The sequence below is a fragment of the Phyllobacterium myrsinacearum genome, assembly GCF_014138285.1.
GTDB classification, from domain to species: Bacteria; Pseudomonadota; Alphaproteobacteria; order Rhizobiales; family Rhizobiaceae; genus Phyllobacterium; species Phyllobacterium myrsinacearum_A.
The window spans coordinates 1-115,343 of record NZ_JACGXN010000002.1 but is presented as its reverse complement, the minus strand read 5'-3'; the positions used below and the strand labels follow the sequence as shown (position 1 = coordinate 115,343).

Genomic DNA, 115,343 nt, shown 5'->3' with positions numbered 1-115,343 from the left:
TCCAGATCCGCGATGGGCGTACCCGTGACAAAATGCGATATGCCACGCTGATAGATGCGATTTTTGAGAAGGTCGCGGCCAAAGGGATGATAGATCATCGCTTTGACATGGTATTCATGCAGAACCCCACGGGGTTCGCCGTTGGCACCCAGTACCGGAAAAAAGCTCTGCTGCGGGTTTTTGCGGAAGAGTTCAAAGACATTGTCGAGATCGTCATTTTCGTGCACGGCAGGAAGGCGCTGGACCTGGGCGCGAATGAGGATGCTATCGAGCGTTGTGGTCTGCCTGCGCCCTGTGCCCGCCTGTTCGAGGTGAGGATAGCTATCCTGCAATTCGCCGACATTGGTTGTGGGTCTTGCGATATAATATCCTTGGACGAGATCGCAGCCGAGATCACGGCACACGATATATTCCGCTTCCGTCTCCACGCCTTCTGCAATGACACGCGCCCCGAGCATATGCGCCATCTGGACGATCTGCTTGACGATGTGGCGTTTGCGCGGGCTTGCGTCGAGATTGGAGATGAAATGGCGGTCGATCTTCACATAGTCTGTCGGATAATCGCAAAGCAGCTTCAACCCATTGAAACCCACACCGAAATCGTCGACCGCGAGTTTGAAACCGCCATGGCGCAGGTTGTTGAACAGGGTGCTGAAGGCCGGATCCCTGGCGTTGTCGAAGCGCTCGGACAATTCAAAGCAGATCGAGGAGGGGCGGATATTGGCCTTGATCAGCTGATGTACCAGACGCTCGACGAAATTACTGCCCAGGTTGATCAATCGTGCGTCGATGTTGATGAACAGCATCCGGTGGGTGAAACCCGGCAAGCCAGAAAATCCGGCAAAGGCCCGGCCATTGATCATTTGTTCCAGTTCGGCCAGTTGCCCGACATCGTGGGCCTTGTCGAGCAGTTCGGGCGGTGAGCCAAAACCCAGCCGGTCAAACCCCCGCATAAGCGATTCATAACCGAATGTTGCGCCCGTTGCTGCCTCTACGATGGGCTGGAAAGCGGTTTCGATGGCCAGCTTTGCGAGGGTTACGAGCTGGTCATCGCCAAAGCGACGCAGGACCAGCATTTCGGCGGGTTGAAAGGCCATGGGATACTCCGGCATGAATGCGAATTGCCGCCGGACAATTGGTGCCGATCGTTGAATATTCCGTTTCCGCCAGATGACAGTTTCATGAAGTTTTCGGCCAGCGCGCCGCGAACCGAGTTATCGGACGTTTCGGCGCATTTCCGGCCTCAGAGTTCTCCAGAAATCTCCCGCCTTCGCTGATCAAGTTCTTCACTGTAACGGCGCAGCGTATGGCTTTCCGTCAAGAGGCCAACAACATTGCGCTCGATGAGGTTATCGACAACCGCAAGCGCTTCGCTTTCGGTCTTGTCGAAGATGGCAACAGCCTGTTTGGCATTCATCTGTGGATGCAGGAAATCGCTCTGGTATTTCAGGAGGCTGCCGATCTCCTGAGTACGCGCTGATTCATCGACGATTTCCGAGTGGGCCTCCGGCATCAAAACAATACCGGCATATTTGCCGGCGTCGTCAAGGACGACCACCCGCTGCGTGGAACCGAGGGGGAAATCATGCCGGAAGTCTGCGATGGTCATATGGATGGATGCAGTGCGCACATCCCGTCGCATCAGGCGGTCGACGGTGAGGTTACGAATCCAGCCGACATCATGGGCGCTGCGGATGCTTTCGCCGCGCAGGTGGAAACGCCATGTGGCAAAGGAATAACCAAAGGTGTTGCGTACCGTCAGCGAGGCCATGATGACAGCCGCGAGGACGAGGGCCGTGATCGGAAAATCACCGGTTATCTCGAGCGCCAGAAAGGTCATGGTCAGCGGTCCGCCGATGACGGCAACCGCCAGCGAGCTCATACCGACAACGGCATAGATAACCGGCGTCAGCGTGGCATGAGCAAAAATGAACGGAGCAGAGTAAGCAAATATTTTGCCGAGCAGGGCGCCCATGAACAGAGAGGCGAAAAACAGACCACCACGGAAGCCAGAACCAATGGAGACCGCCGATGCCGTGGATTTCAGCAGCAGTATGCCGAGCAGCGATGCGATCGTCGCGGTGTGATCCAGATTGAGGTGCAGGGCGCCATGGCCACCCGAAAGAACCTGTGGCGAAATCAATGCCAGCGCGCCAACCACGGCCCCGCCGATAATGGGCCGCACGGCTGTAGGGACGGAGCTTTTGCGCGCCAGTTCCTCAACAAAGGAAACGCCCTTCATCAGGAGAATACCGGCCCCGGCACAAAGGATGCCGAGCAGCATCGCCGGCACATAATCAGCGGTCACGACAGTGCCGAAATTGCCTACGTCGATCATGAAGTCACTGCCAACCAATGCGCGGGCCACGACGGTTGATACCAGAGCTGAAACAACAACAGGTGCCAGACTGACAATGGTGTAGGAACCGATGATCAGCTCGAAGGCATAGAAAGACCCCGTAAGCGGCGCGTTGAAGGCTGCTGCAATGGCGCCTGCTGCACCGCAGCCAACGAGGATCCGCAGTTCTGCGCGGCGCAATTGCAGGGAGAGGCCAAGCTTGGATGCAAGGCCTGACGCCAGCTGAGTATAGCCGGCTTCCAGCCCGACGGATGCGCCAAAACCGTTGGAAATGATGTTCTGGACAGCGACGATGATGCTGTCATTGAGCGAAAGGCGGCCGCCATGCAGGGCGTTGGCCTCAATGGGGTCGACCATCGGCCGCTTGCGCCAGCGCGCCAATATCAGGACGAGAATGCCCAGCAGAATTCCACCCGCAAGCGGCGCTGTGAAGACGACCACCTGATCGAGCGCGCTCATGGAACTCAGGCGTTCGCCATCCGCCAACTTGAATATGAGCTGGTGCATTTCCTGTGTGATCAGGCTCATGCCTGTCACTACAACACCTGCAACCAGTCCGATCAGTGCTGCAGCCAGCACGAGCCCGATTTCATTGCCGCGAGCGAAAGCCCGTAGACGGCTGGGTGCCAGAAGGATGGAAAGAACACCGAGGCGGCGGATGTTGAATTTGCGGAGCATTTTGGACTGCGGGGGTAAAGACAGCTGCCCTTGCAGGTTTATACTGAACGCATGGCGGCGTCAAAACGCAGATTCTGAAAAAAAGGGGCTGCGGCGTCAGTTGCGCGTGTAGCGCAAGCCGAATGACGGACGGTCAACCGCTTCGACCGGAGCCGTGAGTGCCGCCTGAGCCTGTTCTCGCCGCAACTGGTGTGCTCGCGCTGCATCGACGGTCAGGCGGAGTTCAAAATTCTTGCGCACAGCACGGTCTACGGAAAGCTCGGCGAGCCGTTTTACATCCGACACGCCGGATGTGAAGATCTGGAGGATAATGAGGGAGATTTCCTGCGCGTATACTTTTGAGCGGGGACCAAGATCCAGCATGCGAAAAGCTTCGGCATAAGCTTTGCGCATTATTGCCAGGTCTTGCGGCGAATATATCGGACCCGCTGAATCACAAAAGATCATATCTACCCCCGACACGACGTACGTCGTCTGCCGTCATAATCCAATCCGCCCAAGGACAAACTATTTACAATAGTTTCTCAGGACAACTGGAAATTGCATTCCGGCAAAAAATCCCGCTATCGATGATTATTAGAATCCAAATGTGAAAATCTGATGGGCGGTATTTATCGCGCTTACTGCCTAATGCGGGCAGGTCTGGGATTGTCCGTTCAAACCCTCATGCTTGATCTCGAACGTTGCTTTTGCCGCCTCACCATTTCTGGTGATGGTAACGACATAGATACTGTCGAAATCATCCCCGCTCCATTTTGGTACGCTGGTTGCATCACCATTGTTGGCGGTCAGAAGGTCGCTGACAATATTGTCAATTTTCTTGTGCTCCCAGGCGACAAGAACGCGCGCATTGCGCAGTTCCGGCTTGCTCAGGGCTTTGGTGAGGTCCTTGCGATCGGAAACGCCGATGCTCGCATTCACCGGCAGACCAAAGGAGATGGCAGTCGGTTCAACCGTGGCCAGAGGCCGTATATAGTCGTAAAGTTCGCCCCCGTCTTTCTTCTGATCGGCCGGATTGGGCGCGAAGATAAAATCGGGTTTTCCCAATGTCTTGGCAATCACTGGCGGAAGAGCAAGGGCGCGGTTGAGACCCTGGCAATTGAGCTGCCCCAGCCCGCTTTCCGGCTTTTCGCCATGTCTGATGAAAGCTATGGTCTGGACATTGCTGCTGCTCCACGCGGGAATTGGCGCGAATGTCAGCATCATCAGGCCAATTGCAGTCAGTGTTCCGGTGGATGGTTTTGCCATGGCAGGCTCCTTCTATCGCCGATTCCTGTTCCGGCTAAACCGGAAGAGCCATAGAATTCTTCACGGCGAAACACCATAACTATTTGCAACATCAACGGACGCTTGTGGCCGGACATTTCGCAGAAACGTCGATGGCGGTTCCCACGTGAACAATTGTGATGATACAGCTGAAGAAAGTGCGCTTCTGTGCTAAAAAATGCAGCGCGTGTATTGCTAAAAGTGTTTTGATAGGAAAAGTACGACTAATATATCAAGAGGCTGTTGAACTTGACGAAACATACTCCACTTCAGACCCGGATTCGTGATCAGTTGCAAAGGCGTTTCGGTGAAGATTTACAGGTTGGTGACCGGGTCAACGAGGCAGAGATCGCCGATGCACTGGGGATTTCTCGTACCCCTGTGCGTAAAGTCTTGTGGCAGTTGCAGACTGAGGGTGTGGTCAGTTATGAGCAGCATCGCGGTTTTCGCCTGGCCGACGCGAATGTCGAATCTCTTGAGATGGAAGCCGAGAGGAACGACTTGCTCGATGAACATGTCATGCGTGATATGGCTCTGGGCAATCTCAATTCGGTGATCAGTGAACGGGCATTGATGCAGAAATACGAGGTACCGCACGGGATCCTCATGTCGACGTTGCGCCGCTTGATGCGCGATCAGCTTGTCGAGCCCTCCGTTGGACATGGATGGATATTTTCCGATGTCAGCGCCACGGCGCTGGAGAATGGCTATAATTTCCGCCAGATTCTTGAACCGGCGACGATCCTAGCGGATCCTTACTTCATTGATGTCGACGCTTTTCAGGCACTCGATCGCGATCACGCCAATACAATCAGCAACATTGAGACGCTTGATCAGCGCCGGCTGTTTGATCTCGATGCCAAATTCCACCGCCTCATTGCTCTTGGTGCCCGATCCACGCATCTCGTCGACGCTATTGAACGTCAGAACAACATCCGCCGGGTCAACGAATATATCGGGTTCGCGCGTCTGGACCGAATTCGTGAATCGCTGACGGAGCATCGTAACATCATTTCTGCACTCCTGCGCGGTGAACGCCAGGTGGCCGCGGCATTGATGCGCCTGCACCTGCAACTCTCCAAAGACGAAACCTTCAAATACATAGATGAGGATCTGGAGCGGATGCGGGGCGGCAGTGTCGGTTTACCGGCGGATCAGGACAGGCTCTAAAAAGAATGCCGGGCACTGAACCCGGCATTCCGGCTTTACGGACGCTCTGCCTAATGCACAAAGCCCATATAGCGCGGCAGTGACAGCGTGATTTCCGGAATGAAGGCAATCAGCAAGAGACATACGAACAGGATCGCCAGATATTTTGCGATTGGCCGCACTGTCGCCTCGAGAGACACCCCGCCCACAGCGCAACTCGTATAAAGCCCAAGCCCCAGCGGCGGTGCAAACAACCCGAGTCCCATCGCGACGATCAGAACAATGCCGTAATGCAGGGGATGGATACCAAAACTCTGCGCGACGGGAATAAGCAGAGGACCGAAGATGATCAGTGCCGGAGCGCCTTCCAGTGCCGCACCCATCACGATGAGGATCAGGATGGAGGCGATGATGAACGCCCAGGAACCGGCTCCGTGGCTGAGATTGATCATGGCTTCGGCCAGCATATGCGGCACCTGATCAATGGTCAGCGAGAAGGCAACGGTTTGAGACGCAGCCACCACGAACAGGATCATGCCTGCAAGCGTTGCAGACCGGACGAATAATGTCACGGTGCTACGCCATGTCAGCTCCCTGAAAACGAGACGTCCGACAAGTAATGCATAGGCCACCGCGAAGGCGCCGATTTCAGTTGCCGTTGCAAAACCGGAGCGATAGCCGCCGAAAATGATGACGATGACACCAAGGCTTACGGCGCTGCTCCACAAAAGATTGTTGAGGCTGCGACCCGATGCTTCTACCGGGGCGGGCGGTGCTTTCTTCGAGAAGATGATGACGCCAAGGATGAGGGCGCTCGCCATCAGGAGTGCCGGATAAATACCCGCAGCAAACAAGCCGCCGATAGACAGGTTGGCCACATAGCCGAGAATGATGAGGTTGATGCAGGGTGGGATGGTTTCCGCCATGACGGCGCTGGCGGCCAGCAGTGCCACGCCTTCCGACGGATCGTGACCGGAACGGCGCATGGCCGGAATCATGACCGTACCAACGGCGGTCACATCCGCGAGCTTCGAGCCGGAAATGCCAGAAAACAGAACCATGCTGAGAATGGTGACGATGTTGAGACCGCCTTTGCGTTCGCCAACGCCCCGGCGCAACAATTCGATCAACCGCACCGACATGCCATTCACTTCCATGGCAAGGCCGGTAAGAACAAAGAACGGCACGGCGAGAAGCACGAAGTTGTCAATTCCGCTTGATGCCTGCTGGGCGAATACAGCAAACGGAATGAACCCGTCGCCGAATATGTAGAGCAGGGCACCAACGCAAAGCGAAAAGGCGATGGGGATGCCGCTGGACAAACAAATAGCAAATCCCCCGAGCATCAGAACCAGCGGGCTTGGGGCGAGTCCGGGTAGCAGCGTGCTCCAGAGTGCGACTACACCGGCCAGAACAAGAAGCCCTGCCAGCCCAACCGCCATGTCTGCCTTCGAGTAGACAAACAGTCTTGCTGCCGTGAATATGGCCATGCAGAAGCCGCCCACAACGAGCGGATACATGAAGAGATTCTGCGGCAGGCCGGTGGAGGTGACCTGTGTCGAGGCCGACTCACAATACTGAATGGCGAAAATCGCCACGGCGAGCGTTACTCCCAGCTCGATCCACAAACCGGCCGCTTCCACGCGGGCTGCGTGGTTCGGTGCCAATTTGTCCCGAAGAATACGGATGCCGACGTGATTTCCCTTGGCAACTGCTGCCGCTCCTCCGAGGAAGGCGACAGTGATCAAAAGCATGCGTGCGACTTCATCGGCCCATAAAATGGTGTCGTTGTAGATAGATCGCCAGAGAACGGCGGTGATGACCAGCAAAAGATCGGCCGCCAGGGCGATGGCGGCAAAAATCTCGACCACCCGCAGGAGGGCGCCGACAAACGGCGCACCCCTGACGGCCGGTGCATGGGCGTTAGGCAGAGCAGCCTCGACTGACATCTGAGACCTCAGGCCCTGGTGATGGATTCAAGCACGGGCTTGGTGCTTGGATAAGTCTTGGCAAATTCATCCCAGAGCGGCATGACGAGCTGCTTGAACGCCGCGCGGTCGACCTCGTGCGTCGTGACGCCATTGCTGCGCAATTTTGCCAGAGCGGTGGCTTCGATCTCGTTTGCTTTGCTGCGCTGGAAGGCGGATGCTTCCGCCGCTGCCTCACGGAATGCGGGCAGGTGTTCCGCCGGCACCTTGGAAAGAGCACGCCTGCCGATGACGATGGTTTGCGGATTGCAGATGTGCTGCGTGAGCGAGATGTGCTTGGCCACCTCATAGCATTTGAGGGCAAGGACCGTCGGCGCGTCGTGCTCCAGCCCGTCAATGACGCCGGTCTGGAGGGCCGTGTAAACCTCGCCAAGCGACATCGGCGTTGGTGAAGCCCCCATCGCCTTCAATGTGGCAACAAAATTGGCAACGGGTAGCACACGGATTTTCTGACCTTTGAGCAGTTCGGGCGTGTTGGCAGGCTGGCGCGCTGTTACATTGCGCCCGCCGAGGCTATAGGCCCAGCTTACCACCTCGACACCAATCTTGTCGGCAAAGATGCCGTTCAGCACTTTGCCCGCGCTGCCATCGAGAACAGGGCCAGCCGCATCCATCGAGTTGAAAAGATAGCCAAGATCAAGGACGCCGATTTCCGGTGCCAGGGTTCCCCAGATTGATGAGCCGGATATCATCATGTCGACGATGCCGAGCTTGACCTGGCCGACAATGTCGGCTTCCTTGCCGAGCTGATTGTCCGGGAAATATTTGATCTCGACAGCGTCACCGACCTTGTTCTTCAGGCCGCTTTGAAAACGGTCGTACCAGAGCCAATGGGCCGAATTGGGATCGGCTGGCAGGGAAGACGACATGCGCAAGCTGATCGGAGCCGCTTCCGCTCGTGTTGCGCGGCCAATAATGGCAAACGTACCGGCGCCAGCAAGGCCAAGGCCAAATGCACGACGTGTCAGACGGATATCTTTCATAGTCTCTCCTCCACATGGACCACTTCTGCGTGGTCCTGATTGTTCCCGACGCCGGGCTGCCGGCGTCACCCCATAGTCACCGCTCTTTATAAGGGCGGTTTGAAACACGGCGACAGGACTCCTCAACCCCGCCGACGTGCCGTCAGGCTATGCGCAAGCTTTGCTTGGTTCGGACGGATCGATGTGCGAAACAGTTGGGGTGCCGACTTCACAGGCGTCGTTCATGGTTCGCAAACAGGCCGTCGCTTGACCTCAAGTGGCATGGCATATACTAGTATGGTAGTATGATATGGTAATTTTCGCAATGCAAGGGGCGGGGAGAAGGTAATTTGACAATTGATCTCAGCCGTGGTGGGTCGACGGCGCACCGGCTTGAAAAAGAGCTGCTCAGAGCGATTGTTTCGCTGGAACTGTATCCCGGCGTCCGCTTGTCGGAACAGGAGATCGCCGAGCGCTACGGGGTGTCGCGCCAGCCCGTGCGTGAAGCGCTGATTGCCCTCAGCAAGCAGCAATTTGTCGAGGTCCTGCCGCAGCGGGGCACGATCGTCGTCAAGATTTCCATTCCGAAGATGCGGGAGGCGCGCTTCCTGCGCGAGGTGATCGAAAGCGCTGTCGTGCGCCGGGCCTGCGAGGCATTTGATCCGGTCAGCCGCGAGAAGATTGACGAGGCTCTCGAAGCGCAGGCTCGCGCTGCAGCCAGAACCGACCATACCGCTTTCAAGAAGTTTGACGAAGAATTTCACATCGCTCTGGCGGAGGGAGCGGGCTGCTCCATGGCGTGGTCAGTCGTCGGCAACCTCAAGGCCCATATGGACCGGGCCTGTCAGCTGACCTTGCTGAATACGGCTGCCATGCAGCTTCTCATTGACCAGCATCAGGCCATCATCGTGGCAATCGATGCGCGTAATCCCGATGCGGCGGAAGCTGCCATGCGCTACCACCTCACCGAAATATTACGGGTATTGCCCGAGATCGAAAAGAACCATCCGGATCTGTTCGAATAGCCGTCAGTTTATCGCGTCATGCCTGCTTGATCTCAGTTCGCGCCCGAGAAGCAGAACGAGAAGCGCCGCCGCCGCGAGGCAGCAGGCGAGAACGCCCATGCCGATCTGAAAACTGCCGGTACTCTGTTTGATCCAGCCGACGAGATAGGGCCCGGCAAACCCTCCGAGGTTGCCGACCGAATTGATCAGCGCGATACCGCCAGCCGCTGCCGTTCCCTGCAGGAAGACAGACGGCATGGCCCAAAAAGGCCCAAGGCTCGCATAGATGCCGATGGATGCCACGCCGAGGCAAAGCAGCGCGAGCAGGTTTGACTGAAGATAGACACTGCCGATGAAACCGATGGCGCTGATCGCCGCCGCAATGGCAACATGCCAGACCCGCTCGCCGGTTTTGTCGCTGTGCCTGCCCCAGAGCAGCATGGCTACGGCACTGACAATATAGGGAAGGGCGGTGATGAAGCCGACCTCGGTGTTGGAAAAGCCCATGGCCTTTATCATCTGCGGCAGCCAGAGACCAATGCCATAGAGCCCTATCACAATGCCGAAATAGACAAGCCCGAGGAGCAGAACACGCCGATCGACCAAAGCAGGCCACAACCGATGCTGTGTTCGCCCCGGGTGGGCAAGGCGATCCTGTTCAAGTTTCTCCTGGACGATACGGCGCTCGGTAAGTGTCAGCCATGGTGCCTGCGCCGGGCCATTGGGCAGCAGGCGCAGGACGGCTAGTCCAAGCAGACAAGACGGAAGACCTTCGAGGATAAAAAGCCACTGCCAGCCTTTCAGCCCCCAGACATTGTCGATGCCGACGATGAGACCGGAAATGGGTGCGCCGACGGCACTTGCCAGGGGAACGGCGGCCATGAAGAGGCCGATAAATTTTGCCCGTTGCGCGGCAGGAAACCAGTAAGTTAGGTAAAGGATCATTCCGGGAAGAAATCCGGCTTCAGCGACGCCAAGCAGGAAGCGCAGGATAAAGAAGCTCCACGGTCCCTTCACAAAGGCCATGGCGGCGGACACCAGCCCCCATGTGATCATGATGCGGGCAATCCAGAGTCTTGCGCCGACTTTTTCAAGGATGACGTTGCTGGGCACTTCGAACAGGAAATAGCCGAGGAAGAATATGCCCGCACCCCATCCATAGACGTAAGGTGTAAGACCGACATCGTCATTCATGGTGAGAGCAGCGAAACTGATGTTCACCCGGTCAAGAAATGCTACGAGATAGAGCAGCATCATGAAGGGGATGATGCGCAGGCTTATCTTGCGGTACGGATCCACCGTTTCGTTCAATGACATATCTGCCTCCCAGCCCAATGTCGTGATCTGCTGCTTCTTCGTCAGGCCAGATCAATGCCCTTTTTCTTGTATTCATCAAGAACTGTCTCATTGATATCCGAAATGATACCGATACGGCCATTGCTTGGATCATTGATCCAGAACCGCGCCAGAAGCTTGATGTTCTTGTTTTCGATGCTGGCGGTATAGATTTGCGGCGGTGGATCCTTCATGACGCGCGGCTGCTTTTCCACGGCGGCGAGAAAAATGCTCCGCGCGGCATAAAGATCAGTGGTGGACGCCACCGTGACGGGAAACTCCAGCCTTACGTTGTTGTCCGAGAGCGTTTCATTGAAGATCGTGCTGTTGATCAGCGTATCGTTGGATATCAGGACATCAAGACCGTCGGTGGTATGAATTGTCGTATAACGGATGGTCATCTCTGTGACCTTGCCTGTGATACGGTCGCTGACCAGATTGTCGCCGACCCGAACGGACCGTTCAAACAGCAGGATAAGCCCGCTGATATAGCTGGCGGCGAGCTTCTGGAAACCAAGGCCAAGCCCGATGCCCAGCGCACCACCGAACGCGGCGAGGGCAGTAAGATTGATCCCCGCCATCGAAACAATCATCAGCGCCGCAATGACCCATATGGTGACCGAAACAATGCGTTCCAGTGCAAGGGCAAGGTTGGGTTGCAGACCGCTCCTTTTGTGCAGATAGCGCTGTGATGCTTCGGAAACCCAGATGGTGACGATAATGATGATGGCGGCGAAGAACAGGATGGTGAGTATGGCAAACGCGCTGATCTTGGCGTCACCTATCGCGTATTCAGCATCAAAAAAGCCTTTGACCGTCGGGTTCCACTGGCCGAAGAGATAAATGAGCAGGGTGAGCCAGAACAGTACGGAGGATACGCGCAAAATAGATCGCAGCGGGTCATGCGGTTTGAAGATGAGTTCCACGATCATGCCTATGAGCCGGACAACGAGGAACGACAGAAGCAGTCCGCCAAGGACAAAGACCAGCGGATTGGCAAGTGTGCCGCTGAAGGTCCGCATGAATGCGAACATGATGAGAATGGCAAGAACGAGCGTCGACAGATAGTCGATCACGATCCGGATACGCGACGTGATCGGCCGCACGCGCTTCAGGCGCCGCGTGATGAACAGGGCAATCACGAATGAGAGGACAAGGGCGCCAATGGAAAGGAAGCCAACGAGCGGTGTCTGCAAAATTACGTCAAACGCACCGTTCGCGAGGGCCGCAATTGCATCAGCCTCTTCTTTCTCCATTTCCCGTCCCCGAACGTATGAAGCTGCGGCGTCGCCACAGATGAAAGAATATGTTTGCCGTCACAACTTGTGGCACAAACTTGATTGTAAAAACAGATCAGTCAGCGAAGGCTTTTTTGGCCATCCGGCTTGACAGTTAGATGGAGAAGGGCCTCCTTCACCACTGTCAAACAGCAGTATGCGGACGCGTCGAAAAAGGTCAGCAAAAATGAAAATCGCAGATATGAACTGGATGCAGGTGGAAGAACGGGTCGCGAGGGATGATCGCTGCATTCTACCCATCGGGAGCGTCGAGCAACACGCTTATCTCAGCCTTGCCACGGACATGATTCTGGCAGAAAAAATCGCGGTTGACGCGGCTGAACCGTCCGGCGTGCCGGTGTTTCCCGCCTTGCCCTACGGGCTTGCTTCCTCGTTCATGGATTTCCCCGGCACGCTGACATTTACTCTGTCTACCTATGCATTTGTGATCCGCGATCTGCTCGACAGCATGCATCGCTGCGGCTTCCGGCGTATTCTTGTCGTCAACGGCCATGGTGGTAATACACCAGCTGGAACTGTTATCAGCGAATGGTTGAACAGCCACCCGGATTCCTCCGTCAAACTGCATGACTGGTGGCGTGCACCGAAAACTTGGGCAAAGGTCATGACCATCGATCCGGCAGCCTCCCATGCGTCGTGGATGGAGAATTTCCCCTGGACGCGGCTTGCGGGCGCACCCGTGCCGCAGGAAGCCAAAGAAGAGATTGACTATGGCCGGCTTGCCCGCGTCGATGCCCGTCGCAAGCGCGAAATGCTGGCGGAAGGCAATTATTACGGGCTTTTTCAGCGGCCCGACGCGGATTCGCTGGCTCTGTGGGACGTGGCCGTGGCGGAAACGCGCGAGCAGCTCGACAGCGGATGGCATTAAAACAGGTCGCTAAAACAGGTCGCTACGCAGGTGAAACGACCGGATCGTGGTGGCAGACGCAGATCTTGTTGCCATCAGGGTCGCGGAAGTAAGCGCCGTAATAGTTGGGGTGATAGTGCGGGCGCAGGCCGGGCCGTCCTTCGCAGCGGCCGCCACCTGCCAGGGCCAGCGCATGAATCCTGTCGATCGTAACGCGATCGGGGGCCAGAAACGCGATCATCTGTCCGTTGCCGGGCAGGGCAACTTCGCCGTCAAACGGTTTTCCAAGCAGGAAGAGCGGATGGCCGCCACCCAGGGGCTGCCAGCCTGCCCAAGGTTTCGCATGGTCGCAAAAGCGTATGGGATTGCCTAATGCTTCCATGATCGGCGCATAGAAATTAAAGGCGCGCTCGAAATCATTCGTGCCGACATGGAAATGCGAAAACATGAATTTCTCCTTCAACCGTGCGGCGCACCGGAAACCGGCACCGGACAGAGCATGCAGATTCGTATCGGAAAATTAGCATTACAGGCGTTGCGGGCAAGCGCGGCAATTGTGTATCGATGGTTTTGCCAATCAAAAGGAAATGCAAATTGTCTCCAGTGACTTCCCCGGTTTTCAGCAAGCCATTTTCTGCCCTGCTTTTCGATATGGACGGTACGCTCCTCAACTCTCTCGCTGCGGCGGAACGGGTGTGGGGCGACTGGGCGCGCAGCAAGGGTCTTGATGTCGAAGCCTTCCTGCCAACGATGCATGGCGTACGGGGCGTCGACACAATCCGCCGTCTTGGTTTGCCCGGCGTCGACCCCGAGGCGGAATCAGCCATGATTGAACAGGCGGAAATCGATGATGTGGAAGGCATCGTTGCTATTCCAGGCGCTGTCGCTTTCCTGAAGTCGCTGCCTGCAGAAAGCTGGGCAATTGTGACCTCCGCCCCGATTGTCCTGGCGAAGCGGCGTCTGGAGGCTGCGGGAATTCCGCTTCCACGGATCATGGTGACGGCCGAGGATGTCTCCATCGGCAAACCGGATCCTGAATGTTACCTGCTTGGCGCCCGCAAACTCGGCGTCGATATTGCGGATTGTCTGGTGTTCGAGGACGCCCCAGCGGGAATTCAGGCTGGAGAGGCTGCAGGCGCCGAAGTGCTGGTTATCACGGCAACGCAGATGCATACGGTTGCCACACACCATACGGCCATTGCCAACTATGACGAAATTGCCGCCGATATCGGGACGGACGGCACAATATCGATTGTACGGACATAAGTACAAACAGCGCGCCGGTTGTCTCCAGCGCGCTGTTCCTGTTTCTCAGACAATCCCCGGAACGACCAGAACCAGCCAGGCGATGATGGGTCCGATGATCGCGATCAGCGCACTGTAGATCAGCAGATTGCGCAAAACGCTTTCCCGGTCGGCTTCCGGCGCATTGGCGACGACAAGTGCCCCATTGGTTGAGAAGGGGCTGGTGTCGACAATGGTCGTGGAAATCGCGATCGCTGCGACAACGCCGATGGCGCTGATATGTCCCTGCATCAGAAACGGCACGGCCAGCGGTATGATCGCTCCCAACAGCGCTGTCGAGGACGCAAAGGCCGACACGATCGCCCCGGTGAAGCACAGCAGCAAGGCGGCCAGAAGCGGCATACCAAGGCTGGAAATGCCTGAAGCCACGTAGTCGACGGTTCCGGCTTTCTGCATCACGCCGACATAGGTGATGATACCTGCAATCAGGAGCACGGTAGACCAGCTGACCTTGTCAATCGCCGCTTTCTGCGTTTTCGGGGAAAGCAATGCGAGCAGGACGGCAACTGTAATCGCGACAAGCCCCACATTGAACTTGAAGACAAGCGCGCCGACGGCAAGGGCCGTCAGCCCGACGAGTGTCATCAGGCGTTCGCTGGTCAGACCCTCATCGGATGGCATTGCCGCACCGGATGGCGATACCGCGCTGCGATGGTAAGCGGGTGAAGCGGGAGTGCCGCCATGGCCGACGATGGAACGCGATGCACCCGCAACGTGGGTATCCGGATCCGGCCCGGATGCCGCGGCATGATCGCGAAGGCTTTTCCAGCCACCGAAGACAAAGAACACCACGATAGCAATCGCGAGGTTGAAGAAAAGGCTCGACAGGAACAGGGATGTCGGGCCGTAGGGCAGCCCGGCTTTTTCAACAATCTGGTTGGTGATGCCGCCATAGACACTGATCGGCGAGAAGCCACCGCCCTGTGCGCCGTGGATAACCATCAGTCCCATCATGACAGGGCTGATGCGGTACTGCGTGGCAAAGCGCAGTGCAACCGGCGCAAGAATGGCAACGGCTGCCGGACCAAGGGCACCGAAGCCGGTGATGATGGCGGCGACGAGGAACATTACCCAGGGGATCAGCGCCATATGTCCGCGCACAAGCCGGACCGCCTTTTCCACGAGCCAGTCGATGGTCCCGTTGTTCTGGGCAATGGCGAAGAGGTAGGTAATGCCCACCAATGTCAGGAAAAGATCACTTGGAAACCCGGCAAAAATGTCGTTTGGCGTCATCTTCATGATCAGGGAGCCGACAACAAAGGCCGCAGCAAACGCCAGCGCCCCCATGTTGATCGGCAGGATCGTTGCGACAACGAACATGGCAATCAGAACAAGAATGGATAAAATCTCAATACTCACGGTAAAATCCTCCCTCTGCGGCGCGTCATGGACGGCCGCCTTTTCAGTCGTTGATCTGGCGTAAGCTCCCCCCCCTACGCCTCTGTTATATCCGTCACCTTCGCGGCGATGGCTTCATGCCCGCGTCAGGCGCTTGCCCGGCTGGCATAGAGATTGCCATATCGCTCGCGCAGGACGTTCTTTTGCACCTTGCCCATGGTGTTGCGGGGCAGGTCGTCGACAAAGATGATCTTTTTGGGTTGCTTGTAGCGCGCAAGCCTGTCCTGAAGCGCGTCAACGATGCTTTGCTCGCTGACATCGGAGCCGGGCTGCCTGACCACGATCGCGGTTACACCCTCGCCAAAATCCGGATGGGCAACACCGATGACGGCGCTTTCGACGATGCCGGGCAACTGGTCGATCTCCGTTTCGACTTCCTTGGGATAGATGTTGTAACCGCCTGATATCACCAGATCCTTGCCGCGGCCGACAATATGCACATAGCCGCGCGGATCGATCTTGCCGAGGTCGCCGGTGATGAAGAAGCCATCTTCGCGAAACTCCATCCGGGTCTTCTCGGGCATGCGCCAATAACCCTTGAAGACGTTTGGCCCCTTGACCTCGATCATGCCTGTTTCGTCGGAAGGCAGGATCGCCCCTGTTTCCGGGTGGGTGACACGCACGGTAATACCCGGAAGCGGAAACCCGACTGTTCCGGCAATCCGATCCCCCACATATGGATTGGAGGTGTTCATATTGGTTTCCGTCATACCGTAGCGCTCGAGAATGGCGTGTCCCGTGCGCTCCTGAAATGTCCGGTGGGTGTCGGCCAGAAGGGGGGCGGACCCCGATATAAACAGCCGCATGCCTTTTACGGAGTCACGGGTCAGCCCGTCATTCTGCGCCAGCCTGATATAAAATGTCGGCACGCCCATCATGGTCGTGGCGCGCGGCATCAGCGACAGTATCTCCGCCGGATCAAACTTCGGCAGGAGAAACATCGAGGCACCCGAAGTCAGAATGACGTTGGTCGCCACGAAAAGCCCGTGGGTGTGAAAGATCGGCAGTGCATGGATCAGCCGGTCGTTGGCGGTAAACTCCCATTGCTTGCGCAGCGTTAGGGCATTTGACAGAAGATTGTCATGGGTCAGCATTGCGCCTTTGGAGCGGCCGGTGGTGCCTGACGTATAGAGAATGGCAGCGAGATCATCCCCGGTGCGCGTTGCATCGACAAAATCGGGTGATTCCTCCTTCGCCAGTTCGAGGAGTGAGCCGCCACCCTTGTCATCGAGCGTTTCGACCAGTGCGCCGTATCTCGATGCGATGGTTGTGATGCCTTCCCTGGCCTTCGGGGTCACCACGACGAGGCGGGGTTCGGCATCACTGATGAAGTAGTCGAGCTCGGCGAGGGTATAGGCTGTGTTGAGTGGCAGATAGACGGCCCCGCAGCGGATGCAGGCAAGATAAAGCATGAGCGCTTCCGGACTTTTCTCGACCTGTACGGCCACCCGGTCGCCGGGGCGGATGCCCAGCGTATCAATGGCTCCGGCAATACGGCCGGACCATTGCAGCATGGCACCGTAAGTCCATTTTCCGCCGTCACCCGTCTCGATGAACACGGCTTCCTCTGCCGGGATGGATTGCCGGATGGCGTCAAACAGGTGGTTGCTCATGAACTCAATTCCTTGCTGCTTGCTTTCTTCGTCTCGGGCACTTTGGCCTGGACTGCGCGGCCTGGCTTGTCGCTGCGCAAAAGTTTACGGATTGCCGGTGCGGCTACGATCTCGCCGCGCTGGGCGAATGCTTCGTGGTTGGTTTCAATATCGTCCAGTTTGTAGAGATAATTGACCATCAGCCCGTATGCCTGCCGCATGGCGCGCGCGGAACGATCGGCAAGAAAGTCCAGCCGCTCAAGCCGGGCACCGTTGCCGAGATGAAAGCGGGCAACCGGATCAAGTGCGCGTCCGTCCGGCGTGCGCGCCTGCAGAAAATATGAGGCGGCGGCGGGCAGCATTGCGGCCCTTACAGCGGCGAGCTTTGTGGCGTCGTCGGTCCAATTCTCATCATCAAGAGCGGCGAGGGCGGTTTTATCTTCAATGCTTAGGACATCGGATTTTTCATTGTGCCGTTCACGCGCGAGCCAGCTGGCAAACGCTGGCACCGGAGAGAGCGTGACAAATGTATCGAGTTTCGGCAGATCGCGGCGAAGATCCTCGACAACCTGTTTGATCAGGAAATTACCGAAGGAAATGCCGCGCAGTCCAACCTGACAGTTTGAAATGGAATAGAATACTGCGGTGCGCGCATCCTGTGCCTGAATGGGCGCGCGTTTTTCCCCCAGCACATCCGAAATGGTCTCGGGTATGGTTTTCGTCAGCGCGACTTCGACGAAGATCAGCGGATCATCGGGAAGCTGGGGATGAAAGAAGGCGAAGCAGCGCCTGTCGACGGGTGCCAGCCGGCGGCGCAGCTCATCCCAATCATGGATTTCGTGCACGGCTTCGTACTGGATGATCTTTTCAAGGATTTGCGCAGGCGTCGACCAGTCAATCGGCCGCAGGATGAGAAAACCGCGATTGAACCATGACGCAAAGAGATGCGCAAAATCGGCGTCGACGGCTTCAAGGTCAGGTGTCTCGGCCTTGAGTTCCAACAGCCGTTCGCGCATGCGGACGAGTGTTGATATGCCATTGGGCGCAAGGTTCAGGCGGCGAATAAGCTCCTGCCTGCGCGGCTCAGCGGCCTCGTGCAATTCCAGCACGGCCCTGGCGCTGCGCTCCGTGCGATAGGTATCGATCGCCTTGTCGAGTTTGTCGGCGTCCGGTCCGAATTTACCGGAAAGGAGCAGCATGAAATCGCGCTGCTGCTCGTCGTTCAACCGCGACCATTGCTGCAGGATTTCTGCGGCCAAAGCCATGCCGGATGCCTCGCCTCGGCTTGTGAGCAGCATTTCGCACAGCCGTTCAAGACCCGTGAGACCGGATGGCAACCGTTCTGCGCGCGGCGAAAACGAAAGCAGCTTGCGGCCGCGCTCGGTGATCGTTTGCACCATGTCGCTGAAGAAGGATGTACCGGTCATTGCAGAACTCCAGTTCAGAGGATTGATCGGGCAAGAATGGTGGTTTTGACTGTCGCCTGTGTTTCCACGCGTTCGATTGCAGTGCTTAATATAGCCGATCTGGTATGACAGCGCCTCCTGCGATCCTCCCTTTCGCCTGCGCCGGATCATTTTCGTTTGTTCCAATCCCTCCCTCGGGATGGTATATAATGTTTGAGACTTCTTGTATGTAAAGTCAACAGTCTTGTATACAAGAATTGTAATTGTGCATTTTATTGAGGAATCATGGCTGAAAATATCGTGCAAGGATTGCGGGACGAAATTGAGAACGGCATCGTCACAAACCAGTACGTTCCGGGCGAACGGCTGGACGAAATGCAATTGGCAAAACATTTCGGCGTGTCCCGGACGCCCGTTCGTGAAGCTCTGATGCAACTCAGCGCCATCGGTCTCGTCGAGATTCGTCCGAGGCGTGGTGCAGTGGTGGTCGAGCCCGGACCGCACCGGATTTACGAGATGTTTGAGGTCATGGCCGAACTGGAAGGGATGGCCGGTTCACTGGCGGCGCGGCGCCATACGGATGCGGACCGGAACGAACTGCTGGCGGCCCATGCCAAATGCGAACTGTCGTCCAATATTGATGATGCGGACACCTACTACTATGACAATGAAACGTTTCATCGGGCTATCTATACGGCCAGCCACAGCAGCTTTCTGATCGAGCAATGTCTGGCGCTGCATCGCCGTTTGCGGCCGTACCGTCGCCTTCAGTTGCGGGTACGCAACCGGATGAAAACCTCGTTCAACGAACACGGGGCCATCGTTCAGGCCATTCTTTCGGGGGAGGCGGAGGCTGCCCGTACGCATCTGCGCGAGCATATTGCCGTACAGGGTGACCGTTTCAGCGATCTCATTGCGACGCTTGCAGCGCAACGCAAAGGCGCGTCTGGATAGCATTCTTGACCGGGCAGCATCGGGTTCAAAATGTGCTGACCGAAATTCCGGCGGCAAGTTGCGGGTAACTTGCCGCCAGTATCAGAGCTTATCTGTTAAACCTTGCCGCCATTCTTCTTGCAGTCGCTGCGGAACTTGTGGCGTTCCTTGCCGTGCAGACCCTTGGCATCGGCCTGAGTAGAGCAGGCCTTGGAGATGGCTGTTTTCGCCGGCGTGGTTGCCGTTGTGGACTTTTTCATCATGGTGTTGGCTGGTGCGGTTGTCGTGGCCGGAGCAGCCGGGGCCGTCGTGGTGGCCGGTGCCGTTGTCGCTGGAGCCGCAGTCTGTGCCATTGCGCTGGTACCCACAAAAGCGAGGATGGCGCTGGCGGCGAGGGTGGCAACTAGTCTCATGGTCGTTTCCTTTGAGTTACAAACCTGTTTGGTAGCGCGTGGTCAGATCGATGTGACAGCGTGCTACGGTTGCACCTGAGCACTGCTTGCATTTCGCCAAGTCCCGGCAAACCGACGAGATTGCGGAGACTATGCGTCATGCCAACATTGCTCGTGCGCCAGATTATTGGCGGACCGTGTTTTCTTTGTGTGCTGAAACATTAAATTTTTTCAATAATTGACCATGATGCCGGATCGCTTGACGCTGTAGAATCACAGCCCTATACCGGCAGCATCAATCGACAGAAGCAAAGTCCGATGAAAGCCGCAAAGCTCGCAACCCGATAGGCCGTAACAACCATTTTCTTCAGTTGTTGCGGCATTCAAGGCTCTCGATATCCGTTTGAGTTGGGATCACTGATCGCCGCCGAACCTCTCGTTCGCGTGGGATTTTTGCTATGCTTCACCCCAAAAATTGGGCTTATTCACTGCCGGCGGCATTGTTGCTGATGGCTCCCTTCGACCTGCTCGCTTCGCTGGGCATGGATATCTACCTGCCTGTTGTAACCCGCATGCCTGTCGTTCTGGACACGACACCTGCCGTTATCCAACTTACACTCAGTCTTTACATGATCGTTCTCGGTTGCGGGCAGCTCCTGTTTGGGCCGCTCGCTGACCGTATCGGGCGCAGACCGGTGGTGCTCGGCGGCGCTGTCTTGTTCGGCCTTGCCTCTGCAGGCCTGGCCATGACCCGTTCCGCCGAAGTCTTTATTGTGCTGCGTGTTCTTCAATCGGCAGGCGGTGCGGCGGCGCTCGTGGCAACCTTTGCCACTGTCCGTGACGTTTATGCGGAGCGGCCTGAAGGCGCCATTATCTATGGTCTGTTCGGTTCCATGCTGGCTTTTGTTCCGGCTTTCGCACCGATGATTGGTGCGCTGGTTGATCATGCATTCGGCTGGCGTGGCATTTTCTGGCTGCTTGCCGGTCTTGCGGCGCTTTCCGGGCTGCATGCGTTTCTGCGCTGGCCCGAAACACTGCCGGCGCAGACAAGGTCAGTCACACTGCGGCGCAGTTTCGTCCGGGTGCTCTCCAGCGCCGCGTTCTGGACGTATACGCTTGGCTTCAGCACTGCGATGGGGACGTTCTTTGTCTATTTCTCGACGGCACCGCGCATCCTTATGCAGGAGCTGGGTTTCTCCTCGACCACGTTCAGTCTTGTCTTCGCAACGGTTGCCCTTGTCATGATCGTGTGCAGCCGCTTCGGCGGCGTATTCGTTCGGCATTGGGGGCAACGGGGATGTCTGATCCGGGGTATGGCGCTGTTTCTGGCCGGCGGGGCGTTGCTGGCTATGGGGCAAATATTCCTGCCAACATCCGTTGTGACCTTCATGGCACCGATGTGGGTCATGGCCTGCGCCATATCACTGACCTGTGCCGTTGCGGCAAACGGTGCATTGCGTGATTTCGGTGACATTGCGGGGACCGCGACTGCCATCTACTATTTCATCCAAAGTGTCATTGTGGCTGTTGCAGGAACGCTCGCCGTAGTTCTGCTGGCACCGGCAAGTTTCTGGCCGATTGCCGTGTTCGCGACAGTCGCGGCAGGTATCACGCTGGGCATGATGAGCCTGTCCTCACGTGATGAAAAAGGGGTAACCCCTTAATCTACCGCATAATTCGCGATTTCGATCAGATTGCCGTCGGGATCGCGGATATAGACGGATCGAATGGGGCCGGTGGCGCCAGTACGGACAACCGGCCCTTCTTCGATCGTGATATCGTGCGCGCCCAGATGGGCGATGACGGCATCCAATGGTGTGCTTGCGATAAAGCAAAGGTCGCCCGATCCGGATACAGGGCTTTTTGCCTTGGGTTCATACTCGTGCCCCGCCTCATGCAAATTGATCTTCTGGTTACCGAAGCGCAGCGCCTTGCGCCCCTCGCCAAAGGTTTCCACGGTCATGCCGAGTATCGTTGAATAGAAAGTGCAGGTGCTTTCGATATTCTTGACGGTCAGGACCAGATGATCGAGCCGATCAATGGTAATCGGAGCATCTTCCGGCGCGGCCCTGTAGGAGTGCAACTCCGGATCGAGGTCGACTTCCACGACATTGGTGAAGACGGTCGTTGCAATCATGATGCCGGCAAAGGCCACAAGATTGACCAGCGTCGGCTCGTCGTAACGCGCGATCAGTCTGCTCCACAGCCTTTCCGGCACTGCGTTGGCATCGGCAACGATAGCCCTGCCGAAATCCATCAGAACGGATTCGTCCGCATCCGGGACGATGGTTTCGGGCTGTATACCGGCATCGATCAGGGCACGGCGGAAAAAGGTGACCGGCACATCCGCGTGGCTGGTCTGTGCAATGGCAAGCGACAGAAGCCAGATGGCGCGATCGGGCAGGGCCGGGCGCAACAGTTCCCGCAGGGTAAACCACTCGGCATAGATTCGATGCGCGACCGGCGAATGCAGCATGATGCGTTTCATGTTGGTCATGCGGCCGCGCAGTTGCAATTCCCGGTCATGCTCGGCACGAACATCCGGTGCAGCGTGTTCATAGACGATCGGGGAAATGCGGCTCATGGGAAATATCCGTCTGTAACAGGTTTGCGGTGGTAGCGGAGCAGGATGCCCAAAGGCATATATTTTCTGACGGTGACGCGCCATGGAAAACCCGCTGGCAGATTCATTTCCCGCCAAAACATGGGTGCGTTCCATATTCTGGAAAATTCGAGCTCCCTTTCGGGCATTTGTTGAAAGGTTTTTCGCCTGCTGCTCTGCACAAAAGATAGCCATCCCTCGCTCAAACTCTGTGCATTCGCGAATATCCGGTACGAAACAAGGCGTTTCTTTTTTAGCTATTCACACTGCCTACGGGGGCCAGAACATGACAAAAACCATAGAAAATCTCACGAATAACCGGAAAATCACGAGGCGGACGGGATTGTTCGCGCTGGTGGCTTCGGCCATAGCGATTGCCAGCTTTGCGGCACCGCAGGCATCTTTTGCCGCCGACAAATCCATCAAGGTCGGCATCACCAGTGGCGAAGACGAAGACGTCTGGAAAGTTGTCACGGCAGAAGCAGCCAAGAATGGCTTGGCGATCAAGGTTGTCGTTTTCAATGACTATACACAGCCGAACGAAGCGTTGGAGCGCGGTGACATTGACGCCAATGCTTTCCAGCACAAGCCTTATCTCGATAACCAGATCAAGACGCAAGGCTATCATATCGTGCCCGTGGGCTACACCGGTGTCTGGCCAATCGGCCTGTACTCCAAGAAGTTCGCCAAGATCGCCGAACTGCCTGAAGGCGCCGTGATCGGTGTGCCAAACGATCCCTCGAACGAAGGTCGTGCATTGCGTGTGCTTGAGGATCAGGGTGTCATCAAGCTCAAGCCGGGTACCGGCATTCTTGCAACGATCGCCGATATCGTCGAAAATCCGAAGAAGGTGAAAATCAAGGAGCTCGACGCCGGTATCGTCGGCCGTTCGGTTGAAGATCTCGACGCGGCTGTGGTCAACACGGATTGGGCCCTGAAGAGCGGCCTGACACCGGCAAACCGTATTGCCCAGGAAAAGATTGCTGACAATCCTTACCGCAACTTCATTGCCGTGAAGGCTGGACAGGAGAAAGAAGCATGGGTGAAAACCCTCGTTTCCTCCTATCAGAACGACAAGGTCAAAGCGGAATTCGATCGCGTCTATAAGGGCACGGGTATCAGCGCTTACTGATATCAGTTTCATCACAAGCCAACGAAGACAAGGCGGTTCGCAGCATAGGCAGCGGGCCGCCTTCTCGGTTGAGGCGGATGCAGTCTTGGTATTCGCCCGAGGGGAAAACACATGAACTCGCATGTTTCTGTTCCTGACGGAACGCGCGCCGTGGTCGCCGACACCGCTCAGGCCGACGATGTCGTCAGGCTCGATAACGTCAAACGGCATTTCGGCGCTACACCAGCGCTTGACGGCGTATCGCTGACCGTCCGCAAGGGTGAAATCCTCGGCATTATCGGCCGCAGCGGCGCGGGAAAATCGACGCTGATCCGCTGCCTCAATGGACTTGAGCGGCCGGAGTCCGGCTCCATCTTCGTTGAAGGCAGGCAGATTACTGGCCTCGACGAGCGTCAGCTGCAGCCTTTTCGCCGCCGCATCGGCATGATCTTCCAGCATTTCAACCTGCTGTCCGCCAAGACAGTGGAAGAAAATGTGGCGCTGCCGCTCAAGATCGAAGGCCGCCCCAGAGCCGAACGGTTCAATCGCGCGCGCGAGCTGCTGGAACTGGTCGGCCTCTCGGACAAGGCGAAAGCCTACCCGTCATCCCTGTCAGGCGGACAAAAGCAACGGGTCGGGATAGCGCGTGCGCTGGCGGCTCGACCGGCCTTGCTGCTTTCGGACGAAGCGACATCCGCGCTTGATCCTGAGACCACGCGCTCGATTCTCGCACTGCTGAAGGATATCAACCGGAAGCTTGGTCTCACCATTCTGCTGATTACGCATGAGATGGAGGTGGTTCGCTCCATAGGTGACCGCGTTGCGGTCATCGACGCCGGAAAGATCGTCGAAGAGGGGCCTGTCTGGTCGGTGTTTGCCGATCCGCAGACGGATATCACCAAAAGCCTGCTTGCCGGAATTCGCCCGCAGCTTCCGGCGCATATCGCGAGTGGCCTGTCGCCTGTTCCTGGCGGTGAGGCTGTGCTTGGCGTCGATCTTGCGGGTACGGCGGCACAGGGGACGCTGCTGGCAGATCTGCCTGTAGCGTTCCGGCTACTGCATGGCGGTGTCGATCATGTGCAGGATCAGGCAGTTGCCCGGCTGTATCTCGCTGTGCCGTCCGGTGCCCTTGATAAAGTTGTTCCGTTTCTTGAGGCCCGTTCGGCCCGTGTAGAGGTGCTTGGTTATGTCTCCGGTAATGCTTGATCTTCTCATTCAATCGGTCTGGGAGACGCTTCTGATGACGGGAGCTTCCGGGTTGATTTCGCTGGCCGCGGGCCTGCCGCTTGGCCTTGCTCTCGTGGCGACGGATCGGGGCGGCATTGCCCCCAATCCATGGCTGAACAGTGCGCTTGGCGCTGTTATCAACGCCTTTCGTTCGGTGCCGTTCATCATCCTGCTCGTGGCGCTTATCCCGGTCACGCGCTTTATTGTCGGAACGTCGATCGGGATGTGGGCGGCCATCGTGCCGCTGTCCATCGGTGCGACACCCTATTATGCCCGCATTGCCGAGGTCTCGCTTCGGGAAGTGGATCGCGGGCTCATCGAGGCGGTGCGCGCCATGGGTGGCAATCGCTGGGCAATCATTCGCGAAGTGCTGGTGCCCGAGGCCCTACCGGGCATTGTCGCCGGTTTCACGGTGACGCTGGTCACCCTGATCGGGGCATCAGCCATGGCGGGTGCAATCGGCGCCGGTGGTCTTGGCGATCTGGCCATTCGCTATGGCTATCAGCGCTTTGAAACCTCGATCATGGTTGCCGTGGTGATCGTGCTCATCGTCCTCGTCTGCGGTATTCAGTGGGTTGGCGACAGACTGGTCAAGCGGCTCGATCACCGGGTTTAGAAAAACCGATTGGCGGGGCGCTGCAGGCCGAGATTTTCGCGCAGCGTCCTGCCTTCATACTCGGTGCGGAAAATACCGCGCCGCTGCAGTTCCGGCACGACCTTTTCGACAAAATCATCAAGACCTTCCGGCAGATAGGGGAACATGACGTTGAAACCGTCAGACCCTTCTTCTTCCAGCCATTGCTGCATTTCGTCGGCAATGGTTTCCGGTGTGCCGACAAAGGCGAGACCGGCATAGCCGCCGAGCCGCTGTGCCAATTGGCGCACGGTCAGATTTTCACGGCGTGCCAGATTGACCGTACGCTCAAGACCGCTCTTGCTGGCATTGGTGTCGGCGATATCAGGCAGCGGCCCATCGGGATCGAAACCCGATGCGTCGTGACCAAGTGCAATCGACAGGGAGCCGATGGCATTGGCGTAGTGCACGAGGCTGTCGAGATGGGCGCGTTTTGCCTTGGCTTCTTCAACTGTGTCGCCCACCACGACGAAGGCACCGGGGAGAATTTTCAACTGGTCGCGCGGTCGGCCGATCTTATCCATGCGGGCTTTGATATCCGCATAGAGGCTTTGGCCATCGGCAAGGCGATAAGGCGCGGCAAACACCAGTTCGGCGGTTTCGGCTGCGAGCTGACGTCCGGGTTCCGATGAGCCTGCCTGCACGATCACGGGCCACCCCTGCACGGGCCGGGCTATGTTGAGAGGACCTCTTACCGACAGGAATTCGCCCTTGTGATCAAGGACGTGCATACGCTCGGGGTCGAAATAGATGCCGCTCTCGGTATCGCGGACAAAAGCGTCGTCGGCAAAACTGTCCCAAAGCCCTGTGACCACATCATAGAATTCGCGCGCGCGCCGGTAGCGCTCATCGTGTTCCATATGGTCTTCCAGCCCGAAATTAAGCGCGGCATCGGGATTAGAGGTGGTGACGATGTTCCAGCCGGCGCGCCCGCCGCTGATATGGTCGAGCGAGGCGAAGCGGCGCGCAATGTGATAGGGCTCGTCAAAGGTTGTCGAAGCCGTGGCGATCAATCCGATATGCTCGGTTGCGCCAGCCAGGGCGGAAAGCAGCGTGAACGGTTCGAAGGATGTCACCGTGTGGCTGCGCTTCAGGGCTTCCACCGGCATATTCAATACGGCCAGATGGTCGGCCATGAAAAATGCGTCGAACTTGCCGCGCTCCAATGTCTGGGCGAAGCGTTTGAGATGCGCGAAATTGAAGTTTGCGTCAGCGTAAGCACCGGGATAGCGCCAGGCGCCGGTATGGATGCTGACGGGCCGCATGAAGGCGCCAAGATGCAGCTTGCGTGTCTTGCTCATCGCATGTCCTTTCACAATCCTGCTTGGGAGAACAGTCTGCCGATTGTTTCCATATGGGGTGATCAGCTTTGCTGGAGAAGGCCCATGCGACGGGAAATAAAGCTCTCTATTGCCGACAGGCCATCATAGATCAGAACAGCCAGAACACCGACGATCAGACCGCCTTGCAGGACAAAGGAAAGGTTGTTGGATTGCAGTCCGGCAATGATCACTTCGCCCAATGTTTTGGCTGCAACCGTGGAGCCGATGGTGGCTGTCGCCAGATTGATCGTCACGGAGAGGCGTATGCCGGCAAGAATGATAGGCATCGCCAGAGGCAGCTCAACTTTGAGAAGCCGCTGCCAGCCGGTCATGCCCACACCGCGCGCCGCATCGGTGACGGTCGGCGGCAAAGTGGTCAGGCCGGTCAGCGAATTCTCGAAAATCGGCAGCAATCCGTAGAGAAAGAGTGCGATCAGCGTCGGCTTTTCGCCAAATCCGACGGCGGGAACGGCGAGGGCGAGCACGGCAACGGGTGGAAATGTCTGGCCGATATTCACAAGACTGCGGGACAGCGGCAGAAATTCCACGCCGAAGGAGCGCGTGACCAGAATGGCCAGCGCAACAGCTACAATGGTTGCGCCCGCCGTTGCAATGGCGACGGTACGCAGGTGAAGCAGTGTCAACGTCAACAGGCTGCCCTGATTGTAGATGACCGGAGCATTGTTCTGCGTCAGCGGTCGAAAAACAGGTTCAAACCATTCCGGGCGCACAAGAAACACGATCAGCAGCACCAGGATGCCGATGCGCAAAATGGTGGGGAAACGCAATTTCATGCGGCTGGCCTTGATGCGCGTTTCACCAATCCTTCGACGGTGACGCGGCCAATGGCCTTGCCGGCATCATTAACGACGGGCAGTGCAGGACGGCCCGACCACAGGAGTTCGGCCAGTGCATCGCGCTGGGTGGCGGAGGCTGGAATGGCTTCGCCCTCGGCGTTACCAGGCTCGACCGCATCACCTGCGGGGCTGAGAGACAGGAAGCGGAACGGCCGGTCACCGGTGCCGACCAGTGTCGCGACGAAATCCGTTGCCGGATTGGCCAGAATTTCGGCTGGCGTCGCATATTGGAGCAGATTGCCGCCATCCATCACCGCGATCTTGTGGCCGAGATGGATCGCTTCTTCCATATCGTGGGTCACAAGAATGATGGTCGTTCCGAAGCGTTTCTGGATAGCAAGCAGATCCTCCTGCGCTTTCGAGCGTATAACAGGGTCTAGTGCGCCGAAGGGCTCGTCCATCAACAGAACGTTGGGTTCTGCCGCAAGCGCCCGGGCAACGCCGATGCGCTGCTGCTGGCCGCCGGAAAGTTCATGCGGGTAGCGCGGGCCGAACGTTTCCGGGTCAAGCTGAAACAGGGATAGCAACTCGCTCACACGGCCATCAATTCTTGCCTTGTCCCAGCTGAGAAGTTCGGGAACAACCGCGATATTCTGAGCTACGGTGCGGTGCGGGAAGAGGCCATGGCCCTGAATGGCGTAACCGATGCGGCGGCGCAGTTCGTATCCTGGGAGGGTGCGATTGTCCTCGCCATCCAGTTTGATAATGCCGGATGTCGGTTCGACCAGCCGGTTGATCATGCGCATCAATGTTGTCTTGCCTGATCCCGATGTCCCGACGATGACAGTCACGGTTCGTGGCTCGACAACGAGCGAGACATTGTTGACGACGGTTGCAGCGCCATAACGTTTGGTAATGTTCTCGATTTCAATCATGCGGACGTCCTCGAGTGAGCGGGTGAACTGAGTTCGACAGCTGCGTCGAGAATGATGGCCGCAGCAAAAGCCAGAAGAACGGTGGGGACAGCCCCAAGCAGAACCAGATCCATGGCGGTCTGGCCAATACCCTGAAACACAAAGACGCCGAAACCGCCGCCGCCAATGAGAGCAGCAATGGTGGCAAGACCAATATTCTGCACCAGAACAATGCGAACACCGGTCAGGATCACGGGAAACGCAAGGGGAAATTCCACCCTGAACAGCCGCTGCCGTTCCGTCATGCCGACACCGCGCGCGGCATCATTGGCCTGCGCCGGGACGCCTGCAAGCCCAACCACCGTATTGGCGACCACCGGAAGCAAGGAATAGAGAAACAGCGCGACGAAGGCGGGCGCCATGCCAATGCCTTTGATGCCGATCTCTGCCGCGCCAGGCACATTGGCGGCAATCCACCCAAGCGGGGCGATCATAATTCCGAACAGCGCAATGGATGGGATCGTCTGGACAATGTTGAGAACGTTGAGAACGGCGGCGCGCAGCTTCTGCACCCGATGACAAAGAATGCCGAGCGGTATGCCAATGATAACGGCGGCGGCGAGAGAGCCGAGCGCCAGCGTCACGTGTTTGCTGGCCTCCGCCCAGAAATTGTCGGCACGGGCGCTGTATTCCTTCAGGATCGACAGTTTGTCCCAGCTTCCGGAGACCAGGACAGAGCCGATGAAGGCGCCTGCCAAAATCAGAACAAGGATGCGGATGAGCGGTGTCGGACGCAAGCGGGTAAGAGAGTCCGCTGCAAGGAGGGCAAAAGCAAACAGCAGCAGCCAGAAACCGGAAGCCGGGGAAACACGCGCATAGGTGTTGCCAGGGGGAGTGAGATGCTCTGCGGCCGTACCGATCAGCAGAAACAAAGCGGCCAGGGCGGCAAAACTTGCTGCCAGCCGCAGCGTGGATGGTGTCCGGAACAGGCCGATGATAACCGCAAGGGCGACGATGGTCAGAAGTGTGGGGCCAGCCCATGAAGGCAAGGCAGCCAGCAGCGTTTGCGGCTCGCCCGCAACAATCCGGTTAGCTCGGAATGTGGCAAACGGTGCTCCAGCCACGGCGTAGCCCGTGATCAGGGCAGTCACGACACCCAGTTTGTCCAGACGCACGACCATGGTCTCCCTCTTACCGGACAGGGCGGGAAACCCGCCCTGTCTCCAGCCAAGTGTCTGATCTACTTGAGGAAGCCGTTCTTCTTCAGGAAGTCTTCCGCAACGGACTTTGCCGGTTCACCGCCAACCTGTACGCGGCCGTTGAGTTCCTGCAGCGTAACGAGATCGAGCTTTTCGAAAACCGGCTTCAGCAGACCTTCAATCTCCGGGTGTTCCTTCAAAACGGCCTCGCGAATGATCGGGGCTGGCTGGTAAACCGGCTGAACGCCCTTGTCATCCTGCAGAACGACCAGACCGGACGGAGCAATGCCGCCGTCGGTGCCGTAAACCATTGCTGCGTTGGCTCCGTTGGTCTTGTTGGCAGCAGCGGCAATCGTCGCAGCCGTATCACCACCCGAGAGCGTGATGAGCTGGTCGGATTTCAGGGTAAAGCCGTAGGTCTTCTGGAAAGCGGGCAAGGCGGCAGCCGAATTGACGAACTCGGACGAGGCCGCAAGCACGATTGTACCGCCATTGGTGACATATTTGCCAAAATCGGAAAGCGTTGTGAGCTTTTCAGCGTCTGCGACTTCCTTGCGCAGTGCGATAGCCCAGGTGTTGTTGGCGGGCGAAGGTGTCAGCCAGACAATCTTGTTGGCGTCATAGTCGAGCTTCTTTGCCGTCTCATATGCCTTGGCAGCATCTTTCCACGCGGGATCATCCGCCTTTTCGAAGAAGAACGCGGCATTGCCGGTATATTCGGGATAAATGTCGATTTCCTTGGCTGTAATCGCCTTGCGGACGATCGGCGTAGCGCCAAGCTGAATGCGGTCGGTGGTGGCGATCTTGTTGGCGTTCAGCACTGCCAGAATGATATTGCCAAGGACGCCGCCTTCGGTATCGATCTTGGATGAAACAACGACCTGTGCGCCTGCAGATCCGATAGAAAGCGCCAGAGCGAGCGCCGCGCCGAGAAAGGCTTTGCTGGTAGACATTCTTTTTGTTCCCTTTGGATATCCCGAGTTAATATGACCTTTTAATCACGATTATTGTGATCGGTCCGGGTATTTATTTTCACGAAAAGGCCCTGCAACGAAAAATCTGCAGCTTTCCGTTCAGGTGTAAGCTTGTCCTATTTTCCGTCGTGGCTCAACCCTGCCATGTCAGCATTTCTGCGCGAGATGGCAGGAGCGTTTACTGTCTGGTTGATCAAACAATCTGATGACCGGGGGCTGATCAATAATCCCGCTTGAGGATGGCCGCCAATGCCAGGTCATCGCTCACATTGTCTGCAATGGCGGAAAGCTTCGGGAAGTGCCGGGCATATTCGCTGCGTCCGGGCCGCCAGTTTCGCATGACAGCCAGATAAAGGTCGATGGCGCTGAAGTTCTCACCGAGGAACCAGGGTGCGTCGGCAACCTCTTCGACGTTCTTCCATAGGCTGAGGCGATATCGCTCAAGGCTTTTGCGGAATAGTTTCTGGTTGTCGTCATCCAGATCCCAGCGCGCGGGATCATCGCCAAATGTCGAGACGGGATATATGGCGCCCACGATATAGAGAAGCCAGCGCAGGAACTGCGAGCGACGTGGATCATTGCCCGAGGGCGTCAATTCCGCGTCCGGATAGGCATCGGCCAGATGCAGGATGATGGCGGCGCTCTCCGTCAGAACGTCGCCGTTGGGCATGATCAGTGTCGGCACCTGACCCAAAGGATTGAGCTCCAGCAGGCGTTCGCGATCCGGTCCGGGTTCAAGATAGGGGATTTGTTCGAGAACGTACGGGGCTTGCGCGCGGGTGAGGGCCAGTTCGATGATGACTGAGCCGCTGCCGGCCGATCCAATCAGCACATATTTGCTCATCTTGTTCCGCTCCTAGACGACAGCCGCGCAAATGGCGGCGAAGTGGATGCTTGCTGCAGTCAGAACAAAGGCATGCCAGATCGCATTGTGAAATGGCATCCTGTCAAGGACATGGAAGATTACGCCAAAGGAATAGACAAGGCCGCCCGCAAGGATCAGCCACAGGACTGTGGCTGAAAGCGCCATTGTCAGCTCCTGATAGGCCGCGACGCCACTCCAGCCCAAGGCCAGATAAAGCAAAATGGATAACCTGTCGAAGCGGTCAGGCTTTAAGAGCTTCAACAGTACGCCGGCTATCGCAATGGTCCAGACAGTGGAAAGCAGCCACCACGTGCCGCTCTTGGCCATGAGCGGCGTATAGGTCCCCGCTATCAGCAGGTAGATCGCCGAATGGTCGAACCGCCGCAGAAAGGCTTTGACCGGTGAAATCGGCCATATGTTGTAAATTGCCGAGAGGCCCATGGAGAGGGTGAGCGTGGCAAGATATATGGCTGTTGCCGTATAGGCTCCGAGCGTTGCCTCTTTTGTTCCGAATGCGAGCAGCAGAATCGATCCGGTGATTGTCAGCGTCACGCCCGTCATGTGAACAATCCCGTCGGCCCAGAGTTCCGCCACGGTGTAATTGCGGAAGGCAAGTGTCGGTAAGGGACGGGCGGGCGATGGGCGCAACGAAGTTTCCGTGTTCAAATAGGTTTTCCTGAGGTCGGTCCGTTGCCTCATATAACAACAAAAGACCGGGCTACGTAAATGCCTCGCCGCCGCGTCCTTGTTTCAAGGATCAATTCAGCAACTTAAGATTGATAACCCGCGTCAAAGGGCAGTCAAGCGTGTCCGATTCTTCGCGTGTGCTGGTTTTCTCTTTTGACAGGTCGTTTTCTTGTTGCTGGTCTGATATGGGTATTGTGTCAGTATTGTATCAAAACTTTGTCGTAATTATTTGAAATACTGTAATATTCTGTCAGATTTTTTGAATATTCCGTATGCGTAATTCCTATTGGTTACTTCTCCAATTTAAGCCATAATCATTTCATCACATGGGAAGACTATGGGTTTCGGGGGGAAGCCATGGTTGGTGCCAGTTTCTGAATGTGCACTGTTGAAATGAGGGAGTTCAAAAATGACTATCACCCGGAATCTTATTCTGGCCGGAATTATCGGTGCCGCATCGTTTACGGTTGTACCGGCCTATGCACTCACGGCAAAAGAATGCAGCGTGAAGTATCAGGCGGCCAAGGACGCGGGATCGCTCGGCGGCTTGAAGTGGAATGACTTCCGCAAAGCCCAGTGCGCAGACGCGTCGCCTGCGGCTGCTGCCCCTGCGACCCCGACGAAGCCTGCTGCCAAGACAACGGCTGCAGCGCCCAAGGCTGCTGCCCCTGCTGATTCAGCTGGCGGGCTGACCATGAAAGAATGTAGCGCCAAGTATCAGGCTGCCAAGACGGCAGGTACACTTGGCGGTCAGAAATGGAATGACTTCCGCAAGGCTCAGTGCAGTGGTGATGCTGCCGCTACCGCTCCAGCTGCAACACCAACCAAGGCAACCAAGACCGCCACTGCTCCGGCAGATACCAGCACCGGCGGCGGGCTGACCATGAAGGAATGCAGTGCCAAGTATCAGGCGGCGAAAACGGCCGGAACGCTGGGCGGTCTCAAGTGGAATGATTTCCGCAAGGCACAGTGCAGCTCCGGTGCGACCGCTGCTGCCACCGCGACGGATGACGACACTGCTCCGGCTCCTGATACAGCAACCTACAAGGAAGAGCCGCCAGCAGCCACGACTGCAGCGCCAAAAGGCGTGGCTTTCCCGCGCGCTGTTTCTACGAAGTTCTCAACCGAAAGTGCTGGCAAGGCCCGCATGCATACCTGCCTCGAGCAATATTATGCCAACAAGCAGAACAACACGCTTGGCGGCCTCAAGTGGATCCAGAAGGGTGGCGGTTATTACAGCCTCTGCAACACCCGTCTGAAGAGCTAACACCGAAAACGGGAGGCGGGATGGATGTCCCGCCTCTCTCCTTATGCATTGATCGGCTGCAAAACCTGTCGAACCACGGACTCATGGTGAGATTCCTGAGCTTACAGGATCACACCGCAGACAAGGCACTCCAGAGCTACCGGTTTATAGGTGGCGGTTCGATCTGCTGGTGTTCAAAAGTATGCCCGTCGCCCTGATCGAGAAAAAGCAGCGATGGGTTATGCCCCACACGCCCGACATGACTGACAATGTGAATCCGGTTATGCGCATCGCGGTGGAGCGAATAGATCAACTCCCCATCCAACCCTTTCTCCGCTCGCTTACTCTCGATGCGAAACCGCATGGTCAATGCTACCAGCCCCAGCACGAAGGCGGGCGGAACGATCAGCCATAGAATTTTGAGCCAGTCCGACAATGACTGGTATGTATCGAAGAAATCCTGCCAGAAATTGTAATCGGTCATGACGCACTCCCTTGTTTCGCGAGGAAAGTGGTCACCCGAGGTTTAGCCTCTGGTGACCGGGGAGTTAGAAAATCGCCAAGAGACGACCGCCACGGCCTTTAAGCCGAAGCTCTGGACATACGCCGAGGCCTCCCCGACCATAAGTTGAGGAGGTGCCTTTGCGGTCGACACCGACCGCTCTTGGAAGGAGTTTCTACGCCCCAAGACCGATCCGTTTCGACTGGTCTCGTCGCGGACCATAGTGGGAAAATAAAGCGGGTGAAAGGGGTTAGGGTATGAGTTTGTCTATTGATGGCTGCAAAACCTCGGGTGCGTGGTTCGACAAGCTCACCATGAGGGAAATGCAGGGCTGCAGGGAACTATTCCTGCAATCTTTGCGATTATCCGTGCAGCTTCACTCTCCCTCATGGTGAGCTTGTCGAACCATGCACGATCGTCCTGCAACGGCAATTATCCACGAAAATTCTAGCCGTAGACCACCCTGTTCCGGCCCTGATGTTTGGCGGAATAGAGATATTTATCTGCAATGGCCAGCGTCTCCTCCAGTGATTGCCCAGGTGTATGCAGGGAAATACCGATACTCACAGTGATCGTTGTCCTGTCGAGCCTGAGTTCCCTGCCGATATTGCGCGTGGCTATGAGGATTTTATGGGCGATCCAGTTGGCCCGGCCGAGATCCGCATCCGTCAGGAAGACGGTGAATTCCTCACCGCCGATCCGCGCCGCAAGATCCCGCTCACTGATACTGGACGTGATGACCCGGCCAAGCTCATGGATGACGCTATCACCCGTGGCGTGGCCGAACCGGTCGTTGATTGCCTTGAAATGATCGGCATCGATGTAGAGCAGGGCGCCAGCGCTGTCGATGGGGCGCGACGCCGTAAACAGGCGCTGCGTCTGCAGATAGAATTCGGCCCGGTTGAGCAGCCCGGTCAGGTCGTCCCGGCGGGATTCGAGATCAAGTTGCTCGGCAAGCTGCTTGAGTTTGTAATTCAGCCCGACCAGAAACGCGCCAAGCGGCAGGCTGACGAGGACAACGATGGCCGTTGTGACAGCGGCAACCCGATGGGGCGTTTCAAGGCCAATGACGAAGAATGCCGCAACAGCCAGGGTATCTGCCGATATGGTGGCCATGCCGACCATGATCGCGACCTGTTTCAACGGCGACAGCGCACCGAATTTTGTCATCCATAGATTGTAGATGTTCATTGTTACTGCCGGACAGATTGCATGCACCCGCATTCAAGCCTGAAACATATGAAGAAAGCTATGCCGGGTTCTGTCGAATTCGAACAATCCGGCTTTAACCGGGCTCGTCAGCGCAAATTTGCTCTAGCTGTCGAGCGCGTAGCTGATACGCACTGTGGTGCCCACATCCGGAACTGATGTAATTTTCAGCTTGCCTGTCATGGTTTTCACCAGTTCCATGCAGTTTGTCAGCCCGAGACCGAGATGAACGCCTGCTTTGGTCGAGAAGAACGGCTCCTTGGCTTTCGCGAGCGTGGACGGGCTCATGCCGATACCGTTGTCGGCGACAACGAGGACCAGTTGCGGGCGCTGCAGAAAGCGGCGATTGATACTGGCTCTGATCGCGATGACCGGATCAGATCGGCTGGCGACCGCATTGGTGGCGTTGCGGACCAGTTCATCAATGATGAGATGGAATTGTGAGCCCGGAATAAGCGAGTTCCGGGCGGCCTGTTCGACGTCGAGTTGCAGGTTGATCGGGCTCTTCGACACGATATCTGCAAGCAGATCCCCGAGAGGTACCTTCTTGAACTGGGTCTTGGAGTGGCCAATCATCATCAGCCCCTCGTTGATGCTTTCAAGCTCGGCAATGGTACTGCGCGCCGCATCGGTCATTTCCGAAGAGGGAATGGCATTGTTTCCCACATAACCAAGAAACAGGCGCAGTGCGGCGATCCGGGTCCGTGTCATGTGGGCAAACAGTGCAGAGAACGAGCGGATATGCTGGTCCTTGCGGCGGGCAAGAAGACTGCGCTGGTGAATCAACAGTCCTGCAAGGATAAGCGCGCCAGCGGCACCGAGCAGCTTGTTTCTGGCAACATCCGCCGCAATTGTAGCCGTTCCCTGGAGAGTGATGCTATGGGCCAACGTCGAACCGGCAGTGCGGAAAATATCCGTTTCGATGGTCTGGACGGTCTTCAGTGCCTTGCCGAACTCACTTGCCTTGATCTGGGGGGTGAGGACTGTATCTACGGTCAGGATGGTTTTCTTCAGGGACGCTATATCCGGCGCGTCAAGGAACCGGTCCGCATAGTCCAGCTGGTCCAGCGATTTGAGATTGAAATTCATGAGCGTCACTTCCTGAAGCAGACGCGGTTCAGGATCGCCTGTCTTGGTCGCCAGCATGAGATAACCCTTGATACTGGCTATCTTTTCGCGTGCCTGCGAGGCTCGAACCTGAACCTCAAAAGTTTGACTCATGATTTCGTTTGTCTGGATTCGGTACAAATCCGCTCTGACAAAGGACCAGACGCAGAGCAGCGCTGCTCCGATCAGAATAATATAGAAGAGCGGATCGAGATACTTATCCAGCTTCATGCTCAGTCAGCCGGTCGAATCGAGGTGGCAAACCATACCCATATGGAATTGCGTGCTGGAATATAGGGTTTTGGCAATTTGGAAAGTGGCCAGACAATGTAGAACGGCCCGCCGTCATCGAGAGATAAAGGTCGGAAATCCTGATCCTTCGCGCAGGCACCGCTCTCTTTGTCAGCGTCGGTGCAGGCCCGCTCAAGGGCGACGATGGGTGCAAATTCAACCACCTCTTCCATGGTAATTTTTATAATGTAGTTGTCGAAAGCAGCAACTTCGAGATTGGGTTTGTCCGCGATCTTGTACTTGGTTACCATTTCTTTCACCGACGGACCGCGGAAATGGATTTTAACGCCATTGGTCCAAGGGGTTTCCGTCACCAGATCATGCATCGGAAACTCCTTGCGGAGTTGTTCCTGATTAAAGGTGGCCAAGGCACCGCCCGACGCATCCTGCATTTGAATGACCGCAGGATCATCATTGGCAAATGATGTTCCCAAAAAGGTCGACGAGCAGAAACACAGGCCGGCGAAGAGAAGTATAACGTGTTTTCCCGCCTTGCTTATCTGTTTTTTCCGGTTGGCAGTTCCAGTGGCGAAAAGACCTCCAATTGCCGCTGCTGCCTTTAATTCATTCTTGTTATGGTGTTCCAGAGCAGTCCCCATCATAACCCCTTTGGTAGGAGCCCGGTTTTTAAAAGCTTTGCACGTGCACGTTTATAGTATTTTTCTGCCGATGCAGCATCGATATCAAAGCGGTCCCCGAGCTGTTCATATATTTCCTTGCGGCTGATTCCAGACGGTCGTTGCCGCATCCAGCCGAGTATTTCCTGTTCGCGTGGTGTGAGACCCGAATGATAGAATTCGGGGGGAGCCGTCGTTTCGTTTGAAAGCCTGACGCTGTGTCCACGTTCTGCCACCTCCTGCAGCACGTCGACCAACGCTCCGGGCCTTATATTGTTCTTGGCCAGATAGCCGACAACGCCGAGTTTCTGGCAGTGTTCCCATTCTTCATCCGTATCAGAACCTGTGACCACAAAATGAATGGCGTCAGGTGACAGTTCTATGACAACCTGCACGACATCAAAGCGATCATCCTGTGATTTTGGATCGTAGCCCGGAAGGCCCGGATCAATTACCACAAGATCGAATTGGTGTGTTTCCAGCAGATCCAGCGCAATAGTTATGTTGGCTGCGCCGTGAACAATGGACGCAGGCAAGGCTGCCTGCAATTCATGAATCAAGGCCAGTCTCATCAGATGCTGATCTTCTATGATCAGCACATGTGTATGCTTCGACGTTTGTTCCGCCATCGCCCTCACGCGTACTCCCGTTGCACGCCACCTTGCCATGCTGACAGCATCGGCGCTCAGAGAGTAGTGCGATTTCTACAAAGAGCAAAATAGGGACAGGGTTGTCCCTATTTTTCTTGGCATAACGGCATAGTGTTCCGACCGAAACGCGAACGGTGCCGATTTGCATCAAGAGGATTTATGGCGTGACTTTGGCTGTCATTACTATCGATGGTGTCCGGGTTGATTCTGCCGAACGCGTTCCTTCGATTGCAGCTGTGCTTGAGCGGCACAGAAATTCCAGACGCGAATTGCAATGGATTGTCCGGACATGCACCGATTGCGTGGATTTTGGACAGGACAATGCGGCATTTGACAGACGTCTTGCAGTGGCAACGGATGCGGAACACCATGCCCGCGTTGCCGTTTTAAGGCATCCAGCGAATACGTTGGAAGAATTTGCGGCGAAGACCCAGCATATCTGTTCTCTTCTGCTGGAGGACGATGACAGCTTGGACAAATACGAACTGTTCTCAATTCTGCAGACACTGATCGCGCAACCACAGTCGGAATGCCAATAAATCAAACGGGTACCTGCGTAAAATCGCGTCCCAATCTGGTTGGGCGGGGCCGTATTACGCAGGCAGAGATGTCTTCAGGTACTGATATTTTCGTGGGAATCAACAACCATGCCGAGCAATTGGGCTAGCCCCCAGCATATGGATACTGACCCGGAAACAGTAAAACTGATCCAGGGCGCAGAGTCTGTCATTCAAAAGAAAATCAGCCCGCTGGCAGCACTGTGCGACGAATTGCTGCAGCGTCTGGACGCTTATCGGGATGCAAGGAACGCCGGGGAACGTTACGAGCGCTGGCGCCTTGCCGTGGCTCTCCATGGCGAGATCATGGAAGTGTGGAAGTCGGCCTTCCTCACTGCACATGCTGCCGTGGACGATTATCTGTCCAACCACGATTTGAGCAGGTTTTTCTCGGGTCGCGAAATTCTTCTGGCTGCACTGCATGGACGGTGCAAGCCATCCGTGGGTATTGCGCTGTCCGTGATGCAATTCGACAGCGAACGTAATTTGCGCAGATCATCAGAAAACGCGCCCAATTTGGCGGCAAGCAACCAGAATTTGGCTCGCAGATTCTCGCGGGTTGCCTCGTCCGACAGGCATAAGTAGTTCAGACAAGCGCTGTGTCGCAAAAATAGAGAGCGCCAGCCATGCAGCTGGCGCTTTATTTTTATTATGCGGCGGCATGTAGTGTGATGCCGTACCTGACTGCAGGCTCCTGGCGTGAAAGATTAGGAGCAAGGATAGCGCGCGCCTGCTCGTACCGGTCCCAGTCCGCTGCATCGGGCAGTGATGGAATGGTAACGAATTCGCCCTGATCGAGGCCCGCAAGAGCGGCATCCACCAGATCTTCGCTGCGCATGACAATTGTTTCCGGCAAATGTTCGACCGGCAATCCCGCGAGTTGCCAGAAATCTGTGGCCGTGGCTCCGGGAAGCACAACGTGGACCCGTATGCCTTTATCAGAAAGTTCGTGTTTCAATGACTGGCTAAAGGCAAGAACGAAGGCCTTGCTCCCTCCGTAAACCCCATTAAGGGCTTCCGGTGAAACAGCGACGATGGAGGAAATATTGATGATCGCGCCGTTTCCCCGGGCAACAAAGCCGGGAACCGCCGCGTAGGTCAGCCGGGTCAGCGCGGTGACGTTAAGGGTAATGAGGCTGTCCAGACTATCAATATCCGTGTCCAGAAGCGGCTTCGTCGCGCCAACGCCCGCATTGTTGACCAGCAATGTGATGCTGGCGTCAGTTTTCAGAATGGTCTCGACGCGCGCAAGATCAGCCTTGTCATTGAGGTCGGCACCCACTGCTTCAACCGAGCGACCGGCTTCGGTTGTCAATCGTTTGGCAAGGCTGTCCAGACGTCCGCGATTTCTGGCAACCAGGATCAGATCGTAGCCCCGCCGGGCGAGGCGGTCCGCATAGATTGCGCCTATGCCTGAGGATGCTCCGGTTATCAGGGCAGTGCCTTTGCTTGGGGTCGTGCTCATTGTCATTCTCCTTTTGTGTTTGATGTTGACTGTGAGCAGCACTTTACAACGCCGGCGTTCCGTCCTAAATGTCATATATGCAACCTTTTAGGACGTGCCGTCATGCAGCGTATCGGTTTTGTGGTTTTTCCCGACTTTCAAATGATGAGCCTAACGGCGGCATCAGTTTTCGAGTTTGCCAATATAGCGGCAGGTGAGGCCATCTATGATGTGCATCTGCTGTCGGAAACGGGCGGAGTCATCCGCAATTCTATCGGATTGGCGATGCAGACGGAGCCCTTTGATGATTCAGCCTTCGATACGCTCATCGTCGGTGGCGGCACCGGCATCGCGCCGACCACACCCGGCCTGATCGCCTTCATGCAAAGAGGCATGACCCGCGCCCGCCGCGTTGCATCCATCTGCACCGGCGCGTTTGTGTTGGCTGAAGCGGGCATCCTGGACGGGCGCCGGGCAACCACGCATTGGCTCTATGCGCGTGATCTGCGTTCCGCTTTCCCATCTATCAAGGTGGAGGAAGATCGAATCTTCATCGTGGACGGGGCCGTCTGGACATCGGCCGGAATGAGTGCCGGACTGGATTTGGCACTTGCGATGGTTGAGAAGGATCTGGGTATCGACATCGCGAGAAACGTGGCGAAGAGCCTCGTTATCTATCACAGGCGCGCGGGCGGCCAATCGCAGTTCTCAACCCTTCTCGAACTCGAACCCAAGTCCGATCGCATTCAAAGTGCGCTTGCTTACGCCAAGCGCAACCTGCAGACGGCGCTTTCCGTGGAGCAACTTGCAGATGCCGCCCATCTCAGCCCCCGGCAGTTCAGTCGTGCATTCAAGGCGGAGACCGGTCAATCGCCTGCCAAAGCCGTTGAGAACCTTCGCGTAGAAGCGGCGCGTCTGATGATGGAGCAGGGGCGGCTGCCCATTGACACAGTTGCGCAGGAAACAGGGTTTGCAGACCGGGAGCGCATGCGCCGGGCATTTCTCCGGGCTTTCGGGCAGCCGCCACAGGTTATCCGGCGCAATGCCCGGGAAGCCGCTCTCAACTAAAGTTTGCGAGGCATGATGGTTTGCTGCTCAGTGCTGCCTGCCTCAGATTTTTGGTATTTTCCGATCCCAATTCAAGTGGATTTGCCGGAGTCACCGAAAACTTGACTTTACTAGACGACTGGTCTATTCTCTTGACATGAGCAAAATTGACACACGCGCTGTACTGATTGACGAGGGGCAGAAAGCTCTCCTCTCACATGGTTATGAAGGAGCCGGTATAGGGCCAATCCTCAAGGCCGCGGGGGTCCCAAAGGGATCATTTTACCACTTCTTTGCGAGCAAAGAGGAATTTGTTGCGGCTGTCCTTGTTTCCTATACGGAAGACAATCAGCTTGTCCGTACCCGTATGCTGACCGACAAGGGCCAGTCGCCATTGCAGCGTTTGCGCACCTACTTTGCCTATCACGAACAGGAATATGCCCGGGAAGATCCGATTGGCGGCTGTCTGCTCGGCAATCTTGCCCAATCGATCGCGGCGCATAGCGATGTCCTGCGGCGTGAACTGCACCTTGCATTTGCTGCTTGGCAGCGCGATTTCCAGCAGGTTCTACGGGAAGCGCGGGAGCAGGGCGAGCTGCCTTCGCATCTCGATCCCGATGAAACGGCGGCGTTTCTGATTGACGCCTATGAAGGCGCCCTTGTTCGCATGAAGACGGAAGGCAGCATTGCACCATTGCAGCGCTTCACCACCATGACTCTCGATTGTTTGCTTACAAACCACGCTTAGGAGATTTATCATGTCTAGTGTAAAGACGACTGGTCTACTATTAAATAAAATCGACAAACCCAGTAATAGCGATTGGCGGCAAAACGGCGATGCCTTCGTACAGTCGTTGAGAAAAACTCTGACTGTCATCTGGAGCACCGTGCGCTACCGGACAGAGGGAACAGATGGGCAGCGCGTCAGTAAACTCAGCGATCATCTGCTCGCCGATATCGGCATCACACGCCAGGAAGCGAAAGAGATCGATCGACAGAAGCGCTGAGATCTTAACGTGGAAGAGATGCACTGCCGGGCTTCATAAGCATTCTGCTACACGCGCCGCATCATTTTCTCCGTAACAATCATGCACATAGCATCCTTTGCGGTGCACATACTCGATGTATCTAGAAGTTTGTATTTACAGATAGACTCAAAAGATATATCGTTTGTGCATGAAAGGAGAATATTGAATGTTTAGAAATTGTCACAACGAACGAGATGAGCGCGACATACGCGCAGTTCTGCACGGCATGGCGCGTGGGTTTGGCCGTCACGGCGGCGGTCACGATGGTCCGGGCGGCGGCGGGCGTTTTGGCCGTCGAGGCGGAGGAGGCCGGGTGTTTGCATCAGGGGATCTGCGTCTGGTCCTGCTGGCTTTGGTGGCCGAACGACCCCGGCATGGCTATGAGCTGATCAAGGACATCGAGGAACTGTTCGGCGGCGCTTATGCACCGAGCCCAGGTTCGGTTTATCCATCCCTGACATTCCTTGAGGAAATTGGGCAGGTCACTGCAGCGGCGAGCGAGGGCTCCAAAAAGCTCTACACAATCACCGAGGAAGGGCTTGCCTATCTGGCCGAGAACAAGAACCTCGTTGATGCGGTCCGCACGCGGATGGGTATGGTCGCCCGTTCCATGGCCGGACAGCGCGCACCGGAAGCGATCGCCCATGCGATGGATACGCTTCGCACGGCGTTGCATCTGCACAGCCATGGCTGGGATGCTGAAGAGGCGGATCGGGTCCGAAAGATACTCGAGCAAGCCGCGCTCGATATCGAAGCGGGTAAAAAGAAAGACTGATGCCCGTTCACCCGGTGCAGCATCCGAAACGATACTGCACCGGGCCGGTTGGACGGCGAAGAATGCGTGCGTTTAACTTCAACAGCAAATCATGCGATTTGCCCTGCTTCATCAATACGACAGACACTTACTGTAAGTGTTTGATAAATATACTTATAGTGTAATCAGGCTTGACGTCGGGTCATTGGCAGGACTGATCCGGGAATTCCGGTATCCGAGAGTGCCGCTGCACGGGCAACATCAATGCCGGTTGCAACCACTGATACCCGAAATACACCTTCCAACGCATCGTCGAAGGTTGCACCAAGGATAATGTTGGCCTGATCGTCGACTTCTTCGCGAATACGGGTCGCAGCTTCATCAACCTCGAACAGGGTCATGTCACGGCCGCCGGAAATCGATACCAGAACGCCCTTGGCACCCTTCATGGATTCAACATCCAGAAGCGGATTGGCAATTGCAGCTTCGGCAGCTGCCTGCGCGCGGCCTTCACCCGAACCTTCGCCTGTGCCCATCATGGCGCGGCCCATGTCACGCATGACGGAGCGCACGTCGGCAAAATCCAGATTGATCAGGCCTTCGCGCACCATCAGATCGGTAATGCAGGCAACACCGGAATAAAGCACGCGATCAGCGGTGGCAAAGGCATCGGCAAACGTGGTGCTGGCATTGGCAACGCGGAAAAGGTTCTGATTGGGAATGACGATCAGTGTATCAGCGCTGTCACGCAATTCTTCCAGCCCTTCCTCCGCCATGCGCATGCGGCGCGTGCCTTCAAAGGAGAACGGTTTTGTTACGACACCAACAGTGAGGATACCGGCCGAACGGGCTGCACGCGCTATAACAGGTGCGGCACCCGTTCCGGTACCGCCGCCCATACCCGCGGTCACAAAGCACATATGCGTACCGGCGAGATGGTCCATGATTTCGTCGATGCTTTCTTCCGCTGCAGCCCGTCCGATTTCCGGGTGGGAGCCAGCGCCAAGACCCTGTGTCACATTCGCGCCAAGCTGAATCAGGCGGCTGGCCTTGGACATGGCCAGTGCCTGCGCATCCGTGTTGGCCACGATGAACTGAGTTCCCTGCAGGTTTTCGCGGATCATGTTGTTAACCGCGTTACCGCCGCCTCCGCCGACACCGAACACCGTGATATTCGGTTTCATCTCGGAAATTTCCGGCTTCTTGAGGTTAATTGACATCGTGCAATCCTTATTCCCGGCCGGTGTCATTGTCGGCGTGCAGGTACGTAATGTTATGGTGGGGCTCACGTGGAGAATCAAAGTTGCTCCTTGCCCCTATATCCGGCAAAGAATCAGACAGTGGGTTTCGGCGCAAGCCCTGAAATGGCATATCGACCGCTAGCGTTGTCAAAAGTGTGTCGACGACTGTATTCGAAAGAGGGCGGCAGGACGAATGCAAAATCCATTGTTGGGCTAATTGGGGAACCATCCCGATGCTCCAAAGTTTTGTCCTGCAGTCCCTGACAAGGAGAAATGCTTCATGGAACTTGATCCCCAAAATGCTTTTACCGCCATCCAGACCGGTGTTCATCAGGCCAGTGCGCTGGTCGTTACCTACTCATTCTCCGTGGTCGGGGCCATATTGCTTCTGGTGATCGGCTATATCGTTGCCGGACTGGTCGAACGTTGGCTGTATGCGGGACTGGGGCAGGTTAGCGGCTTCGACCTCACGCTGCGCCGCTTCTTTTCAAAGATTGCACGATATGCGGTGCTTGGTCTGGTCACCGTGATGGTGCTTGGCCAGTTTGGTATCCAGACGGCCTCCGTTATTGCTGCCATCGGTGCAATTGGTCTGGCCATTGGCCTCGCCCTGCAAGGTACGCTGCAGAACATTGCGGCAGGTATCATGCTTCTGGCTCTCCGGCCGCTGCGTATTGGCGAGTACGTCGAGGTTGGCAGTGTGACCGGTACTGTGGAGGAAATCGGCCTGTTTGCTACCCGGTTGCGGGCAGCGGATGGTGTTTACGTTTTGGCACCGAACTCAACCCTATGGACCCAGCCCGTCAAGAACTATACGCGCAATGGTGTCCGGCGGAATGACATCACGATCAATGCCGGTCCAGACGAGGATGTCGATCAGATCCAGAAAAGCCTGGTCAAACTGACCGCAGGTGACAAGCGGATATTGCGGGAGCCCGCACCGCAGGCATTTGCTTCCGACCTTACGGATGATTCCGTTGCCGTGACCTTGCGATACTGGACTTCGCCCGGCGACTTCCCTGCGGTCAAGGCAGATCTGACCAGAGGAACACGGAACCTCTTTCTTAACAAGAAACTGGCGGCTGAGTGAGAATAGCACTGCCTCACATGGGAACCACACCCTGCGTTTCGCGTTGTCTCCTCGTATAAATGAATTTGAGTATTACTGAGGGAGACAATCATGTTGAAAGCTTTTGCCATCGCAGGTGTTGCAGCGCTGACCGTTATGTCGGCGACACCGTCGTTCGCACAGTCCGTTGAAATCGGCCCCGGAGGTGTGCGGCTTGTAGAGCCACGCGTCGAGCGGCCGATGCGCCGTGGAATGGAAATCAGCGAGCGCGAAGCGGTCAGAGTGGCGCGTTCCGAAGGACTGCGGAATGTGGACAATATTGAACGCCGACGGTCCCGTTTCATTGTCGAGGGCACGGATCGGCGTGGCAACGACATTCGTGTGAATGTGGACAGGCAGACAGGCGAAGTCATTTCCGTCGACTAACTGGCCCAGCACTTCCGCTAAAGAAGCCCGAATGTGCGCATTCGGGCTTTTCCAGTTGTTGACTGACCGAGCGATGTCTCGGGTCTGGTGGCTTATTTTCGGCCTATGATCAGTCTCAAAGAGCCTTCGAAGAAAGGCTGCGTGCGGAGACTGCCATACATAGCGTCCCAAATTCCAGCATCGAGATCATGGCTCAGCTTCTCGACAAAGCGATCGACTGCCGGTGGATCTACAAAACTCCATGCCGAGTTTGCCAAACGAGCGCCTTTCTCCAGCAGACGCTCGGGGCGTCCATAATAGGCCTCGCCAAAGCCGTCCACACAGCCAAGCGGTATGGGAACAGGTACAATATCGACCTTGCGGCCAAGACCTTCTCTGATTGATCGCATCGAAGGGTATCGGCGTGCTTCGACAGCGATCATTTCTGGAGCATAATAGGCCAGCCACGACCGGTAGAGCTCGTCGGGATCACAGGAAAGGATCAGGACCGAGCCTCGTGTAACCCGTCGCATTTCTGCAAGACCCATGGCGAGATCCGGCCACTGATGAACCGTGAAGGTCGCCATGCTCGCATCAAAGCTTTGATCAGGAAATGGCAGGTTTTCGGCAACACCATCAATGGCGACGGACAAGTGAGGTGCTCTTTGCGCACGCATGGACGCTGAGGGCTCGAGGGCACTCACTTCCCGATCGGTCGGTTCGTATGACCCTGCACCTGCACCAACATTAAGAACGGATTTTGCATCCCCCAAAGCGGAGCGGATGAACTCCGCAATGTGCGGATCCGGTTGGCGGTAACTGGTGTAGCCTGTGCCAATCACGCCATAGTTGGCATCGCCCGCGCTACCGTCGTTGAATCTGTTCAGCAAGATCAGGTCTCCTTGGTTCAGCGATTGTTCATGACAAATTAGTCACATGAGGAAAGGCGGGACCGGCTTCTATCAATCGCAGACTATTTCTTCGATTATGCGAAAAACCAGCGTTCATCTGCGAGAAAACACTGTCAAAAGCTTCGGGAAAAGCGATATGATTGAACAAACATTGTTCGGAAAACGCACATGGCCCGCAAAACTCCATCCTTGAATGCTCTTCGCGCCTTCGAGGCAGCCGGCAGGCATGGGCGCATGACGCTGGCAGCCGATGAACTCAACGTCACACACAGTGCCATCAGCCGCCAGGTTCAGCACCTTGAGGATGTGTTGGGTGTTCCATTGTTCGAGGGCCCAAAGAATGCCCTTCGACTGACAGACGCGGGAACACGGTTGTTATCCGGGCTTGTTCCGGCATTCGATCAGATCGATCTGGCGGTCAGGATAGTGGCAGACACAGAGGAGGGTGCGCTCGATGTATCATGCCCCGGTACGTTCACCATGCGTTGGCTTATTCCACGCCTGTACCGATTTCAGGCTTTGCATCCTGATATTGATGTCCGGTTGACCTCTTCCAGCAAGCCCGTTGATTTTTCGCGAGACGGTTTCGATGTGGCTATCAGGGTCGGGTCCGCGCCGTGGCCGAAGGGAGCAGATGTCATTTCGTTGTTCAGCGAGCAGATTGGTCCGGTTCTGGCGTCATCGCTTGCACCGGTTACATCGCCGGATTTCACGGGAATACCTCTGTTGCACTCGCAAACCCGGCTTCATGCCTGGCCTGACTGGTCCGCCCGGTCTGGTACATCTATCGGGAATGCTTCGGGCAAGGAGTACGAGCATTTCTATTTCATGCTGGAAGCTGCGATGGGCGGACTGGGTGTCTGCATAGCACCTTGGCCTTTCGTGTCAGATGACATAAGGGCCGGGCGTCTGATTGCGCCGCACCGGTTCATCGAAAGCGGGCAGGATTATGTGGCCCTGCGTCGTGCACGCCAGCACCGCAAGTCATCGCTTTTTTGTGAATGGCTTCGGAAAGAAGCGGACGAGTTCTCCATCGCCTCGAAAGATGTCCTGTAGTAGTAGAAGTGAGACTCACAGTGCTTCGCCGGGTCGCGAGGGCCAGAAAAATAGGACGTTCGATGTTTGTTGAAAAGACGATTGATCAAACTGACAAGACCGGCTTCTATCGGGAACTCGCCGATCAATTGAGCGGCCTGCTCGCAGGCGAGAATGATCCGATCGCCAATGCCGCAAACACCTCGGCATTGATTTTTCAGATGCTGCCCGATCTCAACTGGGCGGGTTTCTATTTTCTCTACTCTGAAGACGAACTTGTCGTCGGGCCATTTCAGGGCAAGCCAGCCTGTGTCCGGATCGCCGTTGGCAAGGGTGTCTGCGGAACCGCTGTCGCACAGGGAAGTACCATTCTTGTTGAGGACGTCCATGCGTTTCCGGGACATATCGCCTGCGACGCGGCGTCCCGTTCGGAAATCGTCGTGCCGCTTATTCATGATGACACTATTCTTGGTGTTCTTGATCTGGACAGTCCGCACCTCGGCAGGTTCGACAGCATCGATCAGATTGGTCTTGAACGCCTTGTTGCGATCTACGTTGCCGCCTGTTCCTGGGACGAATAAGGTCGGGTTTGGGATGGCAATAAACTTCCTGTTTGATGGACAAGGAAACGCACATTACACGATCCTGCTCGCGCACGGGGCTGGTGCGCCGATGGATTCCGCGTCGATGACGGCGAACGCAGTGGCCCTGGCTTCCGTTGGCTTTCGCGTCGCGCGTTTTGAATTCGATTATATGGCGGCGTGCCGAACGTCCGCCGGACGAAAGCCGCCGCCCCGGGCTGAGACGCTCATTCCTGAATATTTGGCCGCCATTGAAGCACTTGATGCGACGGGCCCGCTTTTTATCGGTGGCAAATCGATGGGCGGCCGCATCGCAAGCATGATTGCTGATAATCTCCATGCAACGGGGAAGGTTGTCGGGCTGCTTTGTCTTGGGTACCCGTTCCACCCGATCGGCAAGCCGACCCAATTACGCACCGCGCATCTGAATGACATGAAGACACCAACGCTGATCGTGCAGGGAACGCGCGATCTGTTTGGTACGCGGGAAGAAGTGTCCGCTTACAGGCTCTCCGATGCCATTGAAATACTTTGGCTCGAGGATGGCGATCACGATATGAAGCCGCGAAAGAACGTTTCAGGTTTCTCTGCGGCCGATCATCTGAAAACGATGGCCGACAAGGCCGCTGCCTGGGCCCAGTCAACTATAGCCCTGGACGTATAAGACACGCTGCTATTCAGCCTTTCGGAAGCCGTGTTTTTCCAGAATGCGCTGGCCAGGTTTTGAAAGTATGAAACCCGCCAACCCCGACAGATGGCAGTAGATAAGCCTTTTCCTTTGCGATCCGGTCCGGATTTCCACCACCCGTCCGACCGAGTCCGTGAAGGGGCGAGCCTGCGCAATGGCTCTGACGGCAAGAAGGGTATATCCAATCAGAACCAGAATGAAACGCGTCATCAACGGGTCTCGGATTTGCGTTGGATTTATATTCTTAAGGATATAACGCCAGCCCTATATGCCATGTTGGCTCAGCGGAGAAAACAACTTCGTTCATGAGTGTCTGCGATTGCTGTTGAGCCACTCGAAGTCCGATGTCAGGGCGGTATCAACCCGCTGTTGCATCGCGTGGTAGCGGCGGAGCAGTTCTTCGCCGAATTCGGTCACGACGGCACCGCCACCCTGTTTGCCGCCCCGCTGTGAATCGACGACTTGTGTGGCGAACATCGTGTTGAGGGCACTGACCAGGAGCCATGCCCGGCGATAGGACATATCCATGGCGCGCCCGGCCGCAGAGATGGAACCCGTCGCCCTGATATGCTCGAGCAGTTGCATTTTCCCCGGCCCCAGACGTTCCTTGTCGGGAAAATCGATGCGCACGAACGTTCTCAGATCGCCCTTGGAAGATGAACTCATTGGCATGACCGCGTTGGTGAAGTGACACACCATCTATAGCAACGCGGTTGCTGATTTACACGTGCGACCAATTTCCGCGTTGCTGTGTCCGTAATATTGCGAATATGGCGAATGCGCTGTAGTGATATATTTACGGAAATATAACGCTATGGGATTGCAATGCCGATTCTGTCCGAGTTTCACAACCACAATCACGGTGAAACCAGCACGTTCACGCTGCCTCGAAAAATCGAGGCACCACTTTTCAAAATCGATCCGAAAAACCAGCAACGGCGCAAGATCTGGGATATTTCACCCAATCTGCATTGTTCGATCATCGGCACGTGCCTGACGGCGACGGAACTGCGCCAGTTTCTGGGTAAGATGGGTGAACCGGACGCGAAAACGGCTTCAGACCATTCACTGCACAGCCGTGGCGTTCTTGCCGCTGGCAGGCAGGATATTGCGGGAAAGCAACTTAACAAGACGCTGGACCGGCGGCATGAAACGCTCGTCAAGCGCTTTTCCAAAGTTGCGACGCTGGATGAGATACGCAAGCTTTGGGCAGAGGCACTTGAGGAGGGTGAAGTGCCCGGCGCCTATTGGGCCGTTATGACCCATCCGGCAACGGATAAGCCTTTGCTTCAAGAAGTGTTTGGCGAAGTGCATATGCTGTCGCATCTCGTCGGCAGCGCCAACCGGTTGGATATTGCCCGGTTGCGCAAGCTCCAGACCGAGCTTGATGAACGGGACGAGAAAATCGTCCGGCAGGAAGCACGGCTGCAGTCAGGTGCAGATGAGCGGTCGGCGTTGCTCAGGCGAATAGATGAGATGGAGCAGACGATCATTCGTCTGGCTGCGCGCAATGACACCAAGGTTGAACATGCCGATGAGACATCGATCCTGAGATCTGCTCTGGAAAGACTGGATACCGAAAAAGCACGCTCCGAGTCGCTGACTGCCCGGTTGCAGGCTACCGAAGATAAATGCAAGGCAGCGGAGAAGCGTGCGGCTGCAATGTCTGAGCAGATTGCCGAACTGCGTTTTGAACTTGAAGCCGTTGATACTATGCTCAATGTGGAGACTGCAGACGGCAGTCCGTCTGTTCTATCCTCCCGTTCACTGCTTTATGTTGGCGGACGCCGTGGCCTGTTCGACAGGTTGCGCGTTTTGGCCGAGCAGCGTGGCTACGCGCTCTTTCTCCATGATGGTGGTGTCGAGGACAATCTGTCCTTGCTGCCGGGTCTTGTTTCACAGGCCAGCGCCGCGCTTTTCCCGGTCGATTGCATCGGCGGCGGGGCTCGTCAAGCGTCTGTGTCAGGACGAGCAGAAAAAGTTCGTTCCCTTGAGAACGGCGAGCCTCGCCAGCTTTATTGCCGCTGTTTCCACCGGCGAGGCTTTGGTCAACGCATAGGATCAGGCCATGCTTCAGCCGAAGGTGAAGGCAAAAGCCTGTGCGCCCGGATCAAGAAACTCGATTTCAAATTCCCGGTCTGAGATGTCTTTGGTCTGGCGTATCAACTGGTAAAGGCGCTGATCCTTGATCGTGCCGTTGCCTTGTTCATCCGTATCCATGCCATGGTCTGCACCTACGGGCTTGCCGTCGATGGTCACGCGAAACCGCACAGGTTTGCCATCGGCATTCGGACCAAGGACAAGATGCAGGTCCCGGGCATGGAAACGATACACGATCTTGCCTACAGGCTGGTTCAGCACGGCTCGCTCACCTTCAATCGTCCAGTTGCCGATGAGGGCCCACTGGTTGAGATCAAGGTTCGGCGCGGCGGCGTAGAGATGGCTGACGTCCTCTTCGGCCATATCGGTGGAAGCAAAGTTCTCGGCTCGCTCGTAACCAAGGTAGGTTTCCGGTGATTTGACATCGTTCATGTCGGCCGCGGCCTGTGCGCCATCTGCCTTCACGCTTACAAGATCGTTGGAGATATTGGTTTTTCCAGCCTCGGCAAGCAATTGCTGAATGACCATTTCCGATTGGTCATATTCGCCTTCGCCGAAATGGTGGTGGCGGATGCGTCCCTGTGCATCGATAAAGTAATGGGCTGGCCAATACTGATTGTTGAATGCCCGCCATATGCCGTAGTCATTATCAATGGCGATGGGATAATCGACCTTGAGGTTCTTCGCTGCGGCGTGAACATTGTCGATGTTCTTTTCGAATGCGAATTCCGGTGCATGCACGCCGATGACCACAAGTCCCTGATCCTTGTACTTCTCGGCCCAGGCGCGGACATAGGGGATGGCTCGCAGGCAATTGATGCAGGAATAGGTCCAGAAGTCGACAAGCACAACCTTGCCGCGGAGGCTCTCGGCCGTCAGGGGCGGTGAGTTCAACCACTCCACTGCACCCGAAAGTGAAGGAAACTGGCCTTCAACCGGCAGGGCATTCGCCGTAATTTCCGGCTTTCCGGTCATGGCGACGGATACTTGAGATGAGTCGGCCGTTGGTTCCGGCTGGATTTTGTCAATCAGCGATTGTTCCAGATGAGACGTGCTTGCGAGAGACACCTGGGTGAGAAAACCGGTATCGAGGCCAAGGGCGATGGCGGCAACACCGGCAAGTACGGCAATGCCCAAGCCGCGCCTGATCCATTCACCCGCCCCAAGCGCGCGTTTCATGGCGCTGAACACCCGCCCGCCAATGAGCAACGCCAGTGCAAGCGACGTGGCAGCGCCCGCGGCATAGGCGAGGAGCAACAGCGAGGTCTGGATGCTTGCGCCGCCAAGTGCAGCCCCTGTCAACAGCAGGCCGAGAATGGGGCCAGCGCAGGGTGCCCAGAGCAACCCTGTTGCAATGCCAAGCAGGAAGGAAGGCGCGACGGTAGAACCGGCTCGCGTTCCATCAGATGCCGATTGCGACAGCCGTGCTCCGATGGCGACGAGCGGGCGTGTCATCCGGTCGGCAAGTTGTGGAAACAGCAGTGTCAGCCCAAAGAACCCGAGAAGCAGGATCGCAGCAATCCGGCCGTATTGATTGGCCTGAACCGCCCCGCCGCCGCCGACGGCTGCAAGGCTGGCGACACCCGCGAAGGTGATGGCCATGCCAAGAAGCAGCGGCAGTCCGCTTTTCATGAATGGCTGATTGGTGCGCGCGAAGACAAAGGGAAGCACCGGCAGGATGCAGGGGCTCAGAATTGTCAGTGCGCCACCGATATAGGAAACAAGAAAGAGGATCATGCTGTCTGCCTTCTGATGTCAGCTGTTAGGCAGCATTTCGCACTGCCCATCTGAAATATGTTGGCCGACCCGAATAAGTTACAGCGATTTCGCTATATTTATCAAAATATAGCGATCATATCTGTGAGATCACGTGTTTAAGGGGTGGGGTAAGGCCGCTTCGAAATCAGCTTGTGATAAACTGCAGCGGTCAGGACGATCGCCATCGTTCCAGCCAGTACGGGTAACGCCAGAAAATGCCAGCTGGCTCAGGCCAGAATGACGACGATCGGGTCGGCGCCAGCAGGGGGATGCAACGTTCCGCTGAATTGCATAGCGGCAATGGCCAGACCGACAGCCAGTCCATAGGCGAGGGGCGATGCGCCCATTAACCCGAAAACTGCCAGGCCAATTGCCGATGAAAGCAGATGTCCGCCAATGACGTTGCGTGGCTGGGCAAGCGGGCTTTGCGGAATGGCGAAGACGAGAACGCAACTGGCCCCGAAAGGAGCGATCAGAAGCGGCGTATTCAATGAGACACTCAAACGCGCCAGCAAAGCGATGGCCAGCATGCCGCCTATTCCTGAAACTGCAGCCGCAAACAGTTTTCCGGTGATCGGGGCGTTGAGCAATTTTCGCAAGGTCGTTGTTCTCTCGATCTTCGAGACTTGTTCGTCTGCCAACATCTGCCACTCCCGATAGTCTGCATTCAATATTAAGCCGCCGCCTCATGGTTTGAGACGGCGGCCTGTCAGAACTAGGCGACCTTGAAGCGCGCCGCTTCTTCCGAACCGCCCGTGGCATTCCCGGCGCTATAGGAATGAGCACCGACGCCAGCGAGTTTGCCGCCGTCGACAATGAGATACTCGTCGCGGATAGGCCGCTTTTCGAACCAGCATTCCAGAATTTCGCGTGTCCCTGCGGCATAGCGTGTCTGTGCCGAAAGGGAGGTTCCCGAGATGTGCGGGGTCATGCCATGATGCGGCATGGTTCTCCATGGATGATCCTGTGGTGCCGGCTGCGGGAACCACACGTCGCCCGCGTAACCGGCAAGCTGACCGCTCTCCAGGGCACGGACAATGGCATCGCGGTCACAAATCTTGCCGCGTGCCGTGTTCACCAGGTAGGCACCGCGTTTCATCTTCGACAGCATCTTTTCATCGAAGAGATTTTCGGTTTCCGGATGCAGAGGGCAATTGATGGTCACGACGTCGCAAACTTTGACCATATCCTCGACCGTTGCATGCCAGATGAGATTGAGTTCTTTTTCGACGGCTTCCGGAAGGCGATGCCGGTCGTAATAATGCAGGTGCATATCAAAGGGCTTGAGGCGGCGCAGAACGGCAAGGCCAATGCGGCCGGCCGCAACGGTACCCACATGCATGCCTTCGACATCATAGGAACGGGTCACGCAATCGGCGATATTCCAGCCGCCCTTCACGACCCACTGGTATGAGGGGATGTAGTTGCGTACCAGACCGAGGATCATCATCACCACGTGTTCGGAAACACTGATGGAATTGCAGTAGGTGACTTCCGCAACGGTGATGCTACGGTCGATGGCGGCTTGAAGATCGACGTGATCCGAGCCGATCCCGGCGGTCAATGCCAGCTTGAGCTTTGGGGCCTTCGCAATACGTTCGGCGGTGAGGTAGGCCGGCCAGAAGGGTTGCGAAATGACGATCTCGGCGTCATGCAATTCCTTCTCGAACTGGGAGTTCGGACCATCCTTGTCGGAGGTGACGACCAGCGTGTGGCCGAGGGATTCTAGATATTTTCGCAAGCCGAGTTCGCCCGAAACACTGCCAAGCAACGTGCCTGGCTGAAAGTCGGTCGCCTTGGGTGTCGGGAGTGTCTGCCCGCCGGGATAGTGATCGATTGTTGGCAGATCATCCCGTGCATAGGATTTCGGATATCCGTCGATCGGATCATCGTAAAGAACGCAAACTACCTTGGCCATAACGTTTCCTTCTCGTGTTGGACAACAGGAGACACATCGGCAGCGCAAAAGCGCAGTCCGTTCCATGGTTCAGCATGAATTGAAGCGAATGTTCCCGCTTATATCGCGGTGGTGCTCGGCTCCCGGTGTTTCCCATCCTGACACTGCGCCGTCACTTGGTGCTTGGTGTACAGAATACCAGTAGATTTGCATGCAAGCCGGAAGTGTTCAAATGAATGGTTTGGAACGATTGATAGACGGTTTCGATCAAGCCGCCTGATCTGCGTCGAGAAAACTCTGTTCAAAATCCGCATGTTGCACAGCGCGGACAAGAGCACCGGCCATGGGTGATTGCGGGTTGCGAGACGACAGGACGAGGCCTATGGACTGGCTATGATGCGGATTGACCAGATTGATCGAAACCAACTCATGGGTGCCGCCAAAAACATAAAAGAAGGTGTGTGGGACAATCCCGCACCATTTGCCGTTTCGCAAATGCGAACAAACACCCAGAAATGAATCGCTCACAATCGATGGCTTCATCGTCAGCCCAACCGATGCAGCAATGCCGTTGAGAATGCGGCGATTCTGCATGTCGTTGCTCAACAGGCACAGCGGTTGTTGGACCGCCTCCGACCAATCCACCGAACTGCGATTGGCGAAAGGATGATCCGGGCGGCAGACGAACACATAGCGTTCACGATAAAGCGGAACCCGCCGTACATTCTCCAGCGGTTCATTGTCGAGATAGGTCAGGCCGCCATCAATCTCGAACGCATCCAATCCATGCTGGATGGCACGGGAGGTCATCGATTTGATCTCGACGGTGGCGTCGGGATGGTCGTGGCTGAACCTTTCGGTCAGGAATGAAACGGACGGCATCGCTGCGGGTATCACGCCCAGTCTTAGTGTCCCGGTCAGCCCTTTACGTGCCCCGTTCAGGTCTTTTTGCAGACTGTCGTAATCGGTCAGGATCTGGCGACCCCACACAAGTGCTTTCTCGCCTTCCGGCGTGAGGCCCATGTATCGGTGACCACGGACGATCAACATGGTATTCAGGTCTTCTTCCAGTTTGCGGATGGCCGCTGACAGCGTTGGCTGTGCCACATTGCAGAGTGCCGCTGCCCTAGCGAAATGCTGTTCCTGCGCCAGTGTCACAAAGAACGAAAGATGTCTGATCAGCATTCCTGTCACGCGCCTTCGTTGATCGTTATATTTATTCAGATATATCGATCAAGGGCGTAAGTCCAGTTGCATTCCTGCTTCACAGCCAAAGACGTTCGCGCATCCATTCAATACCGGTGCAAGGATAACGCAAGCAAGCATGCCGGTTCGATTTGCCTCACAGTCCGATTTTGTGTCCGATCATCAGCTGCTTTACCCCATCGCTTTCACACGGACAGGCAATTTCGATAAAATCACTTTTGCAGCCGGTTGCGGAACGTTTTTCTCAGCAAGTTTTGACACGATTTCTTCCCGGATTGCTTCCGCATTCACAGCGGGTCCAATAATGACCCGCTCAATCAGCTGGGGAAACTCCAATCCGACGATGTTTTCCATTGGTCGGTTTTTGAGAGGCATTTTGTAGATTGTCCTGTTGCCACTTTCGGCACCAGAGCTCTGCTTTGTGATCATGGTTGATGGCCATAGAAGCGGATTGGTCAAGACTCGCCATTCCCGTTCATCGCGAAGACCAGGATGTTTTGAGCACGTGGCTGCAAAAAGCAGCATCAAGAATATCACTTCGCGCAGTACATACCTGCTGGTGTGGGACACGAAATGCTCATTATTCAAAATAGACGCGGTGACAGTTTCAAATTCTCCAACAAATTGCTGTCTCGTCCAATAGGCAACCGGGCTTGAATAGGCCTTCAACACGTCGGCCAGCTGCACGAATGGCGAGGTGTTGACAACGACCGCAACCCCGACGGCTTCTTTTTCAAAGGCTCGCCACAACGACAAGCGTCCGGTGTTGTTCTCAGCAGGATCATGTTCGGCGACAGACAAGACATAGGTTTCGTTTCTCAACCCTGACAACCAGTCCTGAAATTTCGTTACACCTTCGCCCCAAACCCCGGATGCATACCGATCGAGGGTGTCCGCCAGTGCGGCACTGTCTGAATGATCAATCCAATGCTGAACGCGTTCGATGCCGATTTCGACATCTTGGTGATCGTTCATGTCCCGGGTATTTCTGAATTCGATCTCGTCGCAGTCAAGAATTTCGAGCATATTTTTCGACGTGGTGTAATGAACGAACCGGGATTTCGGTGTGATTGCCGCACGGCGCTCGAAGGTAGTAGGCATGAATATGCTGAGCAATTTGATAATCGCCGGATCCCAGTTTTCCATAAACGCTTCCTTGTGGATTTGATGCAATGGCAGCCAACGCGCGTCGCAATCCATCTGCCGTTGAACAATTCGGATTCTATATCAGACAGCCATCGTATTGGTTGATTAATATCAACAATATGGTGAGCGATTGTGAAAATGAAATGCTGTTTTCAATGAATGGTTGAAGTGTTGTGAAACTGGGCCCTCGCGACAACTAATACATCCGCCCGTAGCCTTCTTGGACATTGATATTCACCTGACTTGCGGCTCGGTGCGCGGTGTGCACGACGGCCAATTTGTCGGCGTTCTGGCCTTGACATTCAGCTTATTACGTAACATTTTATGTTACGTAAGTTGGGGTGACTGTTTATCAGGCGTGCTCCCGGGAGGTTCTGACAGAGATCACGCGCGTCAACTCTGTGGTCCGTTGTCGAGTCATGATTGATCAGCGCGATCCCGGAGAGGTCATGGCTGCCGATGACCCGGTTTGGTGAGTTACTCTTTCAATGCCGACTTCCATCAGGGTTCAGGCAATACCTTGACGCTGTTGACGTGGAAAACATTTATGGAGATGCAGTATGAAACCCGCCTTTGACGCACAGGCTGTCAGCACTTACGGCGAAGGTCCGCCACGACAGGTTCCAGGTTATTCCAGTCTTCACTGCATGGTATCGCTGTTGCTCAAAGAACATACCCCGCCGGATGGCCGCGTGCTGATTCTGGGAGCGGGTGGCGGCCAGGAGATCAAGGCACTTGCGGAAGCGCATTCAGGATGGTCATTCGATGGCGTGGATCCCTCGATTGATATGCTTCGCCTGGCCGAACAGGTGGTCGAGCCGCACGCCGCGCGCGTGCGGTTTCATGAAGGCTATATCGGTGACGCTCCGGAAGGGCCTTTCGATGCCGCCACCTCCATTCTGACTTTCCATTTCATCCCTCATGACCAGCGGCTCGAAACCCTGAAGCAAATTCGGCGGCGGTTGAAGGTTGGCGGACCCTTCGTCCTGGTCCATCTCAGCTTCCCGCAGACGGAGCCTGAACGGTCGACATGGATAGCCCGTCACGTTGCATACGGCCTGTCAAATGGAACAGATCCTGCCCATGCGGAGCGCGCGCGCCAGGCAATCAGCAGCAGGCTGACAATCCTGTCGCCGGAGGACGAGGTGACCATGCTGCATCACGGAGGATTTTCGAATGTCAGCCTGTTCTATGCGGGACTGAGCATGAAAGGCTGGGTCGCTTACGCCGAATAGTTCTGCTCCGCGAGGACTTCTGTTTCACCGTCTTCCGGTTAGCTCCATGGCATGATACTTGGTTTGACAAGGGATAACCGAAGCGTCGCCGCGAAACCCGACAGGCACTTGGCCATGTCGGGAAGGTAATCGCTCCTTCACTGCATGAATGGCCATGCATTGGAGGGTTGATGATGAATATCAATGTAATTTTTCTGGCATTCGCAACCTTTGCGACGGGCACTGCCGAAAACATCATTGTTGGAGTTTTGCCGGATATTGCTTCAGGCCTCGGTGTTTCAATAGCGCTCGCTGGTCAACTTACCGCAGTGTTTTCGGTGGCTTTTGCTTTAGCTGCACCTCTCGCACTTTGGTTGGCGACGCGCATTGAGCGCAAGAAAGTTTTTCTCGGTGCCCTTGTTCTCTTTATTGCCAGCAACCTGTTCGCAGCAGTCAGTCCAAACTTTGCCTCTCTGTTCATAGCACGCGTCGGAATGGGGGCGGCTAGCGCAACCATTTGTCTTGTGGGGACAACACTGGCAACAGAGATGGTCCGCACCGAGATGAAGGGGCGGGCAATAGGCGTAATCTTCATGGGGATCAGCGGGTCGCTCGTATTGGGCGTACCAATCGGGATGGCGTTCGATGAGTGGTTTGGCTGGCGGAGCGTCTTCGTCGGCTTGGCCTCGCTGACGTCATTGGTGCTCATCGCCAGCGCGTTCACCTTGCCCGTATCATACCGAAGGGGAAAGGATCCTATTGGCTATCTACTCCACTTGCGTGCACTTCCTCTTGTCTGTGCACAGCTGCTTTCGATCCTGATGATCGCAGGGCATTTCGTTGTATTTGCCTATCTGGCACCCTATGCCGCAGATGTTGTCGGTGTTCCCAAGCCTCTGATTATCCTGTGCTTTATCGCTCTGGGTGTCGCAGGTGTCAGCGGCGGTTATCTTGGCGGCTGGCTATCTGACGTAATTTCGCCCCGGTCTGCTATCCTATTTACACCACTTGCATATTTGACGGCTTTGGCATCCATCCCGCTCGTTGTCGGTGTCCCATGGCTGGCATTCATGGTTATGATGGTTTGGTCCTGCATAAGCTGGATGATTTCCCCAGTGGTGCAAAGCTTTCTGATCACCACCAGCCCCGAGACGGCTGATACTGGTGTCAGCCTTAACTTTTCCGCGATGCATCTTGGAGTGGGTGCAGGGACCGCCATTGGCGGACTGACGACGGAGAAGCTGTCACTGTTAGCACTCCCTTGGTCGGGAACAGTTCTTGCGAGTCTTGCGGTGGTGTCGGCCATCACCGCCGTCCGTCGTACCCATGCTGGCAATAAATGATTAGTCCAATGTCAGGATCACTTTTCCGATGATACCTCTGCTTTCCAGCAGGCGATGTGCTTCGGCACCATTCTGCATCGGAATACGCGCAGCGATGGTGGTTTTGATCTTCTCGCTCTGAACCATGGCGAAGAGAGTAGCCGCGCGTCGGCGCCGTTCTTCCGGGCCGGTCAGAACGTTCCATAAATCACCACCTGTGATTGTCAGTGAACGATCCATCAGTATGCGAGGGTCGATGGGAGCTGGATTGCCGCCGGCGAAACCGTAAAAGATGATCGCACCACCCGTACGCGTTGCCGCCAAACTTTCCGGTAAAGTCGATCCTACGGATTCGTAGACCACGTCGACGCCATGACCACTCAATTCAATGACATGCGCAGACCAGTCACCTTCGTAACAGATGGAGTGGAGCGCCCCGGCGGCGCTTGCGGCAGCCCGCTTCTCGGGGCTGGATGCCAGCGCGATAACTTTCGCACCTCGCGCCGCCAGCATTTGCGTCAACAGCAACCCGACGCCGCCCGCGGCCGCGTGTACCAATGCCCATTCGCCGCCGCGGATATTGTAGCTGTCGCTGACAAGATATTGAGCCGTCAGCCCCTGAAGCAGCAATGACGCAGCAACATCGAAACCAATATCATCCGGCAGTGGTATGAGTTTATCCAATGGGATGGCAACAATTTCTGCGTTGGCGCGGGGCGCGTCGGCAAAGCCAACTCTTGTACCAATCCGAAAACCCTGAAGATTGTCTCCGGCGAGGGCGACAATCTCGCCGGCACCTTCGTAGCCGAGAACCCAGGGTGGGATGGCATCCATGTGATAATTGCCTTTGCGACGATAGATATCGGCAAAGTTCAAACCAGCCGCCTTGATGCGCACGAGTGCGAAACCCGGTTCCAGCCGCGGATCAGGAATCTCGCGCCAGTGCAATGCATCGGCTCCACCAAATTCCTCAAGCGTTAAAGCGAACATGGATGATTCCTTTGGCAGGTTTGCAGGCATTTGGAATGAAAAGGGCGGTTCATCTGAGCCACCTTTTACACGAGGTGTATAGTCGAGTATTGCTCGCACCGGTAGAGATTAACATTCACCCTGAAATTCGCAGTGGTACAGAGGCCAGCCATAGCCAGGCGTCACAAGGAGCGTTAATCATGTCACATGATGTCTGAGCCTCGATCCGGAACCGTCCTCGCTTCAACAACCTTCCGTGTCACGCCTGAAGATGTAGCCGAGATGTATAGAACCTATCTGCGCTGGTCCTACACCAGAGTACGGATATGGCTGACGGTCGCTGCCCTGATCGTGATGTTTACGGCCATAACTGCATGGTTGACCAATTCATTCAGTCTCATCACGCTGACCCCCGGAGCATTTATTCTGTTCTGGATGATTGGCTATTACCCTATCCTCTACAGCGTCTGTCCAATTGTTGCCCGCCGCAATGTCGCACAGCAGAAGAACCTGCAGCAGGAATGGCGGACTGATTTCACCGAGAACGGTTTGCGCGCCGTGACGCCGACACAGGATAGTTTTGTGTCCTGGTCGGACTTTATCGGCTGGAGCCAAAACAGCCACGCGTTTATTGTGTATCAGAGTGACAGGTTGATGCAGTTCATACCGCTCCGGGCATTGACACCGGACATGCATGCCATCCTGCAAACCAAGCTGCAATCTGTCCCGCGGCGGTGAGGCGGCACTGCTTACCAGGCGGCTTATATTCCGAGTAGATTTCGCAAAAATTAGCAGTCATTGATGATCGCTGCTAATATATTGTAATATAATGATTATTGTGTGGATTCCGTTGATCTTGCATTGAAATCTGCAAAAATGTGCGGCACCATTTTCCGATGTGAGAACAACGGAGATTGCGATGCACTTTTCGTCAGAGATGGAACACCAGCTTAAGGGCTACGGTATCACAACTGCTCATATTCTGTACCGCATCCCCCATTTTGAATCCGTTCTGCAGACCTACATCTGGCAGGACTATGATCTTGCTCCGGAATTTCCCGAGATGAGGAAATTTCTCGATTTCTGGCAAAGAAAACTTGATGGCCCGCTTCATTCTGTTCGCTATTGCCATAGACGCCTCATTGGCCCCAGCGAATGGCGGCACGTCGATGGTGAGTTCAAGTTGAACTGACTGAAGCAACTGTTTGATGGGCCAAGCAGGCCCCTGACAGCCTATTCGGGCACAAGACCATCGAACACTTCAAGCATAGCATCGGCAATAGCTTTGCCCAATGCGGTTCCGCATTCTTTAATTCCGGCCTCATCCATATCGCGTGCAGCCAATGCCAGTGCCGATCCCTCAGACCTGACAATCTCCTGAGCGCGCTCAATCGCCCAAAGCGCAAAATCACTTCGCGTGGTTATTTCGACGGTTTCCATAGAATATTCCACTTCGATGCAGAAGGCCGTGGAGGACTTCTATCCATTGTTCGGTTTTTTGGTTCCCTGATCTCCACGTTGCCGATTAACTCTGTTGGAACGGCATTTCAAGGCTTGAAACCCGATAGTGAAGGCGAGTTGACGCAATGCAAGCATTCATCAATGAACCATGCCTTAAAAGCCGCCACAACCGAACGTTGCGCGCTTCTGTGCGGCGTGGTGATGCAATAAGGATTGCCCAGTTCAAGCACGTGATTGAAGGCAACGACCAGTTCACCTGCTTCCACCTGACGGGCACAGAATAGTCCCTGTGCGAGCGTTATGCCCAGTCCGCCGAGCGCGAGGTCAAGCGCAGCCATGGAGGAGTTCGCTCTCATCCCATGTTGGATATGTCGGTCCGGCGTTACATCGGCGGACGCGAACCAGTTTCGCCATGACGGAAAGGAAGCACCCGCTGGGCCCCAATCAGTATGGATCAAGGCTGCGGACAATAAACTTGCAGGAGACGTCATCGGATCATGCTTGGCCAGAAAGCGTGGCGAACAGACCGGATAGACTGCATCCGTGACAATCTCTTCAGTCATATGCTCCGGGTAATGAAATCGTCCGTAGGACAAGCGTATATCGATAAGATCGCGGTCGAACGGAGCCGGATCATCTTCGCCCCTGAGAGAGATGTCGACGGGCCCATGGATATTGACAAATCCCGGTAAACGCGAGGAAAGCCAACCCATGGCAACGGACGGTGCCACCGATACAACCAGGGAGGATCGCTGATTGCCGCTGCCAAGCTCGCGCGCCACGCTCCTTAGTTCATTGAAAGCATTGGCAAGCCGTGGAAAAATCTCCACCCCGGCTTCGGTTAGCACAACGCGTCGATTGATGCGATGAAACAGTTTGCGCCCTACCTGATCCTCAAGTGCGCGAATGAGCTGACTGACGGCGGCGGCCGAAATCGCCAGCTCCTCGGATGCGGCGACAAAACTTCCTGAGCGTGCGGCGGCTTCGACTGCCTGCAATCCGCGTAAAGATGGGATAACTGTCATCGTGCCGCCGAATAAGATAAGTTAAGCTTATCTATTTTGCAGAAATCATCTCTTTTGAAAAGACAATGTTCTGCTTATTTTAAACAGTCGGCGCAGAAGACGGCTCTTCCGGGGCAGGCGCGATGAATGAAACACCCGCTAAAGGAAGATCTGAGATGCCGCGTCGACATATGATTTTAGCCGCGTTCTTCTTCAATCCGCAGGGAGATCATCGTCTGTCGTGGCGGCACCCGCGTGCACCCGATCGCGAATTTCTTGATTTGGACTACTATCGCCGCCTTGTGGAAGCCGCAGAGTGTGCCAAACTCGATACGATCTTCATCGCTGACCATCTTGGTGTATGGGATACCCATGGCAGTGGACTTGCGCATTATGCCAACCCCAGACTCGAACCTTTGTCACTGGTATCTGCTCTTTCGGCTGTCACCAGGAACATCGGCTTCATGGTTACGGCCTCGAGTTCCTATACCGAGCCGTTCAACACTGCCCGTATGTTTGCTTCGATGGATCATATCAGCAAGGGCCGCGTTGCATGGAATGTGGTGACATCGGCGCTTGAGGAAGAAGCCGCCAACTTTGGTCGCGATTCCAATATCGAACACGCTGTTCGCTACGAGCGTGCCGCAGAGTTCCTCGATGTGGCCAAAGCATTATGGGACAGCTGGGAAGACGACGCCCTCGTCATCGCCAAGGAGACCGGCCTGTTTGCCAACCGCGAACGCGTCCATTATCTCAACCATCAGGGAAAGCACTTCAAGGTAAAAGGGCCGCTCAACGTACCGCGGCCACCGCAGGGCCATCCCGTGATCGTCCAGGCGGGGTCTTCGGATGCGGGCAAGAATCTGGCTGCAGCGCATGCGGATGTGCATTTTGCCGTTATTCGCAGCGAGGCGGAAGGACTGACCTATCGCACTGATATTGACAATCGCCTGGCGAAATTCGGCCGCGCACCGGAAAGCCTCAAGCTCCTTCCCGGTATTCTGCCGATCGTCGGCGCTTCAGCATCCGAGGCGCAGGAAAAACAGGAATATCTCGAGACATTGATGCTTGATGAAGTCGCAGTCGATCTTCTTTCCAGCTGGGCGGGGCGGGACCTGTCCCTCTATCCGCTCGATGGGCCAATACCGGATCTGCCTGAGGAGGGCACGTTCAATGGCTGGCGCACCTGGCTTGCTCTGGTGAAAGACGACGCCAATAAAGGTCTTTCCATACGTCAGCTGGCACGCAAGATCGCCAATACCGGTTCGGTTCCTCTCGTTGTGGGAACCCCTTCGCAAGTCGCAGATCAACTCGAAGCCTGGTTCGTTTCGGGAGCCGCCGACGGATATAATTTGATGTTTCCGTTGCTCCCGGAGGATTGGATGAATTTCATGCAAACCGTGGTGCCAGAATTGCAAAGGCGCGGTTTGTTCAGGACTGAGTATGAGCCCGGCACATTGCGTGATCGTCTGGGCTTGCAGCGTCCGCAGAACGCATTTTCCGCCACCCGCGCCGCCTGCCGAAGCCACGACGCTTGAAGTTCCGCTTATCGCACGGACCTCTGTCACCGATCTGCTGGCAGCAATTGGTGACTTGCAGTAATTCTTATACTTTCATTGGAATTGTCGGCATAACAGATGTCAGATTCATATCGATTCCAGGCCGGCGGCTTTTAGAGAGGGCAAGATAAGAATGCCTCAACAACAGTGGGACAGAGTGCCGATCGACGCACAGAGCGTTGATGCACCATTATCACAATCAGCTATTTTTCTCGTAGTGACTGTCAAAGACAATCCGACGGCACTCGAGCAGGCATGCTCGGCCCTTGATGGGATTGATGATCTCATCAAGACTGTCGGATTCCGGGACCTCTCGGGACGGCTTTCCTGTGTGGTTGGCATCGGCCACCTTGCATGGAATCGGATCGCACCGGATCGGCAGCCGACTCAATTGCGTCCGTTCGCACGCATCGAAGGGCCCGTTCACGTGGCTCCCGCAACGCCGGGAGACCTGTTATTTCACATTCGGGCAGAGCGTGCCGATCTCTGTTTCGAGTTCGAACGTCTGCTTCTCGATAGCCTCGGCACAAGTGTTACTGTCATCGACGAGGTTTCAGGTTTTCGCTATTTCGATTCACGCGACCTTCTAGGTTTCGTCGACGGCACTGCCAATCCTACAGGCGTCGACTTGCCCGCTTCGGCTCTCATCGGTGATGAGGATCCGGACTTCGCAGGTGGCAGTTACGTCGTCGTGCAAAAATACCAGCATGACCTCAACGCCTGGAAAGCCATTCCAACACACGTTCAAGAAGCAATTATTGGTCGTACCAAGATAGACAATGTTGAAATCGACGACGATGATGCGCCACGAAAATCACATAAATCGCTGGCAACCATCGTTGATGCAGACGGTAATGAATGCGACATCCTGCGTGACAACATGCCGTTCGGTCAGCCCGGGCGGCAGGAGTTCGGGACTTATTTCATTGGATATGCCCGCCATCTGTGGGTAATCGAGGAGATGCTGCGGCGCATGTACGTCGGGGACCCCGTTGGATCGTATGACAGGTTGCTGGACGTCTCGACGCCACTGACCGGAACAACGTTTTTCGCCCCTGCGCGCCCGGCATTGCAAAGGGTGATCGGTGCAGCGCTGGCACGGCTGGCCCCGAAAATATCTCAGGAATAGCGGCGTTGCCTCCTGACGCTTGACATCCTGAAGCGTTATCTTGTGAACGAAATGGCCTACGTTGGGCTCCAGGCAACCAGTACTCTCGGAGACGTCAGGCAATGACAACTGCAGCATCCAAACACGTGATATCACTGTCCGGGCAAGTCGCCGATTTCGAAAACGCGGCGGGTTCGATTACCTCAATTGACAAGAATCGGCTCCCCCTGCTGCGGCGGATGTCTGTCCGGCGTCTTCTGCTCGCACCGAATGCGACCCGGGAACCGCATTGGCACGCCAATGCCAATGAACTCGGGTATTGTTTGCGGGGCAGCGCACTGATCACCATCGTGCAAAATCATGGGCAGCAGAACATGTTTGTCGTGGGCAAGGGCGAGATGTTCTTCTTTCCGTCCGGCACAATTCACAGCATCCACAACACAGGTGACAGTGAAGCGGAGTTCATATTGACCTTCTCGCATGAACTGCCGGAAGACTTCGGGCTCTCAGGTTCATTTGATGTCATGTCGGACGCAGTGCTGGGAAACACGTTCAACACAAACGCTGACGCCTTGCGGCGCTCGAACCGCATCCGCCATAACGACATGGCAATCTTTGAAGTGACTGAAGCATCTCAGGAGCCTGGGATCGTCACAGACAATAGCCTGTACAAGTATGGTGTCGAAAGCGTTGCCCCGGCGACCTTTTCTGCCGCCGGCTCAGCCCATACTGCCAAATCCGATGCATGGCCCATCCTCAGTAATCTAGCGATGTTTTCAGTGCGCATTACCGATCAGGGAATGCGTGAACCCCATTGGCATCCTGAAACCGCCGAACTGGGCTACGTCGTTGAAGGTCACGGCAGGATGACCATTCTCGATCCTGATGGTTCGTCCGATACCTATGAGATTCATGCGGGCGATACGTATTTCATTCCCAGAGCCTACCCGCATCACATCGAAAATCTCGGAGCGGAGACGTTGCATATTCTCATCTTCTTCGACCAGAGCATTCCAGGCGATATCGGTTATCGGGCTGTTGCTAACGGATTCTCTCCGGAAGTGATCGCGTGCGGGTTGGGTGTTTCCAGCTCCAGCCTCCCGGTATTCCCGAAAGATGAGCATGATCCGCTCATCATCGAGCGCATCAACCCTCTTGAATGAGGGGCTTGCTCAGCGGCAACCTGCGCGCGCCCGGGAGCAATGACATGAAGCGAGTATCGATTGGGGAAACGGCATTTCTGCTGGTCGCGAACCGCAGTCGTGACATTCGACGGCAGGAGACCAGTTGAGAGGGAAGCCGAAGCGAAGGCTGCGGTCAGGCGAAGAATTACCTTAAAGTAGGGCGTGCCCAAAGAGGCCAGACACCAAGGAAACATGATGACTGTTATATCTACAGTAACGCTGCCTTCCGGATCAAAAGTACCCGCGCTTGGACAGGGAACCTGGTACATGGGAGACGATGCCCGTAGACGCACCGAAGAAGCAGATGCGCTTAAGCTCGGCATTGATCTTGGAATGAGCTTGATCGACACGGCGGAAATGTATGCCAGCGGCGGTGCCGAAGAAGTGGTGGCAGAGGCAATCCGAGGACAACGCGACAGCGTTTTTGTTGTGAGCAAAGTTCTTCCATCCAACGCCTCCCGGGATGGCACCATCAAGGCCTGCGAGCAAAGTCTGCGCAGATTGCAGACCGATGTCATTGATCTCTACCTTTTGCACTGGCGTGGCGGCTATGCCCTGGAGGAAACAGTTGCGGCCTTTGAGACCCTGATGGAGTCCGGCAAGATTCGCAGCTGGGGGGTAAGCAATTTTGACATTGATGACATGGAAGATCTGGATGCGGTTGCAGGTGGCGCTGCTGTTTCGGTCAACCAGATACTCTACAATCTGAAACGGCGCGGCCCCGAGGTGGCATTGATGCCCTGGTGCAGTTCGCGGAGCATTCCATTGATGGCTTATTCGCCGATCGAGCAGGGAAGGTTGCTGAACCATCCAAGTTTGACCGGTATCGCGCAGGAGTTGGAAACAACCGCAGCGGCAGTGGCGCTTGGCTGGGTCCTGAGCCATGACGGCGTTATCGCTATTCCAAAGTCCAGCAATCCCGAACATATACGTAGCAATCGGCTGGCGGCAGATCTTGAGCTGACACCCGCACACCTGAATGCTTTGGACCGCGCGTTCAGACGCCCCACAAACAGGGTGCCGCTGGAAATGTTGTGAACCTTTTTTCGATCAGGAATTCTTTGTTTCCCGTAAAAGGAAAAAGCAGTTCGATGTGGCTCACATCCTCGTCCTGGAAGCGGGAAATCCAATTTAAAAACCCGTTGTTTCCTGACAGGATGATGTCAGCAGCAGATCTATAGTGTCTCTGTTCAATCAGAGGCAGATCAATGAGCGCCGTGGGATATCGACTGGGATTGGTATTTGTTACAGGTTCTGCGGTCGCTTGGAGCACTGCCGGATTTTTCACACGGCTTATTCCCTTGGATAGCTGGACGATGTTGGCGTGGCGCGGCATCTTCGGGGCGATTGCAGTAGCCTTGGTGATTTTCGCATTGGAAGGCCGCCGAAGTTGGCAGGCATTTCGTTCAATGGGTTTTCCGGGATGGATGTTCGCGGTCGTTTCCGCGATTGGAATGATCTTTTTCATCACGTCGCTCCGGCACACAACGGTCGCGCATGGAGCCGTCATTTACGCGACGGTCCCGTTCGTTGCTGCCGGTTTAAGTTGGGTTGTTCTTGGCGAGCGGCCTACGCGCAGTGCCATCATTGCAAGTTTGTTCGCCCTTGCTGGTGTGATGCTGATGATGGGACTGGGGGTGGAAGGTGGATTGCTGGGCGACATCCTGGCGTTTGGACTCACAGTCTGTATGGCCATCATAATGGTTATCGCACGGCGATTTCAGAATATCCCGATCATGCCTGCCGCCTGTGTGTCGGCTTTGCTCAGTGGATTGGTCTGCTGGCCAGTCGGTGATCCGCTTGCAATTACTGGGCATGAGCTTTTGATCCTGGCCCTGTTTGGTGTTGTTAATTCGGCCGTTGGTCTGGCGCTTTTTACGCTGGGTGCCCGGCATCTTCCCGCAATTGAAACAGCCTTGATTGGATCGTTAGACGCTCCCCTTGCGCCGCTTTGGGTTTGGCTGGCATTCAACGAAACACCTGGGGCAAGCACGATTATGGGCGCGGTGATTGTCTTTATTGCGGTTTGCGTGCACCTGATTGCCGGAACACTTGGACGAAGAGCGAAACTTGATCCTGCGATGTTTTAGGTTGTGCATTCACAAATCTGGTCGAAATGGCACCTGAGACGGCAAGAGATACCGCGCATGTTCCGGCCTCTGGCCGGGCCCAAAGATGCATGCGCAGATTGATATCTGCACCATGCTCCTCGTATCCGAACAAATGGCCTCACACCATTTCAACCAGATTTATGAGTATACGACCTAGGATTCGCTATCCCTGTCGCTGCCATGCGGATCGGAACTAGGGGGAACTGGAACTAGAATTGTGGGTGACTGTTGGCGTCTTTTGCAGGTACAGGAAGAGGAAACTGACAGGAAACCCCATCCAAATGCCAAACTCTGACCTTTCTGTTCTTCTGGACCTCGACGGCACATTAATCGACTCTCAACCCGGTATTGTATCCAGCTGTCGCGCGGCGCTGCGTGCACTCGGGCACGAGCCGCCCGAAGTAATGGATATTCAATCGATAATCGGCCCTCCTATCGAAGACGGGATGCGATATTTGCTCGAACCCTATGGTGACAGTCGCATCTCTGACGCGGTTGATGCCTATCGAAGCGACTACAGTGCTCAGGGGCTGCTCATGAGCACGCTTTATGATGGGATCCCGGCAGCGCTGAGCTCCCTTCGTGATACGGGTGTGAGACTGTTTCTGGCTACATCAAAGCGCGTCTTCTACGCTCGAAGAATTCTGCAAAATCTCGAACAAAGTGACATATTTACTGGAATTTATGGTTCTGAACCCGGTGTTGTTACAGATCACAAGCCCGAGTTGATCGCGCATATCCTGAAACAAAACCAGCTTAACCCGGACAAATGCATTATGGTTGGAGATCGCAAGTATGATATTTCCGGGGCGCACGCCAACAATATGAAAGCGATCGGTGTTGCTTGGGGTTATGGCAGCAGGGAGGAACTCGAATTGGCGGGAGCCGATGCGTTGATCAACAGCCCTTCAGAACTCAAGAATACAATATTGGACTTGCTGCGAGGAGCGGACAACTGAATGCTCATCAGGTTATACGGACCATATCCTCTGAAGCTCAAGTCCAGTTATCTGCCAATATGAAGGTTCGTTAGTGTGTTAGTGTGAGGCAACCATCAGACCCGCGTAGCTCCTTGCTCGCTTAGAATTGCGCCGTCGGCTGTTTTTTGGTGTACCGGTTCTTGCCGGAATCAAAAAACTTGGACGATGCAGCGATTTGAGAAGATCAATCAGAAAAAGCTCTATAAAAATGACTGGCATGACGGCCATGCGTCGGCATGGCGTTTCGCCGAGGATTGGAAATATTCTGCAAAAACATGGAGCGAGATAATCTTGACCGACTACGAAATGGTTCTCCGCCTTTTGCTTGCAGCTGTTTTGGGTAGTCTGGTTGGCTTTGAGCGGGAGAGGCTGCTTTGGGCCGCTGGACTTCGAACACACATGCTGGTTGCCGTTGGCGCTTGTCTCGCAATGCTCGTTTCTGCCTTTGGTTTTGCTGACGTTTTGGGATCGCCACATGTCGTTCTTGATCCTTCACGTATCGCTGCTCAGGTCATAACGGGGGTAGGGTTTTTAGGTGCAGGTACAATTTTGTTGCGTGGAGAAGTCGTTCGCGGGCTAACGACGGCCGCAAGCCTCTGGGGCGTTGCGAGCATTGGCCTTGCCGTTGGCGGCGGACTTTATCTTGCTGGCTTTGCTGCCACGGTGATCATTCTGTTGATCCTGGCAGGGATAAAACCTTTGGAAGAACGGTTTCGCAGCCGCACCCAAACGCACAAAATCCTCATCAGCGCCAAACGCGGTTCAATATCGGTGGATGTCATTGGCGATGTTGCTGGCGCTCAAAAATCTCTCATTAAACAATTCATCGTTCAACCCAGCGGTACTGAAGATGTTGATGATGTCGAGATCATGTTTGTGAGGCTTTCTCCTCAAGCTCTAAATCGGATTGTTGGCCGCATTAAAAGCTTGCCCACGGTCAGTCACGTTGAAACGGATGTTAATACATAACGGTTGTGTCATTGCCGGGTAGAGCGCTGACAATCGATGCCGTTTATGGAATTTCCATACGTAGAAAGGCTCTGCGTTCGATTTGACGATAAACTCTGGTTTTTGAATGGCGCCGTTTGTTGATGTGCGGAACATCACAGGACCGGAACACCGCCGTGGTGTTTGGCCTTCTCTTCGGGTTCAACGTGAATTGTGACCACGGAATCCTCGATTTCCGCATGAAGAGTAGCTTCGATCCGGTCGCAAATGACATGAGATTCCGTCACACTCATAGTGCCGAGCACCACTAGGTGGAATTCGATAAAGGTCACACGTCCGGCCTGTCTGGTCCGAAGGTCATGAGCCTCGATTGCGCCTTCCGCATGGGTGGAAATGATCTCGCGGATGCGAGCGACTATCTCGGATGGTGCTGCTTCGTCCATCAGTCCTCCGATGGATTCCCGCATCAGGGTCCATCCGGACCAGAGAATGTTGAGAGCTACAAGCGCGGCAATGGCCGCGTCCAGCTGCAGCCATCCCGTGACAGCAACCAGTCCTACACCAATCAGTACCCCGCCCGATGTAACCACATCTGTCCATAGATGCCGAGCGTCCGCGACAAGGGCCGGAGAGCGCCAAAGACGGCCGTAGCGGAACAGAATGCTGCACCAGATTGCATTGATGACACTCGCGGCGGCGTTGATCATCAGACCTTCAAATGGAGCATCCAAAGGTTTCGGAGCCAGAAAACCGTAATACGACTCGCGCAGGATCGCCAGTGCAGCCACAACAATCAGCACACCTTCGAGCACGGCCGAAAGGTATTCTGCCTTGTGATGGCCATAGGGATGATTGGCATCCGCTGGAACGGCGCTCAGGCGTATTGCGAAGAATGCCGCAATCGCAGTTGCCACATTGATGATGCTTTCAAGGGCGTCAGAATAGAGCGCGATGCTTCCGGTCAGAATGTAAGCAAAGTATTTGAGTGCCAGAACCAAAAGGCCGATGGCAATGCTTCCCATCGCAAGTCTGAGGGTCTTGTCCATTGAGGCGATCCGCTTTTGGTGTATCGGCAACAATCGCTGCCGCCACAAGTAATGCGACGGGATAGCGTTCCGAAAACCTCAATGCAAACAATATGTTTGACATTGAAAACCATTTGCAAAAGAGGAAGGGGCGAGGGGATTTCCCCCAAAGTCTTTTTGACGCCTGCTATCAGTTATCTGGCGTAGATATGCTTTCATCGTCTGGAAAGCGTGAATGCTGTCTTTCATATTCCATGACACCAAGACCCTTTGCTTGGTCTTTGGGAACCTTAACGGGCGACCATTGTTGTTAAAGCAACGGGTTCACCCCGGATCCGCAGCTAAGCTCAATGAAAGGCAAAAATTATGAGAAGATTGGCAATTGTATTCCTGTCTCTGGCCACGGCTTTCTCCAGTTACGTTCCCGCTCAGGCATTTCCTACAGTTAGCACCGTTAGCGGTCCCAAAGCGGACATTGTCCAAATCCGTGATCGTGGACATTTCCGCCGCCACAATAACTGGCGCGGAGGACGTCATGATGGCTGGCGGGGTGATCGTCATCATTCTCGCCATGGTTGGCGGAGAGGGCACCATAATCGAGCAGGCGCGGTGATTGGTGGTCTTGCAGCCGGCGCAATCATTGGCGGCGCGCTTAGCTCTGCGGCGCGTGCCAATTCTGCAGGATCCCATGAGCAAAGTTGCTACAATCGCTATCGTTCATACAGAGCGTCAGACAATACTTATCAGCCGAACAGCGGCCCTCGTCGCCAGTGCCAATAATCGATTAAGCAAATAAGCGATAACGAACCCCCGCTCAGAGCGGGGGGTCATGCAGTCACGCTTGGTGGTTAGCGCGATCATGGCTGCAGCACCGAGAACTCATGAAACTCAAAAAGTGCCCGATGTTGTCACCAATGTTGTGGACATACTGGCGCGCAAGAGCACTCACCTCGCAAACCTCCTGAAGGCTGAGCCGGGAAGAAATAAAAAACCCGCTTGGCACTGTGGCGCCAAGCGGGAGGTCAATAGACATTTGGTCCTGACTATTTATACGGTGCCTGTGCGGACCTGTATGTTTCTTCGTCATCATCACGCTGTTTACCGCCAAGGGCTGCAGCGACGCTTGCGATGAATGCGCCAATCAGCAGCGAGAATGCTCCCATGAACGCTGTGGTTGCGCCGACTTTGCGGGCCTTGTCAGCAGCTTCTTTCGCTGATGTCTTCGCTGCGTCAATGCGGGTCAAAATTGCATCGACACGCGCTTTGGCGTCTGCTTCTGACAAACCACTGCGGGCGGCGACAATTTGATCGAGATAGGTGCGATCGTCCGCAGGAAGAGTTCCGGTGGCGGCCGCGTTCAGCAAAATGCGTGAGACCTGGGACGTTGCAGTTTCGGATCCCTCCGATGAACCCGACCGTATTGTCGATGGTCTCAACAAGCTGTCAACGAAGTAGGTCACGGACGTATCGTTGGAAGCTGATCCTGCAGCTGATGTTGCAGCGCTCGCTGCCCCGGAAGCAACCGTGGCCGCCGTGTGAACGCCACCACTGACGGTTGAGGTGATCGCTGATCCAAGGACTGCTACAATGAACAACGTCGACAATGCCCAGGCAATGAAACCATGTGCCGTATCGCGAAAGTATATTTCGTCATTATGGACCCCAGACCATTTGGTCCTCAGACGCCCTGTCAGATAACCGCCGACCCCGGCTGAAATCCACTGAATGACAATGAGGCCAATTGCAGTGGAGACCGCAAAGGTTGCTGCTGACGAGCCTTCGGTAGCCCAGGGCGAGACCATGGTCAATCCAAAGCCCGAGCCCAATAATGTAAGGAGTATCGTGATTGAAACAGCTGCGACAGCACCTGCAATAATCGGTCCCCAACTGACGGCGCTCGTATTGGATTCGGCGCCGGGGCTTGTTCCGGCGTTGAGTTCGGTCAAAGACATATCACTCTCCTATCGCATGAACAGAAAGAGGATAAGAATAATTGGAAGTGGAACTCCAAGTAACCAAAGTAAAATTCCGCGTCCCATAGAAACCTCCTGCGTGATTACAATCTACCGAGGCATTGTTGCCTCAGTGTCAGAGAACAGATGCGTCCGTTCCCCAGCTTTGAATAAAGTACTTTGACGTCCATTTGGTTCCACGCTGCCGTGAGCGTTCAAATGACGAGTTCGGTTTTATCCGGCAATGCCATGATTGCCTTGTCTGATCAGGAACTTTTCCGGAGCTCGACGGTTCTTCTTTCGCGATGCAAAAAACAACATCTGGAGAACCCCATGTGCAAAACCATGGGGCGACGTGTCGAAATCAGGAGGAAGCAGTATGCATCTGACCTATCACGTGGATGAGCATGATGGCGGCTGGGGTTACAGGCTGGCGGATGTTTGGTCGGAAACATTTCCTTCCCACGACGCTGCGTTGAAAGCAGCAAGAAGTGCGGCCGCACGGCAACAAATCGGCGGAAAGGATGCTCAGATCAGTTATCAGACCGCTGACGGAGCTTGGCATGAGGAGTCTGCAGGTGGCAATGACAGACCGGAAGTCGATGTCACAGACGATTCTTGAAAAGTTGGAAAACGATCCAATATCGGACCAGCTGAGGCATCAGGATATTCACTTGAATGCCGAGTGAAACCTATGTCCTTCTTCTTGCATTGTTTGGGCTTGTGGTACTGCTGACGGCATGGCTTCCCATGGTTCTGAGAGAGTTTCCACTGTCTTTGCCGATCGTGTGCATAGCATTCGGTGCCGTGTTTGTCTGGACGCCGCTCTCGACCGTCGTTGGATCGAACCCTTTGGACAGCCGCTATATCACGGAGAAGCTGACGGAACTTGTTGTCATCATCTCATTAATGGGCGCGGGACTTAAGATTGACCGGCCGTTTGGCTGGGGCAACTGGAACACCACATGGCGACTGCTCGCCATTTCCATGCCGCTCACGATTGGGGCAATTGCCGTGCTCGGCTGGGGTTTTCTCGGGCTTGGCTCCGCATCAGCTTTACTGTTGGGGGCAGCATTGGCTCCGACTGATCCAGTATTGGCAAGCGACATTCAAGTTGGTCCTCCTCAGTCCGGAGAGAAAAGTGAGGTGCGTTTTGCGCTCACCTCTGAAGCTGGCCTGAACGATGGGTTGAGTTTTCCGTTTGTACACTTGGCAGTTGCTGTTGCCCTGTCCTCGACAACGGGAAAACCCTGGCTTTCCGATTGGCTGCTTTTTGATGTCTTCTGGCGCTTAGTTGCCGGTGCAGGGCTTGGATGGGTGACAGGAAAACTGCTCGGATATCTGACATTTCATTTGCCGAAGCGGGCAGCGCTGGCGCGAACGGGTGACGGGTTTGTCGTGCTGGGCATTACATGCCTGAGCTACGGTCTCATTGAAATGGCACATGGCTATGGTTTCGTTGGTGTTTTTGTCACTGCTTTGACGCTGCGGGCGGCCGAACGCGATAGCGGTTACCATGCGAGCCTGCATGATTTCGCCGAGCAGATTGAGAGACTGCTGATGATGGTGGTTTTGGTGTGTTTCGGCGCGGCTATTGCCGAAGGATCCGTATTCGGTGCGTTGAATTGGAAGATCGTTATCGCTGCGCTGGCAATTATCTTCCTCGTGCGCCCATTGGCTGGCTGGATCGGTTTGATTGGCAGTCAAATTTCCGGCAAAGAAAAAGCGATCATTTCATTCTTTGGCATTCGTGGCCTAGGGTCATTCTATTATCTTGCTTATGCGGTGGGCCAAGCCAGTTTTGTCCGTTCGGATATCCTTTGGCTGACTGTTTCGCTCGTCGTTTTGATGTCCGTCATTTTGCATGGGATAGCGGTAACGCCAGTCATGCGTCGCCTCGAACATGGGTAGGCGGAGCTGGGCTCTCAATTCAATGCAGGAAGCATCATGATTGATCACACTGGAATCGGCGTTGCTGATGTTAGTCGTTCCGCCGTCTTCTATGACGCTGCTCTGGCAGCATTGGGTTTGCGCCGGGTCATGCAAATGCCTGACAATGCGGGTACTGACGGTATCGGGTATGGCATAGAATTCGCCATCTTCTGGATTGATCGCTTTCATCCGCATGGTGTCAGGCAACACACGGCGTTCGCGGCCAAGGATCGGGCGCAGGTCGATGCTTTTTACGCCGCAGCCATGTTGGCAGGGGAACCGACAATGGGCCGCCCGGACTGCGCGATCCCTCAGAAGGGCATCTCACAAGTTACTATGCTGCCTTCGTTCTCGATCCGGACGGCAACAACATAGAAGCCGTCTACCGTGGGGCAATTCCGGAGCATTTTCCGGTCGGGGCCAGGGTTGAAAATGGTGAACCGCGTATTGAGACGGCTGCTTGTTTTTGTGGTGACATACGGGCCGAGATGCGTGGCGAGCCGTTCTGGATCAACTACGATCACGATGATGATTGCCGGCAGGCAATTGGTGGACCTCTGACGATCTGGGTAGGCTACCGTCCCAACCAATTCAAAATAACAAGAGGGGAGCCAAAAACTTTCTCGAAGACGTCTGGAGTAACCCGGAGTTTCTGCGGCCGGTGTGGTTCCTCGATCGGTTACTGCGATGAGGGAATACCGGATGAGTATTATGTTACAATTGGCTTCTTCGATCATCCGGAACGGTTCCAGCCGCATGCTCACGGCTACTGGAAAATGCGACTGCCGTGGATCGAGTTTGCCGATGAGCTTCCACGCATCGATGGTTACACCCGCAAACGTGATCCGAAAATCGAAAATCCAAACAGCCGCTAGCTCTCCACTGGAGTGAAGTTGAGTTGGTCGCCAACTGGCCACGTCTCAAAGTGTCCGCTTTATTCAAAAACTTGCCAGCATTTCCGGCAACGCAGTCCATAACGTTGCCGAGCCGGTTCATGCCAAGTTGCGTATGCTTGGTTCGCGAGCCCAGTATCGTTTGGAAGCCGCTTCCACGAACCCCGTGGCAATGTCCATCACGCCTTCATCAGGAGTAACGCCAGCCTTATCAAGCAGCGCCTTGGAGTCGGCAGTGAAGCCGATCGCTTTGAGATGTCCGAAGGCGTCCATAACCCATTGAACAGCTGCCCCTTCCTTTGCGAGCTTTTCCGTCGCGGTTTTTGTAGTTAGAACCGCTACCGCATCAAACAGCTGCGACGGCGATCCCTGCAATTGACCATCCGCTTTGATTTTCTTGCCATCGGACAATGTTGCGCCACCGATCTTTAGAGCGATGAGTGCGCACTTGGCTCCGGCTTTCTCGATTGATTTTCCGAGTGTTGTCAGAGCAGCAGCGTCTGTCCCATCTGCTATAAGCACCGCAATCGTGCGGCCAACCAGTGTCCCCTTCATATTCGCATGGATACTCAGGGCAGGCGAGGGAGCCATATCGACAGGTGTCCGCGCCGCTGCATTTTTTTTCGGAAGCTCTATGCCAAGCCCGTCTGCGACGCGTTTTGCCAGATTCTCGTCGACGTTGCGCAGGTTAGCGACCATCCGCGGGGGGACCTGCGCAAGAACCACCTTCGACAACTCGAAAACAAACGACGACGCTATATGAGCTTGTTCTGCGGGCTGTTGCGAATGCCAGAACAGCCGTGCCTGACTGTAATGATCGGCAAACAGTTCGGCGCGAATGCGCAGCTTGTCACCCTGTTCGCCGTGCTCAGACCGTCCTTCGAATGTACTGAATCCCGTTACCGGACATTCACGCGGACCACCTTCCTCGTTGTGGTCGGAGAGACTGTTGGGCTCGTAATTGGCACGTCCCTTCGGAACGTTCATCTGCATCTGGCCATCACGTTGAAAGTTCATGACGGGACATTTCGGTGCATTGATCGGCAACTGATGGAAGTTTGCCGTTCCGAGGCGGGATTTTTGCGTATCCAGATAACTGAAGAGCCTGCCTTGCAGCAGGGGATCATTGGAGAAATCTACTCCAGGAACAATATTGGCAGGGCAATACGCGGCCTGCTCGGTTTCCGCAAAGAAATTGTCCGGGTTGCGGTCGAGAACCATACGCCCGACCAGCCTGATTGGAATGACTTCTTCGGGAATGAGTTTCGTGGCATCCAGCACGTCATAAGGCTGAGCGTCGGCGAATTCCTGATCGAACAGCTGGAGACCGAGTTCCCATTCGGGGTAGTTGCCGGAATGTATGGATTCCCACAGATCGCGGCGATGATAATCGTTGTCTGCTGCCTGAAGCTTCAATGCTTCATCCCAAACGGTCGACTGAAGACCAAGCTTTGGCTTCCAGTGGAATTTGACAAACGTGGATTTGCCTTTTGCGTTGACGAGACGGAAGGTGTGGATGCCAAATCCTTCCATCATCCGCAGCGACCGGGGGATAGTGCGATCAGACATGGCCCACATCAACATGTGGGTCGTTTCCGGCATGAGAGACGCCCAATCCCAGAACGTATCATGCGCACTGCCAGCTTGCGGAAATGCGCGATCAGCTTCCATCTTTACCGCATGGACCAAATCCGGAAACTTGATGGCATCCTGAATGAAGAATACGGGAATGTTATTGCCAACGAGATCCCAGTTTCCCTCCTTGGTATAGAATTTGACGGCAAATCCCCTCACGTCGCGAGGGGTGTCAACGGAACCCGCGCCACCTGCAACGGTGGAAAATCGCGTAAACAGCGGTGTTTTTTCACCTGCTCGCTGAAACAGGTCGGCTTTTGTAATGTCAGCCAATGACTCATAGAGTTCGAAGTATCCGTGCGCAGCCGAGCCCCGTGCGTGAACAATGCGTTCTGGAATGCGCTCGTGGTCAAAGTGAAAGATCTTTTCGCGAAGAACGAAATCCTCCAGGAGTGTTGGCCCACGTTCGCCGGATCTGAGACTGTTCTGATTGTCAGTGACGCGAATGCCCTGATTTGTGGTCAGATGATCCGCGGTCTCGTGAGGACCTTTCTCGGGAACATGCTGATGTGTCTCACCGCCATTACCTTTATCCGTTTCGAATGTGCTGGTCATGGGAAAATCCTCCGCGCTTGATCGAATACAATTCTAACGACGGATGGAGGGGATGGTTCCTGATTGCACGTACAAACAGAACTATCTGTTGCGCTGTCGCGGCAATGTTTCTGGAACCATCTTGGCTTCTCACGGTTATCGGTAAAACCGGAGGCACAAATGCGTACACAGCCAATACTCATTGGAGTTGCCGTCCTCATCATAGGCTTAGCCGCATTCTTTTGGCTCGTGCCCATTAACGAGCCGTCACGAGGAAAACCAGCTCCGCATGCACTTGACCAGTCAACCGGGGAAGGAACGCAGTGATGGAAGACATTCTATGGGTATTTGCTCTTGTAGGCGGTCCAATTCTGTTGGGCGCTGTAATCGCTGTTGCAATGCAGCTGCGCAGTGAAAGACCGCCTGGCTGGCAAATGCGTAATCGTGTGAGCAGCGACCGATACCCCAACAGTGATGATTCAATGCGCTAAGCAGATTAATTCGAATGCCATTCCCGGCGAGGTGGCCGTCTTGTACCCTTCGTTCAATAAAACATAAGGGCGATGAAATGATGGGTCACAAGAGCGCCATGCGCGAAGCGGACAAGAGAACATCCCAAATTGTGTCGCGACCTAACCAGCGCAGGTAAGGGCGGCATCGTCAGCCCTGTGGTACCGTTTCACGTTTTTCGGGTCAGTTTTCGCGTTGTTCGCTTGAGGGGAAATCTCTTCTCGTTAAACGCGGGTTCCGCAACCTTGACATTTTCGTAGAGCACTATCACCTGGCCATCTCCATCGTCCGGAGTACCATGAAAAATGTATGTCTCTCCAAGTTCCGGATGCTTGCCGTGGACACCTGTAAAGGGCAGGGCATCGGGATCATCCGACTCCTTGAACGTAATATCCTCGATTGCGCCATTGCCGTGGAATACAATCGATACCGAACCCGGCACCTCGTCACGGTCACTCAATGCGTGCTTGAATTCGCTTTCGTAATCGGGATCAAACGCGTCATCGAGCATGAAATTCTTTCCGTGAAATTTAACAGCCCAAGGCATCAACCGCTCCATCATTTTTAATGCCGTTTAAATATCTGGCTTGCCACACATGTTCAAACGTCGGCCAGAAGAGGCATCCGACTTGACCGTATGATAACCGCCGAGCTTTTTAGCCAATCACTTGGCTGACATTCAATAAACCTGTGTGATAGTGGTTGGAAATAAGGTTTGGGGTCAGTGTAGATTGAGTTACGTCGACCTCTCGATTTTCGAGAGCGGCGCGCTCCTGTTTCATCTCGGGGAGCACAGTCAAACGCCGATGCCAAAAGGACGTTATCAAAGGTACGTTGCGCTTTCTCAAAATCTCCGGAGTTTCCAAAACCTGATCTTTGTTCTGTGCTGAATTCTCAACTTTGCGGTGTAGGCGTCATGAGACAAGGCTGAACCAAAATCAGCGATCTCCGCTGATATTGTCTCGAGTTCTGTCAATTGGCGCGCCGCGTGCCTGTATCGCGCGGCCCGGTTCCAACCCAGCGTGAAATCGATCATCGTTCGGAGCGCGATGGTTGATGCCATGGGAAAACTGTCCCGAAGCGTATCGGCGGCAAGGCTCAGAAGTTCATGGTCGCCGCCATTCAGCTCTGCCTCTCTGGAGATGATGAACCGTGCCGCTTTTTCCAGATCGGGCCATGTCAAAAGGAAGCGCAGGGCCTGATGCGCGTCGGGATAGGCGATAACATAGGACAGGGCTTTTTCCTCCGCTTCCATGTCGTCGAAATCCGGCAGACGCTTGAGAAAGGCGCGAAGATGTTCTCCGGTAAGGTTCCGTTCAAACCACCGCCATCGCAATGTTTGGGCATCGTCTTTGCGTTCGAGTTTTTCCAACGTATCGGCATAAATGGACTCCCATTCAACCGGCAGTGGTTCGCCCGCTACCCGGTCGGCGCGTTCCAATGAATCCAAGGCTTCACGCGATCGCCCCGCCGCAAGGAGCCGGCTTGCGATCTCCACGGTGACGAGAGGACTGGTCCCATCGTCGCCGTATGTTTCTATGAAGGCGTCCACGTCGCCCTGAGCATCTGCAATCTGCCGCAGGGATGTTCGAACCGCTGCTTCATGCCTGCGTTGTTCGAGACTATCGGCATATGACACCCGCCGACTGTTATTGGCCGCCGCTCTCTTCAACGCATTCAATTCCGCGATAAATAACGATTTGAGGTGATCCATGCCTTGTCTTTGCAGTGCCTGACTGAGCGCGGGAATAAGGCCTTCATATTGTCCATACTCGTTGTTGTGGAGGGCACTAAACGCGCGATCAGCAAGTGCTGCTTGATCAGGGTTTGTTTTGATCGCGATTGTCCCGAGATCCGTGCATGCCAAGCGAAACACAGTCAAAAGCGTTCCGTTTGTGTCTGCGGTACGCGCGAGCACGGAACTGGCAAGGTCCATAAAACGCCACATGACCTCCAATGCTTCGGCTGGATTGCTGGGGGCAATTGTATCCGTTATGACCTTCCACTGCGTTTCGAGGTCCTTCTTCAGGGTTTTGACCTGCCGCCATCCTATTTTTGAACGTGACCTGTCGATGGCAGCCAGTCTCTTGGTGATTTCCCGAATTACCTCTTCGCTGCTTTGCGTTCCCGCAAGTTCAATGCGCAGACGCCGCTTGCTTGCGGCGCTGCCCGTGCTGATTTCAATCAGCAATGCGGCAAGTCGTTCAGTGCCAAGTGCTTCGAGGTTCTTCGCGTTTAATGTCGTCTTCGATGTCACTGCAGTTCCAGTTTCCCGATCCGCAGATCGTGACGTGAGTTGGGCGCGGCGCAAGCGCGGGGATCATTTATCCCATGCAAAGCCATCTTCGACAATGAGACCGGCCAGAGATCGAGCGGTAAACCGAGTCCCACGTGAATAGCCGCAAAGACGAGATAGACCTGCTGTCAGGCGCTACCTGCCGGGCATCCGGGTGTACGCCCATTCATCCGCCATCAGGTCGATAAAACGTCGGACCTTCGCAGATAGATAGCGCTTGCTTGGATACACGGCAACAATTGGGATCGTCTGCGTTTCGGATGCCGTCAGCACCTGTTCAAGGCGTCCGTCGGCAATGGCATCATCAACCAAAAAGCTTGGAAGATAGGCAACACCCATTCCAACAATCGCTGCATCCCTAATTGCCTCGCCGCTATCGAGACGGAGTCGGCCATGTCCGCCTACTGTCGACCAAGTACCGTCAACCTCCCGAAGACGCCATGCCTGTTTCCTCGTCCCGCTTTTGAAAACCAAGCAGTCGTGCGATGCAAGGTCATCAGGAGTTTCCGGCCTGCCATGCGTATCAAGATAGGACGGCGCAGCACATATTACGCCTTTGTGCTCCGCTACAACCCGAGAAATCAGCCGCGTGTCTGTTCCGCCGGTGCCAATCCTGACGGCCAGATCAAAACCGTCTTCAACCATGTCGGCAATACGGTCGCTGAAGTTCACCTCAATCTGCAGATCGGGCCATTCCTTCATATATCGCTGCAGCAAGGGAAGGATGTGGATGCGCCCGAAGGCTTCGGGCACGGTCAGGCGCAACAAACCCATGGGCATCGCACTCTTCTGCCCGACACTGGCCTCCGTTTCTTCCAAAACGCTGACGACCCGTGTGCAATGTTCATAATACACACGGCCATCGTCTGTCACACTCAGCTTGCGCGTTGTTCGATTGAGAAGGCGAACTCCAAGACGCTTTTCCAGCCGCGCGATAGCCTTGCCGACTGCCGACCTCGTCAAGCCAATCGCCTGCCCGCCACCGCTGAAACTTCCAGCATCAACGACAGCGATGAATGCAAATATCTCGTCCAGATTTCCGCGCACGATCCAAATTTCCGCTGCTGTTCGTCACCAAAGACGGGAAACTCATTCCCGAATTGTTTGGTTATGGTGAACTGTAATCCCGCGTCAAGTCGATAGCGGACGTACTCAATGAATGAGGTTTTCAAAATGCCTATCACTCCCGTTGTCCAGCAGCATATCGATGCGTGGAACGAAGCTTCAGCGTCCTTCGGCCCCTTGTTGCAGGGCAAGCCTGGAGACTGGGCCGTCGAAAGAGAAAAGTATGTGAACGTTCTCGCCCAGCACCCGACGCCGGATGGCGTGACGATCACACAAGCGGATATGGGCGGCATTGCAGCCACCGTGGTAACTCCCGGTTGTGTCGAAGACGGCAGAATACTGCTTTACATCCACGGTGGTGGCTACATCGCGGGAAGTCCTGCAGCCTACCATGGCCTGGCAGGGCACTACGCAAGGCTTCTGAAAGCTGTGGTGTACATGCCTGATTATCGTCTCGCGCCGGAACATCCTTTTCCGGCTGCCATTGTTGATACCCTGGCGTCCTACAAATGGCTGCTCGACCAGGGCCATAGTCCCAAGTCGATTGCTTTCTCAGGTGATTCCGCTGGGGGTGCGATGGTTGTGTCCGTGATGGTCGCGGCCCGCAATGCCGGACTAGCGCTTCCGGCAGCGGGCGTTGCCATCTCTCCCTGGGCCAATCTGGAACATTCGGGTTCTTCAATGATGACGCGTGACGGGATCGATCCGACCGTCAGTCTCACGGGCCTCAACCTGATGGCAAACGCTTTTTTGAATGGTGCGTTGAAAAACAACCCGGAAGCCTCACCCGTGTTTGCGGACGTGCGCGGGCTTCCGCCAATACTGGTTCAAATCGGTGAGAGCGAAGTCATGCTCAGCGATGCCATGCGGCTCGCAATGCATCTCGCCGAAAACCGCGTCCGCGTTTCTTTGGAAGTTTGGCCCGGTATGTTTCACGTCTGGCATATGTTTGCAGCCATTCTAACGGAGGGAATGGAGGCCCTGAAGGGTGCCGCTACCTTCCTTGAGGGCGCATTGAGAGCTGATGTCGATCCACAGCGTTAACTGAGTGAAGCACGGGCCGGAGCTTTCGTTCTGGCCCGGAAACGCATTTCCTGGCTACGATGCAGGTGCAAGGCTGTCTGATGATGATTCGTAACAATACATTAACAAATGGAGTACTCTCGTGAGTGGTAACCTGTTGGATATCCCGGTGAAACGTGCCGATGGCGTTGAGACAACGCTGAATGACTACAGCGGAAAAGTTATCCTCATTGTCAACGTTGCCTCGAAATGCGGGCTGACCAAGCAGTATGAAGCATTGGAAAAACTATATGAGGGCAAGCGGGATGCAGGTCTGGTCATAGCCGCATTTCCCGCCAATGATTTCAAGGAGCAGGAACCCGGGTCCGATGCGGATATTGTCGCATTCTGTACCAGTACCTATGACGTGCAGTTTCCGATTTTCTCGAAGATAACCGTCAAGGGCGAAGAAAAACACCCGCTCTACAAGCAGTTGATTGCCTCATCTCCCGCAACCACCGGCGATGGTCCGATGCGCGAACTGCTCCAGTCTCGTGGCATTCCAGTCAGTGAAAATGGTGAAGTTCTCTGGAACTTTGAGAAGTTTCTTCTTGGCCGCGACGGCAAGATAGCTGCCCGCTTTGCCCCCGATGTGGCACCCGATGATCCCCGACTTGTCACAGCCGTGGCAAAAGAGCTTGCCCGAGCATAAAGAGACCGGCAGGTGGATAGTGCGCCGCGATGGGACCTTTCGCGGGACGCACGTGACCCTGTGACGAGTGGCGTGGTTGAGAGAGTAAACGGTTGATCGGGTGTTTGACCGTCATAAGCGTCCCCGATCCGCCAGTTCATCGGCGCGTTCGTTGCCTGGAATGCCGGAGTGGCCCTTACACCATACAATGTTAATCAGGTTGTCCCTGTGCAGGTGAAGGTCAATCGCTTTCCAGACGTCGGCATTGGATATGGTTCGACGTCGGGCATTCGGGTTCGCTTGAATTTTTTTCCACCCATTTTCCTTCCAGACCGGAAGCCAGTTATTGCATCCAGTGACGGCATAAATGGAGTCGGACCAAATGATTGCTTGTTCTTTTAAAGCGTTGGCCTGGATCCAAACTATCGCTTTCAACACCGCGATCGCCTCCATCGCATTGTTGGAGGAATCTGGTTCGCCGCCAAAGTCGAAACCAACTTCCACACCATCGCGGTAGGCGACGAACGCCCAGCCACCTCGTCGTGAGGCAGGTTCAAAACACCCGTCGACGAAGATTTCGAGCCTTTGATCGGTCAGGGCTCGAGAAGTATCGTTTTCCTTTAACGAGGAATTACCGGACACGTCGTTCATGAGACACTATTGGCTCAACGTTGGAGGTTCGTCCATCCGATGCCATGAGGCTTGGAAGGATTAAATCGGGAGAGTTCGTTGCGGGAACGAGGATCAGTTACGCGGTAACGAGGATCCTGATCGTTCATGGTGTCTGCCTCTTTCGCCAAACTGGCGTCAGCCTTAGTTGGAGGACCTGGGAACATCATTCGAAAAGAAAAAGCCCGAACTGATAAGTTCGGGCTTTTCGTATTTTTTAGATCCTTTGGACACTAGTGTCGGGAACACAAAAAATCGCCTCAACTTCTCTATAACATATTGTATTCATTGATATATATTTCAATGTCTGGCTCAGAATTTTAACGACAAACTCATTTAACCTGCTCAAAGCAGACTCATTAAACCGCCTCAAATCCAGCGTGCACAACAAAAAAGCCCGGAAAATCCGGGCTAACTATTTGAGAATTTTAATGTTTAATGAAGGTCAGGGATTTGGTCGCGACGATAGAACGTCGATCCAATAACATTCCTGTCAAAGGCGAGGGGAACTTTCGACGATTCTAAAATCTTCTTGAGGGGATTGAAGTGGATGCCCGTTTCTTGTGCCAGCTTGATGAGCGATACGTAGCTCTTCCGAAAAGCCTCGATGTCTGTGACGTCGACGACAGTCTGGGGGCAACGGTTGGTTGGATTGATAGCTGACCGAGCTGCTAACACTCCATTCCCGATCAATGAGTTTAAAACGCCTGTTGTTACACCCAATACTTTTTCGGTCTTGCGCAGTGATAGTCCACCATGATCCTTCAGACGGACAAGTGGTTTAACCTCATCAACATCGACAAGTACGGACATGAATCCTCGTTCGCCGGAGAGTTTTCGAATCCTTGAAAGTTTCTTTTCCATAATAAGTTTTACGATCTCTGACACCGCACAACATGCGCGTCTTTGTGCTTGGAGGATTCCCATGAATCCTTGTTCGCCGTCCTTTAGATCGGACGCTGTTGATAGTAACTGCGATAAAAATTCGTCGAGATCGCTTTTTACAAATACGTACTGTGAGAGCAAACTACTGTCGATTTCAGAGAGGGGGCGGATGAGGCCGCTTTCGAATAGCCCCCGATCGTGTGGCCGCGGGACGTTGATGTATTCTGCAGCGTCCTTGAACGTAAGCGAGTCAACTACACGTTCGATGAAACCTTGCGTTGCTGCCGCATCGAACAATACGCGATCATTCACCACACCCACTGAATCTTCGCCGATATGCCCGGCAAGCTGGAGGAGTTTGCGAAAGCGTTTGGGGTGCAGGCCTGTTTCCAGAGATGCGGTATGGATTGAATGCAATTTTCTGACCGGAATAGGTTTGCCGAAAAGTTGGTCTCCGGGGCCAAGCGGCATGGTCTCTACACAATGCTCCGCCATGATGGTGCGCATTGGATCGTACGCGGAATCGTCACTCTCGTGCGAGAGCCATTCATACAATTTCGAGAATGTTTTCTTGGGGCCAGAAGCAAACTTGTCATCGGACCTTTCATCCTGGAGTGCCGAGAGGAAGTCGCGGATGCCACGCGCACCTTTCGAGACGATTTCAAATCCATGGCCCCCGGCTTCATATAATTGGTCTTCCGTTAGACTGGAGTACCGCGTTTTGATGCCATGAATACCAACTGCGCCCACCGTTTCGCAGAGCTTTGCTGCCGCGTCGAAACGGAAACCGGAAAGCCAATGGGACTCTGATGCGGTTCCGTCAAGGCGGGAACACAAGTAGGTTTCCAATGAGGATGGCGTGCGTGCGACCCCTCGTGCCAATTCGGTTTCGATGCTCGATAATCTCGGGTGGATCAACGTAGTGAAGTCGTGCAGATTATGAACGCTGATGGTGTCGGGGAAATGCGTAATTGCCCGGTTGTGGACGCTACAAGTGCGGATATTCGACAGAAGCCAGGTAGACCGCTGATACGGGCGCGCGGGTTCTTCGCAAGTTAGACGCTGCAGGTCATCTGCGACGCACGCGGGACAGATGCGTAGGTATGCCCTGACTAATCCTTCACGTCGGATTTTTTCACCACGGAACCAATATTCCCGATCGGCGGTTCTACGAAAAGTCGATTTGAGGAGATATTCCGGGTTCGCTCCAGTAAGATTGGCCAGCTTCTCGAGAGTGGATGGGTCGCCGTCCACCACTTTTTGAAAGTGCATTCCGAAATCGAGGCAGAAATCGCGCGCATGTCGGCCATTGAGGAATGCAGTTCTGGAGCAGAAGCTCGCAGAAGTCTCGTCCGCTTCAGGCGGAATCCGCAGTTTTCCAAGTGGCGTGATCATGATTGACTCCTTTGAATCCTGATCTTTTTTGCAGCCGCGGATTCTGCACCTTCATAATTCTCCTCTACTTCAATTTCATTTTGCGCGTCTTCAAGGGCACGCGCCACGTTGATTTCGTGCCAGTTGGCAGCGGTGAAGACATTCGCATCCGAGGAACAACCTGAGCGGCTGGAATAGCTTGAAGCGAAATGTTTTGTGCCCATCATGATGTCGCCGGCGATCAGGGCTTCATTGATGGAGTCCTGCACATATTCCACGGCGATCCCAAACTGGCCTTGGGCAGCGTGAATCAACCTTGGCAAAATCCTGTCCTCGTCAGCAGGGTCGATCGTGAGCTCAGTTGCGTTCGTTACAAGTGCTTTCATCATTCCCCGTACTCGCTGCGCATGTTTCGCAAACGTAATGTCTTCGATCCTTACGGTGCGGGCACGTCTCTTCAACTGGATGTCGTGTTCAATGAATGATGCCAGCGATGGTTTCCCGGAGATGATCAACCAAACGGGCCAATCGGGGTTCTGAAGTAGCGCCTTTACGGTATCCCGCACTTTTTTCAACTCAAGCTTGTTGGCCGTTTCCGTTGCGTGTTGCGCTTCGTCAATGTGAAGGTATTGGATGCCACATTTCTGCAAGCGCTTATGGACGAGCATCCACACCATGTTCTCTTTGAGGTCCCGTTCGATTTCGTACCCGGTGGCAACAAGAATTGAGTTACCCAGTTGCTTGAGAGTACAAGGGGAAGGGGCCTTGACTGAGATGAGTCGGCAATTGGAATCTTCACTACGGAATCCAGCGAATTCCTCCCGGGTGTAGAACTGTCGCTCTAGCGACCGCGACTTGCCAGCACCTGGTCTGCCGATGACGGCAAGGATTCGCCCTTCAGCCAATCGGCCCACGCCGACTTTTGCAGTGTTGCTCATCTCACACGCATCAATCAAGCGTTCAATCTCAGAGCTAAGTTCCTTGTCGAGCTTGCCTCCGAAATACATGCCGAGGACACGTCCCATGATCTCGGCGCGGGCGGCGCGGCTCAAGGGCTTGGCTTCTTCAGCGGGTTCCGGAGACGATTCTACGTTCTGAATATTCATTTTCTTCATCCTTCCAAAAATGTGTCGTCGTCTTCCGGGGCATCATCCTGAACAGACTGCCCGGCCGGGTTTCGATAATCATCGACAACATCCGCAACGCTTTCCGTGAGATTATTATCGTCGCTATTGATGAGTTTGGGTTCGCTGGTAGGAGCAGCAAAGTCGGCAGTTTCGTCGGCAATGGCTTCGTTGCGTTGACCGCGGATACCCCATTCAGCAAGCCGAATGATCCGGTCGGAGTTGTAGTTCGCCAGCTTCAAGCCCGCCATCTCGCCGGCCCTGTCCGCCTCGGCTCGGATGTCGGCGACAGCCTGAAGCCGAACATCGTGTGATACGGCTGCTTGCCGGGCGAACTCCCTGCGGATCTTTTGGTTGGCGAGAACCCATTCACGCAGCACGACACCGTCCATGCCCGGATTTACGCTTCCGACCGTGAGCCAGCCTTGGTCAGTCTGCACTGATACCCGGCCAATATTACCTTGATCGACCCGGACGAAAACCTTCCGCTTCCCCGATTTCCGGAAGAAACGTGCCAGATCGTCGTGCTGATAAAATACACCGAAAACCTGGACGCCTTCCTTGCGTAGTTCACGCTCCAAAGTCGTTCCGAACACCGTGCGACAGGTATCCTCATCGACGTATACTGGCGCGTCGAATTTTTTGGTCAGCCTCAACCAAGCATTGCGTGGGGTTTCGCCCATGAGTCCTTTGTGAGGTCGGTTGTGATAATCGTCCACCACTGCCCTGATCAGCATGCGGTTCAGTTCCGTAGCGTCGATCGTGACATTCTCGTCGGGATCGTAATCTCCCTTGGCAACAACATTCTCGAACGTCCTGCCGTGGAAGCACGAAACAAACTGCGTGTGAAACGAGCGAAACAGACGTTCGATGGTTCCCCGCATTTGGGGCCGGCCGCCGGGCGGGTACATGAATTCGACGTTGAGATCGATACCCGCAGCCCGCACTTCGTGATTGATCCATGCGGATCCCAGGTCAGCGCAAACCGTGTCCATTTGCCCGCCCATTTCCCACGGCGTTTTACATCCTGCAGCGATCGCGAGCTTGTTTTTATCTGTCACAGCCATCCGAAGTGTTTCAATGCCTGATCTCGTGGAGGGTGCGCCCACAACCGCATGAATTGCCGGGACACAGCGGGTTGCCTTGTCGATGGCGACCGAAAACCAAATTCGAGTATTCTTGTGCTCTTTGCGCTGCTTAGGTGTCATCGCCCGCCATGCGCCTGCCTTGATCAGGATCGTGCGCAACGACGCGTTCCACTCATCCATCTCGACGTGCTCCAATGGCATACACGCCCCCATTCCGCCGTTGACCTTGTAGAAAGCCTTCTTCGCTTCTCCTTCACCTTCACGGACAGCACAGAGACGTTGAGCATGCATCTTGCCGATCTCCCTGTTGAGGGTTTGGATGCTGGGCACCTTCAATTCAGGGAGTCCCGTGGCCACACGAACAGCATTGACCTTTCTGAACTCCACCTGCATGCCGAGATAGGCGCTGGCCTTGGTCGGGCGGCGTTCATCTGCGTAGGATTCGGCAGCCGTTTGCAGAAGGCGATAGACCTCTTCATCAAGCCTTGGTTTGCGATTGCCGCTTCGGTTGGTTCGCTTCTGCAGGAGCATCGGATTTTCGTTCCAGCTTTCGTATTTGCGAAGGTGAGCGCGCAGTTGAGTCGGACTAGGCGACTTGCGGACCTTGATCACATCCCCGCCTCGTGCCTTGTTGTTCTGGTACATCGCGTTCACATGCATGCTGATTTCGGCGATGGCAGCCTTCATGGAGGCATCCGAACGGGTGCACTTGCCAAGCTTTTCCATTCGCTTGAATTGATCGCAGTATTCCATGCGCCACAGAATGATTTCCTGTTGCTTTTTGGGCAGGTCGGTGACCTTCAGTTCCTGTTTGCCGTGGCGTGCACGGGCTCTTTTACGCGAGTGGTATTCTCCGATGTGGGTCATGCGACCTACAGTCCACAACGCATAGAGTTCAGCGTGCGAGAACGATTGGAAGCGGTCCTCATCGTTTTCCATCTGCAGCACCTGAGCGTCTTCGCTTGTGGAATTCCACAACCAATTTACCTCATCAATCACGATGCGGTCGCGGGCACTGAAGCGCCAGCGCACGACAGGTGAAAGTTGGTTGGGCTCAACGTTGGTTTGTTCGATTTCGTTGGTCATGTTCATTCTCCTTTTTTGTTGTTCGCGCGTTGGCAAACGAAGCTGTCGTATGAGAGGTTGTCGTTGCCGACCTGTTCAATGATCCCGTCTGCAATCAGGCAGAGGATTGCCATGAAGCCGGGGCCGGCAGGCACCGAGACTTCGATCAAATCCGAAATCCGGATGGCACCTGCGCAGCGAGAAAATGCATCACGCACTGCATCGACATTCCGCTCGACGCGATTGTTGATGGCCCTAACGATCATCCGGGCGTTGCGGGCACGGATACGGGTGATAAGGCGCTCCGTGCGGAGCTCGACATAGTCAGCGCAGCCTTTTGGTCGCTGCTCCCGGATGAGGGCAAGCGTCTCCAGGATCCCGCTACGCTCGACTTGACTTTCTAGCTTCACCGCAATTGCCATCCGTTCTCCGGTTTTCAGCCGGAAGTCGAAATCGAACGTGTGCGAGTGTGGCTTGCTGCTGCGGTCAAAAAAATGAACCTTTGGCGGTTGGTCGCGAATGTCGGTAATGTCGGGATTGGCGAGAAGGATGTATGCGGTGTCACGCTCCAACGTGCTCTCGTAATGCATCTCCCTGTGGTCTTTTGGATTGACCATTGCGCCCCGGAAGGAACTCAAGCCCCTGAATTTGATTGCGCGGGTTGAAAGCGAAGCGGATGGAGGTAACCAAAGCTGCCCCTCGCGCGGTGCACCCGGTGCAATCGCTTCCCGTGCACGGGCTCTGCCCGATTTACGGCGAGGGAAGCTTTTGGGTTTGAGCTCGCTTTCGCTATCCCGAGTTTCGACTGCTTCTTCGGATTGATTGAAATCTTCTTCTTTCGACATGACACAACTCCTCTGTACCCCAACGCTTGGCGCGGGGTTGAAAACCGGAATCCGGGTGGTTTCCCGTGCCGTAAATCATGCAGGCAGTAGCCTGCAGATCAGAGGGCTATGAGGTGTTGGAGAAGAGTGCGGCGGGAGGCAGGGCTGTATCGAGCATTAGTCATTTTGTGCCTCCTTTCGGTGTTGGCTAGGGCAGGGTTGTCCAAAGATGGAATACAAATAGAAAGTTGGGCTGGTGTCCCGCTGCCAGTTGGCAGCAGGACAAGAAAGTGCACTCACGTATTACCGTCCGAATGCACTTGGTCGGCGATACTGTTGAGAATACCCGACAGTAGCGTGAAGGCATCACACTGCGACGGCAGACGGAAAGTCGTGACACGGGGCGTGTTCAAGTGGTCGGCACCGAGCTTGCGACGGACCCCATTGGTGCGACGTCGCGAACGGCGGTTGTTGAGACCAGTTGCGCTTTCGCCGGAAACCGAATTCGTGTCGTCTAGGCGGCGGAGCCTGCGAGTTCGGGCATAGATACGTTGGGTGTTCATTGTAGATCCCTTCCATTGAAAACAGCGTTATTGCTGACTGCGGAGAGGGACAAACCGAAACCGGTACCTGCTGGCACCGGTGAAATCATACCGATGCCTTTAGGCGGTTGCGCGTTTGTCCTGCGCAGATATCCGTATGAATTTCGTCATGGTCATTCGGTCCTTTGTTTTCGGCATTTACCGCCGATGTCGCGATATATGTCACGGAAGATTTGCTCCGGCAAGATCCCAAATAAGGAATATTTTCCGGAGCACTTCCGGATTTAGTCCTATGGTTAATCCTGCAGGCACAACATGCCGGTGGGTTTCGCGTTTCGTTCACTGGTGCTGCATCAAGGAATAGATTTCGGGCTATGCGAAAATATTTTTTCCGGAAGAATGAAATCCAAACGGCGCTCGATTGCATTGAATATCCTGGTCACCATTCTTGTAGGCGCAGGATTTCAACGGAGAAACTAATGGCAATCTACGACCATGTGAACGTGAAGCTGACAGAGACAGATAGCGATGCGATGTCCCTGATGGCGAGGGTTTCAAAATCGCTTCGGCAGGGTGGTGTGGAGAAGCGCGCTATCGACAAGGTCATCAATGAGGCCCTTTCCGGTAACTACGACAAAGCCCTTGCGACAATCATGAAGTACGTCAACGTTCATTGAAAATGGAGCGCAAGCCGCAGCTTTTGCTTAAGTGCGATTATCTTTTGATTGCATCGCAATGTGCAGCATGACGGTGTCTAAGTTTTTGATAGCAGACCCGCTGCTTGCATTACATCCAAAAGACGCTGTGCTTCCCCATCCCCATTTTTTGCCGCCTTCTGATACCATTCAGCAGCACGGCTATAATTCTTTTCAACTCCAATGCCATTGAAATAGAACGTTCCGAGAAGGCGTTGAGATTCTGCGTAGTCTTGTGCAGCCGCCAGTTCAAACCATTTTTTCGCCAAAAGCGGGTCTTTGGGAATTCCGCGTCCTAAAAGATGGATATATCCCAACATGTTCTGTGCGTACGCAGTGCCTTGATCGGCGGCCATCTGAAACCATTTGAGCGCAATTACATCGTCTTGGGGTACGCCTTCGCCATCCTGGTATAGTTTTCCCAGATTGCATTGAGATTCCGGTTTCCCTTGCTTTGCAGCTTTTTCATACCAGAATGCAGCCAGCGCAGCGTTCTTCTCCACGCCACGACCAAGGTAGTACATGTATCCGAGATTATGCTGCGCATCGGCTCTACCGGAAATACCCGCTTTTCGGTACCAGTCGACAGCCAGAGAATCATTTTGGGGAGCACCGATTCCCGAAAAGTACATGTTCCCCAACAACATTTGCGCGGCCGAATGGTTCTGTTCGGCCGCCTTCTGATATAAATCAAATGCGAGAGGCAGATTCTTTTCGACACCAAATCCATTTTCATAGAGATATCCGAGACCGAATTGGGCAGGAGCATAGTTTCTTTGCGCAAGTGGCGTCAGCAGTTTAAGAGCGGTTGGATAATCTTTGGCAATCAGCGCCTTTCCGCCCCGCTCCAACGGCCCTGGTACAAATAACCAAGCTGCCACAATAGCGGCGAGCGCTACCAATGCTGATGCTGCCAGTACCTTACCATACCTACTGCCCGAAGGCGTAGGTTCGGGTCGATATGCTTGCTCGATTATGTTACCCAAGTTGATCCCCCACCGCAGAACACCAATATACTGAACTATCATTGCCGAAGCATTATTTTTCGGGAATCCTTCTAAGCGAAACATCTCAAACATCCCGCTTAGAATCTCGTTCGCCGCATGACCGCCATTTGGAATTTCAATGGCTGCCATTTTTGGGCTTTGCAGGACTGCCCAAGTTGTAAAACCTGGACATTGTTCGCGCAAAACCGTGGTGCGGAGCAAGGATCCAGAGATCGCTGGTGATCCCATTTTCGGCATGACCAAGCCTGGGATGAGACGAAATTGCCCCCGCCAAACACGGCACGTTCCGATAGCGCAACGACCAGTTGTCGATCAGAGGCGCATTGGCGAGTGCACGTGCATCTGGAAGTCGACCTCTTCTAATATTTTCAAGATCTTGCAGGAGTTCTTTTAGAACTTGAATCTCCATTGAAAGGCCGTCCGACGTCGTGCCGGATTCACGTACGATAATCATGATTTATCTCCAACGAAGCCGGAAACCGCTTCGAATTCTTGAGGTTGATAAGTGTTGTCTGTTGATGCCGGTGACGAAGGCTGTTCGGCTAGATGCGATGGTCTTCGTGCGCTTTTGAGAATTTCCTCGATCTGCGCGCCGTCCAGACGTCCGCGTTCGATCAGGGCAGAGGCCAAAGCTAGGATTTCGTCGCGATGGCGTTCGACGACGCCCTTAGTGATCGCGTACTGCTGGGTAAGCAGCTCATCGGTCCGTTTGCGGATACTGAAGTCGGATCGGTAAGCAGTCAGGGCCTCGTCTGCTTTGTGGGACGCTAGGTAGCCAAGTGAGCCGCCCAAACCGTAACTGGCTTCGATTTGAACCGCTGTGATGGTGGCTTGGTAAAGATCGGATTGGGGAACACCGCCAGCGGACGTCGACCTGATGCCGAGAATGACTTCTTCTGCCGCCATCCCACCAAAACATGTACAAATTTGAGCGAGGTAATGATCGCGGGTGAAGGCCCATTCCAATGTGCTGGTGTAGTGCGTCTCCCCAGCCGACGTTGAAACCGCCGATGCATCGGCGCTGTCTGTGATCGACACGCTCTCGATCCCGACGAAGCCAATAGCAAGTGCGACCATCACGTGACCGCTTTCATGCACCGCATAACGCCAGCGTGCTTCCGGTGAAAGTGGCACACGTTCCGGCAACATCGCCGTTAGGTCTTCCACGGTGATTTCACGCCTTGATCGGCGGGCCAAGCGTCTGGCATGCCTGACAATCTGCTCAAGGTCAGCGCCACTCCCGCCCTCTGTTCTCATGACGACGGGTTGCAGGTCTTCGCCCGCCAATGATCCCTGTAGATGCCAACGCAGGATACCTACCCGGGCATCCTGATCCGGAAGCGGAATGGCAATGTGCCGATCCAATCTGCCTGAACGGGTTAGCGCCGGATCAATGAGTTCTGGTGTGTTGGTTGCCCCAACAATGACAACCCCGTCGCGTTTCCCGGTTCCGTCCATGCATTCCAGGAGGGCTGCGACAACTTCCCTGCAGTAGTGAGCGTTATGCCCGGAGAAACTGTTGCGATCACCTACTGCATCGATCTCATCAATGAAGAGAATGCTTGGCTTTTTCATCGACGCTTCGGTAAATGACTTCCGCATTGCCGCAAGTGTATCGCCGAGATGACCTTTTGATTGCCAAATCGCCAATGATGCAGCGATCAGCGGTACGCCACAGGTCCGTGCGAGGGCAGCCGCAAATGTTGTCTTGCCTGTGCCCGGCGGTCCGCTGATGAGCACTCCGCGATCCACATCTTTCCAACTAATATGCCTGTTCTTCCAATCGGCAATATCCTGGGCGAGCTCATGGCCCCAAACCGTCGCTTCACCAAGACCACGAAGACTACTCAAGTCCAGCAGCGGATTATCCGAGGACGGGGCAGGTTGTGGCTCACTTGCCTTCATCGCTCTACCGATGCGCTCCATCGAGTCTTGGATGCTGCGTCCTTGTTTCAGGACGAGATCAATGGTTTCCAACGGCACTTCCAAGAATGCGGTGGCTTGCTCAAGAGTCATTTCAGCCCCAAAGCATACGCGCACCCCAGCCCTGATATACTCAGCAGTAATGGGAGTGACGGTTCTGATCACGTCGGACGCAAGACGAAACTGATCGGGGAACTCGGCTTCTTCAGACACAACCATTGCGACACGATCGTACAGTTTGAGAACGGTGCTGAACGCGCTGCCCGAACACTTGGACACCGACTTTTCCGTCTCAAGAATCACGAGTTCGGTACCACGATAAATATCGGTCATGGTGCTACCGGAGAGATGCTTCTCAACAAAACCGGGAGTTGCCTCGATATATGTCTCGACCTGGTTGGGGTTTGGAACAATAAGTCCGATGAATACGGGCATGCCACTCCACAGTTGGGGAATGTCTCTCAGAGTGGCAACCAATGAACATCGCGCAAGGAACAGCGCCAATGGTGATTTGGCAAACCCACGCTTGGCTTTGGGATCATACATTTCTAACTCCGTGAATTGCTGTCAGCGCTCGAAGTGGCGAACCATAGTGTCCGGTCCGATCAGCGCGTCATCGATTTCGATCTGAATGTGTCGGTGCAGAATGAGGGAGGAGAGTCCGGCTATCGGCGGGATTTCCCGGAAAGCCGAAAGGCAATCGGACAGGGAGAGGGAGCCGTGCTCGTCCAGTGCCGCAACGATCCGAATGCGGTCACCGAGCGGGCACACCCATCTGGCGTAGCGCAGAAGGTCACGTGCATTCTGAAGCCGCAAATTCTGCGGTACGTCTCGGAATTTCACCACCTGATGGTTGTATCCAGCAGCTACAACAGCGTGCGACACCCACGCGGGCAGGCCTGTTTCGTCAGGAATGATGTCGACAAGAGATTGGATGCCGTTCCGAACGACGGAGAAATCGGGAAGGTGGGTTCGTTCCGATTGTACAAGTTCGATATCCAAACACGACCATGAGGACACATCGGCGTCGAGGTCGAGGAGGCAACCATAATCGCGAGCGAGCTGATTGCGGAATCTTGCAATCCCACTGCATCGTACGGTCCCCCGGGGTGGAAAATACCCATCGGTGCTGTCTACTGAGTTGGTCGCATGACCAATAAGAATGTTCTTTTGAGAATACATGGCACTCTCGGCGCAACAACGTTGATCGGCCACCGATACGAGCGGTGGAGCGGAGTGATCAACGTATGAGCTGGTTGCGCTTGGTTTCCATGATAAGTGAACAAATAGTGAACAAAATTGACACTGTCAAGTGGGTTCGACGTAAAGTGGTGGAGCAGGCGATTGGCGTTCATCGGGATGAATTATCCAAGCCGGCGTGAATGGATTTACCAAACCGGGCAGTGGGAAATAATGGTCAATCATCAGAAAGTCTGCCACGTCGCGCGTAGCAACCGTGAACCCATGCACGATGGCTGTGGCTGCTATGGCAAGGTCTTGGCCACAAGTCGGTTCATCTTTTTTTAGATGGGGGACCCAAAGGCCACGCAGGGCAGGCACCATTGTCATCTTGGCCAGAAGACGGGCGATTGTATCTCCTTCTTCGATGTAGAGTATGTCGGTGGCCAGAATCTCATCGAACCACTGTTCGAGTGCGTAGGCCTTGTCCGGATGTGTCCGCGCCAGACGCTCCGCTCCGCGCTTTACCTCGAAGCTGGTGCTAAAGGATATTGCGAACATATGGTCGGGCTGCGCAATCAGCCAGGCCAGCAACCCGCGGTGAGGGCGGATCCTGCTCGTTTCCGACACAACATTCGTGTCCAGAAGAAATCTGCGGCGCTGCTGCATCGAATCATTCTGTTTGAAGCGAATCGTTAGTCACGCCTTCTAGGTCAAAATCACCGGCGAAAGGTTACTGCCCTGGAAATTCAAGAAGTGGACCACAATATTGAGTTCTGAATTAACCGGTTTGGGCGTATGATATAGGCATGAGAATCAATGAGATCTGGTCCTTTGAAGATGTTAGCAAAAGGTTTGACGACCTGTTGAAGTTGGTCGACCGGGTTGGTGCGCAAGAAATTTCGCACAATGGCCGTACATATGTCATTCAGGCGAAGGATTCCGGCGCGACATCGAGAGCTGCGTCATCCAAAAAGAAGCTTGCTGCGGGCGGGCTGCTTTCTGATGCTGATGTCAAAGATGCCTTTGATTAGGCTGGTTCCCTTCACTACCATTCACCTCTTCTTCTGAACTATTTACCGATATTCAATCGAAATCTGTAATGTCTGTCCGACTGAAACGGGGGGGCTCTCCGGCATATGCGTGCAATAGATCTTTTCTGCGGGGCAGGCGGCTTTGCGCTGGGAATGCAACGCTCGGGATTCGATATCATCCGATCCATTGATTTCAATGCACATGCGCTTGCGGTTCACAAAGCAAATATCAGACATGTCGAATTCCATGGATTGATCAAACGTCCGCCGCCGCCACGCGCCTCGGGTCAACCAAGCATATCGGGTGAGGCGCGATCGAAGCGCGGGAACATGTTTCGAAGCAACAGCCGTGTGCACAGTGCAGACCTTTCTGCAGTTGTTGAACTGGCTCCCGATTTAGCGCGATTGCGCCCCGATATCGTCTTTGGAGGGCCGCCTTGTCAGCCTTTCTCAAAGTCGGGCAAGCAGCATGGAGATGATGATCCGAAATCCAATTTGACCGATGCGTTTGCAATCCTGGTCGCAAGCAGCCGTCCCCGGTATTTCGTCATGGAGAACGTACCCGAAATTGACAGGACAGCTGCATTTGAAGGTGCGATAGCCATATTCCGTGCCGCGGAATACGGGCTGACCAAGGCGATATACAATGCGAACGACTACGGGACCGCGCAATCGCGTGAAAGGTTGATAGTTGCGGGCTGTCTCGGCGAAACGGACGGCTGGCTTCTGCCTCACATGGAAGCCCGCAAACAATCACCACTCTGCGTCTCGGATGTACTTGGTCCCAATTTTGGGACGCCCCTCTTCAGCACACCTGATCCGTCGGGATTACCTCTTTGGACACGGGGAGGAGATTATATCACTGCGGACTCCGCCTTCCGACATGGCAAGGGCCTCGACACTTCAGGTTTTGGAAACCGCGCGCAAGATAAGCAGCTCTTGGCAGCGTACCCCGATGGGTCCCGGTTTTACTGGCGTTATCCCGGCGGAAAATCGTCGGGCGTCCTAAATCCAGTTGATGAACCGATACCCACCCTTACGAATTCCGCACTTGACGGCTTCAGCAGACAGTACGAGCCGAAACCTACCGATCCGCTGGATATGCGGATTATGGAAACACTGACCTTCACCCAGTTCGCAAAGCTCTTTGGTTTCCCCGATACCTGGCGATGGGATGTTGAAGTGCAACGCGGGAAATCGGGGAGTTCAGCGAAAGCAGCCTTTGTCGGTCAGGAAGCCAAGAAGCAGATGCTCGCCAACAGCGTCTCTCCCATGCTTGCAGAAGCGATAGGAAGGTCTATCAAAGACCATGCCAACGGTGTGAAAATAATCCTACCTTCTGATTTTGAGGAGCATCCGGATTACGAAATGTGGTTGTGTACTGCCAAAGGCTTCTCCGGCAAAATCTTGACACAAGCCAGGTCGGATTTGCGTGCCGCCAAGAAGATAGTTGGTAACCGCAGACTACCGGATGCGAGATCGGAATTGCCTGCCTTTGACCGATTGGCAACAAGCCTTCCAGTTTCACGCAAATCCGTGCTGCGGAAGTCCTTGGTGATCTTGGCGGAGTTCGAGTTGTTCCGCGGGTACGTGGACACGGGACTTTTCCCTGACGACCACGAAGCTTACGCGCGCGGTGAGTTTCATCAGATGCTACGTGAAGGACGAAGCCCACTAGACGATGAATCTGACGGCTTACAGAGCAGCCTGTTTTTTCGATAATTCAGGGCAGATAAGTGAGAGCAAGTTCGCCGCTCAATCCATCGTTTTCTCATCACATACTTGTTTGTACAGAGCACCGATTCGCGAATCTAGTGATGGATATCAACGGGAATGAACACCCTCTTCAGGAAGGGCCGTAGAACACCCTGCGAGTGTTCGCGAGGAATTTGATGCCCACATTCAAACACGCTGAGACCGACCGAAACTCCCGCGTTCGAGAGAACTTTGGAGAATAATTCAGCTTGGGCAACTGGAGCGCGGTTATCGTGCCTGCCGTGTAAGAGCAAAACTTCCGATCGGATTTCATGGGCATGATGCAGAGCAGAACGAGCCATAAAGGCTTCACTAGATAGGCCTGCCTCGCTTTCGATCGCTTGTCGGATACCTTGGAGAACTGTTCTTGAAGGCCGCCCTGAGATCATAAACGCCGCTGGATAAAATGAGGGCTCGCAGATAAGCAACCTGAGAGGCAACCATCGCCGAAGCAACCGGCCCGCGGCTATTGCCGTAGAGAACGATCCGACCAGGATCGACAGACGGCTGCTTCTTCAAAAAGGACAAAGCGGCTATGATCGCTTGCTGGGTGCTTGGACCACAGAAATCGGCAGGACCGTCAGAAGCGCCGAAACCGGGCTGTGAGACAGCGGCTGCCGTGATGTTTAGGCCAGCTGAAACCCGAAGCAGTGTTCCAGTGTCGACAAACTCTTTCGCGCCGAGAAGAAGACCACCCTGATTGCCATGAACAAATAGCATCACTCCAGTAGGCGAGGCGCTGGAGGTGTGAGCTTGGAATAACTCTACTGCAGCTCCGTCATCCCGCTCGACCACATGTCGTGTCACTGTCGTCATAATCACCACCGATCTTGTTTAATTGAAGTCGTCGCGTTACCAGTCTTTTCCACGCTTGGGCAAAGCGCCCTTGATCAGGTCATAAATAATTTCGAATAACATCATTGGGTAATACGATCAGTTCCCCGCAATATTCCAATTATCTCTGAAACGGATGGCCCGCTTACAGGTGGCGGCACTCGTCGCTCACAAAACTCCCGCCAGACGAAAAAGGTCAGTTCTGCGCCGTCGGTATCTAGTTCTTCCGTAGGTTCACCAAAGCCAGCAAGTGCTCGATAACGTTCATCTTGCCAGAAGAGGGATTCAACCCAGTTGTAAATAGGTATTACGTGGAAATGGATGGGATATCCGGGCATGTGTCCATAACGGCCAATATAGACGCGCTTGGCATCCAGTCTCAGCCGTAATGCCCGTTGAAATCTGGCAAACAATGGACCGAGTTCCGCAAGCGCATTCTCGGGTAGTTCCCACAGGTCATTTGTGAATTTCTTGGAACCGATCATCAGATAGCCGGGAAGCGCCGAATCCGTTCGGTGGTTCACCAGCCAGTGTTCCGTTTCGAGGATCTTGAATTTATGAGAGTGGTCGTCCAATTGGGTATCTCCCTTAATTTGCAAGAACTGCGTCACCTCGAGTCGCTCTGTAGACAGCGCGCGCCCATTTTCCCGGATCGCCTTTCCGTCGACCAAAGGCAAAAACGTTGTTCCGGTCTCAGCGATGTGGAAGTTGACATCGAAAGGAACGCTTCGATCGAATGCAGCCGCCATTGCTGTCAGTTGCTCTTCTGAAATCTGAGATGTCGCCACGATATCGATATCGTCTGATGGGTACCAGGTTGCTTCCGGAAAGTCGATTTCAGCGATATTCCGCTCGCCTTTGCTGCTGTGACAAGGAGTGACCCCGAGGATGCAAAAAATGATCGGGGGCGAAAGTCAGATGGTATCGGGATATTCGTCAGATCGACAAGGTGGAACGTATTCTTTGTGCTGCAGAGCAAGCGCAGCGAGCTGTTTTGCGACAACGTCCCCCGCCTTCCCAACTCAATCTGCTCCTGTTTTTCAATAAGTGGAACCTCAATACTCTCCCAATCTCTGAAGGTATTTTTGAATGGCTGAAAAAAACCAGACTGCACCAACCGCCACAGTTGCCACTGCTAATGCACCGGTGATCCGCTTCAATAAAAGAGGCGCAATTTCAGTCATTTCTTAGATATAATGTGCTTGGGCAGGGGGCGGGATTTTGGAAAACATCGTCGAACAGGCACGCGAGCCAGACACATGTAAACGTTCAGGCGCAATGCGCATGAAACTGGCGATATTAGCTTTGGCTGCGGTTATTGCAGTTTTTGCCACATCGGAATCCAACAGATCATTTGCTGGCGAAGCTGAGGTAGCAACCGCTTTTGCTACTAAAGACTGGCAGAAGGTCTATCAAGAACTCGTCCCCATGGCCGAGAGCGGTTCCGCTTGGGGACAATTCTATCTTGGGCTAATTTTTGATCAAGGATTAGGTGTAGTACAGGACAAAGCCAAAGCAATCGAATGGTATCGAAAAGCTGCAGACCAAGGTTACGCCCCGGCGCAATATAACGTCGGCGTCATGTATGCGCAGGGTGAGGGCGTGCCGTTGGATTATTTTGTGGCGGCTGAATGGGCTCGGAAAGCAGCCGAACAACACTTTCCACAAGCGCAGAACTTTATGGGTTTAGCCTATCGGGACGGCATTGGGGTACCGCAAGATGAAGTGAAGGCCTTGGAGTGGCTTCGCAAAGCTGCAGACCAGAATTATAGAGATGCACAATATGATCTTGGGGCAATGTATGCGGAAGGCAAGGGGACGCAGCGAAACTATGTCTTCGCCGCCGAGTGGATACGAAAAGCTGCCGAGCAGGGCTATGATCGCGCACAGCATACTCTAGGGCGGTACTACCATGAGGGACAGGGCGTGCCGAAGGATGATTCCCTAGCAGCCGAATGGGTTCGAAAATCTGCCGAGCAAAACTACGCAATTGGGCAGAACTATCTAGGTACAATGTACCTGGACGGGTTCGGGGTACCAAAAGATGATTTGAAAGCTACCGAATGGATTCGCAAGGCCGCCGAGCAAGGTTATGCCGAGGCGCAGTACAATCTCGCACAACTTTATGCCAAGGGCCACGGCGTGGGCCAAGACAACAGCAAAGCTTTTGAATGGTGGAGCAAAGCAGCAAATCAAGGACATGCATCTGCTCAAAATCAACTTGGTGTTATCTACGGAAAAGGCCTTGGGGTGAATAAGGATGACGCAAAAGCCGTTGAATGGTTTCGCAAAGCCGCCGAGCAGGGAAATGCCGATGCGCAGGCGAATTTGGGACGCATGTATGGTTGGGGCACCGGGGTTCCTCAGGATTGGGGGCAGGCTGCTGAATGGTTTCGCAAGGCCGCGGCACAAGGCGATGCATCAGCTAAAAATATTCTCGATCAAATGGACGCCAAGGGCTTGATTGGCAAGGATTAGAGTTTGCCCATCCGCTCTGTATGGAACGTCGCCCGCAAATGGCGCTCTTGCTTGTGCTAGTGCGGAGCCGTATTCCGCTTGCAAAGCAGAGCCCGTCTACTGAGGTGCGATCTAAAAAATACTCAACCCAGATAGCATTCATTCTTCACAGAGATTTCGTAGACCCAAATGATGCGGGTGTCATCGTTTTCGCCCTGTTTCATCAGTCCGTAAACATAAAACTGGCAATCCTTGGGTAGTTTCAGGTCATCAGCCCCGACGAACGTGAAGGAAATCCTGCAGGTTTCAAGTGTGTCACACATTACTTCTTCAGTATCGACGACCTTCAGATCGACAGAGAACATCTTCTGCAGTCTAGGTTGAAGACAAGCCGCGTATTCCTTCCCATCGCAGGGAGTCGTTTGAAGGATGTTGTAGACGTTGACCAAACATTGGCCATCGGATCTGAAAACCGAGTAATTCTCGACTTCGGTGCCTGGGAGGTAGTTATTGATCTTCGTTGTTGAACATTGAATCCGCATTTGCTCAAAGCTTGGAAACTTATCTCCCAATTTGTATTCAACATTGGGCCGTAGCGGGAGAGTCAGCTGCAAGTCTTCAGCCTTCGCCGTGTTTGCGAAGGTCAGCATGGTCAAGACAATAACAACAAGGTTCCTCAACATGTGCGCTATGCCCGTGCGCTACCTTCGCACGCTGATCCCGACATTCGCGTAATCAATCAAATTGTCATGCCGAAAATCTGCAGATAATTTGACAGAGTCTTCTCCAGTGTAACCGGGCACGGATGTGTAATATACGACGCTTTGCTTGTACGCACGGGAATTGCATTTGTATCGGGGATTGCCGGGCGCAAATGTCGGGTGCACCATTTTTTCAATGATGTATATCCGTCCGTGAGCAGGTGCCGACAACACCTTCGTAATTGGGACAGGCCCACCCGAACAATCGCTGTTAGCGGAAAATGAACTCCAGATCATCGTTTGCTGCCCTGAAACCGCAACTTTCCGAAAACTCGCATTTCCGGCATCGTAAGTCTGCCCGGTTGCGGTATTGACACATCCGGCAAGCGAAAGAGATCCAATCATCATGAGCGGAAGTGCGATTTTGCTGACCATAATTACACTTTCGTTGGAGAGGATAATTTAAGAAGAGGATGTGAAAAGTATTCTTCTCTTCTGTTTTTGTAAACGGCTCGGAAAGATGTGTCTGCGGAAAACAATCAGTGAAAAAAAGTATAGATACACTGATGTATTGCCCATCGATGGATTTTGTCGCTTTGAATACTCCCTGCAATGCGGGGCGCGAGGATCTCGTTCCGAAGTTTGGGGCTACTCCCTTAAAAAGCCACAAACCAGATGTGTTTTGCGCGCGTTGTCTCCCAAGACAATATGAGGCCCTGTTTCTGGTGATGAAGGCTGGAAACTGGGTCTCTTCTTGAAATTGCCATATCGCAGGCACGGATTTGGATGGTTGTCGCTCTCCTGTGTCAACGTGAGGATCGGCAATCCCATCGCGTTATTGTCGGCCTTTTTTTGCGCGAATCTTTAGATCACTTCACCAATTGTTTTACTCGACACGATTGGGCTTTTTTATTCCGGACTCATACAAATCTTGTGCAAGCGTGACAGCGGTGTGCCAACGTCCAGATAACAGACGCCGCACGACAAATCATTCGATTAGGAGATATATAGAACGGCCTCGTGAACGGACATTGTCATCCCACTGTAGCATTTGAAAGGGTAGGGGCCGCTAACATCACTGCGGGATTAATCCATGAAGCTGATCACAGGAAACTCCAATGGCGCACCTGCAGATTCAGTCGCTGCCTATCTACACCTTCCATTGGTCGATTGTTTGGTCAGAATGCATTTTGACCCCGAGTCAGACGTTCAACCGTGAGTTTGCGTTTGGGCCAGATTTCTCGGCACTGGTGAGTCAGCGTTTAAACGGTCCTTACCTGAATTGTTACACCGATCAACTGCTGTTGTTGAGTACGATGCCGATCAGACCTATATGACGCAAGACCGATCTCAAGCACATGGCAACGCATGACCCTCGAGGAATTCACCGCTCAGTTGAACGGCTCCACCTTCTGGAAGGAGTTCACATTTTCGCAGAACCAGTTTTCCCCGAGACCGGGACAGGAACTAGAACTCGCCGACAGCTTTGTATGGCTTGGGGACACCGCGTTCGTCATTCAGATGAAAGAGCGCGCCGGACCTAAGAAAGCCCCGGAAGTTGAGAGACGCTGGTTCAAAGATGCAATCCAGCGTACTGCAGTTAGGCAGATCAAGGATTCCATTCGCTTTCTGAAAGAACACGACACAATCTCGATCGCCAATGAACGCGGCCAGCGTTACGATGTAAGCGGCAACGATATACGGTATCTCGCGAAGATCATTCTCTATGCCGGCGGTCCTTCACTGCCAGATGATTGTCGGCGCATTCAGTACCATGTCAGTAAGACCGCTGGCTTCATCCACGTATTCGAACGGAATGACTATAGCCGTGTAGTTCAGACACTGGCTGTCCCCGAGGAGGTCCGGCGATATCTTCAGTATCGCGAGAAAGTAGTGCTGGAGCTGGCCGAAGCGGGGGACACAGTTATCGAGGGTGACATACTCGCGGCCTTTATGTCCGATGAACTACTGCCGTCCTCATCATCACATAAGACATTGGATCGCCTAGTCGACGATGCCGACAAAGCCGATCTCGCTCCAGTGATGAACCGTCTAGCGGATCACATCCAGAATCCAGACAGCAGCAGCGATTACACGCGCATTTTACTCGAATTCGCGAAGCTACCGAGATCGGCTTGGAGAGCCGCCAAGGAACGGCTTGACTTGTCGATCGAAACCGTGCGCAACGGGCAGTTCGAACGGCCCTATAGGTTCTACTTCCCGGAAACCGACTGCAGTTTCATGTTCTCGCCTTTTCCACCGGAAAAACAGACGACGGGCTCCGAAGGTGAGCATGCACGGAGGATCGGTTTGCAGAACCTGACAATGGGTGCAAAATACCTCAGCAAAGCGAGGCGTGGCATCGGCGTTCTAGTTTCGAAAGATGGTGAGTTTCTTCACTTGGATTGGTGCCTGATCGATGAGCCATGGGAGCATGATGCAATGCTCGAGAATCACTTGGCGACCAACAAGCTATTCCGCGACGTAAGGGAGAAGCGGTTGAACGGATACTATTTCGTCAACGAGTAAAGCTGTACTACCTCCTCGGACCATCAACATTCAGGCCAGGTAAAATTCTTGCCGAGTTAAACAACCAGTTGCAACGCTCTTTGCCGTGGTGAGGGTATGGCTGACGCTGTTTCCCTGTCGGGCCGCGCTGATTCAAGCGGCTTATGGGTTCCCGAACCCTTGGCAACTGATTATCTTCTCTTTCGGCGCATTCTTGATGCGCAGTGCTGGCTCCATAGCCAACGATATTGCTGATCGGAACTTTGACGGCCATGTTGAGCGGAATCGCTTCCGACCCTTGGCAAGCGGGCAGATTGGCCCGCTACAAGCCTTTGTCTTTCTAGGCGTTCAGCTCTGGTTGGCGGCCTCACTGTTGCTTTTCCTCCCCTCTTACACGCGTGCGATTGCAATATGTGTCCTGCCTCTGGTGTTCATCTATCCACTGTGCAAGCGTTTTACCCAGTGGCAGCAAGCCGTCCAGGGCGCAGCCTTCAATTGGGGAATGCTCATGGTATGGGCAGAGGGTAGCAGGGTATATCCCGCCTGGTGCTGTGCTTCTGTGGGCAGGGCCATGGCAAATCGGCTACAATACAATCTATGCCTACGTTGACGTGAAGGACGGCACCCGCCTTGGCCTGAAATCGACGGCAATTCTCTTCGGCAGGCACGGCAAGGCTTGTGTCGTTCTACTTTTTGCGCTGGCAACCGGGGCGTGGTCGTTTGGCGGCTGGCTGTTGGGTATGTCTCCGCCTTATGTCATTGGAATGCTGGTCATCGCCGCGCATCTCGGATGGCAGACTTGGAAGATTGACCTTGTCCGCCCGGAAGTAAATTATCGTCTGTTCCTGGCGAATATCTTAACTGGAATTCTGCTGGCAAGTGCGGCCTTCATGGGAACTGTGTGAAACATCGGCCACAAGTAGAAACGCCACCATTTCTTATGTCCAACTCTCGGCGCACAAATCCTGGGCCGAAAGACCTGCCATGCTTTCACCGAATGACATTCCTTCATAATCATGCCACTAAATAATCATTGCGACCGCATCACCTCTGTGACGTTGCAAATGTCATTTTAATCGGTGAGTTTCGGGGCTCGTTCCGAAGAAGGCTCGGTAGGCTGAAAGATGGTCAATCTCGCGCTCTACAGTGATCAAGTAATTCCTGAGAATTCGGCAATGGATTACCGTCTCGTTGAATTGATAAAGACGAAAAGAGCCGGAACCCGGGTGGCATATCTGCCATCCGGCCCCGAGCCAGATCGACGTTACTACTTAAACAGAAAGTCATATTACGCCAAATACGGCCTCGATCTGATCTGGTTTTGCGATCTGAACGAGCCACTTAGCGGTCAACATCTGGCCGAGCTTTTCGACTGTGATGCGATCCACCTATCAGGTGGGCATACAGGAAATTTCCTTAAACGATTGAGAGACAGCGGTATGTTCGATCTGTTGCGGACCTGGGCACTACGAGGCGAAATTCTAGTTGGTACGAGCGCTGGCGCAATTCTCCTGACCCCGACGATCGCCATTGATACGTTGTTCTCTGGGGGGAAACCGGAGGAGGTGACAGACGGTGACGCACTTAACCTCCTGCCGTTCGAGTTCTTCCCTCATCTCAACGCGAGCGCACGCTATGTTACTGAGCTTACGCGCTACAGCCAGCACAACGGGAGGCCAATCATTGCTGTCAATGATGGTGACGGCGTCATCATTTCGGACGGAGTGGTCGATTGTATCGGAAACCCTGTCTGGATTTTCGAAGGGGCCATAAAACAGGCAAACGAGATCAAACTTGACGGCATCACCATCTCACAGAACCCTAAAGCTCGCTTGTGATCTTCAGAACTATCGCTCCCTAAATTTTCAGCGCTAAGCGGCATGAGATCTCAATTCAGGCAGCTTCTCCAATTTCTGTTTGACGGTTCAAGAACTCCCGCGGCGACTGATAGCCTAATGCCTTGTGCGGGTGAAGCGTGTTGTAGCGCTAGAACCACAACGGGAACTTGGCGATGACGGTTTCGGTGTCGGGAATGGGATTGACAGAGACATAGTCGCGCTTGAAGGTTTTGACGAATCCACCCCGCTCTGTCCCATCCCAATAGTGACGCCATCTCGGCGGACGTTATAGGATCGTAGGGCCTATTCTCATTGATGAGATCAAGCATGGAGAGATAAAGATTTCAATTATTTATTTTGCGTGCCAATGCGACCCTCAAGAAGTGGAATTAAGGAACGTATATTATCTAGACACTCTTCTTGCACATTATTGAATTCAAATTTCTGGATATCAGGATCATTGGCATACGAAGTGTCCAATTCAATAACAATATCATTATTATTTATTGATATTGATCTTATATTATTTAATTCACTAGATCCTAATGTCATTCCTCTACGAAAATTGAAATGCCCCGGACTCCCGGCGTTAATAGTTATCGACCTCATTTCCGCAATATCTTTAACTGCGTGACTTAATGAAAAGCTCAATCCCGTACACTTGCAATTTGTTATGGTCTGCCTGCTTTCGTCCATCTCATTTCCCCATACGAGCGATCCAAATGTAAAAAGAGTGAATGATGTGATCGTTAATTTGCAAATGTTATTTAATAACATCGGTGATCTTCTTTCCCGTTATGGCGTGATAAATACCTACAGGGGTCTCGACACCAGAATAGATTGGGATTGCTAAGCCAATTGTTTCTTTGGCGATCGTACCCTCCGGGTCCGGCACTTCAGAACTTGCATTTGGCAAATCTTGTCCAGCAGCTCGTAAGACAGTCAAGGCAAATGTCGCGCACATTCGTGCATATCCATGATAAGTGCCTGGAGCTTTCTCCCATTTTTCTATTTCTTTTTTTGCTCTAACAGCTTGAGAGCAGCTAATTGTGAAGGTTTTATGTGCTTGTACTGGATGGTCGGACCCTGGGCCGATTTTGTCCGCATCGTTATTAACAATACCCGGAACGCCAAAGACGCCTTGCTTCAAATCTGTGAAGTTAAACGGATCTTTCGGCCAAAACCCTCTAACGATTACACCTTTCTTCCTACAGGTTGAAGGATCGACATCGTCAACTTGTATCCAAGAATGTCCGACCAGTGTATCAGGTGGTTCAAAACCGGCATAGATCGTTATTTGGAACGTGCAGGTAGCGCAAATGTCATTGAGCTTTTTTTCTTCCGCTTGACGCGCCTGTTCTTCTGTAATTCGATTTGCGACCTTTTCTGCTGCCGGGTCTTGAAGAAGTTCCACCATTTACAGCGTCCCCTCCGGTGCCATGCCTGCGTAATACTCGCTCGCCTGGATCAGATCTTCTGCAAGAGTTATGTTTTTACTCACAAGATTTTCCTCTAAAAGCCGCTTGATAAGCGGCTGCTGCGAATAAATTTCGCCCAAGGTGAGACGACATGACGACAGGGCAAGAAGCTCGTTCTCTGTATCAATATTGAATCGTTTGCCTAACCGTGCCTGGTCGCCGATCAGTTCGTGCAGATACCCACGGTCAAGATTCTTTTCTGGAAATCTTTTACAAAGAGCGTTGGCAATCCTGTCGATTTCCAGTTTCGTCTCTTCTTCCCGGAACGCTTCAATATGTCCGCTTCGGATCATCATATAGGGCGACGAACGCGAGGCAGTTCCTATTCGTGCTTCCGGAAGAATAAAGGGGATGACCTCCATTTGCGCAAGATCGAGCATCTGCACGCGCAGTTGCGAGGATTGATATTGTCTATCGTCAATGGCCTCTGTGTCGAGGCCGCGCGAGAATACGAGCATTTCGTGGGAACGGTTGAGGGTATCGGCCTCACTGAACCGTTCAGTAAGGAAGAATCTGACCGGACCAAAGAACGCGTCGAGTTCCTCTGGAGTGCAATGAGTTAGGTAAATACGTAGTACAGCCGGATCAAAGAAACGGAAGGCTACAATGCGACCGTCATCCTCAAACTCTATACGAGTGAACCGGCGGAAATGTTTGCGCAATAACAAGGCGATAGTCTCTTCATCATCTTCCAGCCCTTCCGAACCAAAAAACTCCCCCTTGATGCGGCGCTTGGCAATGTGCGGCGAGGGGGTGTCTGGATAAAGACGTTTGCCGTGCTGCATAGATGCCTGGAAATATATGCCCCAGCCATTCCCCCAGCCTTCTGCAAGCAGCCAGTTGGTAAAACTATGGTTTCGCTCCAGACGCACAAGATATGGGCTGTTGAGAATTCGCGCCTGCGTGAGGGGGCCTTCAAACAGGCTACAGAACTCCAGGCCGCTTTCAATGAGATGCGTACATAAATCCGGCACCCATTGTCCGTCAAGCAACGCCCAGACCGACAAATCCTCGTCGGTTTTTTGCCAGAGATTACCGAGCAACACGTCAACAGGCACCGTGAATGCGGCCGGAGTGACTGCAGGACTAACGCTGCCTGACGAGAATGCACCGTGGCTTTCTTGCTTCTCTGTATCCACCATGGTCAGGCTTTTGTCTCTTCCGGACACTCTTCGGCAAAGGGCTTGCGCGTCTTGTTCGGAACGCCCGGTGCATCGGGACCAGGCGAACCTCCCTTTACAAGAACGGGGGTGTAAAGGATAGGGCCGGGGCCGATTGTGAGTTGTGCGCCACCACCCTTCACGATACTCATGGTTGCGGCCTTGATGGTGATGAGTCCGTTACTGTCCATGACCAGTGAATTGCCACCAACCTTAACCGAAAACCGCTTGCCCACCTCAATGTCGAATGTATCGCCAACGTTGATGGCCTTGTGCTTTCCGACATGTGTCTCTTGTGTGGAACCAATGGTTGTAACATCGGTATCCCCGACATTCAGCTGACGGGTTTTACCGACATTAGTTACCTTGGTTGCGCCAATCTGCTCAACCCGCGCTATGCCGACTGTGTCAGACTGGAACTGACTGACAAAGGTGTTGAGAATACCGCTTTCCCGCAGGAGTTCCCCTGTTCCCTCGCCAACCTTGCTACCAGCCTTGGCAAGCTTGGTTCCTGCATCAGCCCCGGGACTGGAACCCGCAACTACGCCATCGCGGCCTTTCAGACTTTCTCCCTCAAAGAAGCCCAGCATCAACTTGCGGATGGCATCGGCGTAGGCGTCGATATCGGCAGCATAGCCGGACTGTTTTGCCGCCTCTTTCATGATCTGTGCCGTTACTTCGGCCATCTGCCTATGCCGGTTAGCTTCGCCCTTTGCCTGCGGACCTGTGCCGCCAACAGTCAGATGCATTGATCCACCAACTTCATGCTTCTGGTTCCTGGCAACCTCAACAGAGCGATTACCTCCAACTGAATGAATGTCGTGATTGTCGATCCGGGCAGTGCTGTTGTTGAGAACGCGCCTCGTCTGGTCTTTTTGCGCGTGGAGGAACAGATTTTCTTCCGCCGTCTTGTCCTCAAGCGTTATCTCATTGAACCCGCTACTCTTGTGCGAATTTGATCTTATAACCGAACGTGTTTTGTTTTCAGGTAGCGTATACGGGACTTTGGTGCTCGGATTGGGCACAACCCCGGTGACAACAGGTCTGTCGGGATCACCTTCGAGATAGGTAACCATGACTTCCATACCGATGCGTGGGATGATCTGTGATCCGAAGGTGCTGCCAGCCCATGATTGCATGACGCGGATCCAGCAGGTGTCGGAACCATCTTTTCTGGCACGGTTGCGCTGCCACGGGAACCAGACCTTGATCCGCCCGTATTCGTCCGGATGGATTTCCTCTCCCGGGGGGCCTGCAACGATGGCAACCTGCGAACCATCAACGCGCGGGTTGGGCGTATGACGATGCGGCGTTGCGGGCAACCGGCTGGGAAGCGCGATGAATGAATTGCTGTAATCCAGTTCACCGTCCTGCACCGTCTCGTAGGAATGATCGACTATACGATGGACAATCGCCGTGACCACATACTCTTCAAAGACATGATCGGCGTGTGCTACTTCATACGGCTTGAAACGCCGTCCTGCAGCCAGTGTTCTGACAGTTGAATGTCCCTCGATCTTCTCGTGGTCCGCTTCAACCGCCTGCATGCGTAATTTTGAGGCTTGATCATTGGTGGATTGGTCCAGGGCCTTTGATGGATAGTGAAAAAGCTCGTACTCGGCATTCTTCGGCAGTGACACAAGGGAGGGGGTCGTTGCCCCTTGCGGCCCCTTGGGCATTTCAAAATTCCAGTCACCTCCGGCGCGTTTTCCCGGCGTGAATTGATAATCTCTTGCAAACTCGCTGATGTGATTTCTGTCGGTTGAGCCCGCTGCAAACCTGACATCCGTTTCCGGCCCTTGCGTATAGCCATAAGGATGACTGGCCACGTGGAGGGTATGTTCACCATCCTTGTGCTCGAACCAATAGAACAGACCATCATATTCCAAGCGACGCGTGAGATAGGCAAGATCGGTCTCGTTCCATTGAACAGAATAATGGATTGGCACCGGAGGTGTGACAACACCACCAGTTACAGCTGCCTTGATCCCATGCTCCGAAACCAGAGTCTCCACGACCTGCAGCGTGGTCATATCCATCCAGATGCGGCAGTCCGAGCGCTGGGACAGCAGCCATAATTGCGGGCGGATGGTCAGCTTGTAGGAGCGAAGTCCTCGGGAAACAGGCGGCCCTTCCCGAAAGCCCGTTATAAGTCCATTCCATGGTCGGCGCTCGCCATAGGCAACCTCAAGGGAAACATCAGCCAACGTGCCAACAAGTTCATCGGCCCTGATGTCGGTTCGCTTGGATTTGACGTCAATTCCGATCACGAACAGGCCGTTGATCTCTTCGTGAACATCCATCTTTTCGGACAGAAGAACATCCGTACCAAGCGACGTCGAGATGCGAAGAATGCGATCAGCCTGAATCAAACCGGCGTCCGAGAACTCATATTCCATGCACACCTCAACATAGTTCAAGTCTAGGCCAACACTCTTTCGATTGTTTTTAGGTTGTCGGGAAAGCGACGTCGAGTGTTAAATCCGCTATAGTTCAATCAATTATAAAAGATCAGTCTCAATGAGAACAAATGTCATTTCTCAGGCGTAATTGTTATCTCTATTGATAAGGGCGCACATCAATTGACCTTTCCTGCATTGATAATAAACGCGTGCTTTCGTTAAAACATCCAGTAATAAGCACGTCGAAAGTGCGGTTCCAAAATAAAACCAGCAAAACCCGTTTTCTTTATCGGGACTCATGTGAGATGTTTTGCTGACGCCAAATGCCAATGCGCTGGCGGTAAAAATGGGGTGGGGATTAAATTGAGAACAGCTCTGACAATATGCATGACTGCAGCAATGATGACGAGTGCATCGGCAATGGGTATCTCGTTTGAGTGGGGACAGACAAAGAAGTGTTTTGACTCGAACACACCGCCTATCAAATTGAGCGATGTCCCTAAAGGAACCACACAACTTGAAGTCAAAATGGTGGATACCAACGCAATCGATTTCAATCACGGTGGCGGGAAAGTTGCCTATACGGGGCAGGCCTCTCTGCCATACGGAGCGGTTAAGTACAAAGGACCGTGCCCGCCGGAAGGTACACATTACTATTCAATAACGGTAAAAGCACTGGATGCTACCGGGAAAACCCTCGCAACGGCTAAAGATAAAAAGCCCTTCGCCAAGAAGTGATCCCGCGCTCGCTTGCATTCGGCGTGGTCTGTCTCGCGTCCGGCATAGGTGAGGCCCGGCAATAACGGGGGTGGGATTGCCGCGCCTCGCGTTGACACTGGAGAGCGACAACAATTCAAACGTGGGCTCGATACATGGCAATTTCAAGAAGAGACCCAGCCGCCTGCCTTCATCATAATCAGGAAACAGGGTCTCGCATTGTCTTGGGAGACAACACGCAACACGCGCATCCGATTTGTGGCTTTTTTAAAAGAAATTGAAAGCATTCGCTCAAATCAGCGGAATTAGGTAGCAACCGCCACCAAACATAGATGAATTCATTTGATATCCTGAAATCCCATTCCGCGAGAATATAGCCATACGACTATAAAATTAGATTATTGTCGTACGGCTATATTCTAATTTTTCCGAGGTTCAGGATTGTTGGCGAGCATTTGGCAGAGAGCAATCGGCCGGGTTTGCTGAAAACGGTACGACGATCGCAGTGATGCCCGACAGAGAATGAGAGAAACTAACTTTGGTGGCGGTTGCTACCTAATTTCGCAAATCAGGGTCGAATGCGCCGACAAGGTCGGTCATCGCGACCGCCTCCGAGCACTCTGTAGCCTGAACAAACAGGCGACAGATATGCGGTAACTGATGCCCGTCGATAGCGGTCTCTTTATAATCTGCTACTGGCCGTCAGTTTGATCGTTCTGACGAATGACTTTAAAGCGGTCGGTGATGTGAACCGATGAATCTCGCCGGAAAATTCGGTCATGCGTGCCAAGTCTCGGTCCCTTTGCTCCCGTCGATACCTGATGACGAAGCGAAGAAACTGCCAATCGAAACGCTCCCTGCATTCCGGTGCGAGCTCGTTATCCCGATTGTGGCCCCATCCGCGAGCCGTCCTGCGTATCACCCGCCACACGCACAGCCACGTCGGATAATCCAGATGGATCAGCGTGTCCGCACTGCGCAATCGTGGCTCAAGAGTGCCGCTGTAGTTGCCGTCCATGATCCAGGCTGGTTGGGCGACCAATTTCTCCACGGTCATATGCCAGGCTGCGCTGTCTGGTCTTTTCCAGCCGGGAAGCCAATAGTGACGATCCAGATGGATAAGCGGGAGGCCCGTCATCTCTGCCAGTTGCTTCGCCACGGTGGATTTTCCTGCACCCGGACAGCCTACAATCAAGATGCGTTTCATTTGATCGTCCCACGGTAAATTTTAGTCGGTGCAAAACACTGCTAACTAACGTCGACGTGAGCCGAGTTTTGAAATCGCTTTTTTGGTGGCTTTCATGATCTCCTGATTGGATCCGAGCGTGAGCATATGATTGTCGGCAAGATCAACTAACGCCACGGCGACTTCTTGTTCTCTCCAGCCAGCGGCCATGGCCCGTTCTGCCGTATTTTGAAAGACGATCTGCATCGCACTTTGACAACGAACACTCCGAGCCGGGTCGTCCACGGAAACTTCTGGAGCCGGTACAAAGGTTGGAGCGTTATGAACGGCGACCGATATAATCGGGACCATGCCGTCAGAGGTGAGCATTTTCAACTGCTGGACCTCAATGTTGAGACCCAGCTTCGTCGCTTTTCTCAACTCGGAATTGAAGATGCGCATCGCCTCAAACACGTTCCGGCCTGCTTCGCTACGCTCATCATCGCTTCTTGTGAACATAGATCATCCTCTCCTGTTTCCGCTCAGCATAATAGGACCAAAGCCGAAGTGATACTCATCGGCGAATGCACGGCCCGGTGGAGTGGGAATGCTCCCGATGCTCAAGTAATGCCGTTCGGCTACGGGTGGCAAGCATGATCACGGTGGGCGGGCTCCCTCGATCGGCGAATGCTACCTTGGAGTGCCCCCCGTTTCGCCGGACAGTTCAGCTATTGAGATAATGCTTTGATAAACTGCCGAGGGGAAGCCATCTTTAGCGCGGAATGTGGATG

The 115,343-nt window shown here is 54.5% G+C and carries 109 protein-coding genes and 5 pseudogenes (1 of these 114 running past the window's edge); 49 read left to right on the top strand and 65 right to left on the bottom strand.

All coding sequences use genetic code 11. From position 1 onward, the window contains the following. The 4 genes from FHW16_RS10155 to FHW16_RS10140 form a co-directional block, all read right to left on the bottom strand. Window positions 1-1,097 carry the 5' portion of a GGDEF domain-containing protein gene (locus FHW16_RS10155; protein WP_182549093.1) on the bottom strand. The gene continues 703 nt to the left of window position 1, outside the view, so the window shows 1,097 of its 1,800 coding nt (coding positions 1-1,097); it begins with the start codon at window positions 1,095-1,097; its stop codon lies off the left edge, out of view. A 146-nt stretch (window positions 1,098-1,243) separates the two neighbouring features. Further along, on the bottom strand, window positions 1,244-3,037 hold the full coding sequence (locus FHW16_RS10150; RefSeq protein ID WP_182549092.1) for a chloride channel protein: 1,794 nt from the start codon (window positions 3,035-3,037) through the stop codon (window positions 1,244-1,246). A 96-nt stretch (window positions 3,038-3,133) separates the two neighbouring features. Further along, window positions 3,134-3,430, bottom strand: a complete 297-nt coding sequence (locus tag FHW16_RS10145) for a hypothetical protein (RefSeq protein ID WP_182549091.1) — start codon at window positions 3,428-3,430, stop codon at window positions 3,134-3,136. Window positions 3,431-3,664: 234 nt separating this feature from the next. Further along, complete coding sequence (locus FHW16_RS10140; RefSeq protein ID WP_246711707.1) at window positions 3,665-4,285, bottom strand: hypothetical protein; 621 nt, start codon at window positions 4,283-4,285, stop codon at window positions 3,665-3,667. Between the two features lie 267 nt (window positions 4,286-4,552). Between FHW16_RS10140 and FHW16_RS10135 the strand changes: the two genes are divergently transcribed. Further along, the gene (locus FHW16_RS10135; protein ID WP_210278093.1) at window positions 4,553-5,473 is read left to right on the top strand and encodes a GntR family transcriptional regulator; all 921 of its coding nucleotides are present in this window, start codon (window positions 4,553-4,555) and stop codon (window positions 5,471-5,473) included. A 50-nt stretch (window positions 5,474-5,523) separates the two neighbouring features. Here FHW16_RS10135 and FHW16_RS10130 read toward each other — a convergent pair whose 3' ends face one another. Together FHW16_RS10130 and FHW16_RS10125 are read right to left on the bottom strand one after the other, a co-directional pair. Further along, window positions 5,524-7,401 (bottom strand): TRAP transporter large permease subunit, encoded by a 1,878-nt coding sequence (locus FHW16_RS10130; protein ID WP_182549090.1) that lies wholly within the window; start codon window positions 7,399-7,401, stop codon window positions 5,524-5,526. Between the two features lie 8 nt (window positions 7,402-7,409). Then, window positions 7,410-8,423, bottom strand: coding sequence for a TRAP transporter substrate-binding protein (locus tag FHW16_RS10125; RefSeq protein WP_182549089.1), 1,014 nt, complete (start codon window positions 8,421-8,423; stop codon window positions 7,410-7,412). Between the two features lie 329 nt (window positions 8,424-8,752). Between FHW16_RS10125 and FHW16_RS10120 the strand changes: the two genes are divergently transcribed. Beyond that, a complete protein-coding gene (locus tag FHW16_RS10120; protein WP_182549088.1) occupies window positions 8,753-9,427 on the top strand; it encodes a GntR family transcriptional regulator in 675 nt (224 codons plus the stop codon). A gap of 3 nt (window positions 9,428-9,430) precedes the next feature. On the opposite strand, the gene FHW16_RS10115 is transcribed toward FHW16_RS10120, so the two are convergent. Both FHW16_RS10115 and FHW16_RS10110 read right to left on the bottom strand, forming a co-directional pair. Then, entirely contained in the window at window positions 9,431-10,723 is a 1,293-nt protein-coding gene (locus FHW16_RS10115; protein ID WP_182549087.1) for an MFS transporter, read from the bottom strand. Window positions 10,724-10,764: 41 nt separating this feature from the next. Continuing rightward, window positions 10,765-11,997, bottom strand: a complete 1,233-nt coding sequence (locus FHW16_RS10110) for a mechanosensitive ion channel family protein (protein ID WP_182549086.1) — start codon at window positions 11,995-11,997, stop codon at window positions 10,765-10,767. A gap of 208 nt (window positions 11,998-12,205) precedes the next feature. Here FHW16_RS10110 and FHW16_RS10105 point away from each other — a divergent pair, with 208 nt between their 5' ends. After that, window positions 12,206-12,907 (top strand): creatininase family protein, encoded by a 702-nt coding sequence (locus FHW16_RS10105; RefSeq protein WP_182549085.1) that lies wholly within the window; start codon window positions 12,206-12,208, stop codon window positions 12,905-12,907. A 22-nt stretch (window positions 12,908-12,929) separates the two neighbouring features. On the opposite strand, the gene FHW16_RS10100 is transcribed toward FHW16_RS10105, so the two are convergent. Continuing rightward, entirely contained in the window at window positions 12,930-13,334 is a 405-nt protein-coding gene (locus FHW16_RS10100; RefSeq protein WP_182549084.1) for a VOC family protein, read from the bottom strand. A 116-nt stretch (window positions 13,335-13,450) separates the two neighbouring features. Between FHW16_RS10100 and FHW16_RS10095 the strand changes: the two genes are divergently transcribed. Then, window positions 13,451-14,152: an HAD family hydrolase gene (locus FHW16_RS10095; protein WP_182549083.1), complete on the top strand. Its 702-nt coding sequence runs from the start codon at window positions 13,451-13,453 to the stop codon at window positions 14,150-14,152. A 45-nt stretch (window positions 14,153-14,197) separates the two neighbouring features. Here FHW16_RS10095 and FHW16_RS10090 read toward each other — a convergent pair whose 3' ends face one another. The 3 genes from FHW16_RS10090 to FHW16_RS10080 all read right to left on the bottom strand — a co-directional run bounded on the left by FHW16_RS10090 (window position 14,198) and on the right by FHW16_RS10080 (window position 18,608). Beyond that, window positions 14,198-15,550 carry an SLC13 family permease gene (locus tag FHW16_RS10090; protein WP_182549082.1) on the bottom strand — a complete coding sequence of 451 codons (1,353 nt, stop codon included), beginning with the start codon at window positions 15,548-15,550 and terminating at the stop codon, window positions 14,198-14,200. A 125-nt stretch (window positions 15,551-15,675) separates the two neighbouring features. Continuing rightward, a complete protein-coding gene (locus FHW16_RS10085) occupies window positions 15,676-17,202 on the bottom strand; it encodes a malonate--CoA ligase (RefSeq protein WP_182549081.1) in 1,527 nt (508 codons plus the stop codon). Beyond that, complete coding sequence (locus FHW16_RS10080) at window positions 17,199-18,608, bottom strand: malonyl-CoA decarboxylase (RefSeq protein ID WP_182549080.1); 1,410 nt, start codon at window positions 18,606-18,608, stop codon at window positions 17,199-17,201. Before FHW16_RS10080 ends, FHW16_RS10085 begins: the two co-directional genes overlap by 4 nt. A gap of 264 nt (window positions 18,609-18,872) precedes the next feature. Between FHW16_RS10080 and FHW16_RS10075 the strand changes: the two genes are divergently transcribed. Continuing rightward, a complete protein-coding gene (locus FHW16_RS10075; protein WP_182549079.1) occupies window positions 18,873-19,541 on the top strand; it encodes a GntR family transcriptional regulator in 669 nt (222 codons plus the stop codon). Between the two features lie 95 nt (window positions 19,542-19,636). Here the strand turns inward: FHW16_RS10075 and FHW16_RS10070 are convergent, their stop codons facing one another. Then, complete coding sequence (locus FHW16_RS10070; protein ID WP_182549078.1) at window positions 19,637-19,933, bottom strand: PsiF family protein; 297 nt, start codon at window positions 19,931-19,933, stop codon at window positions 19,637-19,639. Window positions 19,934-20,370: 437 nt separating this feature from the next. Between FHW16_RS10070 and cml the strand changes: the two genes are divergently transcribed. Continuing rightward, a complete protein-coding gene (cml, locus tag FHW16_RS10065) occupies window positions 20,371-21,576 on the top strand; it encodes a CmlA/FloR family chloramphenicol efflux MFS transporter (RefSeq protein ID WP_182549077.1) in 1,206 nt (401 codons plus the stop codon). Here cml and FHW16_RS28830 read toward each other — a convergent pair. Both FHW16_RS28830 and FHW16_RS10060 read right to left on the bottom strand, forming a co-directional pair. Then, window positions 21,573-21,959, bottom strand: coding sequence for a VOC family protein (locus FHW16_RS28830; RefSeq protein ID WP_348643880.1), 387 nt, complete (start codon window positions 21,957-21,959; stop codon window positions 21,573-21,575). The two genes, cml and FHW16_RS28830, sit on opposite strands and share 4 nt — an antisense overlap. A 24-nt stretch (window positions 21,960-21,983) precedes the next feature. Beyond that, a pseudogene (locus FHW16_RS10060) lies at window positions 21,984-22,496 on the bottom strand (hypothetical protein); the annotation flags it as partial. Window positions 22,497-22,800: 304 nt separating this feature from the next. Here FHW16_RS10060 and FHW16_RS10055 point away from each other — a divergent pair. The 3 genes from FHW16_RS10055 (at window position 22,801) to FHW16_RS10045 (ending at window position 25,468) form a co-directional block, all read left to right on the top strand. After that, entirely contained in the window at window positions 22,801-23,646 is an 846-nt protein-coding gene (locus tag FHW16_RS10055) for a MetQ/NlpA family lipoprotein (RefSeq protein ID WP_182549076.1), read from the top strand. A gap of 111 nt (window positions 23,647-23,757) precedes the next feature. Then, window positions 23,758-24,831 carry a methionine ABC transporter ATP-binding protein gene (locus FHW16_RS10050; RefSeq protein WP_182549075.1) on the top strand — a complete coding sequence of 358 codons (1,074 nt, stop codon included), beginning with the start codon at window positions 23,758-23,760 and terminating at the stop codon, window positions 24,829-24,831. After that, the gene (locus FHW16_RS10045; protein ID WP_182549074.1) at window positions 24,812-25,468 is read left to right on the top strand and encodes a methionine ABC transporter permease; all 657 of its coding nucleotides are present in this window, start codon (window positions 24,812-24,814) and stop codon (window positions 25,466-25,468) included. The genes FHW16_RS10050 and FHW16_RS10045 overlap by 20 nt, the downstream gene beginning before the upstream one ends. On the opposite strand, the gene FHW16_RS10040 is transcribed toward FHW16_RS10045, so the two are convergent. From FHW16_RS10040 to trhA, 7 genes are all read right to left on the bottom strand, one after another. Next, window positions 25,465-26,787 (bottom strand): LLM class flavin-dependent oxidoreductase, encoded by a 1,323-nt coding sequence (locus FHW16_RS10040; protein ID WP_182549073.1) that lies wholly within the window; start codon window positions 26,785-26,787, stop codon window positions 25,465-25,467. The genes FHW16_RS10045 and FHW16_RS10040 overlap by 4 nt on opposite strands. 62 nt (window positions 26,788-26,849) lie before the next feature. Beyond that, window positions 26,850-27,602 (bottom strand): ABC transporter permease, encoded by a 753-nt coding sequence (locus FHW16_RS10035; protein WP_182549072.1) that lies wholly within the window; start codon window positions 27,600-27,602, stop codon window positions 26,850-26,852. Then, window positions 27,599-28,540, bottom strand: coding sequence for an ABC transporter ATP-binding protein (locus FHW16_RS10030; protein WP_182549071.1), 942 nt, complete (start codon window positions 28,538-28,540; stop codon window positions 27,599-27,601). Before FHW16_RS10030 ends, FHW16_RS10035 begins: the two co-directional genes overlap by 4 nt. Beyond that, entirely contained in the window at window positions 28,537-29,700 is a 1,164-nt protein-coding gene (locus tag FHW16_RS10025) for an ABC transporter permease (protein WP_182549070.1), read from the bottom strand. The genes FHW16_RS10030 and FHW16_RS10025 overlap by 4 nt, the downstream gene beginning before the upstream one ends. A gap of 59 nt (window positions 29,701-29,759) precedes the next feature. Continuing rightward, complete coding sequence (osmF, locus tag FHW16_RS10020) at window positions 29,760-30,671, bottom strand: glycine betaine ABC transporter substrate-binding protein OsmF (RefSeq protein ID WP_182549069.1); 912 nt, start codon at window positions 30,669-30,671, stop codon at window positions 29,760-29,762. Window positions 30,672-30,912: 241 nt separating this feature from the next. After that, window positions 30,913-31,536, bottom strand: coding sequence for a glutathione S-transferase family protein (locus FHW16_RS10015; protein WP_182549068.1), 624 nt, complete (start codon window positions 31,534-31,536; stop codon window positions 30,913-30,915). A gap of 12 nt (window positions 31,537-31,548) precedes the next feature. Beyond that, window positions 31,549-32,205 (bottom strand): PAQR family membrane homeostasis protein TrhA, encoded by a 657-nt coding sequence (gene trhA / locus FHW16_RS10010; RefSeq protein WP_432652023.1) that lies wholly within the window; start codon window positions 32,203-32,205, stop codon window positions 31,549-31,551. A 448-nt stretch (window positions 32,206-32,653) separates the two neighbouring features. Between trhA and FHW16_RS10005 the strand changes: the two genes are divergently transcribed. Beyond that, entirely contained in the window at window positions 32,654-33,511 is an 858-nt protein-coding gene (locus FHW16_RS10005) for a hypothetical protein (protein WP_182549066.1), read from the top strand. Between the two features lie 136 nt (window positions 33,512-33,647). On the opposite strand, the gene FHW16_RS10000 is transcribed toward FHW16_RS10005, so the two are convergent. The 5 genes from FHW16_RS10000 to FHW16_RS09980 form a co-directional block, all read right to left on the bottom strand. Then, on the bottom strand, window positions 33,648-33,974 hold the full coding sequence (locus tag FHW16_RS10000; RefSeq protein WP_182549065.1) for a hypothetical protein: 327 nt from the start codon (window positions 33,972-33,974) through the stop codon (window positions 33,648-33,650). A 465-nt stretch (window positions 33,975-34,439) separates the two neighbouring features. Beyond that, window positions 34,440-35,183: a GGDEF domain-containing protein gene (locus FHW16_RS09995; RefSeq protein ID WP_182549064.1), complete on the bottom strand. Its 744-nt coding sequence runs from the start codon at window positions 35,181-35,183 to the stop codon at window positions 34,440-34,442. Window positions 35,184-35,306: 123 nt separating this feature from the next. Further along, window positions 35,307-36,539, bottom strand: a complete 1,233-nt coding sequence (locus FHW16_RS09990; protein WP_182549063.1) for a sensor histidine kinase — start codon at window positions 36,537-36,539, stop codon at window positions 35,307-35,309. 2 nt (window positions 36,540-36,541) lie between these two features. Next, window positions 36,542-37,201 carry a hypothetical protein gene (locus FHW16_RS09985; protein ID WP_210278092.1) on the bottom strand — a complete coding sequence of 220 codons (660 nt, stop codon included), beginning with the start codon at window positions 37,199-37,201 and terminating at the stop codon, window positions 36,542-36,544. Continuing rightward, window positions 37,198-37,845, bottom strand: a complete 648-nt coding sequence (locus tag FHW16_RS09980) for a response regulator transcription factor (protein ID WP_281410107.1) — start codon at window positions 37,843-37,845, stop codon at window positions 37,198-37,200. Before FHW16_RS09980 ends, FHW16_RS09985 begins: the two co-directional genes overlap by 4 nt. A 185-nt stretch (window positions 37,846-38,030) precedes the next feature. Between FHW16_RS09980 and FHW16_RS09975 the strand changes: the two genes are divergently transcribed. Next, window positions 38,031-38,405: a hypothetical protein gene (locus FHW16_RS09975; protein ID WP_182549060.1), complete on the top strand. Its 375-nt coding sequence runs from the start codon at window positions 38,031-38,033 to the stop codon at window positions 38,403-38,405. A gap of 108 nt (window positions 38,406-38,513) precedes the next feature. Then, window positions 38,514-39,008: a hypothetical protein gene (locus tag FHW16_RS09970; protein ID WP_182549059.1), complete on the top strand. Its 495-nt coding sequence runs from the start codon at window positions 38,514-38,516 to the stop codon at window positions 39,006-39,008. 64 nt (window positions 39,009-39,072) lie between these two features. Here FHW16_RS09970 and FHW16_RS09965 read toward each other — a convergent pair whose 3' ends face one another. Then, window positions 39,073-39,888, bottom strand: a complete 816-nt coding sequence (locus FHW16_RS09965; protein WP_182549058.1) for an SDR family NAD(P)-dependent oxidoreductase — start codon at window positions 39,886-39,888, stop codon at window positions 39,073-39,075. A gap of 102 nt (window positions 39,889-39,990) precedes the next feature. Between FHW16_RS09965 and FHW16_RS09960 the strand changes: the two genes are divergently transcribed. The 4 genes from FHW16_RS09960 to FHW16_RS09945 all read left to right on the top strand — a co-directional run bounded on the left by FHW16_RS09960 (window position 39,991) and on the right by FHW16_RS09945 (window position 42,717). Continuing rightward, window positions 39,991-40,935, top strand: a complete 945-nt coding sequence (locus FHW16_RS09960; protein ID WP_182549057.1) for a GlxA family transcriptional regulator — start codon at window positions 39,991-39,993, stop codon at window positions 40,933-40,935. Window positions 40,936-41,071: 136 nt separating this feature from the next. Then, window positions 41,072-41,662: a TetR/AcrR family transcriptional regulator gene (locus tag FHW16_RS09955; protein WP_182549056.1), complete on the top strand. Its 591-nt coding sequence runs from the start codon at window positions 41,072-41,074 to the stop codon at window positions 41,660-41,662. A 10-nt stretch (window positions 41,663-41,672) separates the two neighbouring features. Further along, on the top strand, window positions 41,673-41,921 hold the full coding sequence (locus tag FHW16_RS09950) for a DUF1127 domain-containing protein (RefSeq protein WP_182549055.1): 249 nt from the start codon (window positions 41,673-41,675) through the stop codon (window positions 41,919-41,921). A 187-nt stretch (window positions 41,922-42,108) separates the two neighbouring features. Then, complete coding sequence (locus FHW16_RS09945; RefSeq protein ID WP_182549054.1) at window positions 42,109-42,717, top strand: PadR family transcriptional regulator; 609 nt, start codon at window positions 42,109-42,111, stop codon at window positions 42,715-42,717. Window positions 42,718-42,881: 164 nt separating this feature from the next. Here FHW16_RS09945 and ftsZ read toward each other — a convergent pair whose 3' ends face one another. Further along, entirely contained in the window at window positions 42,882-43,916 is a 1,035-nt protein-coding gene (gene ftsZ / locus FHW16_RS09940) for a cell division protein FtsZ (RefSeq protein ID WP_182549053.1), read from the bottom strand. 301 nt (window positions 43,917-44,217) lie between these two features. Here ftsZ and FHW16_RS09935 point away from each other — a divergent pair, with 301 nt between their 5' ends. Together FHW16_RS09935 and FHW16_RS09930 are read left to right on the top strand one after the other, a co-directional pair. Next, window positions 44,218-45,027: a mechanosensitive ion channel family protein gene (locus tag FHW16_RS09935; RefSeq protein ID WP_182549052.1), complete on the top strand. Its 810-nt coding sequence runs from the start codon at window positions 44,218-44,220 to the stop codon at window positions 45,025-45,027. A gap of 90 nt (window positions 45,028-45,117) precedes the next feature. Then, complete coding sequence (locus FHW16_RS09930) at window positions 45,118-45,432, top strand: PepSY domain-containing protein (protein WP_182549051.1); 315 nt, start codon at window positions 45,118-45,120, stop codon at window positions 45,430-45,432. Between the two features lie 92 nt (window positions 45,433-45,524). Here FHW16_RS09930 and FHW16_RS09925 read toward each other — a convergent pair whose 3' ends face one another. Then, window positions 45,525-46,301, bottom strand: coding sequence for a class I SAM-dependent methyltransferase (locus tag FHW16_RS09925; RefSeq protein WP_210278091.1), 777 nt, complete (start codon window positions 46,299-46,301; stop codon window positions 45,525-45,527). A 189-nt stretch (window positions 46,302-46,490) separates the two neighbouring features. On the opposite strand from FHW16_RS09925, the gene FHW16_RS09920 reads away from it, so the two are divergent. From FHW16_RS09920 to FHW16_RS09910, 3 genes are all read left to right on the top strand, one after another. Then, on the top strand, window positions 46,491-47,378 hold the full coding sequence (locus tag FHW16_RS09920) for a LysR substrate-binding domain-containing protein (protein ID WP_182549050.1): 888 nt from the start codon (window positions 46,491-46,493) through the stop codon (window positions 47,376-47,378). 62 nt (window positions 47,379-47,440) lie between these two features. Continuing rightward, window positions 47,441-47,938, top strand: a complete 498-nt coding sequence (locus FHW16_RS09915) for a GAF domain-containing protein (protein WP_182549049.1) — start codon at window positions 47,441-47,443, stop codon at window positions 47,936-47,938. 13 nt (window positions 47,939-47,951) lie between these two features. Beyond that, the gene (locus tag FHW16_RS09910; protein ID WP_182549048.1) at window positions 47,952-48,602 is read left to right on the top strand and encodes an alpha/beta hydrolase family protein; all 651 of its coding nucleotides are present in this window, start codon (window positions 47,952-47,954) and stop codon (window positions 48,600-48,602) included. 9 nt (window positions 48,603-48,611) lie between these two features. On the opposite strand, the gene FHW16_RS09905 is transcribed toward FHW16_RS09910, so the two are convergent. Then, window positions 48,612-48,836, bottom strand: a complete 225-nt coding sequence (locus FHW16_RS09905) for a hypothetical protein (protein WP_182549047.1) — start codon at window positions 48,834-48,836, stop codon at window positions 48,612-48,614. Window positions 48,837-48,929: 93 nt separating this feature from the next. Beyond that, on the bottom strand, window positions 48,930-49,292 hold the full coding sequence (locus tag FHW16_RS09900) for a winged helix-turn-helix domain-containing protein (protein WP_182549046.1): 363 nt from the start codon (window positions 49,290-49,292) through the stop codon (window positions 48,930-48,932). 159 nt (window positions 49,293-49,451) lie between these two features. Here FHW16_RS09900 and FHW16_RS09895 point away from each other — a divergent pair, with 159 nt between their 5' ends. Then, complete coding sequence (locus FHW16_RS09895) at window positions 49,452-50,768, top strand: hypothetical protein (protein WP_182549045.1); 1,317 nt, start codon at window positions 49,452-49,454, stop codon at window positions 50,766-50,768. Here FHW16_RS09895 and FHW16_RS09890 read toward each other — a convergent pair. The 5 genes from FHW16_RS09890 to FHW16_RS09870 form a co-directional block, all read right to left on the bottom strand. Next, a complete protein-coding gene (locus FHW16_RS09890) occupies window positions 50,700-52,463 on the bottom strand; it encodes a cytochrome c biogenesis protein DipZ (protein ID WP_182549044.1) in 1,764 nt (587 codons plus the stop codon). The two genes, FHW16_RS09895 and FHW16_RS09890, sit on opposite strands and share 69 nt — an antisense overlap. 248 nt (window positions 52,464-52,711) lie before the next feature. Further along, window positions 52,712-53,128 (bottom strand): HPP family protein, encoded by a 417-nt coding sequence (locus FHW16_RS09885; RefSeq protein ID WP_210278090.1) that lies wholly within the window; start codon window positions 53,126-53,128, stop codon window positions 52,712-52,714. A 71-nt stretch (window positions 53,129-53,199) separates the two neighbouring features. Then, a complete protein-coding gene (locus FHW16_RS09880) occupies window positions 53,200-54,402 on the bottom strand; it encodes an NAD-dependent formate dehydrogenase (RefSeq protein WP_182549043.1) in 1,203 nt (400 codons plus the stop codon). Window positions 54,403-54,648: 246 nt separating this feature from the next. Further along, window positions 54,649-55,566, bottom strand: coding sequence for a LysR family transcriptional regulator (locus FHW16_RS09875; protein ID WP_182549042.1), 918 nt, complete (start codon window positions 55,564-55,566; stop codon window positions 54,649-54,651). 192 nt (window positions 55,567-55,758) lie between these two features. Next, entirely contained in the window at window positions 55,759-56,733 is a 975-nt protein-coding gene (locus tag FHW16_RS09870; protein ID WP_182549041.1) for a hypothetical protein, read from the bottom strand. Window positions 56,734-57,293: 560 nt separating this feature from the next. Here FHW16_RS09870 and FHW16_RS09865 point away from each other — a divergent pair. Further along, a complete protein-coding gene (locus tag FHW16_RS09865) occupies window positions 57,294-57,968 on the top strand; it encodes a class I SAM-dependent methyltransferase (protein WP_182549040.1) in 675 nt (224 codons plus the stop codon). Window positions 57,969-58,138: 170 nt separating this feature from the next. Beyond that, the gene (locus FHW16_RS09860) at window positions 58,139-59,290 is read left to right on the top strand and encodes an MFS transporter (protein ID WP_246711706.1); all 1,152 of its coding nucleotides are present in this window, start codon (window positions 58,139-58,141) and stop codon (window positions 59,288-59,290) included. Here the strand turns inward: FHW16_RS09860 and FHW16_RS09855 are convergent, their stop codons facing one another. Next, on the bottom strand, window positions 59,291-60,259 hold the full coding sequence (locus FHW16_RS09855; RefSeq protein ID WP_182549038.1) for a quinone oxidoreductase family protein: 969 nt from the start codon (window positions 60,257-60,259) through the stop codon (window positions 59,291-59,293). A gap of 186 nt (window positions 60,260-60,445) precedes the next feature. Between FHW16_RS09855 and FHW16_RS09850 the strand changes: the two genes are divergently transcribed. Further along, on the top strand, window positions 60,446-60,976 hold the full coding sequence (locus tag FHW16_RS09850) for a YcxB family protein (RefSeq protein ID WP_182549037.1): 531 nt from the start codon (window positions 60,446-60,448) through the stop codon (window positions 60,974-60,976). A gap of 181 nt (window positions 60,977-61,157) precedes the next feature. Further along, window positions 61,158-61,430, top strand: coding sequence for an usg protein (locus FHW16_RS09845; protein ID WP_182549036.1), 273 nt, complete (start codon window positions 61,158-61,160; stop codon window positions 61,428-61,430). A 41-nt stretch (window positions 61,431-61,471) separates the two neighbouring features. Here FHW16_RS09845 and FHW16_RS09840 read toward each other — a convergent pair whose 3' ends face one another. Together FHW16_RS09840 and FHW16_RS09835 are read right to left on the bottom strand one after the other, a co-directional pair. After that, on the bottom strand, window positions 61,472-61,678 hold the full coding sequence (locus FHW16_RS09840; protein WP_182549035.1) for a hypothetical protein: 207 nt from the start codon (window positions 61,676-61,678) through the stop codon (window positions 61,472-61,474). A 107-nt stretch (window positions 61,679-61,785) separates the two neighbouring features. Next, entirely contained in the window at window positions 61,786-62,724 is a 939-nt protein-coding gene (locus FHW16_RS09835) for a LysR substrate-binding domain-containing protein (protein WP_182549034.1), read from the bottom strand. Window positions 62,725-62,879: 155 nt separating this feature from the next. Between FHW16_RS09835 and FHW16_RS09830 the strand changes: the two genes are divergently transcribed. The 8 genes and pseudogenes from FHW16_RS09830 to FHW16_RS09800 all read left to right on the top strand — a co-directional run bounded on the left by FHW16_RS09830 (window position 62,880) and on the right by FHW16_RS09800 (window position 70,614). Further along, window positions 62,880-64,241: an LLM class flavin-dependent oxidoreductase gene (locus tag FHW16_RS09830; protein WP_182549033.1), complete on the top strand. Its 1,362-nt coding sequence runs from the start codon at window positions 62,880-62,882 to the stop codon at window positions 64,239-64,241. 154 nt (window positions 64,242-64,395) lie between these two features. Next, entirely contained in the window at window positions 64,396-65,391 is a 996-nt protein-coding gene (locus tag FHW16_RS09825) for a Dyp-type peroxidase (protein ID WP_182549032.1), read from the top strand. A 101-nt stretch (window positions 65,392-65,492) separates the two neighbouring features. Next, window positions 65,493-66,533 (top strand): cupin domain-containing protein, encoded by a 1,041-nt coding sequence (locus FHW16_RS09820; protein WP_182549031.1) that lies wholly within the window; start codon window positions 65,493-65,495, stop codon window positions 66,531-66,533. A 213-nt stretch (window positions 66,534-66,746) separates the two neighbouring features. Then, the gene (locus FHW16_RS09815; protein WP_182549030.1) at window positions 66,747-67,592 is read left to right on the top strand and encodes an aldo/keto reductase; all 846 of its coding nucleotides are present in this window, start codon (window positions 66,747-66,749) and stop codon (window positions 67,590-67,592) included. Window positions 67,593-67,762: 170 nt separating this feature from the next. Further along, a pseudogene (locus tag FHW16_RS29265) lies at window positions 67,763-68,122 on the top strand (EamA family transporter); the annotation flags it as partial. A gap of 27 nt (window positions 68,123-68,149) precedes the next feature. After that, window positions 68,150-68,644 (top strand): EamA family transporter, encoded by a 495-nt coding sequence (locus tag FHW16_RS28820; RefSeq protein ID WP_246711704.1) that lies wholly within the window; start codon window positions 68,150-68,152, stop codon window positions 68,642-68,644. 302 nt (window positions 68,645-68,946) lie between these two features. Further along, a complete protein-coding gene (locus FHW16_RS09805) occupies window positions 68,947-69,624 on the top strand; it encodes an HAD-IA family hydrolase (RefSeq protein ID WP_182549028.1) in 678 nt (225 codons plus the stop codon). Window positions 69,625-69,933: 309 nt separating this feature from the next. Next, window positions 69,934-70,614 carry an MgtC/SapB family protein gene (locus tag FHW16_RS09800; RefSeq protein WP_348643878.1) on the top strand — a complete coding sequence of 227 codons (681 nt, stop codon included), beginning with the start codon at window positions 69,934-69,936 and terminating at the stop codon, window positions 70,612-70,614. 134 nt (window positions 70,615-70,748) lie between these two features. Here FHW16_RS09800 and FHW16_RS09795 read toward each other — a convergent pair whose 3' ends face one another. Then, window positions 70,749-71,639, bottom strand: a complete 891-nt coding sequence (locus tag FHW16_RS09795) for a cation diffusion facilitator family transporter (protein ID WP_182549027.1) — start codon at window positions 71,637-71,639, stop codon at window positions 70,749-70,751. Window positions 71,640-71,984: 345 nt separating this feature from the next. On the opposite strand from FHW16_RS09795, the gene FHW16_RS09790 reads away from it, so the two are divergent. Continuing rightward, a complete protein-coding gene (locus FHW16_RS09790) occupies window positions 71,985-72,398 on the top strand; it encodes a BA14K family protein (RefSeq protein WP_182549026.1) in 414 nt (137 codons plus the stop codon). 263 nt (window positions 72,399-72,661) lie between these two features. Here the strand turns inward: FHW16_RS09790 and FHW16_RS09785 are convergent, their stop codons facing one another. After that, the gene (locus tag FHW16_RS09785) at window positions 72,662-73,570 is read right to left on the bottom strand and encodes a hypothetical protein (protein WP_182549025.1); all 909 of its coding nucleotides are present in this window, start codon (window positions 73,568-73,570) and stop codon (window positions 72,662-72,664) included. 379 nt (window positions 73,571-73,949) lie between these two features. Between FHW16_RS09785 and FHW16_RS09780 the strand changes: the two genes are divergently transcribed. The 4 genes from FHW16_RS09780 (at window position 73,950) to FHW16_RS09765 (ending at window position 76,377) form a co-directional block, all read left to right on the top strand. Beyond that, window positions 73,950-74,192: a DUF2188 domain-containing protein gene (locus FHW16_RS09780; protein ID WP_182549024.1), complete on the top strand. Its 243-nt coding sequence runs from the start codon at window positions 73,950-73,952 to the stop codon at window positions 74,190-74,192. Window positions 74,193-74,248: 56 nt separating this feature from the next. After that, the gene (locus FHW16_RS09775) at window positions 74,249-75,481 is read left to right on the top strand and encodes a cation:proton antiporter (protein WP_182549023.1); all 1,233 of its coding nucleotides are present in this window, start codon (window positions 74,249-74,251) and stop codon (window positions 75,479-75,481) included. Between the two features lie 36 nt (window positions 75,482-75,517). Beyond that, a complete protein-coding gene (locus FHW16_RS09770) occupies window positions 75,518-75,877 on the top strand; it encodes a VOC family protein (RefSeq protein WP_348643871.1) in 360 nt (119 codons plus the stop codon). Between the two features lie 113 nt (window positions 75,878-75,990). Beyond that, window positions 75,991-76,377: a GFA family protein gene (locus tag FHW16_RS09765; protein ID WP_182549476.1), complete on the top strand. Its 387-nt coding sequence runs from the start codon at window positions 75,991-75,993 to the stop codon at window positions 76,375-76,377. A 117-nt stretch (window positions 76,378-76,494) separates the two neighbouring features. Here the strand turns inward: FHW16_RS09765 and FHW16_RS09760 are convergent, their stop codons facing one another. The 4 genes from FHW16_RS09760 to FHW16_RS09745 all read right to left on the bottom strand — a co-directional run bounded on the left by FHW16_RS09760 (window position 76,495) and on the right by FHW16_RS09745 (window position 82,420). After that, the gene (locus FHW16_RS09760; RefSeq protein WP_182549022.1) at window positions 76,495-78,585 is read right to left on the bottom strand and encodes a catalase; all 2,091 of its coding nucleotides are present in this window, start codon (window positions 78,583-78,585) and stop codon (window positions 76,495-76,497) included. A 658-nt stretch (window positions 78,586-79,243) separates the two neighbouring features. Further along, entirely contained in the window at window positions 79,244-79,636 is a 393-nt protein-coding gene (locus FHW16_RS09755) for a hypothetical protein (protein WP_182549021.1), read from the bottom strand. A gap of 282 nt (window positions 79,637-79,918) precedes the next feature. Beyond that, window positions 79,919-81,331, bottom strand: a complete 1,413-nt coding sequence (locus tag FHW16_RS09750; RefSeq protein ID WP_182549020.1) for a DUF6880 family protein — start codon at window positions 81,329-81,331, stop codon at window positions 79,919-79,921. Window positions 81,332-81,505: 174 nt separating this feature from the next. Continuing rightward, window positions 81,506-82,420: a LysR substrate-binding domain-containing protein gene (locus FHW16_RS09745; protein WP_182549475.1), complete on the bottom strand. Its 915-nt coding sequence runs from the start codon at window positions 82,418-82,420 to the stop codon at window positions 81,506-81,508. 123 nt (window positions 82,421-82,543) lie between these two features. On the opposite strand from FHW16_RS09745, the gene FHW16_RS09740 reads away from it, so the two are divergent. Both FHW16_RS09740 and FHW16_RS09735 read left to right on the top strand, forming a co-directional pair. Next, a complete protein-coding gene (locus tag FHW16_RS09740; protein ID WP_182549019.1) occupies window positions 82,544-83,479 on the top strand; it encodes an alpha/beta hydrolase in 936 nt (311 codons plus the stop codon). A gap of 121 nt (window positions 83,480-83,600) precedes the next feature. Further along, complete coding sequence (locus FHW16_RS09735) at window positions 83,601-84,149, top strand: glutathione peroxidase (protein WP_182549018.1); 549 nt, start codon at window positions 83,601-83,603, stop codon at window positions 84,147-84,149. Between the two features lie 111 nt (window positions 84,150-84,260). Here FHW16_RS09735 and FHW16_RS09730 read toward each other — a convergent pair whose 3' ends face one another. The 5 genes from FHW16_RS09730 to FHW16_RS09710 form a co-directional block, all read right to left on the bottom strand. Continuing rightward, window positions 84,261-84,779, bottom strand: a complete 519-nt coding sequence (locus FHW16_RS09730) for a ribonuclease H family protein (RefSeq protein WP_182549017.1) — start codon at window positions 84,777-84,779, stop codon at window positions 84,261-84,263. A 453-nt stretch (window positions 84,780-85,232) separates the two neighbouring features. After that, a complete protein-coding gene (locus FHW16_RS09725) occupies window positions 85,233-87,077 on the bottom strand; it encodes a TniQ family protein (RefSeq protein WP_182549016.1) in 1,845 nt (614 codons plus the stop codon). Then, window positions 87,074-88,162: an ATP-binding protein gene (locus tag FHW16_RS09720; RefSeq protein WP_182549015.1), complete on the bottom strand. Its 1,089-nt coding sequence runs from the start codon at window positions 88,160-88,162 to the stop codon at window positions 87,074-87,076. Before FHW16_RS09720 ends, FHW16_RS09725 begins: the two co-directional genes overlap by 4 nt. Window positions 88,163-88,167: 5 nt before the next feature. Beyond that, window positions 88,168-90,354 carry a Mu transposase C-terminal domain-containing protein gene (locus FHW16_RS09715; RefSeq protein ID WP_182549014.1) on the bottom strand — a complete coding sequence of 729 codons (2,187 nt, stop codon included), beginning with the start codon at window positions 90,352-90,354 and terminating at the stop codon, window positions 88,168-88,170. A gap of 2 nt (window positions 90,355-90,356) precedes the next feature. Then, window positions 90,357-91,178, bottom strand: a complete 822-nt coding sequence (locus FHW16_RS09710; RefSeq protein WP_182549013.1) for a TnsA endonuclease N-terminal domain-containing protein — start codon at window positions 91,176-91,178, stop codon at window positions 90,357-90,359. Between the two features lie 1,000 nt (window positions 91,179-92,178). Between FHW16_RS09710 and FHW16_RS09705 the strand changes: the two genes are divergently transcribed. Further along, on the top strand, window positions 92,179-92,376 hold the full coding sequence (locus tag FHW16_RS09705; RefSeq protein WP_182549012.1) for a hypothetical protein: 198 nt from the start codon (window positions 92,179-92,181) through the stop codon (window positions 92,374-92,376). Between the two features lie 77 nt (window positions 92,377-92,453). Here FHW16_RS09705 and FHW16_RS09700 read toward each other — a convergent pair whose 3' ends face one another. From FHW16_RS09700 to FHW16_RS09680, 5 genes are all read right to left on the bottom strand, one after another. Continuing rightward, entirely contained in the window at window positions 92,454-93,530 is a 1,077-nt protein-coding gene (locus FHW16_RS09700) for a tetratricopeptide repeat protein (RefSeq protein ID WP_182549011.1), read from the bottom strand. Continuing rightward, window positions 93,517-93,855, bottom strand: coding sequence for a DUF6634 family protein (locus FHW16_RS09695; protein WP_182549010.1), 339 nt, complete (start codon window positions 93,853-93,855; stop codon window positions 93,517-93,519). Before FHW16_RS09695 ends, FHW16_RS09700 begins: the two co-directional genes overlap by 14 nt. Further along, window positions 93,852-95,870, bottom strand: coding sequence for an AAA family ATPase (locus FHW16_RS09690; protein ID WP_182549009.1), 2,019 nt, complete (start codon window positions 95,868-95,870; stop codon window positions 93,852-93,854). The genes FHW16_RS09695 and FHW16_RS09690 overlap by 4 nt, the downstream gene beginning before the upstream one ends. 21 nt (window positions 95,871-95,891) lie before the next feature. After that, on the bottom strand, window positions 95,892-96,506 hold the full coding sequence (locus tag FHW16_RS09685; protein WP_182549008.1) for a hypothetical protein: 615 nt from the start codon (window positions 96,504-96,506) through the stop codon (window positions 95,892-95,894). Window positions 96,507-96,632: 126 nt separating this feature from the next. After that, on the bottom strand, window positions 96,633-97,172 hold the full coding sequence (locus FHW16_RS09680) for a type II toxin-antitoxin system VapC family toxin (protein ID WP_182549007.1): 540 nt from the start codon (window positions 97,170-97,172) through the stop codon (window positions 96,633-96,635). A gap of 140 nt (window positions 97,173-97,312) precedes the next feature. Here FHW16_RS09680 and FHW16_RS09675 point away from each other — a divergent pair, with 140 nt between their 5' ends. After that, the gene (locus FHW16_RS09675) at window positions 97,313-97,537 is read left to right on the top strand and encodes a hypothetical protein (protein ID WP_182549006.1); all 225 of its coding nucleotides are present in this window, start codon (window positions 97,313-97,315) and stop codon (window positions 97,535-97,537) included. Between the two features lie 105 nt (window positions 97,538-97,642). After that, on the top strand, window positions 97,643-99,259 hold the full coding sequence (locus tag FHW16_RS09670) for a DNA cytosine methyltransferase (protein WP_182549005.1): 1,617 nt from the start codon (window positions 97,643-97,645) through the stop codon (window positions 99,257-99,259). 89 nt (window positions 99,260-99,348) lie between these two features. On the opposite strand, the pseudogene FHW16_RS09665 reads toward FHW16_RS09670, so the two are convergent. Together FHW16_RS09665 and FHW16_RS09660 are read right to left on the bottom strand one after the other, a co-directional pair. Beyond that, window positions 99,349-100,108: pseudogene (locus FHW16_RS09665) on the bottom strand (alpha/beta hydrolase family protein). A gap of 101 nt (window positions 100,109-100,209) precedes the next feature. Then, window positions 100,210-100,701 (bottom strand): HIT family protein, encoded by a 492-nt coding sequence (locus tag FHW16_RS09660; protein ID WP_182549474.1) that lies wholly within the window; start codon window positions 100,699-100,701, stop codon window positions 100,210-100,212. A gap of 646 nt (window positions 100,702-101,347) precedes the next feature. On the opposite strand from FHW16_RS09660, the gene FHW16_RS09655 reads away from it, so the two are divergent. Further along, window positions 101,348-102,604, top strand: coding sequence for a tetratricopeptide repeat protein (locus FHW16_RS09655; protein ID WP_182549004.1), 1,257 nt, complete (start codon window positions 101,348-101,350; stop codon window positions 102,602-102,604). A gap of 122 nt (window positions 102,605-102,726) precedes the next feature. Here FHW16_RS09655 and FHW16_RS09650 read toward each other — a convergent pair whose 3' ends face one another. Then, a complete protein-coding gene (locus FHW16_RS09650; RefSeq protein WP_182549003.1) occupies window positions 102,727-103,239 on the bottom strand; it encodes a hypothetical protein in 513 nt (170 codons plus the stop codon). 1,413 nt (window positions 103,240-104,652) lie between these two features. On the opposite strand from FHW16_RS09650, the gene FHW16_RS09645 reads away from it, so the two are divergent. The 3 genes and pseudogenes from FHW16_RS09645 (at window position 104,653) to FHW16_RS09635 (ending at window position 107,630) form a co-directional block, all read left to right on the top strand. Further along, window positions 104,653-105,813 (top strand): hypothetical protein, encoded by a 1,161-nt coding sequence (locus FHW16_RS09645; protein WP_182549002.1) that lies wholly within the window; start codon window positions 104,653-104,655, stop codon window positions 105,811-105,813. 88 nt (window positions 105,814-105,901) lie between these two features. Continuing rightward, window positions 105,902-106,697 (top strand): annotated as a pseudogene (locus FHW16_RS09640) (4-hydroxybenzoate octaprenyltransferase); the annotation flags it as partial. A gap of 219 nt (window positions 106,698-106,916) precedes the next feature. Beyond that, window positions 106,917-107,630, top strand: a complete 714-nt coding sequence (locus FHW16_RS09635; protein ID WP_182549001.1) for a Type 1 glutamine amidotransferase-like domain-containing protein — start codon at window positions 106,917-106,919, stop codon at window positions 107,628-107,630. A 55-nt stretch (window positions 107,631-107,685) separates the two neighbouring features. Here FHW16_RS09635 and FHW16_RS09630 read toward each other — a convergent pair. The 4 genes and pseudogenes from FHW16_RS09630 to FHW16_RS09615 form a co-directional block, all read right to left on the bottom strand. Then, window positions 107,686-107,868, bottom strand: a pseudogene (locus FHW16_RS09630) (integrase core domain-containing protein); the annotation flags it as partial. A 525-nt stretch (window positions 107,869-108,393) separates the two neighbouring features. After that, the gene (locus FHW16_RS09625) at window positions 108,394-109,047 is read right to left on the bottom strand and encodes a hypothetical protein (RefSeq protein WP_182549000.1); all 654 of its coding nucleotides are present in this window, start codon (window positions 109,045-109,047) and stop codon (window positions 108,394-108,396) included. Further along, window positions 109,048-110,250, bottom strand: a complete 1,203-nt coding sequence (locus FHW16_RS09620) for a DUF4123 domain-containing protein (protein WP_182548999.1) — start codon at window positions 110,248-110,250, stop codon at window positions 109,048-109,050. A 2-nt stretch (window positions 110,251-110,252) separates the two neighbouring features. Next, a complete protein-coding gene (locus FHW16_RS09615; protein ID WP_246711703.1) occupies window positions 110,253-112,667 on the bottom strand; it encodes a type VI secretion system Vgr family protein in 2,415 nt (804 codons plus the stop codon). Between the two features lie 390 nt (window positions 112,668-113,057). Between FHW16_RS09615 and FHW16_RS09610 the strand changes: the two genes are divergently transcribed. Next, window positions 113,058-113,408, top strand: a complete 351-nt coding sequence (locus tag FHW16_RS09610) for a phospholipid-binding protein (protein WP_246711702.1) — start codon at window positions 113,058-113,060, stop codon at window positions 113,406-113,408. A 661-nt stretch (window positions 113,409-114,069) separates the two neighbouring features. On the opposite strand, the gene FHW16_RS09605 is transcribed toward FHW16_RS09610, so the two are convergent. Together FHW16_RS09605 and FHW16_RS28815 are read right to left on the bottom strand one after the other, a co-directional pair. Next, window positions 114,070-114,594 carry an AAA family ATPase gene (locus FHW16_RS09605; RefSeq protein ID WP_182548998.1) on the bottom strand — a complete coding sequence of 175 codons (525 nt, stop codon included), beginning with the start codon at window positions 114,592-114,594 and terminating at the stop codon, window positions 114,070-114,072. Between the two features lie 45 nt (window positions 114,595-114,639). Continuing rightward, window positions 114,640-115,071: a hypothetical protein gene (locus FHW16_RS28815; RefSeq protein WP_246711701.1), complete on the bottom strand. Its 432-nt coding sequence runs from the start codon at window positions 115,069-115,071 to the stop codon at window positions 114,640-114,642. Window positions 115,072-115,343: the final 272 nt, after the last annotated feature.

Coding starts and splice junctions, on each gene's coding strand:
- FHW16_RS10150 (WP_182549092.1), bottom strand. CDS start 3,037: ATGCTCCGCAAATTCAACATCCGCCGCCTCGGTGTTCTTTCCATCCTT.
- FHW16_RS10145 (WP_182549091.1), bottom strand. CDS start 3,430: ATGCGCAAAGCTTATGCCGAAGCTTTTCGCATGCTGGATCTTGGTCCC.
- FHW16_RS10140 (WP_246711707.1), bottom strand. CDS start 4,285: ATGGCAAAACCATCCACCGGAACACTGACTGCAATTGGCCTGATGATG.
- FHW16_RS10130 (WP_182549090.1), bottom strand. CDS start 7,401: ATGTCAGTCGAGGCTGCTCTGCCTAACGCCCATGCACCGGCCGTCAGG.
- FHW16_RS10125 (WP_182549089.1), bottom strand. CDS start 8,423: ATGAAAGATATCCGTCTGACACGTCGTGCATTTGGCCTTGGCCTTGCT.
- FHW16_RS10115 (WP_182549087.1), bottom strand. CDS start 10,723: ATGTCATTGAACGAAACGGTGGATCCGTACCGCAAGATAAGCCTGCGC.
- FHW16_RS10110 (WP_182549086.1), bottom strand. CDS start 11,997: ATGGAGAAAGAAGAGGCTGATGCAATTGCGGCCCTCGCGAACGGTGCG.
- FHW16_RS10105 (WP_182549085.1), top strand. CDS start 12,206: ATGAAAATCGCAGATATGAACTGGATGCAGGTGGAAGAACGGGTCGCG.
- FHW16_RS10100 (WP_182549084.1), bottom strand. CDS start 13,334: ATGTTTTCGCATTTCCATGTCGGCACGAATGATTTCGAGCGCGCCTTT.
- FHW16_RS10095 (WP_182549083.1), top strand. CDS start 13,451: ATGGTTTTGCCAATCAAAAGGAAATGCAAATTGTCTCCAGTGACTTCC.
- FHW16_RS10085 (WP_182549081.1), bottom strand. CDS start 17,202: ATGAGCAACCACCTGTTTGACGCCATCCGGCAATCCATCCCGGCAGAG.
- FHW16_RS10080 (WP_182549080.1), bottom strand. CDS start 18,608: ATGACCGGTACATCCTTCTTCAGCGACATGGTGCAAACGATCACCGAG.
- FHW16_RS10075 (WP_182549079.1), top strand. CDS start 18,873: ATGGCTGAAAATATCGTGCAAGGATTGCGGGACGAAATTGAGAACGGC.
- FHW16_RS10070 (WP_182549078.1), bottom strand. CDS start 19,933: ATGAGACTAGTTGCCACCCTCGCCGCCAGCGCCATCCTCGCTTTTGTG.
- cml (WP_182549077.1), top strand. CDS start 20,371: ATGCTTCACCCCAAAAATTGGGCTTATTCACTGCCGGCGGCATTGTTG.
- FHW16_RS10055 (WP_182549076.1), top strand. CDS start 22,801: ATGACAAAAACCATAGAAAATCTCACGAATAACCGGAAAATCACGAGG.
- FHW16_RS10050 (WP_182549075.1), top strand. CDS start 23,758: ATGAACTCGCATGTTTCTGTTCCTGACGGAACGCGCGCCGTGGTCGCC.
- FHW16_RS10045 (WP_182549074.1), top strand. CDS start 24,812: ATGTCTCCGGTAATGCTTGATCTTCTCATTCAATCGGTCTGGGAGACG.
- FHW16_RS10040 (WP_182549073.1), bottom strand. CDS start 26,787: ATGAGCAAGACACGCAAGCTGCATCTTGGCGCCTTCATGCGGCCCGTC.
- FHW16_RS10035 (WP_182549072.1), bottom strand. CDS start 27,602: ATGAAATTGCGTTTCCCCACCATTTTGCGCATCGGCATCCTGGTGCTG.
- FHW16_RS10030 (WP_182549071.1), bottom strand. CDS start 28,540: ATGATTGAAATCGAGAACATTACCAAACGTTATGGCGCTGCAACCGTC.
- FHW16_RS10025 (WP_182549070.1), bottom strand. CDS start 29,700: ATGGTCGTGCGTCTGGACAAACTGGGTGTCGTGACTGCCCTGATCACG.
- osmF (WP_182549069.1), bottom strand. CDS start 30,671: ATGTCTACCAGCAAAGCCTTTCTCGGCGCGGCGCTCGCTCTGGCGCTT.
- FHW16_RS10015 (WP_182549068.1), bottom strand. CDS start 31,536: ATGAGCAAATATGTGCTGATTGGATCGGCCGGCAGCGGCTCAGTCATC.
- FHW16_RS10005 (WP_182549066.1), top strand. CDS start 32,654: ATGACTATCACCCGGAATCTTATTCTGGCCGGAATTATCGGTGCCGCA.
- FHW16_RS10000 (WP_182549065.1), bottom strand. CDS start 33,974: ATGACCGATTACAATTTCTGGCAGGATTTCTTCGATACATACCAGTCA.
- FHW16_RS09995 (WP_182549064.1), bottom strand. CDS start 35,183: ATGAACATCTACAATCTATGGATGACAAAATTCGGTGCGCTGTCGCCG.
- FHW16_RS09990 (WP_182549063.1), bottom strand. CDS start 36,539: ATGAAGCTGGATAAGTATCTCGATCCGCTCTTCTATATTATTCTGATC.
- FHW16_RS09985 (WP_210278092.1), bottom strand. CDS start 37,201: ATGATGGGGACTGCTCTGGAACACCATAACAAGAATGAATTAAAGGCA.
- FHW16_RS09980 (WP_281410107.1), bottom strand. CDS start 37,845: ATGGCGGAACAAACGTCGAAGCATACACATGTGCTGATCATAGAAGAT.
- FHW16_RS09970 (WP_182549059.1), top strand. CDS start 38,514: ATGCCGAGCAATTGGGCTAGCCCCCAGCATATGGATACTGACCCGGAA.
- FHW16_RS09965 (WP_182549058.1), bottom strand. CDS start 39,888: ATGAGCACGACCCCAAGCAAAGGCACTGCCCTGATAACCGGAGCATCC.
- FHW16_RS09960 (WP_182549057.1), top strand. CDS start 39,991: ATGCAGCGTATCGGTTTTGTGGTTTTTCCCGACTTTCAAATGATGAGC.
- FHW16_RS09955 (WP_182549056.1), top strand. CDS start 41,072: ATGAGCAAAATTGACACACGCGCTGTACTGATTGACGAGGGGCAGAAA.
- FHW16_RS09950 (WP_182549055.1), top strand. CDS start 41,673: ATGTCTAGTGTAAAGACGACTGGTCTACTATTAAATAAAATCGACAAA.
- FHW16_RS09945 (WP_182549054.1), top strand. CDS start 42,109: ATGTTTAGAAATTGTCACAACGAACGAGATGAGCGCGACATACGCGCA.
- ftsZ (WP_182549053.1), bottom strand. CDS start 43,916: ATGTCAATTAACCTCAAGAAGCCGGAAATTTCCGAGATGAAACCGAAT.
- FHW16_RS09935 (WP_182549052.1), top strand. CDS start 44,218: ATGGAACTTGATCCCCAAAATGCTTTTACCGCCATCCAGACCGGTGTT.
- FHW16_RS09930 (WP_182549051.1), top strand. CDS start 45,118: ATGTTGAAAGCTTTTGCCATCGCAGGTGTTGCAGCGCTGACCGTTATG.
- FHW16_RS09920 (WP_182549050.1), top strand. CDS start 46,491: ATGGCCCGCAAAACTCCATCCTTGAATGCTCTTCGCGCCTTCGAGGCA.
- FHW16_RS09915 (WP_182549049.1), top strand. CDS start 47,441: ATGTTTGTTGAAAAGACGATTGATCAAACTGACAAGACCGGCTTCTAT.
- FHW16_RS09910 (WP_182549048.1), top strand. CDS start 47,952: ATGGCAATAAACTTCCTGTTTGATGGACAAGGAAACGCACATTACACG.
- FHW16_RS09905 (WP_182549047.1), bottom strand. CDS start 48,836: ATGACGCGTTTCATTCTGGTTCTGATTGGATATACCCTTCTTGCCGTC.
- FHW16_RS09900 (WP_182549046.1), bottom strand. CDS start 49,292: ATGAGTTCATCTTCCAAGGGCGATCTGAGAACGTTCGTGCGCATCGAT.
- FHW16_RS09895 (WP_182549045.1), top strand. CDS start 49,452: ATGCCGATTCTGTCCGAGTTTCACAACCACAATCACGGTGAAACCAGC.
- FHW16_RS09890 (WP_182549044.1), bottom strand. CDS start 52,463: ATGATCCTCTTTCTTGTTTCCTATATCGGTGGCGCACTGACAATTCTG.
- FHW16_RS09885 (WP_210278090.1), bottom strand. CDS start 53,128: ATGTTGGCAGACGAACAAGTCTCGAAGATCGAGAGAACAACGACCTTG.
- FHW16_RS09880 (WP_182549043.1), bottom strand. CDS start 54,402: ATGGCCAAGGTAGTTTGCGTTCTTTACGATGATCCGATCGACGGATAT.
- FHW16_RS09875 (WP_182549042.1), bottom strand. CDS start 55,566: ATGCTGATCAGACATCTTTCGTTCTTTGTGACACTGGCGCAGGAACAG.
- FHW16_RS09870 (WP_182549041.1), bottom strand. CDS start 56,733: ATGGAAAACTGGGATCCGGCGATTATCAAATTGCTCAGCATATTCATG.
- FHW16_RS09865 (WP_182549040.1), top strand. CDS start 57,294: ATGAAACCCGCCTTTGACGCACAGGCTGTCAGCACTTACGGCGAAGGT.
- FHW16_RS09860 (WP_246711706.1), top strand. CDS start 58,139: ATGATGAATATCAATGTAATTTTTCTGGCATTCGCAACCTTTGCGACG.
- FHW16_RS09855 (WP_182549038.1), bottom strand. CDS start 60,259: ATGTTCGCTTTAACGCTTGAGGAATTTGGTGGAGCCGATGCATTGCAC.
- FHW16_RS09850 (WP_182549037.1), top strand. CDS start 60,446: ATGATGTCTGAGCCTCGATCCGGAACCGTCCTCGCTTCAACAACCTTC.
- FHW16_RS09845 (WP_182549036.1), top strand. CDS start 61,158: ATGCACTTTTCGTCAGAGATGGAACACCAGCTTAAGGGCTACGGTATC.
- FHW16_RS09840 (WP_182549035.1), bottom strand. CDS start 61,678: ATGGAAACCGTCGAAATAACCACGCGAAGTGATTTTGCGCTTTGGGCG.
- FHW16_RS09835 (WP_182549034.1), bottom strand. CDS start 62,724: ATGACAGTTATCCCATCTTTACGCGGATTGCAGGCAGTCGAAGCCGCC.
- FHW16_RS09830 (WP_182549033.1), top strand. CDS start 62,880: ATGCCGCGTCGACATATGATTTTAGCCGCGTTCTTCTTCAATCCGCAG.
- FHW16_RS09825 (WP_182549032.1), top strand. CDS start 64,396: ATGCCTCAACAACAGTGGGACAGAGTGCCGATCGACGCACAGAGCGTT.
- FHW16_RS09820 (WP_182549031.1), top strand. CDS start 65,493: ATGACAACTGCAGCATCCAAACACGTGATATCACTGTCCGGGCAAGTC.
- FHW16_RS09815 (WP_182549030.1), top strand. CDS start 66,747: ATGATGACTGTTATATCTACAGTAACGCTGCCTTCCGGATCAAAAGTA.
- FHW16_RS09805 (WP_182549028.1), top strand. CDS start 68,947: ATGCCAAACTCTGACCTTTCTGTTCTTCTGGACCTCGACGGCACATTA.
- FHW16_RS09795 (WP_182549027.1), bottom strand. CDS start 71,639: ATGGACAAGACCCTCAGACTTGCGATGGGAAGCATTGCCATCGGCCTT.
- FHW16_RS09790 (WP_182549026.1), top strand. CDS start 71,985: ATGAGAAGATTGGCAATTGTATTCCTGTCTCTGGCCACGGCTTTCTCC.
- FHW16_RS09785 (WP_182549025.1), bottom strand. CDS start 73,570: ATGTCTTTGACCGAACTCAACGCCGGAACAAGCCCCGGCGCCGAATCC.
- FHW16_RS09780 (WP_182549024.1), top strand. CDS start 73,950: ATGCATCTGACCTATCACGTGGATGAGCATGATGGCGGCTGGGGTTAC.
- FHW16_RS09775 (WP_182549023.1), top strand. CDS start 74,249: ATGCCGAGTGAAACCTATGTCCTTCTTCTTGCATTGTTTGGGCTTGTG.
- FHW16_RS09770 (WP_348643871.1), top strand. CDS start 75,518: ATGATTGATCACACTGGAATCGGCGTTGCTGATGTTAGTCGTTCCGCC.
- FHW16_RS09765 (WP_182549476.1), top strand. CDS start 75,991: ATGCGTGGCGAGCCGTTCTGGATCAACTACGATCACGATGATGATTGC.
- FHW16_RS09760 (WP_182549022.1), bottom strand. CDS start 78,585: ATGACCAGCACATTCGAAACGGATAAAGGTAATGGCGGTGAGACACAT.
- FHW16_RS09755 (WP_182549021.1), bottom strand. CDS start 79,636: ATGATGGAGCGGTTGATGCCTTGGGCTGTTAAATTTCACGGAAAGAAT.
- FHW16_RS09740 (WP_182549019.1), top strand. CDS start 82,544: ATGCCTATCACTCCCGTTGTCCAGCAGCATATCGATGCGTGGAACGAA.
- FHW16_RS09730 (WP_182549017.1), bottom strand. CDS start 84,779: ATGAACGACGTGTCCGGTAATTCCTCGTTAAAGGAAAACGATACTTCT.
- FHW16_RS09725 (WP_182549016.1), bottom strand. CDS start 87,077: ATGATCACGCCACTTGGAAAACTGCGGATTCCGCCTGAAGCGGACGAG.
- FHW16_RS09720 (WP_182549015.1), bottom strand. CDS start 88,162: ATGAATATTCAGAACGTAGAATCGTCTCCGGAACCCGCTGAAGAAGCC.
- FHW16_RS09715 (WP_182549014.1), bottom strand. CDS start 90,354: ATGACCAACGAAATCGAACAAACCAACGTTGAGCCCAACCAACTTTCA.
- FHW16_RS09710 (WP_182549013.1), bottom strand. CDS start 91,178: ATGTCGAAAGAAGAAGATTTCAATCAATCCGAAGAAGCAGTCGAAACT.
- FHW16_RS09705 (WP_182549012.1), top strand. CDS start 92,179: ATGGCAATCTACGACCATGTGAACGTGAAGCTGACAGAGACAGATAGC.
- FHW16_RS09700 (WP_182549011.1), bottom strand. CDS start 93,530: ATGGCAGCCATTGAAATTCCAAATGGCGGTCATGCGGCGAACGAGATT.
- FHW16_RS09695 (WP_182549010.1), bottom strand. CDS start 93,855: ATGATTATCGTACGTGAATCCGGCACGACGTCGGACGGCCTTTCAATG.
- FHW16_RS09690 (WP_182549009.1), bottom strand. CDS start 95,870: ATGTATGATCCCAAAGCCAAGCGTGGGTTTGCCAAATCACCATTGGCG.
- FHW16_RS09685 (WP_182549008.1), bottom strand. CDS start 96,506: ATGTATTCTCAAAAGAACATTCTTATTGGTCATGCGACCAACTCAGTA.
- FHW16_RS09680 (WP_182549007.1), bottom strand. CDS start 97,172: ATGCAGCAGCGCCGCAGATTTCTTCTGGACACGAATGTTGTGTCGGAA.
- FHW16_RS09675 (WP_182549006.1), top strand. CDS start 97,313: ATGAGAATCAATGAGATCTGGTCCTTTGAAGATGTTAGCAAAAGGTTT.
- FHW16_RS09670 (WP_182549005.1), top strand. CDS start 97,643: ATGCGTGCAATAGATCTTTTCTGCGGGGCAGGCGGCTTTGCGCTGGGA.
- FHW16_RS09645 (WP_182549002.1), top strand. CDS start 104,653: ATGACCCTCGAGGAATTCACCGCTCAGTTGAACGGCTCCACCTTCTGG.
- FHW16_RS09635 (WP_182549001.1), top strand. CDS start 106,917: ATGGTCAATCTCGCGCTCTACAGTGATCAAGTAATTCCTGAGAATTCG.
- FHW16_RS09625 (WP_182549000.1), bottom strand. CDS start 109,047: ATGGTGGAACTTCTTCAAGACCCGGCAGCAGAAAAGGTCGCAAATCGA.
- FHW16_RS09620 (WP_182548999.1), bottom strand. CDS start 110,250: ATGGTGGATACAGAGAAGCAAGAAAGCCACGGTGCATTCTCGTCAGGC.
- FHW16_RS09615 (WP_246711703.1), bottom strand. CDS start 112,667: ATGGAATATGAGTTCTCGGACGCCGGTTTGATTCAGGCTGATCGCATT.
- FHW16_RS09610 (WP_246711702.1), top strand. CDS start 113,058: ATGACTGCAGCAATGATGACGAGTGCATCGGCAATGGGTATCTCGTTT.
- FHW16_RS09605 (WP_182548998.1), bottom strand. CDS start 114,594: ATGAAACGCATCTTGATTGTAGGCTGTCCGGGTGCAGGAAAATCCACC.
- FHW16_RS28815 (WP_246711701.1), bottom strand. CDS start 115,071: ATGTTCACAAGAAGCGATGATGAGCGTAGCGAAGCAGGCCGGAACGTG.